Here is a 115343-nt window from a genome sequence, read left to right as displayed (position 1 = left end):
AAATATCGGACAAGCGTCCAGATAGCCCCCGGTGCGACCGACTCCGGGCAGCCCTCTACCCGCGACCAGCTACGCCTCGCGCATGTGAGCTATCGCACTTTCAGATGGGCAGACTATGAGCCGAAACGTTGCATCTGCGTTGCATCCGCGCCGAGCCGCCGATCGAGCACCCGGATCTTGGCCTCGATCTGGGCGAACAGCGGCGAATCGCGGTCGACGGTCGACCGGTAGGCGACCCAGGCCGACGCGTCGTCGCGCCCCTCCGCAGTCGATGTCCACCGTCGCAGCGCGGCCGGATCACGCGAATCCAGCACCGAGGTCCGCAGCCGAACCCGCAGCTCATCGCGCAGATCGACGATTCCGGGCGCGTTCGAGCGGGGCAGCACCGGCCCCGCGTAGAGCCGCAGGGCCGCGTCCACATCACCGGAGTCCAGCGCGGCGCGCAGGAAATCGATATCGGTGGCCACCGGAACCCGTAACCGGTAGGGCCGTGAGCCGAACACCTCGGGCCCCACCACCGTGCGCAGCCGCGACATGGCGGCGCGGATGGTGCCGTTGTCCAGATCGGTGTCATCGAGCAGCAGGGCCAGATGGTCGGCGCCGAGGCCCTCGGGATGTTCGGTGAGCAGCAGCAGGATCTCGGCATGCCGCTGCGAGAGCGGCACGCGCTTACCGGCGATGCTCAGCTGCGGCTGCCCGAGACCGAGCACATCGAGGCCCAGCCTGCCGCGATCGGGCGCGAGACCGGCCCCTCGATCGCGGGCATTGCCCGCCGGCGCGTGCCGATCGGCCCGCATGACGGTGAGCAGCAGATCCATCTCCGCCGCGGTCGCCGCCGCCTTCACCAGGGCCAGGATCTCCGGCCGCGCCACCCGCACACCACCGGCGATCATCAGCACCCCGACCAGCCTGCCGTCCGGATCGTGCACGGGCGCGGCGGCGCCGGTGAGCTGATGCATACGATGCAGGAAATGTTCGGGACCGTGGATCCAGGCGGCCCGTCCGGTGCGGACCACCATGCCGACGGCATTGGTGCCGATACGGCGCTCGCTCAGATCGTCACCGGCGCGCAAGCCGATCTCGGTGGCGGCACTGACCCGTTCGGCGTCACCGTGTACCGACAGCACCCGACCGAACTGATCGGCCACGACCACGATCAACCCGGTGCGGGCGGCGTCCTCGACGAGAAGTTTGTCGATCAGTGGCATCAGGGCGGCGATCGGATGGGCATCGCGGTAGCGCTGGAGGTCGGCGCCGCGCAGTCCGCGACCGTCGACGACGTCCATCGGATCGATGCCACCGCGAACACTGCGCAACCACGATTCGAGGACCGCGGGCCGCAGTAGACCGGCGAGCCGGGACAGCCGCTCACCACCGGCACCGAGATATCCATGCGCTCGAGCGGCATAGGCTTCCAGTGCACCGAGCTGCGTGCCGGGTTCTACTCCATGCCGCGAGGGGCGACCACCCGCAAGATTGCTGACCATTTGCTTTTCACCTACGACAGACTGTACCGGCGGGTACCGGTAACGACCGGCGGATGGTGAGGTTTGTCCGCCAGGTCACACGCGTCACGCCCATCGGCCCGATGTGAGCCACGCGGCACCCGCGGTGTCAGGTGTCGGTCAGCAGATCGGCGGCTCGTTCACCGATGAGCACCGCCGTCGCCTGCGGCCCACGCCCGAGCGGCACCGGGACGATCGAGAGATCCGCCACCGCCAGACCGTCGATGCCGTGCACGCGGCAGCGCTCGTCGACCACGGCCCGCGCATCGGTGGGCGCGCCCATCCGGCAGGTTCCCGACAGATGTTGTGAGGTGGCCAGGTGCGCCGTCAGCCACTCGTCGGAGACGCTGTCCGGTATCGGCGCGGCAGCCGGGCTCGCCGACATCTGCCGCAGGATCTCCGTCGACAACCGCACCGCGGCACGCAGCTCGTCCCGGTCCCGGCGCTGTTCGAGATAACGCTGGTCGATCATCGGCGGCACGAACGGGTCGGCCGACCGCAACCGCAGCTCACCGGCGCCGTGCGGACGCATCAACGCGATCGCGAACTGCCGCGCCCCCGGCGTGAAAGCCATCGTGTACGGACGGATTTCGATATCACCGAGTTCCAGCACGTATTCGAGCACCATGGCGCGACGATGCGGTGCCGGATGCCGGTAGTCGATACCGATCTCGGGATGATCGGTGCACCATTCGCCGACGGGCGCAGGATGCACAACCGGGATCCCGAGTGCCCGCAGCCGCGCCGGATCACCGATCCCCGACCGCAGCAGCAGTGCCGCCGATTCGATCGCGCCCGCGCACAGCACGATCCGATCGGCGGCGATGAACTCCACCACGCCGTCCCGCAGGCATTCGACCCCGATGGCCCTGGTACCGCGGAACCGGATCCCGGTCACCGGTGTTTCCGCGGTGACGATAAGACCGGGTCGGGCGAGCGCGGGCAGCAGGTACGCCTGCGCGCTGCCCATCCGCAGCGCCGCCCCGGCCGAGCGGTCGATATTGCCGGGCACCGGGCCATAGCCGATCTCGTCCGCGCCGGGCGCGTTCAGATCGGGTATCTCGGCGAATCCGGTCGCCGCGGCGGCCGCGACGAACTCTTCGGTGAGCGGGCTGATCGAGTCCGGGCGGCGCACCGGAACCGGCCCGTCGGCACCGTGACCGGCGCGATCGCCGAAGTCGTGATCGTGTTCGAGTCGGCACAGCGCCGGCAGCACCTCGTCGTAAGACCATCCCGCAGCGCCGATCTCGCGGCTCCATGCGGCGAAGTCGGTGGCGGGTGGGCGCACGAAGTAGCAGCCGTTGACCGATCCAGAGCCGCCGATCACCCGGCCGCGCACGGTGGTCCCGGCGGTGCTCGGGGTCAGTTGGATCGGGTAGTGCCAGAGCAGCGCGTCATCGCCGAGCGGTAGTTCGGTGGCATCGCGCAGACCCGGCGGAAACAGTGCGGGCGAATCCCAGATGGGCCCGGCCTCCAGCAGCCGCACGCGATGAGCCGGATCCGCACTGAGCCGGGCGGCGAGCACACAGCCCGCACTACCGCCACCGACGATGAGCGTGTCCGTCATCCGTTCCGACAGCCGTTCGCGCTCAGCGCGGCGGTGTGGTGGGCTTCAGCGATTCGATGCTGCGTGCCCGCCAGGCGCCGAGCCACAGGCCGGAACCGTAGGCGATATCGTCGACCCGGCGGAAGGCGATGTAGCGGAACGGATCGAGGCCGCCCGCATCGCGGTGGGTGAACCAGTCGGCCAGCCCGTCGGCCAGGGCCATCGTCACCGCGATACGCCGGATCCGCCGCGACGCCACCATGGCCAGCACGGTGACCGGCCAATAATGTCGGCACATGGCCGAGGCCAACCGCCACAGTCCGGCGAAGAATCCGCGGGCCAGATAGATCGCCGCGATCCGGGTCGGATTGTCCAGTTCGCCGAAGACGCGCCGCAATCTGCCGAGCGCCGCCACCAGGGTGAACACCCCGCCGACGAAACCCCAGCGGGTCTGGGTGCCGAACAGCACCGCGGCCAGCATGGTCCACGACGGCACCGACAGTGGAGACACCATGCCCGCATGCCGTGCGCCCAGCGGTGCGGCCCCGGTGCCGTAGAACATCTTCCGGTTGAACCAGGCCCGGAACGACACCCGGTGATCGTGGGCGACATGGGCAGCCGGTTCGTAGCGCAACCGCCAGCCCGCCCGCTCCAGCCGCCAGCACAGGTCCACATCCTCGGCGACGTGCATGGACTCGTCGAAACCACCCTCGGCCAGCAGCGCCCCACGCCGCACCAGCAGCGCCGCGCTCGGCACGTACGACACCATCCCGCGCGATTGCACCGCAGACTCGCGCCTGCCGAGATCCAGCGAGGACCGGGTGTGCTCATAGCGGGCCAGCGCATTGGATTCGGGATCGAGCGCCACGATCCGCGGCGCGACCAACGCCACCTCGGGATCGCTGAAATGCCCGAGCATGACCTCGAGCCAGCCGCTGCGCGGCACCACATCGGAATCCAGGAACGCCACGAACTCGGTTGTCGCCGCCCGCAATCCGGCATTGCGCGCGGCGGCGGGCCCCAGCGCACGCTCATGGCGCAGCACGCTGACCCGGCATCGACCACCGCCCTCCGGCGGCACCCGCACCGGCTGGTCGGAGCCGTCGTCGACGACGATCACATTGTGGCCGCGCAGGGCGGCGAGCAGCCGGACCAGACCGTCGGCGTTGTTGTGCAACGGCACGATGACGGTGACGTCCTCGGGTGAGGGCAGCAGCCGGGGCCGCGGGTTGGCCACCCCGGAATCGAGCAGCCGCCTGGCAACGACGGCAGACTTCGGGCCGTTGACCTCGAGGTACCCGTCGCCGATCATTTCGGCGGCTTCCGGGGCAAGGCGCAGCAACCTCGCGGGTGTTCCTCCGATCAGGATGCGTCCCCCGGAGTATGCGCGTACCCGTGGATCGATCCGCACCCCGAATCCGTCGGGAAGGCGATCATGGCGCATTCCTGGCATGTTAGACGGAGTTCGCTCGGCTGACACCAACAGTCGCGAAACACGCAACCAGTTCCGGAGTATTTCGCGTGGTAGGCCCGGTATCCGACAGGATCTGCGTTGCTGAACGATTACCGGGCGAGTCCTCGCTTCGATGGCAACCGAATGGCAATCGCGTACCGCGCGGTCGGTGCGCGAACCTCGGATGGTTCGCGCACCGGCCCCGGCTATCCGCGCGCGGCTACCCCAGCGGGCTCTCGTCACAGGCCCGCGACGGCCGCCGCGGCGGCGTCAGCAGCGTCAGCGGAACGGGCCCGGATTTACGCCCGCCCGAACGCCGCGGCGCGCTCCGCCGCGAATGGTCGACCGATGAGCGCGGCACCACCCGGCCCGCGTCCGCGAGCGCCGCTTCACCGTAACCCTGTACGCATTCCGGGTCCGGCCCATCGGCGGGCAGACCGGTGAAGAACTTCGCCGCCATACAGCCACCCCGGCACGCGTCGTAATGCGCGCAGGACGAGCACGCGCCGCCGCCGGTGGGCTCACGCAACTGCCCGAAAAGCTCCGATTCCCGCCATACGCTCGCGAAACCACCGTCGGCGACCACGTTTCCGGCGTGAAAGCGGTCGTGGATGGCGAACGGGCAGGCATAGACATCGCCCACCGGATCCACCAGACACACCACCCGGCCCGCACCGCACATGTTCAGTCCCGGCAGCGCCTCGCCGAAGGCCGACAGGTGGAAGAACGAGTCACCGGTGAGTACACCGTCGCCATTGCGCAGCAGCCATTCGTAGAGTTCACGCTGCTGTTGCGGCAAGGGATGCAGCTCATCCCACACATCGGCGCCGCGGCCGGACGGACGCAGCCGGGTCAGCCGCAGGGTGGCGCCGTAACGATCGGCGATCTCCCGGAACTGGTCGAGCTGGGCGATATTGTGCCTGGTCGCCACCACCGACAGCTTGGCATCCTCGAACCCGGCCGCGGCCAGGTTTTCCAGTGCGCGGATCGCCATATCGTAGGAACCGGGTCCGCGCACCGCATCGTTGACGGCGGCGTCGGCGCCGTCGAGCGAGATCTGTACGTCCACATAGTCACTGGCGGCCAGCCGCGCGGCGACCTCGGGGGTGATCCGAACACCGTTGGTGGAGAACTTCACTCCCACCTGGTGATCGGTGGCGTAGTCGACCAGTTCCCAGAAGTCCGGGCGCACAGTGGGTTCGCCGCCGCCGATATTGACATAGAACACCTGCATGCGCTGGAACTCGTCGATGAGCGCCTTGCACTGCTCGGTGCTCAGCTCACGCGGATCGCGCCGCCCGGACGACGACAGGCAATGCACACAGGACAGATTGCACGCGTAGGTGAGTTCCCAGGTCAGGCAGATCGGCGCGGCCAGCCCCGATTCGAATCGGTCGACGAGCCGCACCGCCCGATCATCACCAGGGGCCGCGGGCGCGAACGGCGCGGGTGCGACCGGCTGCACCAGCGGGGTCGATGTGGACGCACCGACGATCATGTCCGAATCGGCCAGCTGCGTCAGCGCTTTCACATACGACGCGGCCGCGGCGTCGTCCACACCGGCGGCCCGCATGGCCGAACGCACCGATGGCTGCGCGGGCAGCGACCGCACGATCTCGACGATGCGCGGATTCTTCAGAAACGACAGCTTGCGCGTGCCGAAGTGATATAGCAGCGCGCCGAACGGTTCCGGCCGCAGGGCAACTCGCGGATGCAGCTGCCAGCGCGTATCGAGATCGAGCATTTCGGGCGCTCCTCTCAGATCAGTAGACGCCGCACATACCGTCGATGGACACCTCTTCGATGAGCGATTCCTCCACCAGCGGTGTGTTGTCCTCGGCCGAGCGCTGCGCGGCGGCCGCGATCGGGCCGCGGTTGTCGGTGTCGGCGGGTCCGTTGAATCCCTGGTCCGGCATGGCTACCTCCACTCCAGTGGGCACTGTGGTCGCGGCCACAGATGTAGCCGCGCTCACACACCATAACGTCATGAACTGACAAAAAGAAGCGGTTTCGACCGAGGAATCGGCAGCACCAGCCCCGAGCCCTCTAAACTTTCCGGTGGCAAGCAGCTGAACAGGACATGACGGGCCGAAGGCGCCCGCGGTGGTAGAGGTGGCATGGGAGTCGGGCGAACGCAGGCCAGCGGGGGCGGTAATACCCTCTCGGAATCAGAGATCGTCGAGGCCGCATTGCGGGTGGTCCGCGCAGACGGCGTGGACAAGCTATCGATGCGTCGACTATCGCGCGAACTGGGAGTTTCGCCGATGGCCCCGTACTACTACGTGGCCGATAAACGGGAACTGCTCGACCTGGTAGCCACCGCCGCACTGGCGGGCGTACGCAAACCGCCACCGGAGTCGGGTCCCTGGCAGCAGCGGCTGCGTGAACTCATCGGCCAGATCGATGAGAAACTGCGTAAGCACCCCGGCCTCGGCGATGTGCTGATCGAACAGATGCTCGGCAAACAGCTCGATGTGATCGCCGCGGTGATGGAGATCCTGTTCGACGCGGGATTCAGCGACCGCAATGTGCTGGCCGCCTACGCGACCATCCACACCTTCCTGTTCGGTCGCAGCCGGGTGAACCCGCGTGACCGGTCGGCGCTGACCGATGTCACTCTGCCCGATGCGGTGGCCCGCGCCACCAAATACATGCCCGACCTGCGCGGTAAGTATTCGTACGACTTCGGGGTGAGCGTGCTGATCGCCGGGCTGGAAGCCCAGCTTGTCCAGCAGCCCGACCCCGACGTACGATAAAACTGCAACACGTTCTAGTTTTGCCGTACCGGTACCGGATCGGCCGCGCCACGTTCGAGAGGACGACATGACCACCGTCGAAGTTCCACACGGCTCACGCTCGGTCGTGCTGCGGGTTGCCGCGGTCATCGCCGAGACCGCCGACACCGCCTCGCTGGTCTTCGACGTACCCGGCGAACTCCGCGAACGCTTCGAATACCAGCCCGGCCAGTTCCTCACCCTGCGCATCCCGAGCGATCAGACCGGATCGGTCGCGCGCTGCTATTCGCTGGCCAGCTCGCCCTACACCGACGATCTGCCCAAGGTCACCGTCAAACGCACCGAGGGCGGCTACGGCTCCAACTGGCTCTGCGACAACATCGTGGCCGGTTCGGAGATCGAGGTACTGCCACCGTCCGGGGTGTTCACCCCGAAGGATCTCGACGAGGATCTGCTGCTGTTCGGCGCGGGCAGCGGCATCACACCGGTCATGTCGATCCTGAAATCCGCCCTTGCCCGCGGCACCGGCAAGATCGTGCTCGTCTACGCCAACCGCGATCCGCAATCGGTGATCTTCGCCGCCGAACTGCGCGAACTGGCCGATAAGCACCCGCAGCGGCTCACCGTCATCCACTGGCTCGAACACCTACAGGGCCTGCCCACCGCCGACGCGCTCGCCGGACTGGTCCGCCCCTACACCGCCTACCACGCCTATATGTGCGGCCCGCGCCCGTTCATGGACCGCGTGCACGACGCACTCGCCCAGCTCGACGTCCCCCGCAACCGCACCCACGCGGAGGTCTTCAACTCACTGGCCGGAGACCCGTTCGCCGATCAGGCGCCGGTCGAGATCAGTGACGAAGAAGCCGCCGACGCCGCCACCGTCGAGGTGGAACTCGACGGTGAGGTCCACGAACTGAGCTGGCCCCGCAAACAGACCCTCGTCGACATCATGCTCGCCAAGGGACTCGATGTCCCCTACTCCTGCCAGGAGGGCGAATGCGGTTCCTGCGCATGCACCGTCCTCGAGGGCAAGGTCGACATGGAGAACGCCGAAATCCTCGACCCCGAGGACATCGAGAACGGTTACATCCTCGGTTGCCAGGCCAGGCCGGTGACCGACCACCTGAAAATCCAGTTCTGAGCCGACACTCGCGCGTTCAGCAGTTGCTCGGGGCCGGTTCCCCGCGGAACCGGGCATCCAGCCACGCGACCATGCTCGGCATTCCGAGCACAGCGGCCGACAGGTGTTCCGGTGTCGGGATCAGTTCCGCCTGCACCGGCACGCCCGCCGCGCAGTAGCGGCGGTTGGTCGCGACGATGGAGTCGATCGGGATCAGCGGATCGGTGGGTGAATGCCATTCGAAGATGGGGATATTCGGTTCCTGATCGAATAGTTCGATGCTGTTCTCCTCGACGACCGCCCTGGCGTCGGCGTCGTGCATGAGCGAGGTGTTGCTCGCGTAGTCGCGAACGCTGCGACCAGCGCCGGTGGCGAGAATGTCATTGGTGCAGCCATCGGCCATCGCATCGCGCGCCGCGATACCGGTCGGATTGAGATTGTCGCTGATCGGGAAACGATCGGGATATTCGCGTTCGAGCCCGATCGCGGCCGCCATCACCAGGCCGAACGCCGGATGCGGGTCGAACTGCAAGCCTTCGATCATGCGCATCAGATTCGCCGGGACGCCCCCGGCCGCGGCACCGGCCAGTTTCACCTCCGGTGCGTAGCTCGGCGCCAGCGCGGCCGCCCAGGCCGTGGCCATACCGCCACCGGAATACCCGGCCATCGCCACCGGACTGTGCTGGACCGCCAGCTCCGGAACTCGCTGCGCGGCCCGGATTCCGTCGAGCGTGATCTGCCCGCCGAGCTTAGCGGCGCCGTAGGCGAAGGTGGGACCGAGATGGTCGGGCAGGGCGATACTCCACCCGCGCAACAGCAGCACATTCAGCGCGACGGCCTCGCGGACTTGCAGATTCGGATCGGCGGTGTAGAGCACCCGCGACACCGCACACGACGGTCCGAGCCCGTTGATGATGTGCTGATAGGACAGCAGTGGCCCGTCGGGGCGCTGCCCTGGCGGCGTCAGCACGGTGGTGGTCGCCGCGATGGGCAGACCGCGCGAATTGGTGGAGCGGAACTTCACCAGTGTCAGCGTGGTGCCGGGGAAGGTGAGCAGTGGCGGCAGTCGCCGCACCGCGAGCACGTCACCGGGGCGATAGGCCGCGAGGTCGGCCGGTTGGGAGTAGAAGGGATCGGGATCGGCCACCGGATAGCGAGGCAGAGCCGGGGCGGGGACCGTCCCGACGATCAGAACCGCGGAGGCGCCCAGGAGCGCACCGGTTATCAAACGCTGGATAACCCGCATGGCACCTATTGCTACCACGGCGCGGTGTTGCGATCGCGCAGGCCGGACGGGGTGTCAGCGATATTTCGGCATCGAATCCCGGTCAGCCGAGTTGTGTCATACCCGCCGCCACCACCTGCGCGACATTGAGAATCTCGTCGGTGGTCGGCAGCGGGACGCCGTCGAGGGCGTGCAGGCGGTCGGAGCTGGCGATGGCGAACATGGCCGAGACCCAGGCGGCGGCGCACGCGCGTAGGGTGCCGGGACGGACCGGGGCCGGAGCACTGGCCTGGAGCACGCGAGCGGTGACGTCGAGGAGTTGATCACGCAGCTGGCGCAGCTGGCGGCGGACGTCGGGATGGGTGTCGGCTTCGCGCCACATGATCACTCGCAACACCGAGGAATGGTGGTCGCGAAGGTTCAGTGCCGCATCGAGATTGACCAGGCTGGTCGCCGGATCACCCGGTGCGACGACAGCGCCGATGTCCTCGATGGGTTGCGGCGGCACCCGTTCGGCCATCAGGGCCGTCAGGATCGAGTTCTTGGTCGGGAAGTAATAGAAGACCAGACCCTTGGGCACATCGGCGGACGCGGCGATCGCCGCCGTCGGGGTGCCGTCGAACCCCTGTGCGGCGAAAAGCCTTTCCGCGGCATCCAGGATCAGTTGGCGGGCGTCGCCGTCGGTTTTCGCACTGCGGCGACGCCCGGCACGACGGGGTCTGGTCACGGTCGTCAGTGATGCGGAACCATATCGTGCAGCCGCCCCGATACCGCGGGCAGCGCTGCCACCGCGACGACCACGGTCACTATCCCGACCACCCATGCGGTCCAGGATGCGCCACTGAAGCCGCTGAAGTCCATGACCCACGGGGACAAGAACATCAGCACGCCGAGCAGGCCCATCGCATAGTCGGCGGAGGCCATCTCGGAACGGTACATCTGCGCCAGACCGGTCAGTGCGATGAGCACACCGAGCACGATCAACGACCACATGGCCCGATCATTCGTCTCCACCCAGAGCGGTGAGAGTGCGGCGAAGACGCCCAGCACCACGGCCAGGAAATCTTGCGCACGGCTTTCGGTGAACATGTATGCCTCCTTGCATTCGGCGGGGTGGACAGGCCCGAAAATCTGTCCTGACCTCGGTATAGACCTGATTGACCGGCCGGTCGATATAGGAACGGCCACGATTGCGCGGCAATCGATGGCACGGTAAAGGTGACGGTCCTCACTACAGCACCGACCAAGCGGACGTTAGGGTGAACTGTCTTCACAGTCAGTGGTGGCCGAGACGACGGCCCGAAGGAAGGGATGCCCGCATGACTGCTGCGCCGATCGTGATCGTGGGCGCCGGGCTGGCCGGTTTGCGCACCGCCGAGGAGTTGCGCCGCGCGGGATACGAGGACGAGCTGATCCTGCTCGGCGACGAATCCCGTCCGCCCTACGACCGTCCGCCGCTGTCCAAACAGTTCGTCCGCGGCGAAACCGACGACACCACCCTGCGGCCCGCGGAATTCTTCACCGAGAAGAAGATCGATCTGCGGCTGAACCAGGAGGCGGTGGGCGTCGACACCGAGACCCGCCGCCTACGACTGGCCGACGGAACCGCGCTCGACTACCGCGAGCTGATCATCGCCACCGGGTTGCGCCCGCGCAGGCTGCCCGGCCTACCCGACCTCGGCGGTGTGCACGTGCTGCGCAACCACACCGACGCCGCGGCCCTGCGCGCGGAACTGGTCGCGGCCAGGGTCGCGCTCGTCATCGGCGCCGGATTCATCGGCTGCGAGCTTGCCGCCAGCTTCCGCGCCTCCGGCGTCGAGGTGGTGCTGGTGGAACCGCAGCCGACGCCGCTGGCCTCGGTGCTGGGCGAGCGGGTGGGCGCATTGGTCGCGCGGATGCACCGCGACGAAGGCGTGGATCTGCGCTGCGGGACCGGGGTCGATTCGCTGCTCGCCGATGACGAGGGCCGGGTGCGTGGGGCGCTGCTGACCGACGGGTCGGAGGTTGTGGCCGATCTGGTGGTCATCGGTGTCGGCTCATCGCCGGTCATCGAATGGTTGGCCGAGTCCGGTATCGCACTGGCCGAAGCGTCCGCGGGTGGCGGTGTGCTCGCCGACGAGGTCGGCCGCACGTCCGCCGCCGGAGTGTGGGCTGTCGGCGATGTCGCGGCATGGCTGCACGACACCGGCGCGCGCAAGCGGGTCGAACACTGGACCAATGCCGGTGAGCAGGCGAAACTGCTGGCCTGCGCACTGCTCGGCGCCGAACCACCGACCGCGGCGCGGGTGCCCTACTTCTGGAGCGACCAGTACGACGTGAAGATCCAGGCCCTCGGCACCCCCGGCGCGACCGACGAGGTGCGCATCGTCTCCGACGACGGCCGCAAGTTTCTCGTCTACTACATCCAGGACGGCATACTCACCGGTGTGGTCGGCGCCGGGATGACCGCGCAGGTGATGAAGACCAGGGCGAAGATCGCGGCGGGTGCCCCGGTGGCGGAGCTACTCGGCGCGAGCTAATACCTTTGGTGGTGTGATCGTCGCGCTCATCGATTCCGGTCTCGGCTCCCTGCCGACCGCCGCTTGGCTGCGCAAGCTGCGCCCGGATGTGGATTTGGTGCTGCAACTGGATCCAGACGGCGCCCCGTGGGGCCCGAAACCGGAAGAGTGGGTCGTCGAACGAGTGGTCGACACCGCCCGTGCCTCGCTGACCATGGGCGCCGAGGTGATCGTGCTGCCGTGCAATACCGCGAGCGTCACCGCGCTCGACCACGTCCGCGCCGACGTGGGCCCCGATATTCCGGTGATCGGCACCGTGCCCGCGATCAAACCGGCCGCAGCGGCCTGCCGGTCGGTGGCGGTATGGGCCACCGCGGCGACCACCGCGAGCCGCTACCAGGCCGATCTGATCGCCCGGTTCGGTGGCGAGGCCACGGTCACCGGCGTGGCCTGCCACGGTCTGGCCGACGCCATCGATGCGGGTGATCTGGTGGCCGCGCGGGCGGCGATCGCGGCGGCGGCCGAGCAGACTCCCGATGACGTCGAAGGCGTCGTACTGGGCTGCACTCACTATCCGCTGGTGGTGGACAGTATCGTGGCCGCGCTACCGGACGGTGTGCGCCTGTTCGACAGCGCCCAAGCCGTTGCCGCACAGACGATCCGGCGCATGGACGGGCTCGGTCGACCGAGCACCGGCAACGGTACGGTGCAGGTGTTCAACAGCGGTCGTCCGGGTGAACTGCCCGCGGCCGCCGCCGCTTTCGAACCCGGACGGGCGCTCGGCGCGACAGACTGACCGTTCGGCCACCGCGATCGGAAGGCTGGTTCGATGACCGATGATGCCGCAACCGCCGACCAGGTGCGCGCCGCCCTGGCCGAACTCGCCGACCCCGCCGACGCGAAGCAACTGCAACGGTTCTTCAAGACCGGCCCCGGCGAATACGGCGAAGGCGACGTCTTCGCCGGTGTGCGGGTGCCCGCCATCCGTTCGGTCGCCAAACGCCATGCGACACTGCCGCTCACCGAGATCGATGCGTTGCTGGACAGCCCTGTGCACGAGGAACGCTTCGCGGCGCTGATCATCCTCAATGCCCGGTTCGAGAAGGCCTCGAAGCCACGCACTTTCGACGACGCCGCCCGCGCCGAGATGGTGCGGTTCTATCTGGATGCGGTGCGCCGCGGCCGGGTGAACAATTGGGACCTCGTCGACGTCTCCGCCGAACGGATCGTCGGTCCCTGGCTGCTCGACAAGCCGCGGGACCTACTCGTCGAGCTCGCCGATTCGAATTCGCTGTGGGAGCGGCGAGTCGCGCTGCTGTCCACTTTCGCCTTCATCAAGGCCGGTGACGCCTCGACCACGGTCGCGCTCTCCGAACGCCTGCTCGGCGACCGCCACGACCTCATCCAGAAGGCGCTGGGCTGGATGCTGCGCGAGGTCGGCAAACGCATCGACCGACAACTACTGACCGACTTCCTCGACCGCCACGCGGCCGAGATGGGCCGGACCGCACTGAGTTACGCCACCGAGCATCTGGACCCCGACAGCCGAGTCCACTACCGCGCGATGCGCTGAACCTTCGACCGAATCCGCCTCGCCGTCAAGGCGCGTCGAGGAACCCGACGACATCCGGCACGAAGCGCTCGTGCTTGATCGCGCCCATATGTCCTGCACCGGGATAGATGATCAGGCGGGCGTCCGGGATTCCGTCGGCGGTGCGCCGGAAGTTCGCGACGGAATAGGCGGCGTCCTTGTCGCCGCCGATGACCAGGGTCGGCACGGTGATCTCGCCGAGGCGGTCGTCGAGATCGAAGGCGTCTTCGGCGTGCACGAAGGCGATGGGATCGGCGGGGTTCTTCGGGCGGTCCAGCGGATCGAACAGCCACATCGCGCCCGCGGCCACACGCGCGGCGACGGGATTGCCGACCGAGATGGGTGCCAGGTGGTGCAGTGCGCGTTTGCCGGCGGCGAGCGCCTGGGCATAGCGCAATTGGCCTTGTTTCGCAGCCGGATCGAGGCGATAGCCGGAGGATGCGATGACCATTCTGCGGACGACTTCGGGGTGATCGACAGCCAGCTGGAGCGCGACCGAACCGCCCGATGACATGCCGAGAATATCGACCGGTTCACCGAATTCGGCGTGCAGCGCGGCGGCATGCGTTGCGGCGATATCGGCCATGGTGGTGCCCTCGGCCATGCCCGGCTCCCGGTTCACCGCGTACACCCGATAGTGGCGCGCCAGCGGGGCCAGGGTCTTGATCTCCGAGTTCCGCAGCCAGCCGGTGGGATTGGTGTGATCGGAGGTGAACCAGCGCAGGAACACCAATGGGCGTCCGGCGCCGAGCGCCAGGTAGGGCAGATCCCCCTTCATGGTGCCTTCGGCAATGTTCAGATCCGCATCCGCAGACATATCCGCGCTCCTCGCCCAGGTCGGTGACGTGGATGCACACTATCGGACGATACCGACAAAACGGGCGGTGAAAGTCGCCACGGATGGGCGCCGGATGCGGCCGCCGACGCGCCGAATGACGGTCCCCTCGGGTAAGAATGACCTCATGGATGCCGATTACAACGGTCTCGGAGATGGACTTCGTGCCCGCCAGGAGGGTTTTCACCGCACCGAACGGGAGCCCGTCGAACCGGCCGCAGCCATGGCGGCCGGACTGACCGGTGCGGACACCAGCAGCAACGGGGCGATCGCCAACGGGTCCCTGCCCACCAGAACTGCCACCCAGCCCTCCGCCTTCGATTGGTCCCCCGCGCCGTTGCCGCCGATGCCGGAGCCGCGGCGAGCGGCCCCCGCACCGGCGGAACCCGAAGCGGCGCAGGGCATCGGGCTGACCGGAGTGGACAACACCGTCGACGCGCCCGCTACCTCGTCGATCGCGGCCCCCGCCGCCGCTGCGCCCGCCGAGACCCCAGCTCACGCTCCGAACCCGGCACCCGAAACCCCCGCGCCGAACCCGGCGCCCACACCACGCCCCGCGATCCCGTCGCGCCGCGCGGCCCGCGCCGCCGCGGAGCCACCCGTCGAAGCACCCGCCGAACCGCCCCTACCGCTGCCGACCGCCGACGGCGGCGTCGACCTACACCGCATCATGCGACTACTGCTGGCCAGCGACGAACTCAACGCTCTCGCCGATAAGGCCGAAGCGGGCAACCTCTCCAACGAGGAGGTCATCCGCACCGCCCGCCGCACCCGCGCAGCGGCCGTCGAGGTCGTCTCCGCCTGGTACGGCGGCTCCACTCAGATGGTGCAGTTCGCCCAGGCGCTGTTACAGGCCGCCGGCGAATCGGACTGAGCAGTCCATGGTCGCACCGGCCGGCCGTAACGGATCTCGATAAGCGAAACGGCGCCGCCCTGATCAGGGCGGCGCCGTTTCGCGTAGTCCGCCAGACCATAGGCGATCCGTCATACGCCGGTAGACGGATATCGCCACAGTGGCTATATTCGGGTAGGGATATATAGCCACTTTGGGAGGATGTCGTGGACGTCGGAGTACGGGACCTGCGAGACCATCTGAGCCGTCACCTGTCCGCGGTACGCGCCGGTCGGACCGTCACGGTGACCGACCATGGCCGACCCATCGCCCGGATCGTTCCCGTCGACCACCTGACCCCGCTGGAACGACTACGGGAAGCAGGTCGCATCACGCCTGCGCGAACGCCGAAAGAATCCGCACCGGAACCGATCCAGGGCCTCGGCATTGTCAGCGACCTTGTCGATGAACAGCGCCGGTGATCGGCTACCTCGACACGTCGGCCTTCATACCGCTGCTGATCGGCGAGCCGAGCAGTCGAGCATGCCGTAGGTTCTGGGACGTCGCCGACGCCGTGGTCTCGAGCCGACTGCTCTATGTCGAATCTGCCGCAGCACTGGCCCAGGCCGAACGGATGGGACGTATCCGTAAGGCGCAGCACGCAGCGAGCCGAAACCTGCTCGACAGCCTGTGGAGTCAGATCGAGATCGCCGAGGTCGATGAGCCCTTGGTGCTCAGTGCCGCCGAACTCGCCGAGACCCTCGCCCTCCGTGGACACGACGCGGTCCACTGTGCGGCCGCTGCTCAGCTCGACGCCCCCGACCTGGTTGCCGCTTCCGGTGACCAGCGACTGTTGGGCGCTTGGAAGTCGTTGGGCATCGCGACTTTCGACACCAACGCACCTGACGAGTAGTCGGATCGCCATTCGAAATACAAAACGGCGCCGCTCCTTTCGGAGCGGCGCCGATTCGGCTGCTACGTCAGAAGATCAGTTGACGATCTTGGTGACGCGACCGGCACCGACGGTGCGGCCACCTTCGCGGATCGCGAAGCGCAGGCCCTCGTCCATGGCGACCGGCTGGATCAGCTTGACCGACATCTCGGTGTTGTCACCGGGCATGACCATCTCGGTGCCCTCGGGCAGGGTCACAACGCCCGTCACGTCAGTCGTACGGAAGTAGAACTGCGGACGGTAGTTGTTGAAGAACGGGGTGTGGCGGCCACCCTCGTCCTTCGACAGGATGTAGGCCTGACCCTCGAACTCGGTGTGCGGGGTGGTGGTGCCCGGCTTCACGACGACCTGGCCGCGCTCCACGTCCTCACGCTTCAGACCACGAACCAGCAGACCGACGTTGTCGCCCGCCTGGCCCTGGTCCAGCAGCTTGCGGAACATCTCGACACCGGTGACGGTGGTCTTGGTGGTCTTCTCGCGGATGCCGACGATCTCGACTTCCTCGTTCACGTTGATCACGCCACGCTCGACGCGACCGGTGACCACGGTGCCACGACCGGTGATGGTGAAGACGTCCTCGATCGGCATCAGGAACGGCTTGTCGGTCTCACGGACCGGGTCCGGGATGGACTCGTCGACAGCGTTCATCAGCTCGAGGATCGACTCCGACCACTTCGCGTCGCCCTCGAGCGCCTTCAGGCCCGAAACGCGCACGACGGGGGCGTCCTCGTCGAACTCCTGCGAGGCCAGCAGCTCGCGGACCTCCATCTCGACGAGCTCGAGGATCTCCTCGTCGTCGACCATGTCCGACTTGTTCAGCGCGACCAGGATGTAGGGCACGCCGACCTGACGGGCGAGCAGCACGTGCTCACGGGTCTGCGGCATCGGGCCGTCGGTGGCGGCGACCACGAGGATGGCGCCGTCCATCTGCGCCGCACCGGTGATCATGTTCTTGATGTAGTCGGCGTGACCCGGGGCGTCGACGTGCGCGTAGTGGCGCTTCTCGGTCTGGTACTCGACGTGGGAGATGTTGATCGTGATACCACGAGCCTTCTCCTCCGGCGCCTTGTCGATCTGATCGAAAGCGAAGCTCTCGTTCAGGTCCGGGTACTTCTCCGCCAGCACCTTGGTGATCGCTGCGGTCAGCGTGGTCTTGCCGTGGTCGACGTGACCGATGGTGCCGATGTTGACGTGCGGCTTTGTCCGCTCGAACTTCGCCTTCGCCACTGTGTGGTCCTCCTGGACTTGTTGGTGCTTGCAGTTGCAGCAGTGCGGGGTTCTCCCCACATACATGGGGAACTTTCGGTTGTACAAACTCCCGGGAGATCCGGGGCGGGTGAGCTACCCGCCCCGGAGGGGTACTTACTCTCCGGTCGCCTTGGCGATGATCTCCTTCGACACGTTGGCCGGAACCTCCGCGTACGAATCGAACACCATGGAGTAGTTCGCCCGGCCCTGGGTCTTCGACCGCAGGTCACCGATATAACCGAACATCTCCGAGAGCGGAACCAGCGCCTTGACGACACGGGCACCACTGCGTTCCTCCATGGCCTGGATCTGGCCACGGCGGGAGTTCAGATCGCCGATCACATCGCCCATGTAATCCTCGGGCGTGATGACCTCGACCGCCATGAGCGGTTCGAGGATCACCGGACCGGCCTTACGGGCCGCTTCCTTCAGGGCCTGCGAACCCGCGATCTTGAACGCCATCTCCGAAGAGTCGACGTCATGGTACGCGCCGTCGAGCAGGGTCACCTTCAGGTTGACCAGCGGGTAACCGGCGAGCACACCGTACTGCATGGCGTCCTGCGCACCGGCGTCGACCGATGGGATGTACTCGCGCGGCACGCGGCCACCGGTGACCTTGTTCTCGAACTCGTAGGTCGCGCCGTCTTCGCCGACGAACGGCTCGACCGCGATGATGACCTTCGCGAACTGACCGGAACCACCGGTCTGCTTCTTGTGCGTGAACTCGAGCTTCTCGACCTTCTTGGTGATCGTCTCGCGGTAGGCCACCTGCGGCTTACCGACGTTCGCCTCGACCTTGAACTCGCGCTTCATCCGGTCGACCAGGATGTCGAGGTGCAGCTCGCCCATACCGCCGATGACGGTCTGGCCGGTCTCCTGATCCAGCTTCACCGAGAAGGTGGGGTCCTCTTCGGACAGCTTCTGGATCGCGGTGCCGAGCTTCTCCTGGTCGGACTTGGTCTTGGGCTCGATGGAGACCTCGATGACCGGGTCCGGGAAGGTCATGGACTCGAGCACGATCTGGTTGTTCGGATCGCACAGGGTGTCGCCGGTGGTGGTGTCCTTGAGGCCGATCACCGCGTAGATGTGGCCCGCGGAGACCACGGGAACCGGGTTCTCCTTGTTGGAGTGCATCTGGAACAGCTTGCCCAGACGCTCCTTCTTGCCCTTGGTCGCGTTGATGACCTGGGCGCCGGAGTCGACCTTGCCCGAGTACACCCGGATGTAGGTCAGCTTGCCGAAGAAGGGGTGCACCGCGATCTTGAACGCCAGCGCGGCGAAGGGCTCATCGGCACTCGGCTTACGAGTGATGAGCTCTTCTTCCTTGCCGGGCACATGACCCTGCACCGACTCGACGTCCAGCGGCGAAGGCAGGTAGTCGACGACGGCGTCGAGCATGGGCTGCACGCCCTTGTTCTTGAACGCCGAACCGCACAGCACCGGGTAGAGCTCGGAGTTGACGGTCATCTTGCGGATGGCGCCCTTGATCTCATCGATCGAGAGCTCCTCGCCGCCGAAGAACTTCTCCAGCAGCGCCTCATCCGATTCGGCGACGGTCTCGAGCAGCTCCTGGCGGTACTGCTCGGCCTTCTCCTTCAGATCCGCGGGGATTTCCTGGACCTCGTACTTCTCACCGAGCTTGGTCTCGCCGGTCCACACCTTGGCGTTCATCTCGACCAGGTCGACGATGCCCTCGAAGGTGTCCTCGGCGCCGATCGGCAGCTGGATGACCAACGGCTTGGCACCGAGGCGGTCCTTGATGGTCTGCACGGTGAAGTAGAAGTCCGCACCGAGCTTGTCCATCTTGTTGACGAAGCAGATGCGCGGCACGTCGTACTTGTCGGCCTGACGCCACACCTGCTCGGACTGCGGCTCGACGCCTTCCTTGCCGTCGAAGACGGCGACGGCGCCATCGAGCACGCGCAGCGAACGTTCCACCTCGACGGTGAAGTCCACGTGGCCCGGGGTGTCGATGATGTTGATCTGGTTCTGGTTCCAGAAGCACGTCACCGCCGCCGAGGTGATGGTGATGCCGCGTTCCTGTTCCTGTTCCATCCAGTCGGTGGTCGAGGCACCGTCGTGGGTCTCACCGATCTTGTAGTTCACACCGGTGTAGAACAGGATTCGTTCGGTTGTCGTCGTCTTGCCCGCATCGATGTGGGCCATGATGCCGATGTTGCGGACCTTGTTCAGGTCGGTGAGCACGTCCTGTGCCACGGAAATCTTCCCCGCTCTGCTCTGTTAGCGATCAGCTAGTTGGGATTCTCGGGGACGACCGGTGCGGTCGTCACTATGTCAACGCCGGAAGCGGCACCGTAGTGCCGCCCCCGGCCGTGATGCTGCCGACCCCACCAGCGATGGGCCGGGCAGTCGTCACCAGCGGTAGTGCGCGAAGGCCCGGTTGGACTCGGCCATCTTGTGGGTGTCCTCGCGACGCTTCACCGAGGCGCCGAGGCCATTGCTGGCATCGAGCAGCTCGTTGGCCAGACGCTCGACCATGGTCTTCTCCCGACGAGCGCGCGAGTAGTTGACCAGCCAGCGCAGCGCGAGGGTGTTGGAACGACCCGGACGAACCTCGACCGGCACCTGGTAGGTGGCGCCACCGACACGACGGGGCTTCACCTCGAGGGCGGGCTTGACGTTGTCGAGGGCACGCTTGAGGGTGACGACCGGATCGGTGCCGGTCTTCTCGCGCGCCTGCTCGAGCGCACCGTAGACGATGCGCTCGGCGGTCGACTTCTTACCGTCGAGCAGGATCTTGTTGACCAGCTGAGTGACCAGCGGCGACCCGTAGACCGGGTCGTTGATCAGCGGACGCTTGGGAGCGGGGCCCTTGCGTGGCATATCAGCTCTTCTCCTTCTTGGCGCCGTAGCGGCTGCGGGCCTGCTTGCGGTTCTTCACACCCTGGGTGTCGAGCGAACCGCGGATGATCTTGTAGCGCACACCGGGGAGGTCCTTCACACGACCGCCGCGCACGAGCACCATCGAGTGCTCCTGGAGGTTGTGGCCTTCACCCGGGATGTACGCCGTGACCTCGACCGCGCTGGTCAGGCGAACACGCGCGACCTTACGCAGCGCGGAGTTCGGCTTCTTCGGGGTCGTGGTGTACACACGCGTGCACACGCCACGACGCTGCGGGCTCCCCTTGAGGGCCGCGGTCTTGGTCTTGGAGACCTTGTCGCGACGACCCTTGCGGACCAGCTGGTTGATGGTTGGCATAGACCGGCTTTCCTTATTGGTTAATGCGGTGTCGTATACGTGTCATCGAGCATTCACTCGCACGTCCGGCCACGTTTCTCGCGTCCCGAGGTCGGGCGTGTCGCGCGCAGGTCAGCCGCCCGATTTCAGGGCACGCTGGAACTGTCGGCCGCTCTCGCTGGCCTACGTTCTGCGCTCGAACTTGCCCGCATGCTTCCGGGCACAGCGATCCACGATACTCGGGTGCTCGAGCATGGGCAAAGCGGGGTCGGTCACGCGGTGCACGTCGAGGCGCTCACCTGGCCAGATTCAAGGTCAGCTCCACCAGCTTCTTCGCCGCACCGCAGGGGTCGGGGTGGGCGCTGCCCGCCCGGTAGTTCACCCACCAGCCGATGATGCCGCTATCGGCCGCGCTCGCGCTGACCCCGCAGGAATCCGGATCGCCCGGCCGCCGCGTCTCCAGCGCGCTGCGCCCCTGCACGGTGATCGTGGTGGTGGTGTAGCCGAGTTTGTCGTTGTTGGCGCGCTCGTTGTTCAGCGAACCGATCTCGTACCAGTTCAGCGACACCATCCCGCCGCCGGTCGCGCCGCCTTCCAGATCCCACATGCAGACCGCGCCGTAGAACGACGGCATGGCCATGCTCGTCTCATCGACGACCTTCGCGATCTGGTCCTGGGTGACCACATCGCATTCGCGCAGCAGTTTGTCGAAATCGGTGTTCACCGTGCCCGCCTCGGCGGCGCCCGCCGGCTGAGCCGAACCCTCGACCGTGCGGCCGCATCCGCCGAGCGTCAGCGCGACGCCCACCGCGGCCGACATCGCCACCATCGCGCGTACGCGCCTGCCCCCGCCCGTCATCACCGCTCCCCTCATTGCAGCCTCTGCACGGTCAGCTCGGCCAGTTTCCGCATCCGGTCGCACGGGTTACCGCCACCGGTCTCGAACAATCCGTACGACATCGACCATTCGAAGAAGTCGTCGCCGATCTGCACGGCCAGATCGCAGACCGATCCGCTGGGCTCGAGAGCCTGGAATCCGGTCTTGCCCGCGACCTCGATCGACTGCGGATTACGGCCCTGGGTGGTGACCCAGGCGCGTTCACGTTCGATCGGACTGCCGCGGAAGGAGGCGAAGGTGACGCTGGTCGATCCGCCGCCGGAGGCCTGCCAATTGCAGCCGGTGGAGTTGCGGAACACCTGCGAGATCTGCGGCATTCCGGCGACCTCGCGTATCTCGTCATCGGTGACGTGGCCGCATTCGCCGACGAACGGGCCGAGCGTGGCGACTTTCGGCGGCGGACGATGGGTGCCCCCCGGCGGATCGCCCTCCTCGCTGGAGCCGCACGCCGACAGCAGCAACGTCAGGGCCGCCACCGAGACGAGGACCGACGGGATTCGCATGCGATGAACTCTACCGACCGCCTCGCGAGTCGGCCTCGGCTACAAATTCCCGCGGGCGTCCTGTTCGCGCTCGATGGCCTGGAACAGGGCCTTGAAGTTGCCCTTGCCGAAGCCGAGGGAGCCGTGCCGTTCGATGAGTTCGAAGAACACCGTCGGGCGGTCGGTGAGCGGGCGGCAGAAGATCTGTAATAGATAGCCGTCCTCGTCGCGGTCGACCAGGATGCCGCGAGATTGCAACTCCTGCACCGGAACCCGGACATGGCCGATGCGGGCGCGCAATTCCGGGTCCTGGTAGTAGGCGTCGGGAGTGGCCAGGAATTCGACGCCCTCGCGGCGCAGGCTGTCCACACAGGACAGGATGTCGGCGGTGGCCAGCGCGATGTGCTGGACGCCTGGGCCGCGATAGAACTCGAGATATTCGTCGATCTGGGAGCGCTTCTTGCCGACGGCCGGTTCGTTGAGCGGGAACTTCACCCGGTGATTGCCATTGGCCACCACCTTGCTCATCAGCGCCGAGTACTCGGTGGCGATATCGTCGCCGACGAATTCGGCCATATTCGTGAAACCCATGACGCGGCGGTAGAACTCGACCCATTCGTCCATCCGGCCCAGCTCGACGTTGCCGACCACGTGGTCGATAGCCTGGAACAGCCGGGCGGGTGCGCCCGGTCGCGGCTGGAACGTCGAACGGCGCGCGACATAGCCGGGCAGATAGGGGCCGAGATAGCCGGAGCGGTCGACGAGGGTGTGCCTGGTCTCACCGTAGGTGGCCAGCGCGGCCGAGCGGACGGTGCCGAATTCATCGCGCTCGTCATGCGGTTCGACCAGGATGGTGGCGCCGTGCGTACGCGCCCATTCGACGCAGCGGTCCACATCGGGCACCTCGAGCGCGATATCGACGACGCCGTCACCGTGCCGATCGTGATGGGCGATCAACGCGCTCTCCGGGTCCACCGCACCCTTGACCACGAATCTGGCGCCGCCACTACGCAGTACGAACGCCTTGTGATCGCGGTTGCCGGTCTCCGGGCCGGAATAGGCCTCCAACCGCATGCCGAACGCCGATTCCAGGAAGTGTGCGGTCTGGGTGGCGTTGCCGACCACCCACACCAGCGCGTCCCAGCCGATCACCGGAAACGGGTCGACACTGTCGTCATGATCCACCAGGCCGACCAGAGTGCGCAGCTCACCGTCGGTCGGGGTGCCCGCGCGGCGGGCGTCCGGCATCTGCTCGAGAGTCATGCACCAAGGAAATCGCCGACCGAACCGGTAGGCAACCAGTGGCATTTTCAGTAGACACAGTGGCGGATCAGTCTAGTAAAGAGCCTCTGATGCTGAGCATATTGACTAGCATTGGGGAACCACGCGTAGTCCCGAACGGAGGCCGCCATGTCGCGCACATCGGCGAAACTGGATGAACTCGATCTCGCGATCCTCACCGCGATGCACGAGTACCAGAAAGCGGGAATTCTGGAGCTGTCCCGGCGTACCCGGGTCGCGCGCGCCACCGTGCAGTCGCGGATCGCGCGACTGGAGGAGGCCGGGGTGATCGCCTCCTACGATCCGCAGATCGATGTGACCGCCGCCGGTTTCGAGGTACAGGCCTTCGTCACCCTGGAGATCGCCCAGGGCGCGCTCGACGCCGTCGCCGCCGAACTGGAGGCGATACCCGGCGTGCTCGAGGCGTATGCGACCACCGGATCCGGTGATGTGCTGTGCCGGATCGGGGCGGATTCACACAGCGGGCTCCAGGAGGTGCTGTTGAGCATCGACCGCACCAGCCCCGTGGCTCGTTCGCACAGTGTGATCGTGCTGTCGACGGTGGTCGAGCGACGCACCCTGCCACTGCTGCGCACCCTCACCCCGGCGGGCACCAGCAAGGCGCCCGCCTATCGCGAAGGCAGATAGCGCGCTTGTGCTGTGAGCTCAGCGCACGGTGACGACGACCTTGCCGGTCGCGGTGCGATTGTCCAGCGATGCGACGGCGTCGGCGGCCCGCTCCAGCGGGAACAGCACCGGCTGCGGCGCGGTGATCGCGCCGGAGGCGAGCAGCGGCTCCACCTCGGCCCACTGTTCGGCCAGATAACCGGGATGGGTCATGACCCATTCGCCCCAGGCCGCGCCGATCACCTCGACGTTCTTGAGCAGCAGCCGGTTCACCTTCACCGTCGGAATCTCACCGGCGGTGAAGCCGACGACCAGCAGCCGACCCGCGGAGGCGAGGGAGCGGACGCTGTCGGTGAAACGGTCGCCGCCGACCGGATCGAGCACGATATCCACCCCGCGCCCGCCGGTCAGCTCCTTCACCGCAGCCAGCCAGCCGTCGGCGAGCACCACATCGGTGGCACCATTGGCCCGCGCCACCTCGGCCTTCTCCTCCGTGCTGACCACAGCGACGGTGCGGCCCGCGCCGAGCGCGGCCGCCATCCGCAGCGTCGAGGTACCGATACCGCCCGCGGCGCCGTGCACGAGCACCGTCTCCCCCGGCGCGAGCCTGCCGCGGTTGCGCAGGCAGAAGTGCACGGTCAGGTCGTTGAACAGGATCCCGGCACCGGCCTCGAGCGACACGTTGTCCGGTAGCCGGAACACCATCTCGGCCGGAACCACGGCCACCTCGGCCATGGCATTGCCGAGCAGCGTCAACGCCACCACCCGGTCACCGGGGCGCACATGCGCGCCCTCGGGCGCCTCCCGCACCACACCGGCGACCTCACCGCCGACGACGAACGGCAGCTGCGGCTTCATCTGATACAGCCCGCGCGTCATCAGCACATCGGGAAACGCGACCCCGGCGGCGTGCACATCGATGACCACACCACCGGCGTACGGCGCGGGTTCCGCGATGTCGACGACCTCGATCGATTCGGGTCCTTCCAGCTTGCTGACCTGGGCTGCGCGCATATGCCGACCTCTTTCGTCTCTGCGGCGCCGTCGCCGTCGGCGACGCCGAACCCCAACATAACGGGCGCGGCCGGGCTTCGTGTGCTCTGGTCGAGAACCCTGTTGCGCACCAGCGCCTTTGTTAAGCTCACCCACAGTTGCATCGGGAGGGAAGGGGGATTCCGTGAGCGGTAACGACGATACGAAGACCGTCCGCGTCGATCCGGAAGTGTTGCGCGGCTTCGCACAGCAATTGAGCGGGGAAGCGCAGAACGTGACCGGTCTCGGCACCGCCGAGGACGCGAAGATCAGCGGTGCGGTCACCGCACTACCCGGCACGACCTTCGGCACCGCCGCCCAGCACGCCTGCGATGCCACCGACACATGCCTTCAGCGCATCAGCGACCGGCTCACCACCGTCGCCGACAGCCTGCGCAATACCGCTGGCGCCTATGAACTCACCGAAGCCGATTTCGAGCAGAAGCTGAAGACGATCGGGCTGACGCAATGACACTCACCATCCCCGACGTCGAGCAGTGGCAGCCCGACCAGCTCACCACCGCAGCCACCAACGCCGCCACGATCGCCACCCGCCTCGACGGCCTCACCACCTCGGGCCGCACCGATACCGAGACGCTCGGATGGAGTGGCCCGGCCGGTACCGCCGCCAAGAACCGGATGGATACCGAGAAGACCCGCGCCGGTGCGGTCAGCAAGGCCCTGCTCGAGCTTCAGACGGCGCTGAACGTCGAGGTCGGCAACCTCACCGAGACCAAGAGCAAGGTGTTGCAGCTGCGCGACGGCGCCCAGGCGCCCAACGGTGAGATGCCCGGATTCCAGGTTGCCGCCGATGGCACCGTCAGCGCGCAGGCTCGCATGGACTACCTGCGCAAACACGCCGAGGGCAAGGCGAACGTCGAGGGGGAATGCCTCGCCGAGCAGTATCTGGCCGCCGTGCACCAGTGGCATATCGCCAATGCCCTCAAAGCCGCCGCCGATGCCGCCGAACGCGCCCGCGTGCAGGTCGACAATGCCGCGAACAAGCTCGACCAGGCCTTCACCGCCCTCGGCGATCCCACCCTCAACGTCGCCCCGCCCGCCGTACCGGCCACGACCACCCCGGCCTCGACGCCGGCACCGGCGAACGACACACCCGGCAAACCGAACAACTCCAGCCAGCTGATGTCCGGGTCCGGCGGCGGTTCGAGCTCGTCGGGCGGGGACGGCAGCTGGTCGCAGAGCGCACTGCAATCCGGTGGCCCGCCGTCCAAGATGCCGACCGGCGAGCAGGCGCAATGGATCCAGGAAGCCATCCGCACCCTGCGCGAAAACGGCTACAACGTTTCCGATGCCGATGCCGCGATCATTGCCGCGATCATCGAGAAGGAGTCGGGTGGCGACCCGAACGCGATCAACCTGTGGGACAGCAATGCCGCCGCGGGAATCCCGTCGAAGGGCCTGATGCAGACCATCGACCCGACCTTCAACTCCTACAAGCTGGCCGGGCACGACGACATCTGGAACCCGGTCGACAACATCATCGCCGGATCGCGATACGCGATCGAACGCTACGGCTCGTTGAGCAATGTGCCCGGCATCGTGGCGATGGGGCAGAACCAGAGCTACGTCGGCTACTGACCGCGGCGCCGGAGCGGGGCGGATCGACCGATTCACACGGCGGCTGGCAGGCCGGGGCAGGGCCCCGACCTGGCGGCTCGGCGTGAGGGTGTGACGCACGCCCCGTAAAGTCGTGTCACAAGAAGCACCGCATGAGAACGCGGCACACCGTGCAGCGCGAGGAGCACAAGTGTCACTCGATCAGCCACTCGCCCCGCTTCCCCAGGAGGACATGGGCTTTGCCTCGGCGTGGCCCGTACGAGCAGGCGATGTGGATCCGTACAACCGTCTGCGATTCGACGGCATCGCCCGCTATCTGCAAGACATCGCCTGGGAACAGCTGCAACAGACGTTACTGGAGCACACCGATCCGAGCTGGATCGTCCGGCGCACCGTGATCGATGTCGTCCGGCCGATCATGTGGCCCGATCAGGTCCGGCTGGTGCGCTGGTGCTCGGCCATGTCGACCCGTTGGACGAATATGCGGGTGCGGATCACCAGCGATAACGGCGGTCTGATCGAGACCGAGGGTTTCTGGATCAATATCAGCGAGTCGAACAACCGCCCGGCCCGCATCAGCGACGAGGGTCTGTCCTATCTGGCGCAGACCGCGCAAGAGCACCGGTTGCGCTGGCGTCCGTGGCTCACCGACGCCACCCCGCCCGAATCGGACACCGACCTGCCCTTCCCGGTCCGCGCCACCGATATCGACCAGTACAACCACGTCAACAACGCCTGTTACTGGCAGGCCGTCGAGCAGTATCTGGTCGACTATCCGAAGCTCGTCGCGGGGCCGCACCGGGCCGTCATCGAATACGTGGCCCCTGTGCTCGCGCGCGAGCACATCACTGTGCGCAGTCGTTACGAACCGGGTGACGGCGCCGGTGCGCCGACGCTGCGGCTGTGGTTCGTCGTCGGCGGCACCACCACGACCATTGTCCGGGTCATGCCGCTGCCCGCCTGAGCGAGGGGCACACGGGCGCAGCGCCCATGTGCCGCTCGGGCAGGCTCGGGCTCAGCCGTTGGCGGCCTTGAGCAGATCGGGGCGGGTGGTGAACTTGACCCGCGGCCGACCGGCGGATTTGCCGGCGGTGCGTTCGGCCTGGTCGATGGCACGCCAGCCGTCGCGGTCGACCAGATCGGGCTGACGCTGCTGAACCAGCGCCCGCAAGGCGGCCCGGTCGGCGCGCGGGGCGGCCAGTTTGCCCGCGATGAAATCGGCGATCAGACCCTCGATGGTCTCCTCCGAGTCGACCCGGTTGGAACCGATCACACCGCGCGGGCCGCGTTTGATCCACCCGCTGACGTATACGCCGGGCATCGGCGTACCGTCCGCGCCGATGACGCGCCCGTGCTCATTGGGCACCACGGCGCGCCGCTCGTCGAACGGCAGATCGGCGACGGGCTCACCCCGGTAGCCGATCGAGCGCAGCACCAACGACGTGGGCAGGCTGCCGGTGCGGTCGGTGGCGCGCGCGATCAACTGCCCGCCCTCGCTGAGCAATTCGTTGTGCGCATATTCCAGCGATTCCACCCGATCGCTGCCGGTGAGCCCGGTGGGCGAGGACAGGTAGCGGAACACGATCCGCTTGTTCGCCGGATCGCTCGGTGCGGCGGCGTATTCCTGCGCCAGGGTGTATTTGAGTGCGAGCGAGGGCTCCACCTCGGGATCGTCGAGTACCGCCCGACTGGCCGGATCGAGTTCCAGTTCGGCCGGATCGATGACGACGTCGACGCCCTTCAGATGCGTCAGCGCCATGAACTCCGGTGAGGAGTAGGCCGCCTGCAACGGGCCGCGCCTGCCGAGCACCACGACCTCGCGGATATTGCTGCGGCGCAACGCGTCGAGGGCGTGGTCGGCGATATCGGTCTCGGCCAGTTCGTCGGGGTCGACGGTGAGCACCCTGGCGACGTCGAGGGCGACATTGCCATTGCCGACGATGACCGCCCGCTCACCCGACAGATCGAATTCGCGATCGGCGTAGTCGGGATGGCCGTTGTACCAGGCCACGAACTCGGTCGCGGAATGGCTACCGGGCAGGTCCTCGCCGGGTATGCCCATATGGCGGTCCGAGGCCGCACCGACCGCGTAGAGCACGGCGTGATGATGCTCCAGCAACTCCTCATGTGTGATGTGGTTGCCGACCTCGACGTTGAGATAGAACTGGAGCGCGTCCCGGCGGAACGCCGATTCGAACATGCTCGACACACCCTTGGTGCCCGGATGGTCGGGGGCGACACCGGCGCGCACCAGACCCCACGGCGTCGGCAGCCGGTCGAACATCTCCACTTCGACCTCGGAGCGGCGCAGCAGCTCATCGGCGGCGTAGCAGGCGGCGGGCCCGGCGCCGATGATGGCCACGCGTAGCGTGCCGAGATCCTTCGGTGGGCGCGTCGGCGCCGCGATCGGGTCGAAGTTCGATTCCAGCGGATGGCGCTGGAAGTAGGCGGCGTTGACGTCGCGGAACCGCGCCAGCGATGCGCTCAGGTCGTCTTCGGAGAAGATGGCCTCCACCGGGCACGCGTCGACACAGGCTCCGCAGTCGATGCAGGTGTCGGGGTCGATGTAGAGCATCTCGGTCGTCGCGAACTCCGGCTGGTCCGGGGTGGGTCGGATGCAGTCGACCGGGCACTCGGAAACGCAGCTGGCGTCATTGCAACAACGCTGCGTGATTACGTAGGCCATAGTGTGCAGATCCTCGAAAACTGTGTGGGCTGTGACCACCCCGGGGTTGCGGGTGGTGCGGCGTCACGGTGGGGATCACGGAGTGACCGGTGGGCCTCCATTATGTGACGCCGCTTTCAGTTTGCCTCGAGTGTGGCCGCGGTCTCTGCACGGGAGGGCTTACGGTGGTGCCATGGTGCGGACTCTGATCCTCATGCGGCACGGCAAATCGGCCTATCCGGACGGCGTCGACGATCATGAACGCCCGCTCGCGCCGCGTGGACTGCGCGAGGCGGGCCTGGCCGGACAGTGGCTGCGCGAGACCCAGCCGCCGATCGACGCGGTGCGCTGTTCGACGGCCACCCGCACCCGCGAGACCCTCGCCGCCACCGGAATCACCGCGCCGGTGGTCTACGAACGCGGCATCTACGAGGCGTCGCCGCAGACGCTGATCGAACTGGTCCAGCTCAGCGACGAGGAGGTATCCACCCTGCTGGTGATCGGGCACGCACCCGGGATGCCGTGGACGGCATGGGAGCTGGCGAGCAATCGCGACTCGGCGCCCGCGACCGAACTCAGCCGCAAGTTCCCCACTTCGGCGCTCGCGGTATTGCGCTTCGACCGGCCGTGGACGCAGATCGACCCGGGGACCGGCGATCTGGTGAGCTTCCACGTGGCACGTTGACGACGTAGCGGCCCCTTACTCGGCCCGGCCGTCTCAGCGCAGCAGTTTGCCGCCGTACACGGCGACGCCGCCGAGCACCACCAGCAGCACCAGCGCCGCGATTCCACCGAACAACCACCACACGACACCGAGCGCCAGCGCGAACGGCGCGAGGGCGACGGCGGTGATCACCGGGCTTTCCCTGACCGTGGCCCAGGCCGAACGGGCCCGGACGCGGTCGATTTCCTTACCTGGCATGGCTCCAGGGTAGGCCGGATCAGGCGAACGTGTCGGTGGTCGGTGAGATGCTCGTCACATGGATTGGAAAATAGAGCTCGTGGCCATCCCGGTGACCGATGTCGACCGTGCCAAGGACTTCTACACCAAGATCGGTTTCAACGCCGATCACGATCATTCCCCCTCCGAGGACATCCGTTTCGTGCAGCTCACCCCGCCGGGCTCCGGATGTTCGATCTGCATCGGCCGCGGTATCACCGAGGCGGCGCCGGGCAGTGTCGAGGGCATGCAGATGGTGGTGGCCAGCGCCGAGAAGGCCTATCAGCAGCTGATCGCCGCCGGAGTGGAGGCGACGCCGGTGCAGGATCTCGGCTGGGGCCTGTTCACTTTCTTCGCCGATCCCGACGGCAACAAATGGGCGGTACAGGAACTGCCGGATTACGCGGCCGGTTCGCCCAGCTGATCGGTTTCTGGCACACGGTGGTGGTCGCCCTCTCGATTCGTGTTTGCTTGGAGTGCACTCCAGGTGACTAACGTCGTCGGCGTTCGGCGAGAGGGACGATCAGATGAGCGAAACCGCACGTCAGAATGTCGACAGCGGCGATAGAGAGCGGCCGCGGTATTCGATCGGCGAGGTCGCCGATCGGTGTGGACTGAGCCGGGACACGCTGCGCTGGTACGAGCGGATCGGGCTGATGGACTACATCGGCCGCGATCACACCGGCAAACGCCGGTTCAGCGACCGCGATCTGGACTGGCTCGAGCTGATCGGCCGCCTACGCCTCACCGGCATGTCGGTGGCCGACATGGTCCGATACGCCGAACTCGTGCGCGCCGGGGACGCCACGGTGCCCCAACGGCTGGAGATGTTCCGGGCCACCCGCGCAGACACCCTGGCCAAGATCGCCGAACTACAGCGGACCGTCGCCGTGCTCGACTACAAGATCGGGCTCTACGAAGGCACGTCGACGACGGTCCGGCCGATCACGTCTATCCACTGTGAAGGGACACCGGAATGAGCAGGACCGATACGTTGGCGACCACGACCCTCGGCACCAACGGCATCCGGGTGGGTATCCAGGGCCTCGGCTGCATGGGGATGAGCGAGTTCTACGGCGCCACCGATCCCGCCGAGGCCCGCGCGACCCTGGATCGGGCGCTGGAACTCGGCATCACGCTGTTCGATACGGCCGATATCTACGGATCCGGCCACAATGAGGAATTCCTCGGCGATTTCGTGCGGGCCAACCGGGAACAGGTGGTGCTGGCCACGAAATTCGGCATCATCCGCAAGGCCGACGATCCGACCTATCGCGGTTTCGACAACTCCCCCGGCTATATCCGCTCCGCGGTCGAGGCCAGCCTGCGCCGACTCGGCATCGACACCATCGACCTGTACTACCTGCACCGGCGCGATCCCGCCGTGCCGATCGAGGACGCCGTCGCCACCATGGCCGAACTCGTCCAGGCGGGCAAGGTACGCGCCCTCGGCCTGTCCGAAGTGACCGGCGACGAACTGCGCACCGCGCACGCCGTGCATCCCATCGCCGCGGTGCAATCGGAATGGTCGCTGTTCTCCCGCGATGTGGAGAACACCGCCGTTGCGGCCGCCGCCGAACTCGGCGTCACATTCGTGCCGTACTCCCCGCTCGGCCGCGGCTTCCTCACCGGATCGTTCGGCTCGGCGAACGAATTGGGCGACACCGCCGATTTCCGCAACCGGATGCCGCGCTTCACCGGCGACAACGCCGCCCACAACGCCGAACTGCTCGCACCGTTGCGCACCATTGCCGAATCGCGCGGGCTGACACCGGCACAGATTGCGCTGGCCTGGGTGCATGCCCGCGCGGCGGTGCACGATCTCGCGGTGGTGCCGATCCCCGGCACCCGTAAGCGCACCAGGCTGGCCGAGAACGTGGCCGCGGCGGGGGTCGCGCTGTCGGCCGAGGAGTTGGCGACCTTGGAGCCCATCGCCGGTCGGGTCGCCGGACCCCGCTACGCGGATATGTCGTTCACCTCCGCGGGTCGCGAGTGAACGGCTCGGACTAGCATCCGAGACAGTGGAGCCGCCCACGTACCGCACCCGCACCGGTGCGGTACCTATCGGCGCCGCGGACTGCTCGACCTGATCGGTGCGAGAGGAGACGGATCATGACCGACTCGACGGTGGCGACGAAGGTCGTCCACAACGACGGCGAGAACCGCTACGAAGTCTGGTACGACGACGACCTCGCCGGATTCACCGAATACGAGGAACGCGGCGACGAAACGGTGTTCGTCCACACCGAGATCGGTGCGGCGTTCGGCGGTAAGGGCCTCGGCACCGTGCTGGCCCGTCAGGCGGTCGAGGATGTCATCGCGCGCGGCCGGGTGATCCGGCCGGTCTGCCCGTTCATCAAGGCCTACCTCGACAAACATTCCGAATACGACGAACACGTCGTCGGCAAAGGCATCAGTCGATGAGGCTGCGATCGGTGGCGACGGCGCGCCGATCGAACGAACCGCGTGCCGGGGCGAGCTCATGAGTGATCTGGACCCGCACCCCGACGAAGCCCTGTGCGAGCCCTCGCCCGGACCGGGCCCGGTCGTCGAGCTGTATCCGGCCCGTGAGGTCCCGCTGGGTGGGGTGCGTGGCGTCTTCGTCGAACGGGTTCTGCCGCAACGCGATCTGCCCACGGTCGGCGCCTGGTGCTTTCTCGACCATTTCGGCTCACCCACCGTCACCAAGACCGGAGCGCCGCCGGATATCGATCCCCATCCGCATATCGGATTACAGACGGTGACCTGGCCGTTCGAGGGAAAGATCCGGCATCGCGATTCGGTGGGTTCCGATGTGGAGATCGAACCCGGCCAGCTGAACCTGATGACCTCGGGGCGCGGTATCGCACATTCGGAGTACGGTGTGGCGGGTGCGCCCGCCGGGCACGGTCTGCAACTGTGGATCGCGCTGCCCGGTGAGTCCGCCGGGGTCGCACCGCATTTCGAGCAACATCGTGAGCTGCCGGTGTACGACGCACCTGGCCTGCGCGCCATCGTCCTGCTCGGCACCCTGGCCGGTGTCACCTCGCCCGCGATCACGTACACGCCACTGGTCGGGGCCGATGTGCGGATCGACGCGGGCGCACGGGTGCGCCTTCCGGTCGAGCGCCGCTTCGAATACGCCGTACTGGTCGTCGAGGGCGAGATCTCGGTCGCGGGGACCGAACTCGGCCCCGGACCGCTGCTGTATCTCGGCACCGAACGCGCGGAACTCACCATCACCAGCGGCGCCGGTGCGCATTTCGCACTGATCGGCGGTGAGCCGTTCGATGAGGATCTGGTGATGTGGTGGAACTTCGTCGGCCGCAGCCATACCCAGATCGTGGCCGCCCGTGCGGATTGGGAGAACCACGACGTCGAGCGGTTCGGCGATATCGCGGGGCATCCACCGCAGCAACGCATTCCGGCCCCACCGTTGCCAGGCTTGCATCTCAAACCGCGTAAGCGCCGGTTCGGCGGACGCTGATCCGGTAGTCCGGAGTGCGGGCCGCGGCGCTGATCGAGGCGCCGCGGGCGATACGCGCGACGACGTATCGCATCCGATGCGGCGGATTCGGTGGCCGGGCACCGTCTCCCACATGGGCTCGCACGCCCCGACTTCGCGTACCGGTGTCCAGCCCAATGCCCGGTGCGGCAGGCACCGAACACCAGACGACCCGGCGCCGCCATCGCGGCCCGGGTCGCCGGACACTGCGCTCGCTCAGGCCGATTCGGCCAGCAGGGCGTCCAAGGCGCGGTAGCTGTCGTTGAGGCCGTGCTCCATGCCGGATTCCAGCATGCCGTCACGTTCGGCCCTGGTGTGGAACTGGCTGTCGGTGACCACCTTGGTGCGGCCGTCGCCCAGGTCGACGAAGGTCGTGGAGTCGATGGCGACGTGGGCGGGCATACCGTCCCATTCGAAGGACTGCACGATCCGCTCCTTCGGGGCGATCTCGCGGAAACGCCCCTCGAAGCCGTAGGACTCACCGCCGTCCTGTTCGATGAACCGCCAATGCCCGCCCTTGCGGAACTCCCAGCGTTCGATATCGAGCCGATGTCCGCGCCCCCACCAACGGGCGAGCTGCTCGATCCGGCTGTAGGCGTCCCACACCCGGTCCAGCGGCGCGTCGAACACCCGCTCGATATGGATCTCGGTCTCCGAGGCCGTGCTGACAACGGCGTCGTTCGTGGTTGCTGTCATTGGTTCTGCTCCGTTTCCGTTCGTTCGAGGAATTCGCCGAGACGGTCCATCCGGGCTTCCACCATCCGCCGATAGCCCTGCATCCAGGCCACCTCACGGTCGAAGACGTTCTCACCGAGCCGGCAGTACCTGACCCGACCACGCTTCTCCGTCGCCACCATGCCCGCGTCCTCGAGTAGGCCGATGTGCTTCTTGATGCCGGTGAGGGTCATCTCGAAACGCTGCGCCAGCTCGCTGACCGTCGCGGGTCCGCGACCGAGGTGCTCGAGAATCCCACGCCGAGTGGGGTCCGCGAGCGCTCCGAAGGAGGCGTCTAGAAAGTCATACTGAACCATCTAGTTCAGTGTCGCGAATGCTGTGGGCCGATGTCAATACCCCGGCGCGAACTTCCGACCACGCACCGGTTGTGAGGCGCCACGAAACCACGCCGTACCACCGGGTTTGGTTTCTGAAACCGGATCGGGCCCGGTATGGTCTTCGCAACCCGAACCGGACATTTCGCCGATGGCGCCAGCACCCATAAGGACACGATGAGGCTCACGAGGATCACTGCGACGGCCCTGCTGACATTGGCCGCCACCGGCGTCACCGCCGGGCTCGCACCGGCGGCGCCCACCGCTGACGAGGCGACGCTGGATCTGTCCGGGTCCGTCCAGCAGATCGACTACCGAGTCAGCGCCGACGAGGACCGGCGCTCGGCGGTGACCACCATCGACGGCGGACGTTTCGAACTGGTCGCCGACGATCGCGTCGTCGCCCTCACCGATCGCGCCGGACAGGTGGTCGCCGCGTTCCCGATGGCGATCCACGTCGGCGACAAGCAGGTCCACCTCACCCCGCTCATCGAGGCCGACGGCACCAGCCTCACACTCACCCCCGCCGAATCGGCCTCCGCCAGCACCCCGCTGCGCGATATCAATGCCGAGGAACGCTTCTTCGCCGAGGTCGAGCGGCATAAGCCCGCCATCATCACCGGCGCGGTGATCGGCGGCGCCATCGGTTTCGTCCTCGGCCTGCCGCTCGGTTTGTTCGTCCTCGATTTCATCACCGTCCCGGTCGGCACCGTCGTCGGCGCGGCCATCGGCGCCTTCGCCGGACTGGCCCACTCCGGCGGCCAACCCGCCATCGACGCCGCCGTCGCCTACTTCAACCGCACCCCCTGAGGCAGACGCCGCGAACCGGCCCCTGACCGGCTCGACGCGCCTGAAGCCGTCGTCATCGGCGCGAACGCCTCGAGCGCGGGACGCTACGGGCCGACTATGGTTCCACGCCAGATATGCGAGTAGGGAGTGATGGCGTGCGGGTGCTGGTGTCGGCGAGTGGGTCGCGCGGCGATATCGAGCCCACCCTCGGGCTCGCGCTGGGGTTACGGGAGTTCGGCGCCGAGGTACGGATATGCGCGCCGCCGGATTTCGAGCGGCGCTGCTCCGAACTCGGCGTGCCGCTGGTACCGGTGGGACCACCCATTCCTGTTCTGCGCGGCGCGAATACCTCGCCCGCGGATCTGTTGGAATACACCCACCAGTGGCCCACCGCCCAGTTCGGCACTATCCCCGCCGCCGCGGCAGGATGCGATGCGGTGATAGCTACCGGGCTGATGGAAGTCGCCGCCCGGTCTGCCGCGGAAAAGCTCGGCATCCACTACCAGTACGCGAGCTACCAGCCGACCAGCCTGCCCTCACCGCATCATCCGCCGATGCCACGGATGCCGGGCGATCGACCGGCGCCAGAGGCGATCGGCAACCGATTGCAATGGGAGATCGACGCCCTTGGCTGGAACGCACAGCTCGGCGCGGCGCTGAATTCCGGCCGGGCGGGGCTCGGGCTGGGGCCGGTGGACGATGTGCGCGCCCACGTCATCACCGACCGCCCATGGCTGGCCGCGGACCCGGTGCTCGCGCCATGGCCGGAATCACCCGGTATGGACGTCGTGCAGACCGGTGCCTGGATCGTTCCCGATGAGCGCCCGCTCCCCGATGACGTGGAGTCATTCCTGGCCGCGGGAACTCCCCCGGTGTACATCGGCTTCGGCAGCATGCGGGTGCACAACGACATTGCCCGGATCGCGATCGACGCGGTCCGGGCACACGATCGCCGGGCGATCCTGTCTCGCGGCTGGGCCGAACTGGCCACCGTCGACGACCGCACCGACTGCCTTGCCGTCGGCGAAATCAACCATCAGGCGCTGTTCCCCCGCGTTGCCGCCGTCCTGCACCACGGCGGCGCGGGCACGACGACGACCGCCGCTCGGGCGGGCGCACCACAGGTGGTGGTCCCCCAGATGATGGATCAGCCGTACTGGGCCGGCCGAGTCACCGATCTCGGCATCGGCGCGGCGTGCGCGGACCACGCCCCCGACCTGCCCGCGTTATCCGCAGCCCTCGACACGGCGCTGACCTCGACCACCCGAGACCGCGCGCACGCCATCGCCGGGATGGTCCGCACCGACGGCGCGAGGCTGGCGGCGAAATTGCTGATCGAGGCGATCGGCTAGGGCTCCGCCGAAACACCAGCACACGCATTCGGCCCCGCTCCGAAACCGGAGCGGGGCCGAATGTCGTTTACTGCCTACCGAATTACCGGTAGTCGCTGAAACCGTAATCGTCCAGCGGGACCGCGGCACCGGTGGTGGTGCCGAAGCCCTCCGGGCTGTAGTAGGTGTCGTCGTAGGACGGCACCGCGTACGCCGCGGCACGAGCCTCTTCGGTGGGCTGAACCTGGATGTTGCGGTAACGGTTGATACCGGTACCGGCGGGGATCAGCTTACCGATGATCACGTTCTCCTTGAGGCCGATGAGCTTGTCGGAGCGGCAGTTGATGGCCGCATCCGTCAGAACTCGGGTGGTCTCCTGGAACGACGCCGCCGACAGCCACGAATCGGTGGCCAGCGACGCCTTGGTGATACCCATCAGCACCGGACGTCCGGCCGCGGGCTCGCCACCCTCGGACACGACGCGACGGTTGGCCGCCTCGAACTCGGCACGCTCGGTGAGCGAACCGGGCAGGAACTCGGTGGCACCGGAGTCGATGATCGTCACGCGACGCAGCATCTGACGCACGATGGTCTCGATGTGCTTGTCGTGGATCGACACACCCTGCGAGCGGTAGACCTCCTGGACCTCGTGGACCAGGTGGATCTGCACCTGACGGGGGCCCATCACGCGCAGCACCTCGTGCGGATCCGCCGCGCCTTCCAGCAGCTGCTGGCCGACCTCGACGTGGTCACCATCGGAGAGCAGACGCTCGGTGCCGTCGTCGTGCTTGAACACCCGCAGCCGCTGACGCTTCGAGAGCTTGTCGTAGACGACATCCTCGCCACCGTCATCCGGGATGATGGTGATCTTGTAGAAGCGGTCGTCGTCCTCGAGCCGCACGCGACCCGAGACCTCGGCGATCGGCGCCTTGCCCTTCGGCACACGCGCCTCGAACAGCTCCTGGACACGCGGCAGACCACCGGTGATGTCATCACCCGCGACACCACCCTGGTGGAAGGTACGCATGGTCAGCTGGGTACCGGGCTCACCGATGGACTGCGCGGCGACGATACCGACGGCCTCACCGATGTCGACCAGCTTGCCGGTCGCCATGGAGCGGCCGTAGCAGGTCGCGCACACGCCGGTGCCGGTGGTGCAGGTCAGCACGGAGCGGACCTTCACCTCGGTGATACCGGCCTCGAGCAGCGCCTCGATGGCCGGGTCGCCCAGGTCGGCGCCCTTGGTCACCACGACGTTTCCGTTGGCGTCGACCGCGTCGGCGGCCAGCGTACGGGCGTAGGTGGAGGTCTCCACATGCGCGTCGCGGATGATCGAGCCGTCGAGCTGCTTCTCGGCGATCGGCACCAGGATGCCGCGCTCGGTGCCACAGTCGTGCTCACGCACGATGACGTCCTGCGAGACGTCCACCAGACGACGGGTCAGGTAACCCGAGTCGGCGGTACGCAGCGCGGTGTCGGCCAGACCCTTACGGGCACCGTGGGTGTTGATGAAGTACTCGAGCACGGTCAGGCCCTCACGGAACGAGGACTTGATCGGGCGCGGGATGAACTCACCCTTCGGGTTCGTCACCAGGCCCTTCATACCGGCGAGGGTACGGGTCTGGGTGAAGTTACCCGTGGCGCCCGAATCCACGATCGTGATGATCGGGTTGTCGGCCGGGTAGTGCGCGCGCAGCGCCTTACCGACCTCTTCGGTGGCCTCCTGCCAGATCTTGACCAGGGCGTTGTTGCGCTCCTGGTGATCGAGCGCACCACGCTGGTACTTCTTCTCGATCTGATCCGACTGCGCCTCGTAGCGCTCCATGATCTCGGCCTTCTCCGGCGGAACCAGAACGTCCGACATGGAGACGGTGACACCCGAACGCGTGGCCCAGTAGAAACCGGCGTCCTTGAGCTTGTCGACGGTCTGCGCGACCACGATCATCGGGTAGCGCTCGGCGAGATCGTTGATGATCGTCGCCTGCCGCTTCTTCGGCATCTGCTCGTTGATGAACGCGTAGTCCGCGGGCAGCAGCTCGTTGAACAGCACCCGGCCCAGCGTGGTCTTGGTGGTCCACGCATCGCCACGGCGCCAGCCGTCGGGGAACAGCTCGGCCTCGACGTCCTTGGGCGGACGCTGGTCGGTCAGCCGCACCTTGATCAGCGACCGCACGGTCAGCTCACCACGGTCGACCGCCATCTGCGCCTCGGCGGGCGAGGAGTACACGCCCTGCTCCGGCGCGTCCTTGGTGGCCGGCTGGTACTCGCCCTTGGCGCCCTCGTGCAGGCGGGTCAGGTAGTACAGACCGGTCACCATGTCCAGACGCGGCATGGCCAACGGACGACCCGAGGCGGGCGACAGGATGTTGTTCGAGGACAGCATCAGGATGCGGGCCTCGGCCTGCGCCTCCGCGCTCAGCGGCAGGTGCACGGCCATCTGGTCACCGTCGAAGTCGGCGTTGAACGCCTCACAGACCAGCGGGTGCAGCTGGATGGCCTTACCTTCCACCAGCTGCGGCTCGAAGGCCTGGATACCGAGGCGGTGCAGGGTGGGGGCACGGTTGAGCAGCACCGGGTGTTCGGCGATGACCTCTTCGAGGACATCCCACACCTGCGGCCGCTGCCGCTCCACCATCCGCTTGGCGGACTTGATGTTCTGCGCGTGGTTCAGGTCCACCAGACGCTTCATCACGAACGGCTTGAACAGCTCGAGCGCCATCAGCTTCGGCAGACCACACTGGTGCAGCTTCAACTGCGGGCCGACCACGATGACCGAACGGCCCGAGTAATCGACACGCTTACCCAGCAGGTTCTGCCGGAAACGACCCTGCTTGCCCTTGAGCAGATCCGACAGCGACTTGAGCGGACGGTTGCCCGGTCCGGTGACCGGACGGCCGCGGCGGCCGTTGTCGAACAGCGCGTCGACCGACTCCTGGAGCATCCGCTTCTCGTTGTTGACGATGATCTCGGGCGCACCGAGATCGATCAGTCGCTTGAGGCGGTTGTTGCGGTTGATGACGCGGCGGTACAGGTCGTTCAGGTCGGAGGTGGCGAAGCGGCCACCGTCGAGCTGAACCATCGGACGCAGCTCCGGCGGGATCACCGGGACGGCGTCGAGCACCATGCCCATGGGCGAGTTGCCGTTGGCCTGGAACGCGGCGACGACCTTGAGTCGCTTGAGCGCGCGCAGCTTCTTCTGGCCCTTACCGCTGCGGATGGTCTCGCGCAGGTTCTCGGCCTCGGCCTCGATGTCGAAGTTCTCCATCAGCTTCTGGATGGACTCCGCGCCCATCGCGCCGGTGAAGTACTCGCCGTAGCGGTCGGTCAGCTCGCGGTAGAGCACCTCATCGACGATGAGCTGCTTGGGGGCCAGCTTGGTGAAGGTGGTCCAGATCTCGTCGAGCCGGTCCAGCTCACGCTGGGCACGGTCGCGCAGCTGCTTCATCTCACGCTCGCCGCCGTCCTTGACCTTGCGGCGGACGTCGGACTTGGCGCCTTCGGCCTCGAGCTCGGCGATATCGGCCTCGAGCTTCTGGGCGCGGGCCTCGAGATCGGCGTCGCGCTGATCGGCGACGGCCTTCTTCTCGACCTCCATCTCCGCCTCGAGCGTGGACAGCTCGTTGTGCCGGAGCTCCTCGTCGACGCTGGTGATGACGTAGGCGGCGAAGTAGATGATCTTTTCCAGATCCTTCGGCGCCAGGTCGAGCAGGTAGCCCAGGCGCGAAGGCACGCCCTTGAAGTACCAGATGTGAGTGACCGGTGCGGCCAACTCGATATGGCCCATCCGCTCACGACGCACCTTGGCGCGGGTGACCTCGACGCCACAGCGCTCACAGATGATGCCCTTGAAGCGGACACGCTTGTATTTACCGCAGTAGCACTCCCAGTCCCGGGTGGGACCGAAGATCTTCTCGCAGAACAAGCCGTCCTTCTCCGGCTTGAGCGTGCGGTAGTTGATGGTCTCCGGCTTCTTCACCTCACCGTAGGACCACCGGCGGATGTCTTCGGCGGTGGCAAGGCCGATCCGGAGTTCATCGAAGAAGTTGACGTCTAGCACGTAACTTCCTTTCCCCTGTGCGGGTCTCGAATTCGAGCAAAAGTTCACTAGTGAGTCGAGCGCGGAGGCCGGATACCGTCCGTGAACGGCATCCGGCCCACCGCCTAGTTCGCCAAATCGTCGACGGTGGCCGCTTCGTTCCTGGACAGGTTGATGCCCAGGTTGGCCGCCGCCCGCTCCAGATCCTCGTCGTCGCCGTCGCGCATCTCGATCGCGGCACCGTCGGAGGACAGCACCTCGACATTGAGGCACAGCGACTGGAGTTCCTTGAGCAGCACCTTGAACGATTCCGGGATGCCCGGCTCCGGAATGTTCTCGCCCTTGACGATCGCCTCGTAGACCTTCACACGGCCAACCACGTCGTCGGACTTGATGGTCAGCAGTTCCTGGAGGGTGTAGGCGGCGCCGTAGGCCTGCATGGCCCAGCACTCCATCTCACCGAAGCGCTGACCACCGAACTGCGCCTTACCACCGAGCGGCTGCTGGGTGATCATCGAGTACGGGCCGGTCGAACGGGCGTGGATCTTGTCGTCGACCAGGTGGTGCAGCTTCAGGATGTACATGTAGCCGACCGCGACCGGGTACGGGAACGGCTCGCCGGAGCGGCCGTCGAACAGGGTCGCCTTACCGTTCTCGTCGACCATGCGGTCGCCGTCACGGTTGGGCAGGGTCGAGCCGAGCAGACCGGTCAGCTCCTCCTCGCGGGCGCCGTCGAACACCGGGGTGGCGATATTCGAATCGGCCGGTGCACCGAGCATCTGCTCCGGCAGGGCGCTCGCCCAGTCGGGGCGGGTGCCGTCGGCGGCCACATCGACCTGCCAGCCCGCCTTGCCGATCCACCCGAGGTGGGTCTCCAGGATCTGGCCGATGTTCATACGACGGGGCACACCGTGGGTGTTCAGGATGATGTCGACCGGGGTGCCGTCGGGCATGAACGGCATGTCCTCGGTGGGGAGGATCTTGCCGATGACGCCCTTGTTGCCGTGGCGGCCGGCCAGCTTGTCGCCGTCCTGGATCTTGCGCTTCTGCGCCACGTACACGCGCACCAGCTCGTTGACACCGGGAGGCAGGTCGTCGTCGTCATCGCGCGAGAACACGCGGATGCCGATGACCTTGCCGGACTCACCGTGCGGCACCTTCAGCGAGGTGTCGCGGACCTCACGGGCCTTCTCACCGAAGATGGCGCGCAGCAGCCGCTCCTCCGGGGTCAGCTCGGTCTCACCCTTCGGGGTGACCTTGCCGACCAGGATGTCGCCGTCGCGGACCTCGGCGCCGATGCGGACGATGCCGCGCTCGTCGAGATCGGCGAGCACCTCATCGGAGACGTTCGGGATGTCCCTGGTGATCTCCTCGGCGCCCAGCTTGGTGTCGCGGGCGTCGATCTCGTGCTCTTCGATGTGGATCGAGGTGAGGACGTCGTCTTCCACGAGGCGCTGCGACAGGATGATCGCGTCCTCGTAGTTGTGACCCTCCCACGGCATGACCGCGACGAGCAGGTTCTTGCCCAGCGCCATCTCACCGTTCTCGGTGCAGGGACCATCGGCGAGGACCTGGCCGGTCTCGACCCGCTGACCCTCGTCCACGATCGGACGCTGGTTGGCGCAGGTGCCCTGGTTGGAGCGGGCGAACTTGCGCATCCGGTAGGACTTGCGGGTGCCGTCGTCGGCCATCACGGTGACGTAGTCGGCGGAGACCTCCTCGACCACACCGGACTTCTCGTTCACCACGACATCACCGGCGTCGACCGCGGCGCGCAGCTCCATACCGGTGCCGACCACGGGGGCCTCGGAACGGATCAGCGGCACGGCCTGACGCTGCATGTTCGCACCCATCAGGGCACGGTTGGCGTCGTCGTGCTCGAGGAACGGGATCATGGCGGTCGCCACCGACACCATCTGGCGCGGCGAGACGTCCATGTAGGTCACCTCGGCAGGGGCGACGTACTCCATCTCCTCGTTGCCCTTACGGGCGAGCACCTTGTCCTCGAGGAAGTTGCCCTCGGCGTCGACCGGCGAGTTGGCCTGGGCGCGGACCTCGCGGTCCTCCTCGTCGGCGGTGAGGTACTTGACGTCATCGGTGACCCGGCCATCGACGACCTTGCGGTACGGGGTCTCGATGAAGCCGAACGGGTTGACCCGCGCGTACACCGACAGCGAACCGATCAGGCCGATGTTCGGGCCTTCCGGGGTCTCGATCGGGCACATGCGGCCGTAGTGCGAGGGGTGGACGTCACGAACTTCCAGACCGGCGCGCTCACGGGACAGACCACCGGGGCCGAGCGCGTTGAGGCGGCGCTTGTGGGTCAGGCCCGACAGCGGGTTGTTCTGGTCCATGAACTGCGACAGCTGGGAGGTTCCGAAGAACTCCTTGATCGCGGCGACGACCGGGCGGATGTTGATCAGGGTCTGCGGCGTGATGGCCTCGACATCCTGGGTGGTCATCCGCTCGCGGACCACGCGCTCCATCCGGGACAGGCCGACCCGGATCTGGTTCTGGATCAGCTCGCCGACGGTACGGATACGACGGTTACCGAAGTGGTCGATATCGTCGACGTCGACCGGGACCTCGGCGCCGCCGGGCGCGGTCATCGCGCGATCACCGGCGTGCAGGCGCACCAGGTACTCGATGATGTTGACGATGTCTTCCTTCGTCAGCACCGAGCTGGTGACCGGCTCACCGAGGTGGACGCCGAGCTTCTTGTTGATCTTGTAGCGACCGACGCGCGCCAGGTCGTAGCGCTTCTCCTTGAAGAACAGGTTCTCCAGCAGGGTCTGCGCGGATTCCTTGGTGGGCGGCTCGCCCGGACGCAGCTTGCGGTAGATGTCCAGCAGCGCCTCGTCCTGACCGGCGGTGTTGTCCTTCTCGAGGGTGGACATCATGATCTCGGAGAAGCCGAAACGCTCGACGATCTCCTCGGTGGTCAGACCGAGCGCCTTGAGCAGCACGGTGACCGGCTGACGACGCTTGCGGTCGATGCGAACACCGACGGTGTCACGCTTGTCGACGTCGAACTCCAGCCACGCGCCACGGCTCGGGATGACCCGCACGCTGTGCAGATCCTTCTCGGTGCTCTTGTCGACGGAGTGGTCGAAGTACACACCGGGCGAGCGCACCAGCTGCGAGACGACGACGCGCTCGGTGCCGTTGATGATGAACGTGCCCTTGTCGGTCATCATCGGGAAATCACCCATGAAGACCGTCTGGCTCTTGATCTCACCGGTGTTGTTGTTGATGAACTCCGCGGTGACGAACAGCGGAGCCGCGTAGGTCATGTCCTTGTCTTTGCACTCATCGATGGAGGCCTTGACCTCTTCGAAGCGTGGGTCGGAGAAGGACAGGGACATCGACCCGGAGAAGTCCTCGATCGGCGAGAGCTCCTCGAGCACCTCCTCGAGCCCACCGACCAGGCCGACGTCGCCGCGGGCAGCTGCCCGCTCACGCCATTCGGGCGACCCGATCAGCCAGGCGAAAGATTCCGTTTGTAGATCGAGAAGCCCGGGGACCGCGAGCGGCTCCCTGAGCTTCGCGAAAGACACCCGCAACGGGGCCCCGGGGATAGACCCCGCAACTCCCGACTTCGAATTGGCGCTTGTCTGGGTGGAGACTGCCAAGATGCGTCCTTCCAGCACCTCACGCGCGTCGCGTGGTGGTCCGCGACCGTCGCTTGTCTGCTACGAATTCCGCTGGTTACAACCCGAACGAAACTCGAACAGGCACCAACGGAAGTAACACCGGAAGGGTGGAACTTTCGTGTGCAAATCGAGGTATGGACAGGAGGCAGCCAGCGCAACGTCCAAACTTACACCTACTGACACGAAGGTGTCAAAGTACCACCCGTGCGAATTCTCGCGTGGCTGGCGCGCCGTGTCCGGCCCACCCCGCTCCGGCCGTGTCCGATTCCGCTGGCTGCGTCGTGAACCACGGTGAGCCGAGTGTCATATGTGACGGATTACCGCCACGGTGACAGCTGCCGCTGCTGTGAATAGCGTGACGGGTCCGGCGAGACTCGTCAAGTGGCAGCACCGGGCCGACAGTCCGCGAGATCGACTGCCCCGCTGTGCTTGTCCGGGCCTGCCGACGGCGCGGATCAGCAGGTCGTCACCGGTCGACGATGTCTTCGGCCAGCCAGCGGCCATCCACCTTCCGCATCTGCAACACCACCGGGCCGGCGACGCTCTGCTGTGCGATGCCGTCCTTCTCGGCACTGACCACGAGGTTGACCAGGACCTCGGCCCGGTCACCGGACAGCAGGGTCACACCCACGGGCTCGACATGGGCTTCGGTGCTGGTCCCGGCCTGTTCGATGGCCGAGATGGTGGTCGAGGCGTAGCTGTCGAGTTCCGCGCGCATCTTGCCGGTGAGCACCTCGGAGACGGCCGCCTGATAGCCGCCGATGTCCTCGACCCGATAGCCGTAGACGGTGCGCAGCGCGTGTTCGGCTGCGGCCCGCACCTCCTCGGTGGCGGCATTGTCGACGAAGGCCGCGTTGTCGTCGGGGACGCCGGGTCGTAGCGCGGCGACGACGGCGAATGCGGCCAGCGCGAGGGCGGCCACACCGGCGGCGACGGGCAGCACCCAGGAGCTGGCGCGGCCGGATCGCGGACGTCGGCGCGGGAGAAGACGGCGCCGGTCACGGCCGGTGGGCGCCGGGCGGGACAATCGGGTCGCGCGGGCCGCCTTCGCGCGCGGGGCACGGTTGGCGTTGGCACCGGCCTTGGCGGTGGGTCCGCTGCCCGCACCGCGCGAACTCGCCGCGCGAGAGCCGGACGCGGTGATCCCCCGAGTGCCTGGCGACGGAGTGCCGGTGCGGCGGACCGTGCGGCTCGGGCGGTCGACCGGGCGGCGCGAGGAGACCTTGTTGACGGGTCGGCGTTCGGCCATCGCTGCTCCTCCTAGGGTTCGGGTGTCGGCTGCGGCGCGGGCCGGGGACCGGCCGGCGCGTCGCTCGGGACCGGCACCGCGCCGGACGCATCGCTACCGGACGCGGGTCCGGTGCCAGGCGCTGCCGGTGCGCCGCCGCCCTGTCCCGGCGGTACCGGGTCGGCGGGGTTCGTTCCGGTGTCGTTCAACGGCACCGGCTGGCCGAGCGAGGCCACCTGTTCGGCCTTCCAGGTGTCGCCGTCCTTGGCCATATCGAGGCTCCAGGTGTACCGGTATCCGGTCGGCCCCTCCCCCGGCTTCGCCTCGGTGACCCGCAACACCACCAGCGCCGATGCCCGGTCGCGCTCCGAGTTCAGTGCGGTCAACGCCGCGCCGAGCACCGTTGATTCCATCCGCACCCCCGCCTGCGTCGCCATCGCCTCGGCCTGCTGCCGATGTTCGGTGGCCGAGGCCAGGATGGGCCCGGTCATCGACGACCGCGCGATCGCCAGCGATCCGGGCACGTCATCGAGGTTCATCGAGGTCATATTGATCGCCGCCTGCTGCGCGGCGTCCAGCGCCGCATCACGCGCCGCCGCGCGCGGGCCATCGGTGAAGTAGGCCGCCCGCACCCACCCCGCGCCGAACCACGCGGCCGCGGCCAGCGCGATCACCAGCGCACCGATGGCGGCCACGGTGACGAACCGCGGCGGACCGCCGCGATCAACCGACCGTTCGCCGGTCTCGCGATCGGCGACCGAAGGCACCGGGTCGACGGAACCGGCGCGGGGACCGCGGTCGTCGGGTCGGGATGGGCGCTCCAGGTTCTCGTCGGGTTCGAGCGGGTCGAGATTCACAGCTACACCTCGCGTCATTCGGTCAGCGTTTCGGCGTTACTCCCAGCAGGGTCGAGAGCTGGACGGCGATCGGAGTCAGGTTGAGCTTGTCCGGGTCGACTTTCGGGTTGTCGTCCCACGGCTGTACGACGGCTGGATCGGCCAGGTCGGCGCGTTCGCCGCCGCGGACGGCGGTCGGATTGCCGAACGGCACGGTGCAGGTGGCCTCGGTATTGAAGGGGAATTCGTCGCGGGTGTCGTCGAAGTCCGGGTTCTGCGCCTTCATCCGGTCGAGAATCGCCTGGGTGCCCTCGTAGCCGACGGTGCAGGCCGGCGGATTGTTGGTCTCCAGCACGAGCCCGAAATGGCTGGTGCCATCGCCGGGCGCGGTGGCCGAGGCGCCGATCGACAGCTGCGGCAGCATCTGGAGCAGCGGTTTGACCGCATAGAACTGCGGGGAGACGGCCAGCAGCAGCGCACGCAGATTCGTCAGATCGGTGGTGAGCGCGGCGCCGCTCTCGTCGAGCAGGGCCCCGATCTGCTGGCCGGCGTCGGCGCCGGTGCCGATCAGTCGGCGCACGGCCGGGTCGCTGGCCCGCAGCTGGGCGGCGAGCTGATCGAGACCGGTGCTGAACTCGCGGATCTCGGCCGATTGGGCGGCCTGGGTACCGAGCGCGATCCGGCCGTCACGGATCAACTGCACGGTCTGTGGCAGGGATTCGCGGAACGTCTCGGTGAAGGTGCGCAACGAATCGAGCAGACCGCGCAGATCGCCGCCCTTACCGTCGAGCGCACGACCCAATTCGGTGACGGTGGCGCTCAGCGCCGTCAGATCGATGGTGCTCGCGAGGGTGTCGACGCTGCCGACCAGCTCTTCCACCGGCACCGGCGTGCTCACCGTGTCGATGATCGACCCGTCCCGCAGATACGGTTCGCCCACGGTGTCCGGTTGCAGATCCACATACTGCTCACCGATCGCCGACCGGTTGGCCACCACCGCCCGCGCCGACGACGGGATCGGTGGTGCGCTCGAATCGATCACCAGCTCGAGCAGCACACCGTCCGCGGTCAGGTCGAGTCCACCGATCCGGCCCACCGGCACCCCGCGATAGGTGACCTCGGCGCCGGTGTACGCGCCGCCGGTGTGCTCGGCCCGCACCAGCACCTCGTACTGGCCGAATCCGAGCATGTGATCGAGCCGGATATAGCGGGCACCGACATAGACCACGCCGAGCACCGCGACGATCGCGAAGGCGATCAGCTGGTACCGCACCATGCGGGTCATCGCCCACCCCCGAATTGCTCGAGCAGCGGCCCGAGCTGCGGCGGAAGTCCCGGCACTCCCGGCTGCCCAGGCGCGGGCACCACCGCCATCGTCGGCGGCAAGGGCAGCAGCGAGACCGTCGGCCAGCCGGGCCGTGGCCCGTTGCCGTCGTAATACGGGTTGGTCGGGTCGACATTCACCGGCGGCCCGATCGGCGGGATGTACACCGGATCGGGTTTGCCGACGCCGAGGTTGCTCAATGTCACGCCGATCTGCTGATCCACCGACAGCCAGGTGTTGACCTGCCCACCGAAGGTGCCCTCCAGGGTCGAATCCGGGAACGGGTAGGTCGGGATCAGCGGCAGCGCGGTCACCAGGTCCGGCGCGGCGCGGCCGAGTTCCTGCAAGGTGGGGCGCAGGGCGCGCAGATCGCGGATGAGATCGTCCTTTGCGGTGTCGATCACCTCGAACCCGGCTCGGCCCACCCGATCCAGCTGGGCGAGCAAGGCGATCAGCTGCGGACGCTGTTCCTCGAGGATGCGGATACCTTCCGGGAGCTCGTCGAGGATCGCGGTGAGCTGACCGGTCTGCGCCGCGACGCGATTGCTCAATGTCTCCAACCCATCGAGGGCCCGCGTGATGTCGTCCACCTGCTCATCGAGCCCACCGATCAGCGTGTTCGCCTCCTCCAGCACCGCGCGCACTCGATCCTCCCGGCCGCCGAGCGCGGTGTTCAGCTCGCTGATGATCGGTTGCAGCTGCGCCACCCCGCCACCGTTGAGCAGCAGCGACAACGCGCCGAGCACCTGCTCCACCTCGGTGGCGTGCCTGGTATTCGTCAACGGGATCACCGCACCGTCGGCCAGCCGTGGTCCCGCATCGGCGCCTTCCGGCGCGGACAGTTCGATGAACTTCTCGCCGAGCAGATTCGATTGCCGTACCTCGGCCGACGCGTTCGCGGGCAGATCGATCGAAGAATTCACCAGGGTGGCGACATTCGCGGTCCAACCGTCCTCGGCGAGGGTGATGCTCTCCACCCGCCCGACCGGCACACCTTCGACCTTCACCGCGGACTGCGGCACCAGATCCAGCACATCGTCGAACCGGATATCGATGTGCATGGGATCGGAGCCCACGTCCGCGCCGCCGGGTAGCGGGATGCTGTAGATACCGTCCGAGGAACACGACCCGAGCAACACTCCGGCCAGCACCACGGCCGCCGCGCCCGCGATCCGGCGACGCATCATCGCCCACCTCCCTGCGAGGGCGGCAGTCGATCCGACGGTGTCCCCGGCACCGTGCCCGGTACCGGGGCACGCTGCTGGTTCTCCCCGCTCAGGATGCCGAAGGGCAGGATCAGCGTCGGAGTCTGCACGCCCGCGGTGATCTGGTCGGCGATGCTCGCGCAGTGTTCGAGCAGCGGCCGCATCTGTTTGCCGATGGCCTCGAACTTCGGGTCGCCCGGCATGAGCTTGCTCAGATCGAGCATCCGGCAGATCGCGCCGAACGGGTCCTGGAGATCGGGGAAATTGGCGCGCATGTCCAGCGTGCCGGATTCGCCGTTATGGATATTGATGAGATTGCTCAACGCCACCGGCAGCACCGGCAACGCCTCGGCCAGGGCGTCCCGGTGGTCGGCGAGAGTCTGGGTCAGGGTGATCAGCGAGTCGGCATTGCCCTGGATCAGCTGGCGGTTGGCATCGATGAACCGGGCCACATCACCGAGCGCGATGGACAGCAGGTCCAGCGCGTTGCCGAGATTCTGCCGTTCACCGGCCAGGAACGACGACAGATCCGCGAGCTGGGTATTGAACTGGCGCACCTGCTGGTCGTTGCGGGCCAGCATGGTGATGAACGACTGGAGGTTCTCGACGGTGTCGAAGATGTCACCGCGCGAATCCGACAGGGTGCGCGCCGCCGCCGACAGTTCGGTGATGCCGTCGGCGATCGCGGCGCCATTGCCCGCCAGGTTCTGCGCCGAGGTCTGCACCAGCTCGTCGAGAGCGCCGTCGGCGTTGGCGCCGTCCGGGCCGAGCGCCTGCGACAGTTCGGTAATGCTGCGGTAGAGCTGATCCACCTCGACCGGGGTCACGGTGCGCTCACGCGGAATCGTCGCGGTGCGCGCCATGGTCGGACCGCCCCGATAGACGGGCGTGAGCTGGATGAACCGATCCGATACGACCGACGGGGTGATCTGGGCGGCCCGCGCATCGGCGGGGATGTCGTAGGAGCGGTCGACGCTCATCACGATCTTCACCTGATCGCCCATCGGCTCGACCGAATCCACCGACCCCACCGGCACACCGAGGATCCGCACATCCGAGCCCTCGTAGATGCCGACCGACCGATCGAAATATGCGGTGATCGTGGTGGTGTGCCACCGGTCGAACAGCCACCACAGCGCACCACCGGCCACCAGCGCGATGACCGCGATCAGTGCGATCGCGATCTTGCCGCCGCGCCGCATCGCCATCAGTTGCCTCCCAGCGTGCGCACGGGCGGGCGATAGCCGGGAATCTCCGGCAGACCGGGCGGCGTGACATTCACGATCACCGCGTCGAACCAGCGTCCGGTGCCGAGCACATTCGCGTAGACCCCGTAGAACGGCGCGGCCAACTCCAGGGTCGTGGCGATATTGCGCTGATTGGCATTGAGCAGATCGATCGCGGCCTGCAAATTCGTCAATGCCGGACCGATCTGTTTCTCGTTATCGGCCACCAGCGCGCTCAACTCGGTCGACACCGTCTGCGCCCCCGCCAGCAGCTGCGATATGGCCTGCTGGCGGATGTTCAATTCGGCGAACAGCTGTCCGCCCGAGGTGAGCAGACGCTCGAATTCGGTATTGCGGTCGGCGAGCACCCGGGTGGTCGTCTTGGTCGCCGCGAACAGTTTGCGCAGTTCGTCATCGCGTTTGGCCACCGTGTTCGACAGCCGGGTGACGCCGTCGATGGCGCCGCGGATATGCGGCGGCGTCGCGGTGAAGGCATCCGAGAGCACCCGCATCGAGGTGGCCAGCTGGGTGGTGTCGATATCGTCGAGGGTGCGCGCGGCATCGCTGAACGCGTCGATCACGTCGTAGGGAGCGACGGTGCGCGACAACGGGATCCGCTCGCTCGGATCGGCCACCCGCGATCCCTGCGGATCCAGCGCCAGATACTTCTGCCCGAGCAGCGTCTTGATCTGGATGGAGGCGGTGGTCTCGTCACCGATCCAGGTGTCTCTGGTACGGAAATCGACCAGCACCCGATCACCGTCGAGCCGCACGCCCGATACCGAACCGACTTTCACCCCCGCCACCCGCACCTCGTTACCGCGTTTGAGACCGGCGGCCTCGGAGAATTCGGCCGTATAGGCAATACCCGCCCCGATGATCGGCAGTCGGTCGAGGAAGAACGCCGACATAGTCACCAGCAGCACCATCACCAGCCCCAGCACGCCGATGAAGGCGGGGCTGCGTTGTCCGAGCAGTACCCGATCGTCCATCAGCGGCCCCCTTCCCCATGGCAGCGCGGCGCGGCATTGGTGTAGAGCGGCTGATTGATCGTCGGCATCCCGGCGGGCAGATTCAGTTGGGGCGCATCGGGGACACCGGGTCCGGCGACGATATCGATACCGCACAGATAGAACTGGAACCAGGAACCGTAACTGCCGACGCGACCGAGCTTTTCCATCTTGATGGGCAGATTCACCAGCGCCTGGTTCACTTCCGCGCTGCGTTCATCGATCACCCCGGTGAGCTGGCTCAGCCCGGCGATGGTGCCCTGGAGCGAGGGTCGGGTCGGCACCAGCAATTCCGAGGTGGCGGTGGCGACGTCACCGAGCGAGGTGACCGCACGGCCGATGGTGTCGCGTTGTGCGGCAAGGCCATCGACCAGCGCCGCGGTATTGACCACGAGCTGATCGAACTGGTCCTCGCGCGCGTTGATCGTGTCGAGCACCTCGGTCAGATCCCGCACCAGCTCCCCGATGACGGCGTCCTTGTCGGCGATCCGGTTGGTCAGGTTCGCGGTGCTGGCGACCAGATCCGCGATGGTGCCCTGTTCACCTTGGAACACCTGAATGATCTCGTAGGACAGTTTGTTCACGTCCTCGGGCTGCAATGTCCGAAACAGCGGCCGGAACCCGTCGAACAGGGTGGTCAGGTTCAAGGCGGGCCGGGTGCGTTCCAGCGGGATGGTGGCGCCCTCGCTCATTTTGCGGCCCTGCTCCCCCGGTCCACGCTCCAGCTCGATATAGCGTTGTCCGACCAAGTTGCGGAAGCGGATGGTCGCGGTGACGGAGGCGGGCAGCCATTCGCGGTCGGTCAGCTCGAATTTCACCTCGGCCACGCGCCGGTCCACGATCGAAATGCCGGTGACCTTGCCGACGCGCACACCGGCGATCCGTATCTCATCACCCGGATTGAGCGAGGTGACATCGGTGAACCTGGCCTTGAACAAGGTCCCGCCGCCGGTGTAGTTGGCGATCGACAGCCCGAGGAACGTCGTCGCCAGCAGCGTGACCACCACGAAGATCGCCAGTTTGGTGAGCGGCCCACCCAGACCGCGCAGCTGCCCCTTCATCGCACACTCACCTCGCTGCCACGGAACGCCGGTGCCGCGATCCTGGTGACCCAGCCCGGCACCCGATCCGGCGAAACCCCCTGCGCGGCACCGTAGATCGCGCCCAATGTGCGCTGTTCCCCCGGCGAGCCCGCGAGGGTCGGAGTATTGCCGGCGGGGAAGACCCCGAACTGCGGCGGCTGCATGGCGCCGATCTGCTGATCACCCGGATTGCGGCTGGGCACCTGATAGGAGCCGTCGTTGTTCGGCCCGCCCGGATACTGTCCGGCATCCACGCCCACCGGGAACTCGGCGAAACAGGCGGGGCCGCGGGTGTCGAGCCAGCGCGGTTCGTCCTGATTGGGCAGGTAGCGGCCGCGGGTGTTGACCAGTTCGATCGTCACCCGCGAGCCGGGCCGATCGGTGCCCATGCCGAAGAGCTGATCGATGCGCGGGCGCATCTGCGCGAAATTGGCCATCGTGCACACATAGGTCGGCGAATAGGTGGCCAGCAGTTCCAGCGCCGGACGGGCGTCGGCGGCGATATCGATGATGTTGTCGTGGTTGGCGATCAGGAAATCGGCGGTCGCGGCCGAGGTGGGCGTCAGGGTGGCCAGCAGGACGTCGATATCGGTGCGGCGCTGCACGATCGTCGCATTGGTGGTGCGCAGATTGTCCAGGGCGTCGATCAGCTGCGGGGCAGCGTCGGCGTAGGTGACGGCGGTCTCGGCGAGGCTGCGCAGCCCCTCGCGCAGCTCGGGCAGCACGGCGTTGACGTCGGTCAGGATGACGTCGAGTCGATCCAGGGTCGCACCGAGCCCCTCACCCTGCCCGGACAGCGCCTGCGACAGCGCACCGAGCGTGGCCGCCAGATCCTGCGGTGGGATCGCCTGCAACAGCGGCAGCAGATCGTCGAGCAGTTGGCTCACCTCGATCGCATTACCGCTCGCATCCTGATGCAGCGTCACGCCCGAGGTCAGATGCTCCCGGCTCGGATCGTCCGGGATCACCAGATCCACGAAACGCTCACCGAACAACGTCTTCGGCAGCAACCGCGCGGTGGTGTTCACCGGAATCTGTTCGGCCCGATCCGGATCAATGGCGAGTTCGAGGGTCACCGCATCGCCCTCGGCGTGACTCGAACGTACCTCGCCGACAGTGACGCCACGCGCTTTGACATCGGCATTGCGGGTCAGCGCGTTGCCGACGCTGTCGGTGATCAGCTGCACGTCGACGGTGCGCACGAACTGCTTGTTGTAAATGGCCACCGTGGTCCACAGAAAGAGCGCGACGAGCACGAAGAAGGCGATACCGAGCAGCCTGTTCCTGGCCTTGGCCGTCGACCGCCACCACCGCACCCGGCTGCTCATCCGGCCACCCGCACCGTCGTCGTGGTACCCCAGATCGCCAGGCTGAGAAAGAAATCCAGCACATTGACCAGCACGATCGCCGCGCGCACCGCCCGCCCCACCGCCACCCCGACACCCGCGGGCCCACCGGTGGCATGGAAGCCGTAATAGCAGTGCACCATGATGATCACGAATGCGAACACCAGCACCTTGAGGAACGAATACAGCACATCCTCTGGTGGTAGGAACAGTCCGAAATAATGGTCGTAGGAACCGCTGGATTGGCCGTTGAACCAGATGCTGATCATCCGCGAGGCCAGAAACGTCCCGAGCAGGCCGACGATATAGAGCGGGATGACGGCGAGAAATCCGGCGATCACCCTGGTGGTCACCAGGAACGGCACGCCAGGCACCGCCATCACTTCCAGCGCGTCGATCTCCTCGGAAATACGCATGGCGCCCAATTGCGCGGTGAAACCACAGCCGACCGTCGCCGACAAGGCCAACGCCGCCACCAGCGGCGCGATTTCCCTGGTGTTGATATAGGCGGTGAGAAAGCCGGTCAGCACCGAACTTCCGAGCGAATCGAGCGCCTTGAAACCCTGCAACCCGACAACCACACCGACCGAACCGGACATGAACACGATGACGCCGATCGTTCCGCCGATCACCGCGAGCGCACCGCTACCGAAGGTCACCTCGGCCAGCAGCCGCATGACCTCCTTGCGATAGTGCACCGCGGTCCGTGGAATCCAGGCAATGGTGCGGGAGTAGAACGACATCTGCTCGCCCGCCCGGTCGATGACGTTCAGCGGCGCGCGTGCGATATTTCCGGCCCGGCGGGCCGTTTTGGCAAGGGCGGGATTGCGGTAGCGGACAGCCACCGGTCAGGAGCCCTTAGCGGGAACAATCTGCAAATAGATCAAGGTCAGCACCAGGTTCACGAAGAAAAGCACCAGGAACGTGATCACCACTGATTGATTCACCGCGTCGCCGACTCCTTTCGGCCCCCCGCTCGGATGCAGCCCCTTGTACGCGGCGATCACGCCAGCGATCAGACCGAAAATCGCCGCCTTGATCTCACCGATCCACAGATCGGGCAGCTGCGCCAGCGCCGAGAACGAGGCGAGATAGGCGCCCGGCGTACCGCCCTGCAACAAGACGTTGAAGAAATAACCCCCGGCGATGCCGACCACCGACACCAGACCGTTGAGCAGCAACGCGACCAGCATCATGCCGAGCACACGCGGTACGACCAGCTTCTGCACCGGATCGACGCCGAGCACCTCCAGCGCGTCGATCTCCTCCCGGATGGTGCGCGAACCGAGGTCGGCGGCCACCGCCGAACCGGCTGCGCCCGCGATGATCAGCGCGGTCACCACCGGCGCCGCCTGCTGGACGGTCGCCAGCACACTGGTGGCGCCGGTGAACGATTCGGCACCGAGCTGTTTGATCAGTGCCCCGGTCTGCAATGCGACGACCGCACCGAATGGAATGGCCACCAGGGCACTGGGCAGGATCGAGACGCTGGCGATGAACCAGGATTGTTCGATGAACTCCCGCCACTGAAAAGGGCGGCGAAACATCTTGCGCGCCACATCGAGAAACAGCGCGAAGATCTTCCCGGCCTGGGCGAACCCGGACTCGACCGGAGTCCGTAAACGCGCGAGCGTTGGGTTCACGATCGCCGATGTTACCTGCGTTACACCTGTGGACGGCTGCGCATAACAGCCGTGTCGCCGGGTTGTCCGCGCCGAAACGCGAATGCCGCGCCGGAGATCCGGCGCGGCATTCGCGAGAACGTACCGTTATACGTTGGGGGTCTGGTGGTGCGGCACCGTGGCGTCGTAGGGGCCGCCCTGGGCGAGTTCGGCGGTGTTGTACGACATCACCTGGGTGTCGTCGTTCTCCTCCAGCGACTGCTGGATGGCGACCTGTGCCGCATGCGGCAGGGTGTGCATGATCTCGCGCACCCGCTGCTTGCGGCGGTGCACCGCCTGACGGACCGGCATACCGGGCTGGGCCTTCATCTGCGGGATGATGCCCTCGATCTCCTCGGCGCCACCGTGATGGTGCCCGGCATCGACCATGGCCTGCTCGCGGGCCATCTGCGCCTCGTCCTTCTCCTCGGACATACCGATCGGGCCGATCATGCGGCCGTTGAGGAACTGCTTGACCACCGGCTCATCGGAAGTGAGCAGCACTTCGCGCGGGCCGAACATCACCAGCTGACGGCGGAACAGCATGCCGATGTTGTCGGGCACGGTGCGGGCCAGGTTGATGTTGTGGGTCACGATGAGGATCGTGGCGTCGATCTGGGCGTTGATGTCGATGAGCAGCTGGCTCAGGTAGGTGGTGCGGACCGGGTCGAGACCGGAGTCCGGCTCGTCGACGAGGATGATCTGCGGATCGAGCACCAGGGCACGGGCCAGACCCGCACGTTTGCGCATACCGCCGGAGATTTCGCCGGGGAGTTTGAACTCCGCGCCGAGGAGACCGACCATCTCCATCTTCTCCATGACGATCTTCTTGATCTCCGACTCCGACTTCTTCGTGTGCTCACGCAACGGGAAGGCGACATTGTCGAACAGATGCATGGAGCCGAACAGCGCGCCGTCCTGGAACAGGACGCCGAACAGCTTGCGGATCTCGTAGAGCTCCTTGTTGGAGCAGGTGGTGATGTCTGTGCCGTCGATGTAGATCGAGCCGCGCTCGGGGCGCAGCAGGCCGATCAGCGATTTCAGGAAGACCGACTTACCGGTACCGGAGGGGCCGAGCAGCGCACTGACCTCCCCGGACGGCAGGGTGATCGAAACGTCCTGCCAAATCCGCTGGGAACCAAAGGACTTGGTAATGCCTTCGGTCCTGACCTCGACGCCCACGCCAACCTCCACATTTCTCAGCGAGCCGCCCCACCGGCGAACCGCGTCTGCTCGACATCGCGGTGTGTCACGTCACAGTGGGTGCGGTCACTCTATCGCATGGGCAACTCGTCGCACAGCCCAACCTGACCGAAGAGTAACTATCGAGTGGTCGCATTATTCGCACGACCCCCGACTTATCGCCGGGAAAACGAACGGGCGGCCCCTGTAAAAGGGACCGCCCGTTACGGCGTTTCGCTCGGAAATTACTTGACCGAGACCGAGGCGCCGGCCGCTTCCAGCTTCTCCTTGGCGGCGTCGGCGGCGTCCTTGGCGACCTTCTCCAGGATCGGCTTCGGGGCGCCCTCGACGAGGTCCTTGGCTTCCTTCAGGCCCAGGCCGGAGACGATCTCGCGGACCACCTTGATGACCTGGATCTTCTTGTCGCCCGCGCCCTCGAGGATGACGTCGAACTCGTCCTGCTCCTCGGCGGCCTCGGCCGGAGCGGCAGCGCCACCGACAGCGGCGACGGCGACCGGAGCAGCAGCGGTGACCTCGAACTTCTCCTCGAACTTCTTGACGAAGTCCGACAGCTCGAGCAGGGTCATGTTGCCGAAGGTCTCGAGCAGTTCGTCAACGTTGGCCATTGTTGTTTCCTTTCGGTAGGTGATGTCTGGTGTGGGCGAGCCGCAAGCGATTCACCCGGTGATGGGTGGCGCTTATTCGGCGCCTTCGGCCCGCTTCTTGTCTTCGAGCGCGGCGGCCAGGCGGGCCACCTGCGAAGCAGGAGCGTTGAACAGGCCCGCGGCCTTGGCCAGGTTGCCCTTGAGCGCACCGGCCAGCTTGGCCAGCAGCACCTCGCGGGTTTCCAGGTCGGCGATCTTCTCGACCTCGGACACGGACAGCGCATTGCCGTCCATGTAGCCGCCCTTGATGACGAGCGACTTGTGGTCCTTGGCGAAGGTCTTGAGCGCCTTCGCCGCGTTGACCGGCTCGCCCGTGATGAAGGCGATAGCGGTCGGTCCCACGAACAGCTCGTCCAGGCCCTCGACGCCCGCCTCTTCCGCGGCACGCTTGACCAGGGTGTTCTTGGCGACGGAGTACGTGGCGTCGGCACCGAGCGCACGACGCAGTTCGGTGAGGGCACCGACGGACAGGCCACGGTATTCCGTGACAACGGTGGCCGTCGAGCTCTTGAACTGCTCAGCGATCTCCGCGACCGCGGTGACCTTCTCGGGTTTTGCCATACTTCGCCTCCTCTCTGATGTCGGTTCGGACCCGAACTACCGACCAGGGGTGGCGATACGACAAACGCCCCGGACGCAGAGCGTTCCGGGGCGCAATTGGATGAACCGATCCGGGCATGAACCCTTGATCGACTCCCAGCCTCGGCTCTCCCTGCGTGGGCCGCCAGCTATTGCCGGACCTTCGACCGAACCCATACGGGATCGGCGACCAACGGTCTTCGGTAGAACGGATTGGGTAGTGATCGAACACGTCGATAACTTCGCTTCAGCGTACCGGTAGGTCCACCATCTGGCAAAACGGGGTGCCCTTGCCCCGCGTCCCCACCAGTTTCGAGGGCCACGGCGTCGGCTGAGTCCTTTCGCAGACCGCAGCGGGCACCTTGCCATGGCCGGTCCACACCGAGGATGCAGCCGCTCCCGCGTTCGCCCGACCCGCGCTAACTATTCCGGGCGTCGTTCAACTGCTGCATCAACACCTTGCTGCCACCCTGAAGGTCGGGATGGGGGACCTTCGTCAGGGCACGATGGACTTTGTCCCGGCGCTCCCGTCCGACCGCGCGGAACAACTGTTCGGCCCAACTGCCGGATACCGGCGCAGGGTCGTCCTTATCAGTCAGCCGTGCTTTCATTTGCTCGTTTTCCCGCTGCAACTCGTCCAGGTCCTCCCGTAGTCGCAGGTTCTCCGCCAGCAGGCTCTTGGCTGCGAGATCCAGTGCTTCATACTGTTGCCGCCAGCCCTCGGCATCGCCGGACTCCGCAGCCGTTGCCTTGGTCGGCCCATCCGCCCCGGCGGCGCGTCCTGCACCTACCACACAAACCTTCGCTCCGGCCTGTTCGAATTTTGCGCAGAGATCCGCGACATCGGCGGAGACGCGCCATTCACGCTTTTCCGGATCAAATTTGCGATTGCTATGTGGAACATTCGATTTGAGTATCTCGAGGAGGCTTCGGTTGTACGCACTGAAGGCGACCAGCCAGTCCTGCCCAATCGGTGTGACGGTAACCGTCACCATGCGTATCCCTCTCGTGCACGTCGCCGCTCTCCCCGACGGAAAGCTCCGAGCTATCACACCCTGACATCATGGGCACACCAGTCCACGCAGCTCCTGGTCCGAACCCGGTGGGACGGGCCGATTCCTTTTTGCGCGCGCGGCACCGGTGCACACAGACGTCCGTCGGAACCCGGTCATCACCTCCATTCAGCAGTGCCGGTCCAGGAAGTGACAGACCCGGCCGGCTTCGTTGCTCCCGGTCGTCGACAGGCGCAGCAGCGGGAAGCCGTAGTGATGGCAGATCTCGTCCTTTACTGCGTCGCGGGCGAGCTGTACCGGGTCGGCCTCATGCGTGCGGAAGCCATCCACTTCGATGGCCACCAAGGTGGCATTGGTGATTCGATTGAACAGGACGAAGTCGAATGATGCTCTGTTGCGGATGAATTCGCGCTGCCGCGGATCGAGCCCGTTTAGATCTCGGCGGAAGACATTCGCCAGCAGTACCTGCCGCTCCATGCTCAGGTGCTGGTACTGCGGCGCGCCAAGGATCTCCTCGAGCAACGCAAGAGCGATATCTTCGGAGGGCACACCCGTGCGGCCCCATGTGATTTGGGGGTTCCTGCGCCGACGCTCGTTGTAGTCGCTATACAGCAGGTCGAAGATCGACACCACGTCGCTGTCGACGACTGCGTTATCCGGATCCCGGTGTCGTATATAGCCGATCAGATCGCGGATATGCCGGCTCTTCGGCAGCTCCGACGGATGCGTGACCAGGATGAACGAGCGCATTGCCCGGGAAACGGCCACATTGATCAACCGTGGATCATCGGCGAACTTCACGACCTCGTCACCGGCCCGATCGTCGAGCACCGTGGACATGACGACCGCGTCCTTCTCCCGGCCCTGGTACTTGTGGACGGTGTCGGATTCGATGTCCTGGATCAGCGCGTCGGCGGCTTTGTCGGCCTGACGGCGAAAAGGAGTGGTTACCCCGATCTTGTGGGGCGGGATATCCGCGGCAATCCACGGGAGAGCTTCGTGCAGAATGACATCGATCTCGCGCTGGTTGCTCCGGCCATTCGACGAGGGATCGTTGTAGCGCTGCCGCATGTGATTACCGGGGCTGGTGCGCACCACTGCCATCGGAGTGATGCCGGGTGCCGGTTTCGTATAGGGAATCAGCTCGTCGGCGTAGAACTTCCGGTTGCAGAACTCGATGATGTCTGGAGCGCACCGATAGTGTTCGCGCAGCATGGTCCGGGGCACCTCGTCGCCGTACCGGTCGATGACCGTGGCGAGAACGCTGTGGGTGTATTCGAAGACCGGATCGGGTGCGGGCGGTACACCGGCCGGTTTGTTGTCGACCGGCGCCAGCTGATTCAAATCGCCGACGACGACGAGATTCCTCGCGCGGGCCAGCGCCGGGGCAACGGTCACCAGGTCCACCTGTGAGGCTTCGTCGACGATCAGATAGTCGAGCAGCGTCGAGGGGCCGATGCTGTTCGGTAGCGAATGGCAGGTGCTCAGGATCAGTGGATAGTCCTGGCTGAACTGCCTGAAGTTGTGCCGATACCGGGACGTATGAACAACCCGGGTGAGCGACCGGTATCGGGTGCGTAATGCCGCGGCGAGCAGATCTCGGGACAGTTTCGTATGGTTGGTGCGCAGGCTGTCGAAATCCCGGCCGTCGAGGGCTCTGGTGAGACTGTCGACCCGGCGCTCTAGCTCGGCGATCTTCTTGTCGTAGTACAGGCGTTGAATTTCCAGGATGATTTCGACGTCATCGGCATCGACCTTGCGCAGCGCCCAGTATTTGACGTACCGGTTCATGGCGGCGGCCAGCCGTCCCCAGCCGCGGTCGCGGATCCAGTCGGGATCGGTGTCTGCGATGAAATCGAGCAGCTTGTTCGCGCTGTAGCGGCGCAAGAGCGGTAGCTTATCTGCGCCCGGCAACTCGTGACGGTCGAAGAACGCCTGGAAGTGCCGCTGTTCCAATCGGTATGCGTGCAGTTGATTTCGCAGCTCGGCGCGGTCGCGCTCCAGTTCGAGGAGCACGGTCAGCTGCTCGGTCATGGTGCGCAGGCTCTCCGCCGCCTGCTCGTCACGTTCGGTGCCGGTGCGCAGCATGGCGTCGACGGCCGCGTTACGGGCGACCTGGCCCTCGAAGAACTCTCGCCGTTTGTCGGCATTGCCCAGGTTCGCCGCTACCATCCCGAAGCGTTCTCCGGTCAGCTTCTCGAATACGTTGTCGACGGCGGAGTTGGTGAACGAGACCACTCCGACGGTCGCCCCCGGTCGGCAGATCACCGAGGCGATGATGTTCAGGATCGTCTGTGTCTTACCGGTGCCCGGTGGGCCATCGATCACCGAGAGCCGATACTGCAAAGCCTTCATGACCGCCTGGCTCTGGCTGATATTGGTGCGGAACGGGTACACCGGCAAGGGAATCTCGTCACCCGGCCGGAGCTCGATCGGGCCTCGTTCGAGAATCCTAGCGAGTGCGCTGTCCGGATGAACGAAGCTCAGCCCCCGATGGTTTCGCAGGAGGGTGCCGGAGTCGCCGGTCAACCGCCCTGCAACATCGCGCCAATAGGCCAGAACATTTTTGGCGCTGGCGGCACCGGCAGCGTTCCGCATTACCTGGGCCCGGGCTGCGCCGCAGGCGGTCCATGCGCCCGCACGGTCCAGCACATGCCACCACGACCCGATGTGCGGCGGGCCGGTGAAAAGATACGCCTGGCGCGCGTCGGCGGGAGAGCCGTCGATGAGAAGTACTTCGTGTGGTCGCATCGAAATCTGTTGGGGCTCGCGCAGAACAGTTACTCGGTCCCACCCGAAGGGGTACTTCTTGACGCCGCCGAACCGCACGAAGACCCGCTCGGGCCGAGGATCGAATTCGGCGATATCCAGGGTCTTGTCCTCGTGGCCCGGGTTGTCCTTGTTCCGGATGACAACCGCGATAACCCGCGGATCGAGCATCTACCCCCCTGGTCTGCACGGACGGCGCGCGCCGCAGTCGCCTGCGCACCGCTCGGATCATGGCCGGTCCGTCGGAGCCAGCCCCCGCATGTAGAGCCGACGCCGGTGAAAGTTATTGAATGGAAGTATTATTCGTGACTCCGCGCGGACCCGCAAGGCGATGCGGCGACTACCCGATTGGTACACACCGGCCGAATTCCGGTCGCATCGCCCGGCCGGCCACCAGGCCGCAGCTACGCCCGCAGGAGGGTCACCGCGAGCGCCGACGTGGTGATCAGATTGAATCGGTGCATGCTCGCGCATGGTTGCCGTGTCGATGCGCTAGAGGACGGATGCGGCGCCGGTCGTGGTGGTGCGGCTACACTCGGATGTGAACGCACCCGGCCCGACACGGCACGCGGTCCACATCCGCCCAGCAGCTTCGGCCGAACAAAGTGGCACACATCACAATAATGTCCAGCAGTGAGCGAGATCGCTCCCATTAGGTGTTACTCAAAGTAACTGTTACTGATTAGCTGCTGGCATGACAACCTTCACAGTCGATCCACCGGTGCTGCTGGAACGACGCGCGCACCGATTCCTCGCGCTCGCGGTGATCTGCCTGGCAGAACTGCTGGTCGTACTCGACAACACCATCGTCAACGTCGCGCTGCCGTCCATCGGTGTCGAATTGTCCACCGGCGTCAGTGGCCTGCAATGGGTCGTCGACGCCTACACCCTCACCTTCGCCGGCCTGCTGCTGGCGTTCGGCAATCTCGGTGATCGCTATGGCAGGCGCCGGATGATGATGATCGGCCTGGTCGGTGTGGGCGCCATGTCGGTGGTCGGTGCCCTGTCCACCTCGCTCGACGGCGTCATCGCCGCCCGAGCGGCCATGGGCGTATTCGCCGCCGCGGTCTTCCCAGCGACGTTGGCGCTGGTCACCAATATCTTCACCGACCGAAAGGAACGGGCGCTGGCCATTGCCGCATGGACCGCGATGGCCGGCTTCGCCATCGCGATCGGCCCGATTTCCGGCGGTTGGCTGCTCGAACACTTCTCCTGGCACTCCGTCTTCTGGATCAATGTGCCGGTGGCCGTGGTCGCGCTGCTGGCGACGCTGCTGTGGGTGCCCGAGTCCCGGTCGTCCGAGGTCGGCAGGCTCGATCTGCTCGGCATCGCGCTGTCCATCGCCGGTATCACCGTGCTGGTCTGGGCGATCATCGAAGCGCCGCGCTACGGCTGGCTGTCGGCCACCACCCTCGTCGCGGGCGCCGCCGGGCTATTGCTGCTCGCCGCGTTCATCGCCTGGGAATTGCGTACCCGCACACCGATTCTCGATATGCGTCTGTTCCGCAACCGCCGTTTCTCGCTGCCCGCCTTGGCGATCGCGGTCGGCTACTTCTCGATGTTCGGTTTCCTGTTCCTGATCACCCAGTATTTCCAGGGCGTGCGCGAATACTCGCCACTCGAATTCGGCATCGCCTCATTGCCATTCGCGTTCTCGGTGGCCGTCGGCGCACCGATGGCGACACTGCTGGCCCAGCGGCTCGGCACGACGCCCGTCATCGTGTTCGGTCTGCTGCTCACCGGGCTCGGCCTGTATCTGGGCGGACAGGTGACCGTGGACAGCGGATATCTCACCGAGGTGCTGCCGTCGATGGTGTCGATGGCACTCGGCCTCGCCATCGTGCAGGGCCCGGCCACCGAATCGATCATGTCATCGCTGCCGTTGAACGAGGCGGGCGCCGGATCGGCGGTCAACGACACCACCCGCGAATTCGGCGGCACGCTCGGCGTCGCGGTACTCGGCTCGATCGTGGCGTCCTACTACACCACCAAGGTGGCCCCGCTCATCGATCGGGTCCCCGAGAGCTTGATGTCGAACAATGAGAAGGATTTCGCCAAGGCGACACCGCTGAGTGTGCTGGAGATGCGTAAGCGCGAACTCACACCCTTCTTCGAATCCCAGCGCGAGAACATCATCACCGCGATGAAGGCGGCCTGCCTCGAAGGTTCGCATGCGGCGTCGCTGGTCGCCACGGGCGCGGTGGTGGTCTGCGCGGTGGTCGTCGCCATCTTCCTGCCCTGGGGTGTGCAGGATGGGGAGTCGGTACTGCTCGGCTGGCGGAAGAATGGGGACGGCGAATCGGATTCGGTGCGGTAGTGGAGGGATTCGGCACAGCGCCGACCCGACGTCACACACGCCGTCGTCCCGGGTCCGGCTACTTGCGATGCCGTCCGGTACGTGTGCTCGCCGGTGGCGGATCGGAACGGTCGTCCCCGCCGCGGTCCTTCTCGCCGTTGCCGGAAGGTTCACCGATACGGCGCGGTTTGGGCAGGTGGTGGATGCCGACGGCCGGGGTATCGTCCCCGGTGCGTTTCCGTCGCGATTCGGCGAGATCATCGACGACGCTGCCGTCCTGGTCGGCGCTGTTCGGGGCGGTCGCCGCGGTCGGCGACCAGGTCGCAGCGGGGGCGACCGGCCACGCACCGGTTTCGAGTTGTAGCTCCGAGCGCAGCACCGGTCGGGTCGGCGCCGGATCGTGGACGGTGCCGCCCTCCGAACGCCAGGTTTTCGCCGACGGCGTCTCGGCCACTCGGCGAGGGCGCCGTGGCAGTGGAATGACCTTCGCGGACCGCCGGTCCGGTACTTCCTGATCCGACATCGAGCTAGCAGCCGCCGATCGCCGCGGTACCGGGCGGGGCACTGAGTCCATGTCTGATCCTTGTGCTGAGTCCGTCGCTCACATCCCTATTCTCCCTCAGGATCGCCGCGACGCCCAGAACGGGTGCCCGGCCTGGTAGGCACGGGTCCTCGGCCTGGTCGGCCCGCGCGAGCGGAGGATACGGGTCGCCGAATACGAAACGGCGGGAACGCATTGCGTTCCCGCCGTTTCGGGTCCTACTCAGGTGCTGCTCACGCGTCCTCGTCGAGGAGGTTGCGGGTGCGGTTCGGGTCCACCGGGATGCCCGGTCCGGTGTTCGTCGAGACCGTCACCTTCTTGACGTAGCGGCCCTTGGCGGTCGACGGCTTGACACGCAGGATCTCCTCCAGCGCGGCGCCGTAGTTCTCCACCAGCTTGGTGTCGTCGAAGGACGCCTTGCCGATGACGAAGTGCAGGTTGGCCTGCTTGTCGACGCGGAAGTTGATCTTGCCGCCCTTGATGTCGTTGACGGCCTTGGTCACATCGGGGGTGACCGTGCCCGTCTTCGGGTTCGGCATCAGACCACGCGGGCCGAGGACACGCGCGATGCGGCCGACCTTGGCCATCTGGTCGGGGGTGGCGATCGCGGCGTCGAAGTCCAGCCAGCCGCCCTGGATCCGCTCGATCAGATCCTCGGAACCGACGGCGTCCGCACCGGCGGCCTCGGCCTCGGCGGCCTTGTCGCCGACCGCGAACACGATGACGCGGGCGGTCTTACCGGTGCCGTGCGGCAGGTTGACGGTGCCGCGGACCATCTGGTCGGCCTTGCGAGGGTCCACACCGAGACGGACGGCGACCTCGACGGTCGCATCGGTCTTGGTGGTGGCGGTCTCCTTGGCCAGCCGCGCTGCGGTCAGCGGGGAGTAGAGCTTGTCGCGATCGACCTTCTCGGCCGCGGCGAGGTACGCCTTGCTTCGTTTTGCCATGTTTTCTCTGTCCTTAGCTGTGGTTCAGAAGTGGTTATCGGGCCTGGCCGGCCCTCCCACCTGTGCAGTGGAGCTGAATCAGCCCTCGACCGTGATACCCATCGAACGAGCGGTGCCGGCGATGATCTTCGCGGCCTGCTCGATGTCGTTGGCGTTCAGGTCTTCCTGCTTGGTCTTGGCGATCTCGCGCACCTGGTCCATGGTCACCGTGGCGACCTTGTTGCGGTGCGGCTCCGCCGAACCCTTCTGCACACCAGCGGCCTTGAGCAGCAGCTTGGCGGCGGGCGGGGTCTTCAGCTTGAAGTCGAACGACCGGTCCTCGTACACCGAGATCTCGACCGGGATGACGTTGCCACGCTGCGACTCGGTCGCGGCGTTGTACGCCTTGCAGAACTCCATGATGTTGACGCCGTGCTGACCGAGCGCGGGGCCGACCGGAGGGGCCGGGTTCGCCTGGCCGGCCTGGATCTGCAACTTGATGATCCCGGCGAGCTTCTTCTTCTTGGGGGGCATCTTTCTTCCTTGGTTTCGGTTCCTTACGGTTGCCGTAAGCATTGCGCGGGTTGTACGCCCGCAGCCGAACTACTCGCGATCAGATCTTCGCGACCTGGGTGAATGCCAGTTCGACGGGGGTTTCGCGGCCGAAGATCGACACCAGCACCTTGAGCTTCTGCTGCTCGGCATTGACCTCGGAGATGCTGGCGGGCAGCGTCGCGAACGGGCCGTCCATGACGGTGACCGATTCGCCGACCTCGAAGTCGACCTCGATGACCGGCTTGGCGACGGCCTCGGTGGCGGTCTCCTGGGTGGCGGACGCGGCGGCGGCAGCGGCCGGGGCCTTCTTCTGCTGCGAGGCCGGGACCAGGAACTTCACCACATCGTTGATGGTCAGCGGCGAGGGCCGCGAGGTCGCGCCGACGAAGCCGGTGACGCCGGGGGTGTTGCGCACCGCGCCCCAGGACTCGTCGTTCAGTTCCATCCTGACCAGGATGTAACCGGGCAGCACCTTGCGGTTGACGTTCTTGCGCTGACCGTTCTTGATCTCGGTGACCTCTTCGGTGGGCACTTCCACCTGGAAGATGTAGTCCTCGAGGTCGAGGTTCTGCACACGGGTCTCGAGGTTGGCCTTGACCTTGTTCTCGTAGCCCGCGTAGGAGTGGATGACGTACCAGTCGCCGGGCGCGCGGCGCAGCGCGGCCTTCATCTCTTCCACCGGATCGGCGGGGAGTTCCTCGGCGGGGGCTTCGGCAGCGGCGTCCTCGTCAGCGGGCGCGGAGTCGTCGACGACCACGGACTCCTCGGCGGATTCCTCGACGGAGTCGATGGCCGACTCAGCCACCGCGTCGTCGACCGGGAACTCGTCGTTTGTGTCGTTCTCCGGGGTGCTCACTGGGGCACTCGCTTCCTGTGTCGTCACGTACATCCTCTGCGTGCCGGGGCCGGACACGGTGAAAAATGGTCCGTCCCGTCCCGGGGGTCGGCTTCCGGCGTCGGCTTCGACTAGCCGAACAGCCAGTCGACACCTTTGACGAACGCCACATCCAATCCCGCGATGAACGCGACCATGAAGACCACGAACACCAGAACAACGCTCGTATAGGTGACCATCTGCTTCCGGTTGGGCCAGATGACCTTGCGCAGTTCCGCGATCACCTCGCGCAGGAACTTGATCAAACGCTTGATCGGATTACCCGACTTCTGGCGTTCGGCCCGATCGGAGGTCTTGGTTGCCTTGCGCGCCGGACGGTCGATCGTGGCGACCGATCCGTTGTCGGCCGACGAACCGGCACGGGCCCGCCGGGCGGACCGCTTGCCGCTCGGCCGACTCGCTGCGGCGGTGCCATCGCCGTCGTCGCGAGTGTCCCGCTCGTCGGTCACGTCAACCCTCTCTCGTCGCTGGCATCCAGGGCAGGGGCGACAGGACTTGAACCTGCAACCTGCGGTTTTGGAGACCGCTGCTCTGCCAATTGAGCTACGCCCCTTCGGCTGGACGGTGGTGCTGATGCCCAGCCACATGTGCTGTATTCAGTTGTGCTGTTCTCTGGTGTCACACAACACGCGCGCCGCTCCGGCAGTTGCCGGCCCCGTCAGCGGAAGTTCCGGAGCTGCGCCCCGGGCCGCCTGGAACCAGCCTTGCAGAGCAGCGCGCATCGGCTGGTGACCCCAGAAACCCGAGTGTACGTGAAGACCGGTGGCATTAGCCAATCCGGGGCCACCGGAGCCGATCAGGACAGCTGGACCGTGGCGGTCGCGCGCCCGAAGATCTTGCGACCGGCGGATTTCGCGACGATGGCGATGACCGCGGTCCTGGTCTCGGGATCGACCGATTTCACCTTGCCGGTGAATTCCACCTCGGCCGGTTCGTCCACGCCCACGTACACCGGGCTGGTGAATCGCACGTTGTATTCCTTGACCGCGCCGGGATCGCCGAGCCAGGAGGTGACGAATCCGCCACCGAGACCCATGGTCAGCATGCCGTGGGCCACCACGTTGTCCAGGCCGACGAGTCCGACGACTTCGTCACTCCAGTGGATCGGGTTGGCGTCGCCCGAGACTCCGGCGTAGTTCACCAGATCGCCGCGGGTCAGGCGGACGGTGCGCGGGGGCAGTTCGTCGCCGGCGCTGATCGCGTCGAAGGCGATGGCGTGCTTGCTCGGTGCGACCTCGGGCACGCTCGCCACCGGCGCGGGGGCCGCGGTGGGCGCGGTGCGCGGATGGTGGTCGGGGGTGTCTTCGCCGAGACCGTGCATGAGCACGTTGCGGACCGCGCCGGCCAGGTTCGGGTCGATATCGCCGCCGCTGCGGCCGATGAGTGTGGTGTAGGTGGTGAGCACCAGTTCGTCGCGCTGATCGGTGACGATGTTCTTGGTGACGATGATGTCGCCGCCGAAGGCCTGCCGGAACGAATGCAGGTAGACATCGCAGGTCAGCTGGTCGCCGACCTGGATCGGCCGGTGGAATTCCAGGATCTGGTCGGTCTGCATGATCTGGCTGAGGTCGTAGCCGGTGACGACCTCTTCGAAGAGTTTGCGCTGGGCCAGGATGCCGACGAGGGAGATGAAGGTCAGCGGCGCGAGCAGGCCGTCGTAGCCGTATTCCTGCGCGGTGTCTTCTTCCCAGTGCACCGGGTGGTAGTCCTGCACGGCGCGGGCGTATTCGCGAACCTTCTCGCGGCCGACCTCGTAGTAGTCGTCGACGCGGTAGTGGTGCCCGACCATGGCCGCCGCGTGTTCTGCGGGGTCGAATGTCTCGCCCGACGCGACCGCTTCGTCTGTACCGGTGTTCATTGTCACGGGAGGACTGTACCTATCTGACCCCGCCGCGGGCAGGGTCGGTGGAGGCGTTCGCCACCGCTAGATGAGGAGCCGTGAAAAGCAGTCGGGCCGGACATCGCGTCCGGCCCGATGGCTTGTGTCACGGCGGTTGTGTCCCGGCTCGTGAGGCCGGGATGATGTCCCGGCGCCGATACACGCGGTAGCTACACGCGTGGATGGCTAGCGGGACTCGCGGTGCGCCCGGTGCGTGCCGCAGTTCGGGCAGAACTTCTTCAGTTCCAGCCGGTCCGGGTCGTTGCGCCGGTTCTTCTTGGTGATGTAGTTGCGATGCTTGCACTGCTCGCAGGCCAAGGTGATCTTTGGCCGGACATCGGTGGACTTCGCGGCCACGATATGCCTTCTTTCCGGAACTGGGCTTGATCGGTTGTGGTAGCGATGGCCGGACTTGAACCGGCGACACAACGATTATGAGTCGTTTGCTCTACCGACTGAGCTACACCGCCACGGGTCGCATTGCCGCGGCGCCGCGCCCAGCCCTCCAACAAGCGGGAAGCGATGCCGAGTCGGTCACCACCGGCAATCCGGCGAGCCCCCTAACGGAATCGAACCGTTGACCTTTTCCTTACCATGGAAACGCTCTGCCGACTGAGCTAAGGGGGCATGACCTCTTGCGCACCGGGACTCGTCTTTCTCGACCCCGGCGCTTCGAAGTCTTGAACGAGGTTACACACTCACCGGTCTACACACCAAACCGGCTGGTCAGAGCCGGTATTTCCGATATCGGAAGTGGTGAACACAGTCGGTACCGACTGTTCGGCGGCCACAACGCAAGAACCCCCGTGGATCATTCGATCCGCGGGGGTTCTCGGTGGCAGATGTAGGATTCGAACCTACGTAGGCTTGCGCCGACAGATTTACAGTCTGCTCCCATTGGCCGCTCGGGCAATCTGCCATCGCGCTTCTCGGCGCGCACAGCAGAATACAACGAACCCACACCCGGAATGCAAACCGGCTGCACAGCGGCATGAACGGACGTGCAAGCGGCAGGTCGGGCCCGAACGCTCGCGGCCGGGTCCGATCACGCCGACGGCGACACAGCCCGCGTCCGGGGACTAATCTCGTGCCGCCGGGTAGAACTAGGTGGGTGCGGCGAACCATCCGGCGTGACCTCGAACGCCGGACCGTCAGGACAGGAGCGCAGTGTGGCCGATTCGTCTTTCGATGTCGTCAGCAAGGTCGATCGCCAGGAGGTCGACAACGCGTTGCATCAGGCGGAGAAGGAGCTGAACACCCGCTACGACTTCCGTGGCACCGGCGCCGCGATCGAATGGTCCGGTGAGGAGAACATCGTGATCAGCGCCGAGGCCGAGGAGCGGGTCAAGGCCGCACTCGAGGTGTTCAAGGAGAAGCTGATCCGCCGCGACATCTCGCTCAAGGCGTTCGACGCCGGGGATCCGGTGGTGTCGGGCAAGACCTACAAGATCACCGGTTCGCTGGTGCAGGGCATCGACTCCGAGCACGCGAAGAAGATCTCCAAGAAGATCCGCGATGAGGGCCCCAAGGGTGTCAAGGCCCAGATCCAGGGCGATGAGCTGCGCGTGAGCAGTAAGAAGCGCGACGATCTCCAGGCCGTGATCGCCCTGCTCAAGGGTGAGGATTTCGGCATCGCGTTGCAGTTCGTCAACTACCGGTAGACAACCCCTCGACGGCGTGCGGCCGTGGCGCCGCCACGGCCGCACGCGTTCCCGGCGCCGGATCAGCCCTGACGCGGGCGTCCGGCGAGTTCCTCGAGGCGGGCGATGCGGTCGGCCATCGGCGGGTGCGTGGAGAACCAGCGGGCAGCGCGCTCACCCGGACGGAACGGGTTGGCGATCATCAGATGCGACTGGGCGGTGAGCTGCGGTTCCGGTGGCAGCGGCGCGGCCTGCACACCGCGTTCGAGTTTGCGCAGCGCCGAGGCCAGGGCCAGCGGATCGCCGGTGAGTTCGGCGCCGGACTGATCGGCCTGATACTCCCGTGACCGGGATACCGCCAGCTTGATGAGTGTGGCCGCGATCGGGCCGAGCAGCGAGACCAGGATCACGCCGATGATATTGGGCCCGCCCTCGCCACGGTTGCCGCCGAAGGCGGTGGCGAAGAAGGCCAGATTGGCCAGGCCGGAGATGACCGCGGCCAACGCGCCCGCGACCGAGGAGATGAGAATGTCGCGGTTGTAGACGTGTGAGAGTTCATGGCCGAGCACCGCGCGCAGTTCGCGTTCGTCGAGTATTTGCAGGATGCCGCTGGTGCAGCACACCGCGGCATGCCGGGGATTGCGGCCGGTGGCGAACGCGTTGGGGGCGTTGGTGGGGCTGATGTAGAGCCGCGGCATCGGCTGACGGGCCGCGGTGGCCAGCTCACGCACGATCCGGTAGATGACCGGCGCCTCCAGCTCGCTCACCGGCTGTGCGTGCATGGCCTTCAACGCGAGTTTGTCGCTGTTGAAGTAGGCGTAGGCGTTCATGCCGACGGCCAGCAGGATCGCGATGACGAGGATCGTCGGGCTGCGGAACATCGCCCCGACGAACACGATCAGCGCGGACAACCCCACCATCAGCCCGAAGGTCTTGATTCCATTCGCATACCCGTGCCCGTGCATAGCTCTCCTTGCCGCTCCCCCGTTCGTTGCGTGCTTCTCGGAAGGTCAACGAATCAGTCCAGAGGCAAAGTTCCTGGTAGCTATCCCACGCGTTCGATGGTGTAGCGCACGAGGCGGACCAGCGCGTCGTTGGCCGGGCCGGGCGGCAGCGCCTCGAGTTCGGCGTAGGCGAGGTCGGCGTATTCCTGCAACTTCTGCTTGGCCTGCGCCATGCCGGGCGAGCGACCGAGCAGTCGCAGTGCCTCCTCCACCTCGGCGTCGGTCTCCAGCGGACGCGCCAGCAGGGTGCGCAACCGGTCGCCGTCGGCGCCTTCGTCGCGCAGGGCGTAGAGCACCGGCAGGGTGTGCACGCCTTCCCGCAGATCGGTGCCCGGTGTCTTGCCGGACTGGGCGGATTCGGAGGAGATGTCGATGATGTCGTCGGAGATCTGGAAGGCGGTGCCGACGGCGTCGCCGAGACGGGCCAACCGCTCGACGTGTTCGGTATCGGCGCCGGAGAAGGTGCCGCCGAAACGTCCGGCGGCCGCGATCAGCGAACCGGTCTTCTCCCAGACCACGCGCAGATAGTGGGCCACCGGGTCCTTGGCCTCGGCGGCGCCCATGGTTTCGCGCATCTGCCCGGTGACCAGTTCGGCGAAGGTTTCGGCGATGATCCGCACGGCGTCCGGGCCGAGCGTGGACACCAGCCGTGATGCGTGGGCGAACAGATAGTCACCGGCGAGGATGGCGATGCTGTTGCCCCAGCGCGAATTCACGCTCGGCGCACCGCGACGCATGGTGGCCTCGTCCATGACGTCGTCGTGGTACAGCGTCGCCAGATGCACCAGTTCGACGACGGTGCCCGCGGTGACGAGATCGGGATCGGTCGGGCGCGGGCCGAGCTGTCCGGTGAGGATGGTGAACAGCGGACGGAACCGCTTACCCCCCGCTTTGGCCAGGTGCAGCGCCGCCTCCTGGAGGAATGACGCGCCGTCGGACAGCTCTTCGATCAGCAGCTTCTCGACGTCGGCCAGGCCGTGACGCACCGTCGCGGCGAGCTCGGTATCGCCGAGATCCACCCCGGCCACCACCGTGCTCTCGTCGCTCACAGCAGATGTGCTCATTTCTTCTCCCAGCGATGCGTCCGACCCACGGTCAAAGAACCTAGCGTGTCCACGCTAGACAACCCCATGAACACCGTCACTCCCGGCAATATCCAGTGGGGTGCACCGCACACCTTCGCACATCGGGGCGGGTATCGAGCGCAGCGCCCGGCGCCACGTCCGCCGCATGTCACACGGCACCGGCGTCGACATCGTCGCGGGCGCGCTGCGAGGATGGGACCCATGGGCGCACCGGATGTCACACCAGCGGCTGACGAACAAGCACGCGCGGCGGTACCCGAGCATGCCGATGTGCTCGTGGTCGGGGCCGGACCGGCCGGATCGGCGTCGGCGACCTGGGCCGCGCGAGCGGGCCGCGATGTGCTGCTGGTCGATTCGGCGGTGTTCCCGCGCGATAAGACCTGCGGTGACGGCCTGACCCCGCGCGCCACCGCAGAGCTGGAGCATCTGGGTCTGGGCGACTGGGTGCGCGCGCACACCGTGAATCACGGTCTGCGGATGACCGGTTTCGGGCGTGAGGAGCTGCTGCCATGGCCCGGCGGATCCTTCCCCACTTACGGGAGCGCCGTGGCGCGCACCGAACTCGACGACAAGCTGCGCGAGACGGCGGTGAAATCGGGCGCGCGGATGCTGGAGGGCACCAAGGTCGTCGACGTCACCCGCGACGGCGATCGGGTCACCGGTGTGACGGTGCGCACCGGTGAGGCCACCCGTTCGATCTCCTGCCGGACCCTGGTCGTCGCCGACGGGGTGCGCTCACCGGTGGGCAAGATCCTCGGCCGCGCCTGGCATCGGCAGTACGCCTATGGTGTGGCCGCCCGCGCCTACATCGCCTCCGGCCGCTCAGATGATCAATGGATAACCTCCCATCTGGAACTGCGCGACGCCGACGGTGAGCTGGTACCCGGTTACGGGTGGGTGTTTCCGCTGGCCAATGGTGAGGTCAACATCGGGGTCGGTTCGCTGGCCACCGAGCGCAGGCCGTCTCATATCGCCCTCAAACCGCTGCTCGAGCACTACACCGGGTTGCGGCGTGAGGAGTGGGAGTTCACCGGTTCGCTGCGGGCGGTGGCGTCGGCGCTGCTACCGATGGGTGGTGCGGTATCGAATATCGCGGGTCCGAACTGGGTGTTGGTCGGTGACGCGGCCGGTTGTGTGAATCCGCTCAATGGCGAGGGCATCGATTACGGGCTCGAAGGCGGGCATATGCTCGCCGATCTGCTCGATGAACCCGATCTGAGCAGTGTGTGGCCGCAGCTGCTGCGGGACCGCTACGGGCGCACCTATTCAGTGGCGCGCCGGATCGCCGGTCTGGCCACCCATCCCAGGATGGTTCCGCTGGGCGGACCGCCGGTGATGCGCTCGAAGTTCTTGCAGCGCACCGCGGTCCGGGTGATGGGCAATCTGGTGACCGACGAGGACGTGGATCTGGTCGCGCGCGCCTGGCGGACCGCCGGACGGCTGTCGCGGCGGTTCGACGAGCGTCCGCCGTTCTGCTGACCGGTTTATCCGGCGCCGCGGATATCACCGCGCTCCGACCGCACCGGACCGCCGACGACGAACCGATTTACAGTGGCCTGGTGACTCGACCGGTACCCGAAGACCTGCTCCCGCATCTGCGGCGGGCACGGGACCTCGCCGATCGCGAGTACGCGCAACCGCTGGATCTGGATGGTCTGGCCGCGGCGGCGGGTGTCTCGAAGTACCACTTCCTGCGGTGTTTCGCGGCGACCTACGGTAAGACACCGGCGGTGTATCTGGCCGAGCGACGCATCGAGCGGGCCCAGGATCTGCTCCGCGCCACCAATGTCACGGTGACCGAGGCGTGCATGTTGGTCGGCTACAGCAGTCTCGGGTCGTTCTCCCGGAAGTTCACCGAGCTGGTGGGAATGTCGCCGTCGGCGTATCAGGCGAAGTTCGCTGCCGAAGGGGCTCCGCATATCCCCGGTTGCTACGTGTTCATGCACGGACTCTCCGATCGCAAACCGCGCCCCGACAGCGGGCTGTAACCGCGGTCCGACACAGCAATTCGATCCGGCACAGCGCAATTGATCCGGCAGCGCGCAATGGGTCCGGCAGTGCGCAATGGGTCCGGCAGTGCGCAATTTCGGAGAAGCCGACACGGGATCGGCCGACCTAGCCTTGGTTCATGACTTCGATTACGCACGTTTCGCTGGTCACCGTGTATGTGACCGATATGGACGAGGCCAAGCAGTGGTACCTCGACAAGCTCGGATTCGTGGAGACCGCCGATGTGACGATGGGCGACGGCGGGTTCCGCTGGCTCACCATCGCCCACCCCGATCACCGCGAACTGGAGGTGACGCTGATGGTGCCTGGTCCGCCGCTGGACGACAATCTGGCCGAAGCGACCCGGCGGGCGCTGGCCAACGGTACGCACGGCGCGCTCGGGCTGGCCACCGACGACTGTCAGAAGGCGTATGAGGAACTGTCGGCCAAGGGGGTGGAGTTCGTGCAGCCGCCCTCGGATCGGCCGTACGGCGTCGAGGCGGTGATGCGGGACAACTCCGGCAACTGGCTGGTGCTGGTGCAGAAGAAGGCCTACGACCCGAGCGATTTCGCCCAATAGCGGCCGGAGGTGGATGCACGCCGGCCGTGGTGTGCATCCACCGCTGCGATCAGGCCGAGGCCTGCCCGGCGAACCACTTCTCGATGAACTTGCGTTCGCTGTCGAGGACGCGGTGGTGCAGCTGTTCGGCCAGCGGCTCGATGGCGCCGCCGACCAGCGGGACCTTCACCTTGACGGTGCCCACGACCTCGATCTCGCTGCCTTCGGCGGTCGGGCGCAGCTCGTAGGTGCCCGACATCTCCGAGTTGACGCCGTTGGAGGTGCCTTCGAAGCTGCCCTTGGCGATCTCACCGGTCAGGGGCTGCCAGGTGTCGGTGCGGGAGACGACCAGATCGCTCTTGAGGACCTTGCGCACGATGCCCGGAATCTTGTCGGGGCGGATCTTCTCGCTCATCGCGAGCCGGATGGTGCCCTCGCCGCCGGGGTGGGCCAGATCGAGGGTGGCCGTCTCGGCGCCGGAGAAGCGCGCCTGCCACAGCTCGTCGCCGGTGAGTGCCCGGTGCAGGTCTTCCACCGGAACGGTGTAGGGCACCGTGAAGCTGAATTTTCGGGACATGCGCGTCACCCTAGTCAACGCGGCGGGGTGCGGCTCGGCATCGGCGGCGCGGGCGGGGGTACGCGCGGCGCGGCTGCCCAGTAGCCTGTGGCGGTGTCGGAAACCAGTCAGCCACAGCGGCGTCCGCAGCGCCTGCGGCGCGCCAGGATCGGCGTGCTGACCGCGGCGGCGGTGATCAGCGTGCTGGTGGGGCTGCTGGTGCTGGCGGCCTGGCGCAACGACTACCTGATCACCTCGGATATGGGCCGGACCACCGGTGAGGTGCTGTCGGCGGGGCGGCTGCGTTCGGCGGTCATGTACGTGACGCCCGACGGGGTGACCCACAATCCGAAGGTCGGCATCCTCTACCCCACCAATCTCACGGCGGGCGAGCACATCAATGTCGAATACAACCGCGCCGACCCCGACCTGGTGCGGGTCGCCGGACGTGACGTCCGGGTGGCCGTTCCGCCGGCCCTGTCGGTGATCGCGGTGACCTGGGCGCTCGCGCTGCCCACGCTGTGGATTCTGCGACGGATCGGGCGCAGACCGGTCACCGTATCGACCGCGAAGGTCTGACCTCGGCCTACGCCGTGCGCTCCGGTGAGGTATTCGCCGGAACTTCGCACGCGCGTCATATGGGTGTGGCCGAGCCGAGAGGGCCGGTGGCCAGACTGGCCCCGTGCGCGTAGCCATTGTGGCGGAGTCGTTCCTGCCGAATATGAACGGCGTGGTCAATTCCGTGCTCAGGGTGCTCGACCATCTGGACCGGCACGGCCATGAAGCGCTGGTCGTCGCGCCGGACACACTGCGCGGGCAGGCTCCGGCGCCGCGTTTCCACGGGCGGTTCCCGGTGCATCGGGTGCCTGCGGTGATGGTGCCGCGCATCAGTTCGCTGCCGGTGGGGCTACCGCAGCCGGGGATCGTGCGGGCGATCGCGGATTTCGACGCCGATGTGGTGCATCTGGCCTCACCGTTCCTGCTCGGCGCCGGTGGGCTCGCGGCGGCGCTGCGACTGGATCTGCCCGCGGTGGCGGTGTACCAGACCGATGTGGCCGGTTTCGCGAAGAGCTATGGGCTCGGGCTGGCGAGCCGGGCGGCGTGGGGTTGGACCCGGCGGATCCACGAGGGTGCGGCGCGCACGCTCGCCCCCTCGTCCGCGGCGGCCGCGGATCTGGCCAGGCACGGGATTCCGCGGGTGCATCGGTGGGGGCGCGGGGTCGATATCGCGCGATTCACCCCGTCGGCGCGCCGGACGTCGTTGCGGGACGCGTGGCTGGGTGGTTCATCGAAGACGATCGTCGGTTTCGTCGGGCGGCTCGCGCCGGAAAAGCATGTCGAACGGCTGGCGGTGCTCGCCGACGATCCGGGTATCCAGCTGGTGATCGTCGGCGACGGGCCGGAGCGCGCCAGGCTCGCGCGGTTGCTGCCGCGGGCCGTCTTCACCGGTGAACTCGGCGGCGACGAACTCGCACAGGCCTATGCGAGCCTGGACGTGATGGTGCACGCGGGCGAACACGAAACCTTCTGTCAGGGCGTGCAGGAGGCGCTGGCCTCGGGTGTTCCGGTGATCGGCCCCGACGCCGGCGGCCCGCGCGATCTGATCACGCACTGCCGCAACGGCTATCTGCTGCCGGTGGACCGGTTCACCGAACTGCTACCGAGCGCGGTTGCCGCCCTTCGTGATCCGGCGCTGCGCTCCAGGTTCGCCACTGCGGCCCGCGCATCGGTTCTCCATCGCACCTGGCCCGCCATCTGCGATGAGCTGATGGTGCATTACGCCGAGGTGACCGGCCGAGAACCCCGGCTCGCGCGCACCGCGTGATCCGGTACGTCCACGTCGGGCGGGTGCTCATCGGTGCTTCAGAACAGGCCGCGCAGGGCCAGGAAACGCAGGCCGCCGACCGCCGCCATGACCGCGAGCACCGCACCCGCCCTGGTGATCTCGCCGAGTCCGGGCGCCATGAACTCCAGACCGGCCAGGGTTGCGGTGCTGACCGCGAGCCCGATCAACGCCAGTCCGCCGCCTTCCCACTGCGCGGTGAACCAGCCGACCCGGCCGGTCGCGCGGAAGGTGAGCCTGCGGTGCAGTTCGTTCGCGATCATCGTGCTCACGATCGAGCCGACGACATTGGCGACCAGCGGGCCGCATCCGGCGCAGGCGAGAAACAGCAGCAGGTAGGCGATATTGCTGGCGCCGCCGACCAGGGCGAAGCGCAGCAACTGCGCAAAAGCGTGATCGCCGAGCAGAAATTGCCGCACACCGGCGCGCCGGAACGCTTCCGTGCGCGGCATCGATACCCGGACGGGACCGGCGGACGGGGCGGCGAATGCGGTGCTGTTCACGAGAAGAACGGTCGCCGCCGCCGCTGACGGCGACCTGACGCCGGACTGACACATCGCTGGCACGGCAAATGCCCCGGCGCTGTCAGCGCGGGTGTCAGGGCGGTGTCAGCCCGGTATCAGTCGCACCGGCGACGGTAGTTGCCATGAACAGCACAGCAATCGCCGCCTCCGGGCTGCGGAAGAATTACGGAGACAAGACAGTCCTCGACGGCGTCGACCTCACTGTCGGTGCGGGCTCGATCTTCGCCCTGCTCGGTCCGAACGGCGCGGGTAAGACGACGACGGTCAACGTCCTGACCACCCTGCTGAAGGCCGATGGTGGCACGGCACGGGTGGCCGGTCACGATCTCGCCACCGAGACCAAGGCGGTGCGCAAGGCCATCGGGGTCACCGGCCAGTTCGCGGCGGTGGACGGTCTGCTGACCGGCGAGGAGAACCTGCGCCTGATGGCGGATCTGCACCGGCTGCGCGGCAATGACGGCAAGCGGGTGATCGCCGAACTGCTCGAGCGATTCGACCTGATCGAATCGGCGCGCACACCGGCGGCCAGCTACTCCGGTGGTATGCGCCGGAAGCTGGATCTGGCGATGACCCTCGTGACCAAGCCGCAGATCGTCTTCCTCGACGAGCCGACCACCGGCCTCGATCCGCGCAGCCGGCGCACCATGTGGGAAATCGTGCGGGAGCTGACCGCCGACGGCGTGACGATCTTCCTCACCACCCAGTACCTCGAGGAAGCCGACCAGCTGGCCGATCGGATCGCGGTCCTCGACCACGGCCACATCGTCGCCGAAGGCACCGCCGACGAACTCAAGCGCCGCGTGCCGGGCAGCCACATCCGGCTGCGCTTCACCGCCGCCACCGAATTGGCGACGGCGGCGCAGATCCTGCCCGACGCCGTCGCCACCGACGACGACCCGCTCGCCCTGAATGTCCCCGGCGACGGCAGCTCGACCACCCTGCGGGCCCTGCTCGACCGGCTCGCCGACCATGCGATCGAGGCCGAACAGGTCTCCATCCACACCCCCGATCTCGACGACGTTTTCCTTGCCCTGACCGGGCACGCCACCACGGAGGCCGAAGCACGATGAGCACCACCACCGCACCGATCACCCAGTCCGCATCCAATCGGCTGTCGGCCGCAATGTACGACTCGTCGGTGATGTTGCGCCGCAACTTCACCCACATCACCCGCTCGCCCATCGCACTGTTCAATGCGGCGCTGATGCCCGTGATGGCGATGCTGATCTTCGTCTACGTCTTCGGTGACGCATTCGACGTCGGCGAGAACTACATCGACTACGCCCTGCCGGGCATGCTGATGCTCGCCATCAGCTACGGGCTCTCGGGTACCGCGGTCGCGGTCAGCTCCGATATGACCACCGGTGTGATCAACCGGTTCAAGGTCATGGATGTGTCGCGTGGCGCGGTGCTCACCGGCCATGTGGCGGCCTGCATCGTGACCAATGTGGTCGCCATCGTCTCCGTTGTCGGCGTCGGAGTCGCACTCGGTTTCCGCTCCCCCGCGACCGCGGTGCAGTGGCTCGGCGCGCTCGGTGTCCTGTTGGCCGCCTCGTTCGCCGCCTCCTGGCTCACCGTCGCCCTCGGTATGGCCGCCAAGACCGCGGAAGCCGCTGGCATGTCGTTGGTGCCGCTGATGATGCTGCCCTTCGTGAGCAGCGCGATCGTGCCCGCCGACAAGATGGGCCCCGGTGTCCGCCAGTTCGCGGAGTACCAGCCCTTCACCCCGATCATCGAATCCGTGCGCGGTTTCCTGAACGGGCAGCCCTCGGCCGGGTACACCGCGGCGGCGCTGGCCTGGTGCGTCGGGTTCGCCGTAGTCGGCTACCTGTGGTCGCGTGCCACCTTCACGAAGCGAGCGTGACCGCGACCAGCTCGGCCCGGTCCGCCTCCGCACCCTCCCGCATCGCCTCGGTGAACCCCTGGTCACCGAGGCGATGTCGTGCTTTCTGCTCGATGCCCGCCGCATCCGGATGGGAACGATCGGGCAGACCGCGCACCGCGGTACTCGCACCGAGCAGCCGTGCGGCCTGCTCGTACTGTTCGGCGCGCACCGCCAGATCGGCGATGCCGACCAGGACGTCGGCGACCAGGGGCGCGTATCCCGCGGTCGACGCCGCCTGGAAGGCCGTGTCGTAGTGTGTCGCCGCCACGGCGAGATCCTCGGTCAGGCCGCCGAGCAGTACATGCGTCATCGCGCTGAGACTGGGCTGCTCGGCATCGCTACCGAGCACCGTCCGCGCGAGTTCGACCTGTTGGAGGGCCAACGCGGTATCGCCACCGCACCGCGCCAGATCCGCGCGCACCATGGCGACCTCGGCCAGTGCCGCGGGCCAGCCGGTGTGATCGGCGCGCCGTTGCGCTTCGGCCAGCGCGGCGGCGCTGTCCTCGTCCCGGCCGAGCAACCGGTACAGCTGTGCCTGCCGTGCGCGCATGGCGACCACATCCTCGATCGCGCCGATTTCGGTGACCACCGCGATCGCCTCGTCGAACAGTGCGATGGCGCGGTCGAATTCGCCGCGCATCGCGATCCGGTTCGCCAGTTCGGTCAGCGCGAACGACATACCCCATCGTTCGCCGAGGGCGCGGAACTCGGTGAGCGCCTGCGCGAGGTATTCGTCCGGCTCCGATCCGGCATGGCCGAGCAGGGTGCGCATCTTGCCGAGCTGGAGCCGGGCCAGCGCCCGCACCCAGGGATCGGAATCGGGCAGCACCGCTTCGAAGGCGGGCAGATATTCGTCCGGTCGACCGAGCATGCGTTCCAGCGCACCGGCGAGCCGCAGGACGGGATGGCTGCCGTCCACCTCACGCCCGGCCGCACAGGCCTTGTGGATCCAATCCGCGACATGCTGTTCGTCATTGCGGCCCGAGATGACGAAATGTACGACCAGCCCGTACACGAGTGCCTTGGTCTCGTCGTCGACCTCGCCGGGTAGCTCGGCCGCCGCGATGACGAACTCGGTGCCCAGGCCCTTGTGCCCGCCCAGCCACCAGTACCAGCCAGCGGCCGCGGCGAGCCGCATCGCGCCGTCGGCCTCGCCGCGGGCGAGCGCACCGCGCATCGCCGCGGTGATGTTGTGGTGTTCGGCGTCGAGGACGGCGAGCCACTCCAACTGCTCGGCGCGACGCAGATGCGGTTCGGCGGCGGCGGCGAGCCCGGTGAAATACGCCAGATGCGCGCGACGCGCGGCATCCTCGTCGCCGGACTCGACGAGCCGTTCGGCGGCGTATTGCTTGATCGTCTCCAGCATGCGGAAGCGTGGGTTGCCGTCTTCGATGACCTGGAGCAGTGATTTCTCGGTCAGCGCGGTCAGCAGCTCGAGTACCTGCCACTGCTCGACCACACCGGAGTCCGCGCAGACCTGTTCGGCCGCTTCCAGACTCGCGCCGCCGGCGAATACCGCGAGCCGGCGCAGCACCAGCCGTTCGTCGTCGCTGAGCAGTTCCCAGCTCCAGTCGACCACCGCGCGCAGGGTCCGATGCTGCGGGATCGCGGTGCGGCTGCCACCGGTGAGCAGCCGGAACCGGTCGTCGAGCCGGTCGGCGAGCTGATCGACGGACATGGTGCGCAATCGGGCCGCGGCGAGTTCGATCTCCAACGGAATTCCGTCGAGGGCCCGGCAGATCCGGGCCATGGTCGCCAGTGTGGCCGCGTCGGTGCCCAGATCCTTGCGGACCGCACTCGCCCGATCCCGCAGCAGGGCGACGGCCGGGGAGGAGTCGATCGCATCGGCGTCGGCGGCGGTGTGGGGCAGGGCGAGCGGGGCAACCGGCCACAACGCTTCACCGGTGATACCGAGCGGTTCCCGGCTCGTCGCGAGGATCCGCAGCTGTGTGCACTCGCCGAGCACCCGATGCGCGAAGGCCGCCGCCGCCTCGATCACATGTTCGCAGTTGTCCAGGATCAGCAGCGTCTGGCGGTCGCGGATCGCCGCGATCAGCCGATCGGCCGGTTCGGCGTTCGGGGCGCCGCCGAGCAGCGCGTCACGGAGCCCGAAGGCGGACAGCGCCGCCTGTGCCAGATCGCCGCTGCCATCGGCACCGGCCAGTTCGACCAGCCAGGCGCCGTCGGGGAGATCGCCGAGCATCGTCCGCGCGGTCTCGACGGCCAGCCTGGTCTTGCCCGATCCGCCCGGTCCGGTCACGGTGACGAGCCGATGCGCGGCGAGCAGTTCACGTACCACGGCGATATCGGTGCTCTTGCCGACGAAGCTGGTCAGCTCGGCGCGCAGGTTGGTGGTGCGTTCCTCGGGTCGCGCCCCGATCTCCCCACGCAACAGCGCGACATGCAGTGCCGACAGCTCCGGTGACGGGTCGACGCCCAGTTCGTCGGCGAGTGCCTCCCGCGTGCGCTGGTAGACCGTCAAGGCTTCGGGGCCACGGCCCGCCGCACCGAGCGCGCGCATGAGCGCGGCCGCGAGCCGTTCCCGCAGCGGGTGCTGGGCGAGCAGATCGGTCAGTTCGGCGACGAGTTCCGCCCCGCGGCCGAGCCGGATCTCCGCCTCGTACAGATCTTCTGTCGCGGCCAGGTGCAGCCCGTCGAACCGGGTGATCACCGCGGCGACGTCGGTGCTGTCCCCGAGATCGCGCATCGGCGCACCGCGCCACAGGTCGATGGCCTCGCGCAGCAGCCGGGCCTGATGCGCGTCATCGCCGCCCCGCGCCGATTCCAGCAGCTGATCGAACCGCACCGCGTCGACGGCATTCGGTTGCACGGCGAGCCGGTACCCGCCGGCCTGCACATCGAGGCAGCCCTCGGGTAGGACCCGGCGCAACCGGGAGACCAGCGCCTGCAACGCGTTCGCCGCGTCGGCGGGCGGCTGCTCCCCCCAGATCCAGTCGACCAGCTTCGACTTCGACACCGCGCGGCCGGGTTCGAGGGCCAGCGCGATCAACAGCGCCCGCAACCGTGCTCCCGGTATCTCTATCGAGCCACCGCTCTCGGTTCGAACTTCCAGCGGCCCAAGGATCCCGATCTGCACCGGCTCATTCTGCACGGGAGGGCGCGAGATCGTCCTCCGACGATGGGAAAGGCCGGTATCAGACCGAGCATCAGGTCGGTGTCAGGTCCGTATCAGCGGCGCCGGCGACAGTAGTCCCATCAACGAAACAGCGACCGCGCCACACAGGGCGCGGGAGCCGCACCGACGAACTCGAGGAGACACCATGTACACCTTCCAGACCCCGCAGCCGATCGCCGTCACCGTCGATGTCCTGGCCGCCGACCTCACCGTCACCGCCTCCGATCGCACCGACACCGTGGTGGTGGTCCGCCCCGCCGACGAGTCCAAGAAGGCCGACGTCCGCGCCGCCGAGCAGACCAGGGTCGAATTCACCGACGGCACACTGCGGGTGATCATGGCGAAGACCTGGCGCACCCACACCCCGTTCGGTGGCAACCCGGCGATCACGGTGACCATCGAGGTGCCGACCGGCTCCGAGCTGACGAGCAACACCGGCGTCGGCCAGGTGCGTGGCGCGGGCGCTCTCGGCCCCTGCGATCTCACGGTGGCGCTCGGCGATATCACCGTCGAGCGTCCGCAGGGATCGGTGACCGCGAAGACCTCCAAGGGCGATATCCGCATCGGGGCCGCAGTCCGCGGCGACATCCGGTTGGAGACGTCCGTCGGCGAGCTGGAGATCGGTATCCACCCCGGCAGCGCGGTGCATCTGGAGACCGACGCCACCACCGGGAATGTGCGGAACACACTGGCTGTGGTCGGGCCGGAGCCGGTGGACACCGTGCGGGTGTTCGCGCGCAGCGCGCTCGGCAATGTCACCGTTCGGCACGCCGATGCCGCGTAGATCGCACGCCGATGCCGGGTAAACCGACGACGGTATCGGTGGAGATGGGCTGCTCGGCTCGTCTCCACCGATACCGTAGCCGTGGGTCGATGAATCCGAGTTCCGCACTCGATACGGATTGCACGGATTGCTACAACACGGTTCGCCACAACACGATTCGCTACGACAGGGATCGCTACGACACGATCTCTGCGGCACGGTTCGCCACGACACGGTTCGCTACGACACGGTTGCCACGACACGGTTCGTCACGGCAGGGATCGTCACGGCAGGGATCGCAACGTGCGGGTTCGTCGGCGCCGACGGTTAGACAACCTCGTCGGCGGCTGTCACATAGACCCCTCGCGCGGCCGCCTCGGCCGCCGATTCCGCCGCGGTGCGGGCGGCGAAGTCATCGATCGGGTCACCGCTGGCGAGCAGCCGGTAGTACAGCGGGCCGGACACGGCGGTGAGAACCGCGCGGGGATCGGTGCCGGGTGGGGCCTCGCCGCGGGCGATGGCGTCGGTGATACACGGCGACCATTCGGTCAGCCGGATGTCGTAGAAGCGGCGCAGGGCGGCCGCGGTGGTGTCGTCGCAGGTGGCCGCGGCGATGACGGCCCGGAACAGGCGCCCTTGGCGTGGATCGGTGAGCGTCTTCGCGACCAGGCGGGCGTTGGCGGTGAGATCACCGAGCAGTGCGCCGGTGTCCGCGCGGGGCAGTGATTGTTCGGCCATATCGGTCAAGAGGTCGGCGATGAGTCCGGTGGGGGTGCGCCAGCGCCGGTAGACCGTGGTCTTGCCGACCTCGGCGCGCGCGGCGACCTCGGACAGATCCAGGTGCGCGAAGCCGTGCTCGGCGAGCAGATCACCGGCGGCGTCCAGTACGGCCGTGCGGACGCGAGCGGTGCGCCCACCTGGGCGAACCGACCCCGGAACGGTCGAATCTTGCGTCATAACGGGACTCCAGTTTCATTTATGACCGAAAGGGTGTACGTTCTGAGTCGTTAACGGAACTATAGACCCTTTAGGAGTCAAAATGGAGTACCGGCGGTTGGGTGCCTCGGGCCTGCTCGTCCCGGCGTTGAGCTTCGGTGCGGGCACTTTCGGCGGACGCGGCGAACTGTTCAGCGCCTGGGGTGACACCGATGCGGCGCAGGCGCGGCGCATGGTCGATATCAGCCTCGACGCGGGCGTCACCATGTTCGACACGGCCGATGTGTATTCCGACGGAGCGTCCGAGGAGGTCCTCGGCGCGGCCATCCGTGGACGGCGCGATCAGCTGCTGCTGTCCACCAAGGCGAGCCTGCCCACCGGCCCCGGCCCCTTCGACGCGGGCTCGGGTCGCGCCCGGCTGATCGGCGCCGTCGAGGCCTCCCTGCGGCGGCTCGGCGTCGATCACATCGACCTGTTCCAACTGCACGCCTTCGATGCGCACACCCCGATCGACGAGGTGGTGCGCGCACTCGACGATCTGGTGCGTGCGGGCAAGATCCGCTACCTGGGCGCATCGAACTTCGCGGGCTGGCAGCTGATGAAATCGCTGGCCGCCGCGGACCGCAACGGCCTGACCCGCTATGTCGCCCACCAGGTCTACTACTCACTGGTCGGCCGGGACTACGAATGGGAACTGATGCCACTCGGCCGCGCGGAGGGCGTCGGCGCGGTGGTGTGGAGCCCGCTCGGCTGGGGCAGGCTGACCGGCAAGATCCGGCGCGGACAACCACTGCCGGAAGGCAGCCGCCTGCATCAGACCGCGGCAGCCGGACCGCCGGTGAACGACGAACTCCTCTACGACGTGGTCGACGTCCTCGACGAGATCGCCGCCGAGACCGGCAAGACCGTCCCGCAGATCGCGTTGAACTGGCTGCTCAACCGTCCCACCGTCGCCACCGTCATCGTCGGCGCCCGCAACGAGGAGCAACTGCGCCAGAATCTCGGCGCCATCGGCTGGCAACTTTCCGCCGACCAGATCGCCCGCCTCGACAAGGCCAGCGCCCTCACCCCGCCCTACCCCTACTACCCGTACTACCGCCTCCCCGACTTCACCCGCCTCAACCCACCGGCGGTCTGAACCGCCGAGAGCGCAGCCCTGGAACGGCTTCTCTCGCCAGGGGAACTGCGAGTACGCATGGCCGAGGCACCGCGCGAGCAGACCCCCTCGCCAGTACTACCACTCACCAGCGCGAGGCACCGCGTGAGTGGCACTTGGCTGCGGCGTTGTGTGAGTAGGCACCGCAGCCGGGTGCCACTCGTCGCTCGGGCTCGTCAGTAGACGTCGCGGACGTAGCGCTTCTCGGTGACGAGTTGCTTCTTGAAGGCGAGGGCGGCATCCTCATCGAGTTTGCCGTGGATTCGGGCGATCTTGAGCAGGGTGTCGTCGACGTCCTTTGCCATCCGGGCGGCGTCGCCGCAGACGTAGAAGTGGGCGCCCTCGCGCAGCCAGGACCACAGTTCGGCGCCGTGCTCGATCATCCGGTGCTGCACGTAGATCCGTTCGCGCTGATCGCGGGAGAATGCCAGATCGAGGCGGGACAGATGTCCGGTGCGGAACATGTCTTCGAGTTCGGCGCGGTAGTAGAAGTTCTGCGCGGCATGCTGATCGCCGAAGAACAGCCAGTTGCGTCCGGTGGCGCCGAGGGCGCGCCGCTCGTGCAGGAACCCGCGAAACGGTGCGATACCGGTGCCGGGGCCGACCATGATCATGGGCACGCTCGGGTCGAGCGGCGGCCGGAAATGCGGGGCGCGCTGCAAGAAGATCGGCACCTGTCCGGCGTCGGCGCGGTCGGCGAGGAAGGTCGAGCAGACCCCGCCGCGCCGAGCCGCCGAACCCGTGGCGGCGGGATCGCCGTAGCGCACCACGCCGACGGTCAACTCCACCTCATCCGGGCTGACCAGCGGACTCGACGAAATCGAATACTGGCGAGGCTGTAGCTTTTTCAACGCACCGAGCCATTCGACCAGATCAGCGCGCACCGGGAAATCGCGCAGTACGTCAACGGCCTGGCGATCCCACAGGTACCCGGCCAGCTCATTGCGATTATCGCGGCGCAGCAGTTTGGCCAGCCGCTTGTCCGGATTGCGTTCGGCGACGAATTCCAGCAGATCGTGGGAGATCTTGGTGATGTCGTAGTGGGTGCGCAGCGCCTCGGCCAGCGGCAGTTCGGCCGAATCCACCTCGACGTTCCAGCGGCCGTCCAAACCGGTCGCGTCGAGCCATTCCTGGACCAGTGCCGGACAGTTCGCCGACCACACGCCCAGCGAATCACCGACTTCGTAGGACGCGTCGAGACCGCTCAGGTCGAAACCGAAGCGGCGCACCTCTTTCGAGGAGTCCGCGGTGGTCAACACCTCATTGCGCACCAGCGGCGCGCGCAGCGGGGCATTGCGGCTGAACGGTGCTGGCACGCGCCGGGTGGGCTGCGGCGCAGGGGCGGTCGTGGTGCGATCGAGCACGGCGGTGGCGGCGCCACCAGACCCGGTGGGCGTCGGTAGCCCGACCGAATCGGCGGGGCCGCCACCCGATGATCCGCCCGACGGATCGGTTTCGGACCCACCGAGCGCCACCAGCACCTCATCCAGCCATGCCTCGCCGGTCTCGGCGAAATCGGGTTCACAGTCCACGCGCGGCAGCAGCCGGGCGGCACCGCGTTCGGCGAACTTCTCGTCCAGTTTGCGGCCGTGCCCGCAGAAATCGTCATAGGACGAATCGCCGAGCGCAAACACCGCGTAGCGCATTCCGGTGAACCGGGCGGCGCTGTCGTCGAGGCGGGTCCAGAAGTCGGTGCCGTTGTCCGGCGGTCCCCCGTCGCCGAAGGTGCTGGTGATCACCAGCACATCACCGGTCAGCGCGCCCAGTTCGCAGGAATCCATATCGAGCAGCCGCGGGTCGAACCCGGATTCGGTCAGCCGTTGCGCCGCCAGCGCCGCGAACTCCTCGGCATTGCCGGTCTGCGATGCCCACAGAACGGTCACCGTTCGCGGTTCGGCCGCGGGCTCGGCGCTCGGCGCCGAAGTACCGGCGACGCCACGCGAGTACATGCCAGCGAGCATCCCGTCGACCCACAACCTGCTCTGCGACGACAGCGGCGCCGACGCGGGCAGCACCGGCTGACCGGTGACCGGAAGGGATTGCAGGGCGGCCAGATAACCGCCGAGGTAGATCCGTTCGGTCTCGCTCAGGGTCGGCGTGGCGGGTGCGTCGAGGCCGAGCATCGCGGCCAGCGGGTGGGCGCCACTCGTCAGTGCCGATGTGGGCTGCGCGATCGGCGTTTCCCGACTCGGCCGCGCGACCGGAGCGACCCGGCGCAGGGCGACCGCACACGCTTTGAACTCCGGTTGCAGGGAATCGGCGTCGACGGCGTCGTTGGTGACGGCATTGATGGTCAGATACTCACCCTGTTCGTCGTTCCAATGGAAAGGTGCGAAACAGTCGCCTGGACGCACCCGGTCGCTGATCCGCGCTGGCAGCACGGCCCGGCCGCGGCGCGAGGTGATCTCGAGCTGATCGTCGGGGGCGAGGCCGAGCGCGCGGGCATCGTCGGGGTGGATCTCGACGAAGGGCTCGCCGGTGAGCTTGTTGAGCTTGTCGATCCGGCCGGTCTTGGTCATCGAATGCCACTGATGTTGTAGGCGGCCGGTATTGAGCAGGAACGGATAGTCGTCGTCCGGCATCTCGTCGGGCAGCAGATGCGGACGCGGCCAGAACACCGCGCGTCTGCTCGGCGTGGGGAACGCCAGGCGCGGACGGTGTCCGTCGGGGTCGACGAACGCGGTCTGACTCACCCCGTCGTTGCGGTAGCGGATCGGATTGCGGCGCTGCTCGGGGTCGGGGCACGGCCACTGCATAGGCCCTTCGCTCAGCCGTTCGTAGCTCATGCCGCTCAGGTCGTAACCGGTCGCCGGATTGGCGAACCCGCGCAGCTCGGCGAAAACTTCCGCGCTGGAGCCGAAATCGAAGCCGGGGAAACCCATCGCGGTGGCTACCTGCGCGATGAGCTGCCAATCCGGGCGTGCCTCACCCGCCGGTTCCACCGAACTCCGCAGCAGGGTGACGTTGCGTTCGGAGTTCACCATCACCGCGTCGGCCTCGGCCCACAGGGTGGCGGGCAACAGCAGATCGGCGTAGGCGTTGGTGGCGGTCTCGGTGTAGGCGTCCTGGGTGATCACCAGCTCGGCCGCCTCCAGCCCCGCGATGACCGTCTTCCGATTGGCGACGGTGGCCACGGGATTGGTGCAGATGATCCAGGCGGCCTTGATATCGCCGGTGGACAGCCGCCGGAACATCTCGATGGTGCCCGGTCCCGATTCCGCGCGGAGGGTGCCGGGTTCCACACCCCACGCCGTTTCCACGAAGTTCCGGTCGGCCTCGGACAGCACACTGCGCTGTCCGGGCAGACCGGGGCCCATATAGCCCATCTCCCTGCCGCCCATGGCGTTCGGCTGCCCGGTCAGCGAGAACGGCCCGCTGCCACGACGGCAGATCGCGCCGGTGGCCAGATGCAGGTTGATCAGGGCATTGGTATTCCAGGTGCCGTGGGTGGACTGGTTGAGGCCCATCGTCCACAGGCTCATCCACTCGCCCGCTTCGCCGATCCAGCGGGCCGCGGTGCGGATATCGTCCTCGGCCAGGCCGGTGATCTGCGCGACCCGGTCGGCGGTGTAGTCGGCGAGGAATTCCGGCATGGCCGCCCAGCCCTCGGTGTGCTCGGCAATGAACTCGGCGTCGATATCGCCCGCTTCGACGAGCAGATGCAGCAGGCCGTTCAGCAATGCCAGATCGGTACCCGGTGCGATCTGGAGGAACAGATCGGCGCGCGTGGCGGTATCGGTGCGCCGCGGATCCACCACGATCAGCTTCGCGCCCGATTTCAGGCGGTCGGCCATCCGCAGGAACAGGATGGGATGGCAGTCGGCCATATTCGCGCCGATGACGAAGAACAGGTCGGCGTGATCGATATCATCGTAGGAGCCGGGCGGTCCGTCCGCGCCGAGCGACTGTTTGTATCCGGTGCCCGCGCTGGCCATGCACAGTCGTGAATTGGCCTCGATGTGCACGGTGCGCAGATAGCCCTTGGCCAGTTTGGTGGCCAGGTACTGCGCTTCCAGTGACATCTGCCCGGAGACGTAGAGGGCGATGGCGTCGGGGCCGTGTTCATCGAGGATGGCGCGTAGCCGGTTGGCGGCCTCGGTGACGGCGGCGTCCACCTCGATGGGTTCGGGCGTCTCGTCCCGGCCGTCGCGGCGATAAGCGGTGCGCATCCGGCCGTCGGCGTGCATGAGGTCGGCGTGCGTGGCGCCCTTGGTGCACAGTCGGCCCGCGTTGGTCGGATGCAGTTTGTCGCCGCTGACCTTGGCGATCACCGTCGCACCAGAAGCATCGCGTCCGGTCTCGACGGTGATACCGCAGCCGACACCGCAGTACGAGCACGCCGTTCTGGTCGTGCCCGGCTGCCGGTTGGTCGCCGCATCGGACATACCACCGATCATTGCGGGGCCCGGTTTCGGCAGGTTTGCCCGATGTTATCGGCAGATGACGTTTCCGCTCACCGCCGAAATCCTCGGCTGTGAGCAGTGAGCCAGGTCTCCCTCACCCCAGTTTGTAAGCGCGATGCAAGGCGACCGCACCCAAACTCAGATTGCGCCATTTCACACCGGACCATCCGGCGTCGGCGATGCGCAGCGCGAGCTGCCGCTGATTCGACCAGTCCGGAATGGACTCGGCGAGGTAGGCGTAGGCCTCGGGATTGCTGCTGACCAGGCGTGCGATCTGCGGCAGAACCTTGGTCAGGTACAGGACGTAGACACCGCGGAAGGCACGCACCACCGGCGTGGAGAATTCGCAGATCACCAAGCGCCCGCCCGGTTTGGTGACGCGCAGCATCTCCAGCAACGCCAGATCCGGGTCGGCCACATTGCGCAGGCCGTAGGAGATGGTGACCGCGTCGAAGGAGTCGTCGGCGAACGGTAGCGCCATCGCGTCACCGGCCACCATGGGGAGGTCACGGAACCGGCCCGCCGCCAGCATGCCCTGCGAGAAGTCGGCCGCCACACACCACGCACCCGACTTGCTGAACTCCGCCGTGGACACCCCGGTGCCCGCGGCCAGATCGAGCACCCGCTCGCCGGGACGGGGCGCGATCGCCTTGCGCGTCTCGCGCCGCCAGTACCAGTCCTGCCCGCCGGAGATCAGGATGTTGGTGGAGTCGTACTTCTGCGCGACCTCGTCGAACATCGCCGCGACCTCATTGGGCTGCTTGTCCAGCGAGGCCCGGACCGAGTGTGTTTTCGCCACGCCATCGACACTAATGGGCGTCGACGAGCCGCCGGTCTCCGCGTCTGTGTTGCCTTGGTTACCCGCCCGGCTCACCACAGCTCCCCGTAGTGGATGCCAGCATCGACCAGCAATGCGATGCCGAGAACGATGAAAACGACGCGGACCGAAGTGGGTCCGTATCGGGTGAGAGTCCGCACCACCTTCCGGTAGACGCGCTGCGCGGTCGGTGTGCGGCGGGTGCCGAGGATCAGAACGAGCAGTGGCGGCAGCAGGGCGAGCGCGCAATAGGCGACGATGATCAGCGGCCACAGCGTCGGCAGCGGATCGCGGGCCGAGATCATCGCCAGCCCGGCCAGATACGGGATGGCGGTCGGCGCCTGCGCGAGTCCGATCGCGACGCCGACGATCCCGAACAGCCAGGGTTTTCGCCGGAACGTCGTCGCCCAGGCGGGCGGTTCGGCGCGGGCGCCGGCGGGCAGGCAGGCGACGGCGATCAGCGTGAGACCGATCGCCAGCTCACCCCAGGCCCGGATGGTCGGCGTCAGCTGGAAGCTCACCAGGCCGGTGAGGAAATTGATCCCGAGTACAGCGAGCAGCCCGAAGGTCGTGGTCACCGCGAATACTCCGGCGATGAAACTGATCCCACCGGCCACCGGGGAACGCCGCCCGAGCCTGCTGTCGAGCACGATCGCGGTGGTGACGCCGACGAGCAGCAGGTCGAGCGAATCGATGAATGCGAACCCGGCGAGCGCGAGAAGAAGGGTCAGCATATCGCCGCCAGCGTACCGGCGGCCCGTTCGCTATCTGGTGGGGTGCCGACGACGGCAAGTCCGCGCACACAACTCCGGGGCACTACCCGATCGGGCGAGAACCTCGGCGGCCCGACGCTGCCACGGACACATGCACTACCGACAGGAATTGTGCGGCCCGATAGCGCCTCAGACCGTCGAATCCGCCGGGGCCGTCCAGTTCGCCGTACGTCCGGTCAGCGCCAGCAGCCGGTCCAGGCGCGGGGCATCGCCCGACACCAAGACCACCGGGCCGAACAATCCGGGCGTTCCCTCGGCCGGGGTTTCGCGCAGGAATTCGAGCAGGATGTCGATATCGGCGTCGGCGACCGTAAGGTCCTGGCCGGTGGCGCGGGCCAGATCCCAGGCGTGGATCACCAGCTCGTCCAGCGCCACTCGGGCCATGACGGCGGCGGGCATGCTCACCCCGCCCGCTTCGGTGTCGCCGTCCCAGGCCGAATCCACCCGCCAGCCCTCGACCAGCGCGTCGAGCTGCCGGGGAATGCGCACCCGCCAGTCCGCGACGAGCGGATTCTCCGGCCCGGTCGTCGGTGCCGCCGAACTGCCGACGGCTTCCTTGGTCGCGGCCTGCCGGAAGGCTTCGGTCAGATCCACCACATGGGCCAGCAGATCGCCCACCGTGGTGTCGGCGCACGGGGTGGGGGCGGACAGCTGTGCGTCGGCGATACCGGCGACGACGGTGGCGAGGGCGGCTGCGGCCGGTGCGAAATCGAACTCCGGTGTCATCGTGTCTCCTGGGGCGAGGATGGGCGTCCGGTTGTTGAGACGACGCCACACGCCCGGATTCATCGCACCGCGCGAAACCGCCGGATATCGGGGCGGTTGCCGGATCGCGGTAACCGGAGCATGCTCGACAGCGTTGGACTGTTGTCCGCCCCGACGCGGCACCGCGCGGGGCATACGCGGAGAGGAGCCCACGATGATCCCGAGCACCCCCGACCCGGTCCCGGCCGCCGATCCGGCCGATCTGGCCGAGCAGTCGCTCCAGGTCGAACCCGAGGACGAGACCGCCCCCGAGGAACTCCGCACCCGCGACAACTGGAACGCCGACCCGGCCGATCTGGTGGAACAGTCGATTCCGGTACCGCTGGACGACGAATACGACGAGGAGAGCGAAACTCCAGCCTGAGCACACCGACGCGAGAGCGATCGCGCTCGACGCTGGCTCCGGCGGACCGATCGCCCTGGGTCGGCACCGCCAGCCTCCCCGGCGGCGGTCACGATCGAACCGGTCAGCCTTGGATCTTGCCTCGCACTGTGGCATGCAGCTCCCGCAGGCTCGACCGCTCGGTCACCACCTCGAGCACCCGGATGCCGTGCGCGTTCCCGCCCAGCTCGACAGCCAGCTTCTCGGGCGTGACCTGCTGATGCGGTATGCGGTATGCCGCGCACAAGGCCGCCAGATCCATGCCGTGCGGGGTACCGAAGACCCGCTCGAACACACCCGCGTACTGCGGGTCGCCCTGTTCGAGCAGTTCGAAGATGCCGCCGCCGTCGTCATTGGCGACGACGATGGTCAGATCGGCCGGCCGTGGCTCGCCGCGCCCGATCAACAGGCCGGCGGCGTCGTGCAGGAAGGTCAGGTCACCGATCAGGGCGATGGTGCGGCCGGGATGATGCAATGCGGCGCCGACCGCGGTGGAGACGGTGCCGTCGATACCGGCGACGCCGCGGTTGGACAGCACCCGCACGCCCGGACGGGGCGCCGAGACCAGCGCCGCGTCACGCACCGGATTGGAAGCGCCCAGCAGCAGCTGATCGCCCTCGCGCAACGCGTCCATCACCACGGCGGCCACATGCAGTCCGGTGGGCTTCGGATGACACGCCAGTTCCTCGCGCACCACCTCGCCCGCCTTGGCATCGAGATCGCGACAGTGCGCCAGCCACTCCGGACGCGGCTGCCCGGTGGTGACCGCACGGGTGCCGGTGCCGACGACATTGCCGGACACATCGGGCCAGCGCGGCCCGGTGGTCAGCGCGAACACCGTGACGTCCGGATCGGCCAGCACCTTCGACACCTGCCGATGCAAGGTGGGCCGCCCGGTGATGATGGCCTGCCGCGGTTTCAGCAGCGGCAGAGCCAGGGGATGCAGGGCCGGGCCGTGCATGGGCGCGGTCGGTTCGGCGACGGTCGGCAGCTGGGCCAGTTCGGGACGCAGCCCGGCGCCGTGGCCGGAGATGACGACGGTGTCCGGGGTCAGGTCGATATCGAGCGGCACATCGAGGGTGGCGTAGCGGGTCGCGGTCCAGGCGCTGCCGTCGGCGCGCCCCTGCGGCAGCGATTCCCCCTGTGCGAGATCGGGAACCAGCGGTTCGCGCAGCGGGATATCGAAATGCACCGGCCCGGCATTGCCGGATCGGGTACCGCGCGCGGCAGCGAGCACCCGGCAGACCGCCGAGCGCCAGACGCTGTTGTGCTGGTCGTACCCGCCATTCGAGTCGTCGGTTTCGGCCAGTCCGAGACTGATCGTCGCGCGCACCTGGCTGCCGAACAGGCCCAGCTGTTCGACAGTCTGATTGGCGCCGGTGCCCAGCATCTCGTAGGGCCGGTTGGCGCTGAGCACGATGAGCGGAACCCGCGCGTAATTGGCCTCGAGCACGGCCGGTCCGAGATTCGCCACGGCGGTGCCGGAGGTCATGACGACGGGCACCGGACAGCCGGAGGCGATGGCGAGTCCGATCGCGAGGAATCCGGCGGTGCGCTCATCGATGCGCATATGCAACCGCAGCCGGCCCGCGGTATCCGCGGCCTGTAGCGCGAAGGCCAGCGGTGCGTTGCGCGAGCCGGGACACAGCACGACATCTCGCACGCCCCCGCGCGCCAGCTCGTCGACGACGACCTGGGCCTGTGCTGTTGACGGGTTCACGTCTCCAGACTCTCAGACCAGATACCACCGCGGTGCGTCAGCCTGCTCACACCCGAGGCAATTTAGGCTTTGCTAACCTAAGCCGCATGGCCAAGCGCACCAAATACCTCAAGCCCGAGGAACGGCGGATCTGCACCGCCGAGGTCGTGGCGAGCAAACGGGTGAGCCCGCATTTCGTCCGGGTGACCGTCGGCGGCGCCGACCTCGCCGACTTCACCTCGATGGGCTACGACCAGTGGTTCCGGCTGTTCCTGCGCCGCCCGCAGCAGAGCGAACTTCGCCTGCCGACGGCCGCCAACAACCTCTGGTACGCGCAGTATCTGATGATGAGCAAGGACACCCGGCCGCTGGTGCGCAACTACACGGTGCGTGAATTCCGGCCCGTCGGTGCGGGTGAGTTCGGCGAGCACGCCGAGATCGATATCGATTTCGTATCGCACGGCGACGACAGTCCGGCCTCGGCGTGGGCCAACAATGTCAGCCTCGGCACCACGATCGGCCTGTTCGACGAAGGCGTGATGTATCAGGCGCCGGAGCACGCCAACTGGTCGCTGCTGGTCGGCGACGAGAGCGCACTACCCGCCATCGCCGGTGTGCTGCGGTCGGCGCCGCGGGATCTGCGTGGCGCGGCCTATATCGAGATTCCGCATGCCGATGACATCCAGGAACTCGACGGACCCGAAGGGGTTCAGGTGCATTGGCTGCCGCGCACCGATGAGGCGGCCAAGATCGGCGAGTTGGCGGCCGCCACGGTCCGCGAGGCCGAGGTGCCGGGCACCGGCGTGTACGGATTCATCGCGGGTGAGCAGGCGCTCGCCTCGGGAGTGCGCAGGCATCTGGTGAACGACCGGGGAATCCCCAAGGCCGACATCACCTTCACGGGCTACTGGCGGTTCGGCAAGGCCGCACCGAGCTGATCCGGCCCGGAAGTCCACCGCCGACAGACGAATTCGGCGGCACTCCGGCCGATACGACGAGCCGGAGGCCACAGACATCACTGACGCCGCGAGACACGGCGTGCGGTACCGCCGCGAGATCCGCGGCGGTACCAGGGCGAATCAGCCCGCGTGCCGCTGCACCAGGTCGCCGACGCGCGGCAGCGCCTCGATGACGTTCTTCTTGGCCGAGGAACGCATCGAGGAGTAGACCTTCTTGATGGCGGGCCGGGTGGAGCCTTCGGCCCGCTCGTCGGTCACCACGAGCAACGCCTCGGCGACCTCGTCGGACTTGGCCACGAGCAGGTCGGCGAAGCTACCCGAACCGGCAGCGGTGTACTCCTGCCAGTACGGCTCGAGCTGCGCGAGCAGCTTGGGCGCCAGCGACTCCAGCGCGTCGGGCACGATGGACGGGCTGATCTTCTTGACCGCCGCGTATCCACCCTTCACAGCCAGGCCGGACGCACCACCCTTGTCCGAGACCTCGGCGTCAAGCACCTGGACGGCGTCAGCGAGGAAGGCGGGGCGCTTGGCCTCGTCGAGCAGGGATTCAGACAGTGCTGCAACCACTTTCAGGGTCCTCCGGATCGTTATTTCGATGGACGAGCAGCCGCAACTATACGCACCGTCCGCGGCCTTGCGTGGGCTATGGCTGCCAGGGCAGCAACTGCACCATCAGCCCTTCACAATCGGCGAGCACCGCGCCCTGCTCATCGGCCAATTCCGCGGTGATGAACGTTTTGCGACCTTCGATTCGTTCGACTCGCCCGCGCACGGTCAGCGGGGTCTCCAGCGGAGTCACCTTGCGGTAGTTGACATGCAGGTAGGCGGTGCGACTGATCGGCCGTCCGGCGTAGTGCACGATCATGCCGAGCAGATCGTCGAACAGCAGCGGCAGCACCCCGCCGTGCGCCGCGGCATTGCCGCCGAGATGGAAGCGGCGGAAGACGCCCGTCATCACGATGCCGTCCGGTCCGGCCTCGACGGTGTGCCATGGAAGCAGCAGTAGGCTGCCGCGCCCCGGCAGTTCGACCGCGCGCCCGGCGGGCCCCTGCTGTTCGGGTGCGCGGTAGGGCTCGAGCAGTTCGATCATCCGGCGCGCCTGGTCGAGTGCGGCGCCGTAGACCTCGTCCGGCGCGTCGACCGATACGGCGAGATCCTGCAAGGTACGCATGGCCTCGACGAAGGGGCCGAAGTTCGCCCCGATCCGCGCGGGCGTGATCTTGGGAAACCCCCCGTGTTTCGCATAACGAGACTCGTCGACCGCTGTTTCGGATCGGCGGTCTCCCGGCTCTCTCCGTGGTGACGCAGGCTGCCGCCTCCGATCGTGTCGCTCGTCCGCCGGGTCGTCGATAACCGGTTCCACTCGCTTACTCATACCTGCACGCTAACGCGATTTTTTACACCGTCAAGTCGATGCGTCCCATGGACCGGGAGTCCGACGGCTCACACCTGCGGCCGAAGTCGGTGACCGCGGGGCCATAATCACTGGCGTGACGTTCACTCCGACGCTGTGGCGGCCCGTACCCGGGTTCGAGAACCTGACCGACATCACCTACCACCGGCATATCGAACAGGGCACCGTCCGGATCGCCTTCGATCGGCCGGAGGTGCGCAACGCCTTCCGGCCGCATACCGTCGATGAGCTGTACCAGGCACTCGACCACGCCAGGATGACCTCCGACGTCGGCGCCGTGCTGCTCACCGGCAACGGCCCGAGCCCGAAGGACGGCGGTTGGGCCTTCTGCTCCGGCGGCGACCAGCGCATCCGCGGACGCAGCGGATACCAGTACGCCAGCGGTGAAACCGCCGATACGGTGGATCGCGCACGGGCCGGGCGGCTGCACATCCTCGAGGTGCAGCGGCTGATCCGGTTCATGCCCAAGGTGGTGATCGCGCTGGTCAACGGCTGGGCCGCCGGTGGCGGACACAGCCTGCACGTGGTCTGCGATCTCACCCTCGCCAGCCGCGAGCACGCCAGGTTCAAGCAGACCGATGCCGATGTGGGCAGCTTCGACGGCGGCTACGGCAGCGCGTACCTGGCCAAGATGGTCGGGCAGAAGTTCGCGCGCGAGATCTTCTTCCTCGGCAGGCCCTATACGGCCGAGGAAATGCATCAGATGGGTGCGGTGAACAAGGTCGTCGACCATGCCGAGCTGGAGGACGTCGCACTGGAGTGGGCGGCCGATATCAACGGCAAGTCACCGCAGGCCCAGCGCATGCTGAAGTACGCGTTCAACCTGGCCGACGACGGCCTGGTCGGCCAGCAACTGTTTGCGGGCGAGGCGACCAGGATGGCGTACATGACCGATGAGGCCGTCGAGGGCCGCGATGCCTTCCTGGAGAAGCGCGCACCCGACTGGGGCCCCTACCCCTGGTATTTCTGATCTGCCACCGCCCGGCTCCGGGCGCGACGGCGCGGACCCGACCTCGAGGGAGACGGATGGACATCCTGAGTAGCCGAATCCTGCTGCGACCGGCCGATTACGATCGGACGCTCGCCTTCTACCGCGACGATCTCGGGCTCGCCATCGCCAGAGAGTATCCGGGTGGCACGGTCTTCTTCGCCGGGCAATCCCTGATCGAGATCTCCGGGCACGGCGGCTCGAGCGGACCGTCCGACTTCGGCGGAGCCCTCTGGATGCAGGTGCGTGACGCCTCGGCCGCCGCGGTGGAACTGGCGCTGAAAGGGGTCACCATCGAGCGGGCGCCGGTGCGGGAGCCGTGGGGGTTGATCGAGATGTGGGTGCGCGATCCCGACGGTGTGGCGATCGTGCTCGTGGAGGTGCCCGACGATCATCCGATTCGCCGAGATAACCGCAGGCAGCCGGAATGAACGGGGTCGCGGCCCGCGATCGCGGGCGGGGAGCCGAGTTGCCATTCGGACAACCGAGGGGAACGATAGCGCTCGGATGGCCGCCCGACCGTCGATGCCCGGGTGACCGTAGCCCGCGTACATCCGACGAACGAATCGCAGTTTCGATGTTTGGCCAATCCGAGCCTTGTTTTTCCATAGCGGTCGCAGCCGGTACGCACCGTCACGGCAACCCGTTCCACACCCACGCACGCACGCATGACACGATCCATATTCGTGAGCGAGGGCAGCGAGCGAACCATCAGCACAGCGACTTCGCACGTGACGGAGCCGAGCGCCCGGCGAGGCGGAGTCGTGAGCGAGCAGTCCGCGGTAACAGCGCCGGTGGGATCGACCCAGCCGAGAATCAGCGAGGCGCGGTCGTGAGCGAGCGTGCCACCGCGTGCTCGCCCGGACCCCGCACCTACGAGGTGGAGTCGTGAGCACATTGCGTACCCTGCCGATGCCGACCGGCTCGGGAATGGGCGATGTCCTGCCGCATCTGCGCGAGGCGCTGGAGGGCAACGGTCCCGCATGGCTGCCGATCCCCACCAGCGACCGCCGCGAGGCGCGCAGGCTCAGCAGTGCGCTCTCGCCGGGTGAGCCGATCGAAGACGATATCGCGCTGGTGGTCACCACCTCGGGCACCACCGGCGTACCCAAGGGCGCGATGTTGAGCGCGGCCGCCCTGCGCGCCAGCGGCAACGCCACCCACGACCGGCTCGGCGGACCGGGCAGCTGGTTGCTCGCCCTGCCCACCCACCACATCGCCGGTATCCAGGTGCTGTTGCGCAGCATCCTGGCCGGAATCGAACCGACCGTGCTCGATGTGTCCGGCGGTTTCCTGCCGGAGGCGCTGGCGGGCGCTGTCGCGAGTATGCCGGGCCCGCGCCGCTACACCTCCCTGGTGCCGACCCAGCTGATCAAGGCACTCGACGCCCCGGCCGGCGCGGCGGCGCTGGCCCGGTTGGACGCGGTCCTGGTCGGCGGCGCGGCCACGCCGATTCCGGTGTACGAGCGCGCCAAGGCGGCCGGTATCAACGTGGTCCGCACCTACGGCATGAGCGAGACCTGCGGTGGTTGCGTCTACGACGGCGTGCCGTTGGATGGCGCCCAGGTGCGGATCGAGGACGGCCGGGTGCTGCTCGGCGGCGCGATGTTGGCCTCCGGCTACCGCGGCCTGCCCGATCACCCCGCCTTCGCCGAGCCCGGCTGGTTCCGCACCGAGGATGAGGGCACCTTCGACGACGGCGTGCTCAGCATCAGCGGACGGCTCGACGAGGCGATCATGACCGGCGGTCTGCTGGTCATTCCGCAGGTGGTGGAGGCCGTGCTGGTCACCCATCCGGCGATCAGCGAATGCGTGGTACTCGGCCTGCCGGACGAGCGACTCGGCCAGCGCGTCGCGGTCGCGGTGGTGCCGGTGCGCGGCGCCACCCCGACCCTCGACGAACTGCGCGACCATGTGCTCCGCGAACTGGATCCGATCGCCGCGCCGAGAGAGCTGGCGGTCCTCGACGAGCTGCCGCTGCACGGTCCAGGCAAACCGGATCGCACCAAGCTGCGCGAGATCCTGCTGTCGGAGTCGGCGCATCAGCCATAGTCGCGGCTCGCGGCCAGCACCTCAGCGGCCGTGGTTGGGCGATCCATCGCCCGTCCGTCGGCGGCATCGGGCAGCGGCGTCGGCGGCCGTGAGCCACACGGTGGCGACCAGGCAATCAAGCGGGATACGGCACGCGTTCCCGGGCCGTGCGCAGCGCGTCGGCCCACCAGAGCAGCTGCCGCGCCATGACGTGCAGGGCGTCGGTCGCGGCTTCGTCCGGGTAGCCGTCCGCCGATTCGGCGACCGATTGCCACGGATTGTGCAGGCTGACCGTCTCCCGGACGGTCACCGCGTGCAGTTCCGCCAATACCGGGCGCAGCGCCTCCACCGCGCGCAAGCCACCGGACAGTCCGCCGTAGGAGACGAATCCGACCGGTTTCGCGCGCAATTCGTCGCCGAGCATGTCGATGGCGGTTTTGAGCGGTCCCGGATAACTGTGGTTGTACTCGGGGGTGATCACGATCAGGGCGTCGGCTCGGCCGATGCGTTCGGTGAGGGTGGTGAAGTCCTCGTGCGCGCCCATGGTGTGCGGGATGGTCGCTTCGGCGAGATCGATGAGGTCGACGTCGATGCCGGAGCCGGTCAGCCGGTCGTGCACCCAGGCACCGATCCGGGCGCCGAATCGGCCGTCGCGGACGCTGCCGATGATGGCGGCTATGCGTAGGTCGCTCACTGCGGTCTCCAGGTTCATCAGATACCTTCGCTGGTAGGGGGCTTGTTCGACGGTTTTCGACCGTCACCGGCAACGGTAGAAGCTCAACAAAAGTTGAGGTCAAATCGACGGGCGCGCATGCGCTTGCGTCCCGCTTGCACGGCCCGCGCAACAGCCGTGCAAGCCGGGTGCAAGAACCGGCGCGCACAGTCGTCGGCATGACTGATTACGCATCGACCGGCCCCCTCGCCATCGAGGCCGATGGCCTGGTCAAGATGTTCGGCGCCCAGCGCGCCGTCGACGGGGTGAGTCTGGCCGTGCCGCGGGGCGCGGTGTACGGGGTGCTCGGGCCGAACGGTGCGGGTAAGACCACGACCATCCGCATGCTCGCCACCCTGCTGCGCCCGGACGGCGGCAGCGCACGGATCTTCGGCCGCGATGTGCTCGCCGAACCGGATGCCGTGCGCTCGCTCATCGGTGTCACCGGGCAGTACGCCTCCGTCGACGAGGATCTGACCGCCTCCGAGAATCTGATGATCTTCTCCAGACTGCTCGGCCTCTCGCGGGCGGATGCCCGCCGGAAGACCGCCGATCTGCTCGAGGAATTCGATCTGGCCGAGGCCGCGGACAAGGCGCTGAAGAATTTCTCCGGCGGTATGCGCAGGCGGCTGGATCTGGCCGCCAGCCTGATCTCGACCCCGCCGCTGCTGTTCCTGGACGAGCCCACCACCGGCCTCGACCCGCGCACCCGCGCGCAGATGTGGGAGACCATCCGCAGGCTGGTCCGCGAGGGCGCGACGGTGCTGCTCACCACTCAATATCTGGACGAGGCCGATCAGCTGGCCGATCGGATCGCGGTGATCGACCGCGGCCGGGTGATCGCCGACGGCACCGCCGACGAACTCAAATCCTCGGTCGGACAGTCCTCGCTGCATCTGACGCTCGCCCAACGCGATCAACTCGCCGACGCCTGCCGCATCATCGGCGATTTCCTCGGCACCGACGCCGCCGTCTCCCTCGAGGCCGGTCGGCTCACCGCGGCGCTGCCCGATCCGGGTGTCACCGCCGATCTGCTGATCCGGTTGCGCGAATGGGAGATCGGCGTCGAGGAGATCTCGGTCAGCAAGCCGAGTCTCGACGAAGTCTTCCTCACCATCACCGGCCATCCGGCCGAAGACAACACCGACGACACCGAACTCGAACGGAGTGTGGCATGACCACGACTCTCACCGCGACACCCGCGCGCACCCGACCACTGCCGGAGCCCGCAGGGCCCATCACTCTGAAACAGACCTTCGACAACACCCGCACCATGGCCTACCGCGGCCTGCTGAAGATCAAGCACAATCCCGAGCAGCTGTTCGATGTGGTGATCCAGCCGATCATCTTCACGCTGATGTTCACCTACATCTTCGGCGGCGCCATCTCCGGCGATGTGCACAGCTATCTGCCGGTCATCATCCCCGGCATCCTGGTGCAGACGGTCATCATGACCTCCATCGTCACCGGTGTGCAGTTGAAGGAGGATATGGAGAAGGGTGTCTTCGACCGCTTCAAATCCCTGCCCATCGCCCGCATCTCGGCGCTGTCGGGAGCGCTGACCGCCGATATGGTCCGCTACGGCATCGCCTCCGTGCTGACTCTGGTCATGGGCGTGATCATGGGTTTCCGCCCGAATCCGCTCGGCGCGCTCGCCGGTGTCGCGCTGGTGATCGTCTGCTCGTTCGCGACCAGTTGGATCTGGGCGTTCTTCGGCGTCATCGCGAACAAGGCCTCGGCCGTGCAGGGCTATTCGATGCTGGTGATGTTCCCGCTCACCTTCGCCTCCCCCGCATTCGTGCCGAAGGAGACCATGCCCGGCTGGTTGCAGGCGTTCATCGATGTCAACCCGGTCTCGCATCTGGTGTGGGCGTGCCGTGACCTGATGAACGACGGGCATATCGGCTCACATGTGGTCTGGTCACTGGTCGGGGCGGCGGTGATCATGGCGATCTTCGCGCCGTTGACGGTGCGTGCCTATATGCGGCGGGTCTGAATCCGCACCGTCCTCGACCGGGCACGCTCGCGCGTCATCGTGCGGGCGTGTCCGGTCGATCCGCGATGACTTTCAGCAACGTCATGATCCGGTCGGCGGCCACGAGCTTGCGCAGTCCGGCCGCCTCGGCCGTCGCCCGATCGATGCGGTCCACGCCCACGGTGTCGCGGTGCAGTTCTCGATGCCGCGCCAGCGCCATGACCGGATAGTCCTGTCTCGCCTTCGCGGCCGGTGCCAGGGCGAGCAATTCGAGACCGGCGGGCGATCGCGGTTCGACGGTGAGCCGGTGCGATCCCACTGCACAGGCCACCGCCCCGATCTGCGGCACATCCCAGAACTGGATGAGGCGTTCGACCGCGATACCGGCGAGTTGCTCGGCCATCGTCGTGACCTGCGCCGCCCGGCCGTAGAGGGTGTTCGCGTCGAGCATCGCGCTGCACAGCATCAGCACGCCTGGGCCGGGGACGAATTCGTTTCCGGGCCAGCCGACGAGTTCGAGCGAACGATGGAAGAGCCAGAGACCGCGATCGGTATCGCCTTCGGCGAGTTCGATTTCGGCCAGGCTCGCCGCGATCGTCGACAGCCGGTGATTACGCCGGACCCCCGGATCGTCGAGCGCTGTCAGCCGGGGGGCGCCGGAATCGGTGAGGCCGACCGCGAGGTCGAGTTCCCTGCGCGCGCGGTCGGTCTGCCCGGACGCGGTGAGCGCCGCGGAGAGGAAGCTGCGCATCTCCGAGCTTTCCTCGTACGCACCCAGTCTGCGCAACTGCTCGGCGGCGAGTTCGTAATATCCGGTCGCTTCGCGGTAGCGGCCGTTCTGACCGGCCAGACCGCCCAGATGCTGGTTGATCATGGCACCGGCCCAGACATCGCGTTCGGTGATCTCCGCGGCCGCGGAGACCGCGTCCCGCGCCGAACCATGCAGCTGACCGTGGTTCTCCCACGAATTGGCGCGGATGACCAGGGCCGACACCTTGGTATCGCGGTCGGTCGAACGCACGCTCGCTGCGAGCAACCGCGCCAGCGCCCAACCGTCGACGGCGCAGGTGATGAGCCTGCCGAAGAACCGCGCCAGCTCACCGAGCCCGCTGTCACGGCGCAGCAGCCGCCGCGCACGGACCCGGACCAGCGCCGCATCGCGGATGCTCGACTCCATGTACATCAGGTGCAGCCCGCTGTACACATACCCGATCATCTCCAGCTCGGCCTCGGTGCCGTGGCTGGCCGGTGGCTCCATGGTGAGCATCCGGCGCACCCAGCCGACGAGTTCCATATGCGCACCGCGCATCACCCAGAGCATGGCGGCGACCGGGAAGACCGTGTACATGGTCCGCGCGTCGCGGCGTTCCTCGGCCAACCGCAGCACCGCGGTGAGATTGTCGATCTCGGCGGCGACGGTGAGCACCAGTGTCACCTGGTCCTCGTCGCGGTAGCGGCGGATGGCGGACAGGGCAAAATCGCGGGCCCACCCGCACATTCGGTCGGCTACCAAGTCCGCTTCGGTGCGTGCCTCGCCGCCGCCCCTCGATGCGGCGAGTTGTTCCTCACCGAATTCGCGGACCGTCTCCAACATCCGATAGCGCAGCGGGAGGCTGACATCCGGGTCAGGGCGGTCGTCCTCGAGCACGGTGAGCAGCGACTGTCCGACCAGACCCGCCACCGCGTCGACCACATCGCCCACTTCGGGACCGCCCGCCACGAATTCCGCGGCCTCCAGGGTGAATCCGGCCGGGAAGCGGCACAGTCTGCGCAAGGCGATCTGCTGCGGTTCGTCGAGCAGATTCCAGCTCCAGGCGATCACTGCGTGCAGTGTGCGATGCCGTTCCGGTGAGGAGCGGTCACCGCTGCGCAACAGGGCGAATCGGTGCTCGAGCCTGGTGTCGATCTCCTCGACGCTCATCGTTCGCACGCGCGCGGCGGCGAGTTCGATGGCCAGTGGCAGACCGTCGAGGCGGTGGCACAGCCGGGCGACCACCTCGGGGTTGAGCCGCGCGGCCGGGCGTACGGCCTTGGCCCTGGCGATGAACAGCTCGGTGGCGGGTGAACCGGCGGCGTCGATCGCCAATGGCGCCAGCGGATATACCGCCTCGGCGGTGATCGCCAGTGGTGAGCGGCTGGTGGTGAGGACCGTTAGCTGATCGCAGCTGCCGACCAGGTCCGCGACCACCTCGGCCGCGGCGTCGACCAGATGTTCACAGTTGTCCAGGATCAGCAGCATCGGCCGCTCCGACAGGGCGTCACGCAGCCGCTGCCGCAGTTCGACCCGGATACCCGATCGGATCAGCACCGGGTCACGCGCGAAATCACCGAGCCCGAGCATCGCACCGATCGCCGCCTCGATCTCACCGCGCGCCTCGCCCGCCGCTCCGCCATCGGCCCGCACCGAAGCCAGCTCGACCAGCACCACCGGTTGCTCACGCGCCGCCCGCGCACCCAGTTCATTGGCCACCCTGGTCTTGCCGGTGCCGCCCGGCCCGAGCACGGTGGTGACGCGGGAGGTGTGTAGCAGGGTGGCCAGCGCGGTGAGGTCTTCGGCGCGTCCGAGCAGCGGGTTCGGCGCGGCGCGAACACCGGTGGCCGTCGGGCGCCGCGTGGACCTCCGGTCGGCCGTCTGCGTGGTCGGGCGCGTATTCGCCAGATGTTCGGCGGTGCCCCACGCATTCGGCGGTACCAGGGGATCAGGCGACAGAACCTGCGTGGTGTCGGGATTCGCGAGGTTCTCCGACGCCGCACCGGAACCGAAGCGATCGGTCGAGTTCCGTGACAGGGGATCGACGCCCGGCGGTGCCGCGGTGGTTATCTCACCCGATACCCGGCCGTGCGGCGACGCCTCGGCACCGCTGCCGGGCCCGCTGTCCGGCGGCGCGGATCCAGCGGACGGCGTGGCCGCCGTGGGGAAATCCCCACGGAGGATGGCGGTGTTCAACTCGACCAGCGCCGGACCCGGATCTGTTCCGAGGTGGTCGGTCAAGGCGGCTCGGATGGTGGCGAAGACGTCGAGGGCAGCATTGGCATCGCCCGCGAGGGCCAGCAATCGCATGAGGGTCCGCGCGGCGGGTTCGCTGAGTGGATCGGCCGAAGCGGCCGCGCGGGCGAGGGCAAGGGCGCCGTTCACGTCTCCGATGGCTTCGCGGGCGGTGAGTTCGATCCCGTCCAGTTCGGCCCAGCGGTCGGCGGCGGCGGTGGCGAGTTCGTCGGCGAGTGGGCCGGGGGTGAGGTCGGCGCCGGGTTCGCCGCGCCACAGCGCTCGTGCCCGCGCCACCAAGTCGAGGCAGTGGGCGTAATCGTGCGCGGCGCGGGCGGCACGAGCCTGATCGAGCAGCGTCGATACGGCGGTGAGGTCGATCTGCTCGGCCGTCAGCCGCAAACGGTAACCGGCCGGACCGATCTCCACCGCGCCCTCGGGCAGCGCGGCGCGCAGCCGCGAGACCTGGGTGTGCAGTGCGTTCATCGGGGCACGTGGCGGCTGCTCGCCCCACACCTCGTCGATCAGCGCCTGTGCGCTGCGGCTGCGACCGGGTGTCACCGACAAGGCCGCGAGCAGTGCCCGCGCCCGTACGCCCGGCACCGGCGTCAGCGCACCGTTCCGGCGTAGCGCGACCTCGCCCAGCAGGGCCACCACGACCGAATCTGCGGGCGTCACCACTGGTACTCGGCCGCTCGGACCGCTCAGCTCGGAAACCATGCCGACGTCATCGTATGCGCTGGTCCGGCCGCGAAGCGCGCCGATTCAGCTGCGGTCCGACCGGTCGGTCGCTTACGCTGGGCCAATGGCCGAATTCGAGGTGGTGCGCCAGATCGTGATCGCGGCCGAACCGGCACGCATCCACGCGCTGATCAACGACTTCCACCAGTGGATCGAATGGTCGCCGTGGGAGGACCTCGACCCCGAACTCCGCCGCATGTACAGCGGCCCCGATGCGGGCGTCGGCGCACGCTACGCGTGGGAAGGCAACCGCAAGGCGGGCCGCGGCACCATGGAGATCACCTCGAGCACCGAGCACGAGATCAGGATCAGGCTCGACTTCGAGAAGCCGTTCAAATCCACCAACAATGTGGTCTTCACGCTGGCCCCGGCCGAGGGCGGCGGCACCCAGGTGGTGTGGCGGATGAACGGTGAACAGCGCGGGCTGATGGCCCTGATGGGCAAGGTCATCTCGATGGACAGCCTGGTCGGCAAGGATTTCGAGAAGGGTCTCGGCCGGTTGCGGGTGGCCGCCGAAGCCGCGCCCGCCTGACCGCCCGATTAGGCTGCGGTCATGGCTACCGCAGCGCAATGGATCGAGGGCGCCCGGCCCCGCACCCTGCCGAACGCTATCGCCCCCGTCATCGCGGGCACCGGCGCCGCCGCCTCCATCGACGGCATGGTGTGGTGGAAAGCGATTCTGGCGCTGCTGGTCTCGCTGGCGCTGATCATCGGCGTGAACTACGCCAATGACTATTCCGACGGCATCCGGGGCACCGATGACGAGCGCGTCGGCCCGCTACGCCTGGTCGGCTCGGGCCTGGCCTCCCCCACCGCCGTCCGCACCGCCGCCGTCATCAGCCTCGCCATCGGCGCGATCTTCGGCCTGATCCTGGTGGCCCTGACCGCATGGTGGCTGATCCTGATCGGCGCCGCCTGCCTGGCCGGAGCTTGGTTCTACACCGGCGGCAGCAAACCCTACGGCTACAGCGGTTTCGGCGAAATCGCCGTCTTCGTCTTCTTCGGCCTGATCGGCGTCCTCGGCACCCAATTCGTACAAGCCGAGCGCATCGACTGGGTGGGCGCCGCGCTCGCCGTCGCCGTCGGCGCATTCTCCAGCGCGGTCCTGGTCGCCAACAACCTGCGCGATATCCGCACCGACACCGAATCCGGGAAAGTCACCCTCGCCGTGAAGCTCGGCGATCCGCGCACCCGGACGTTGCACCTGGTGTTGCTGGCGGTGCCGTTCGTGGTGACATTGTTGCTGGTGGCGCGCTCGCCATTCGCTTTGGTGGGCCTACTGGCGATCCCGCTCGCGGTACGCGCCAATGCCCCGGTCCGGTCGGGCCGTGGTGGACTCGAACTGATCCCGGCATTGCGCGATTCCGGGCTCGCCCTGCTCGTTTGGTCCATCCTGACTGCGCTCGCACTCGGCTTGGCGTCTCTGTGAGCTGAGCTCGATCGGCGTGACCGTCCCGCCCAGTGTTGGTCGGGTGCGATTCATTGTTCGTGCTCGTTGTCGTCAGCCGACCGTGGCTCGACATCGATGACCGGCACGCCGACCTGAGCAGGAAGCCCCCGATGCAGAACGAATGCCGCTGTTGGCCTGTGTTTTCGACACATATCGCTCGGAAGCCCGGCGACTCCGGATAGCGCCTCCGAGTGGCGGGTTCGCCCGCAGCCTGGTCGGAGGTCAGCCGGTGGCGGGGTGAACGATCGCACCCCGAAAAGCGGGGTCGGGTCGTACTGTTGACGCAGGGGCGAGGGATCCGGCGGCACGGTGCTCTGTGGCCCCGCCATTTCTAGGAGGGACCATGTCGGACGCCGGTGACCGTGAGAGGGCCGAGCCGCCAACCGATTCGTCGGCGGGGCAGGCTCCATCGATGCCGGGAGGGGCGGAACCGCAGCGGTCTACCGGATCGAATCCGCAGGTCGCGTCTGGTGAGGCTGTGGACGGTTCGAGTCCGCCGGTTGCGTCGAATACCTTGCCCGAGTCGCCCTCGCCTACCGCGCCGAACGCCGAGCCGGAGATCCCGAGGGAGGACGGTGCGCGGGACGTAACAGAACGCATTGTTCCGCAACAACTTCTGAGTAATGCGGGCGCATCCGCAGGACCGAACCAACCCGCGACACCACAACCGCCGACGCCGACACACCAGCCACCCGACGCCACCCCACCACACCGCGAAACGTGGCCATCTCCTCCACCCGCCGCCGGACCGAGTCGATCCGCGATTCCGCAACCACCGACCCCGGCGTATCGACCGCACGGGCAACACCCGCCCACAGCACAACAGATGCCGCCGACCGGCACCTACCAACCCGCGGCGCCCCCGGGGTACCACCCACACCCCAACGCGCCGCACACCGGCGCGTTCCAAGCTCCGGCACAAGGCTATTCGGCGCCCAGCCCGTACGGACCGCCAGGCGGTCAGATGCCAGGCGGCGGGCAGTTTCCGTCGGGATACGGGTTCGGCCCGCAGCCTGGCAGACCGCTGCCGACGGGAGGCCGCTCGCGCCGACGACCGTGGATCATCGCGGCACTGGTGTTGATGGTGGTCTGCGCGATCGGGGTGGGTGGCGGAGTCGCGATCATGCAGTTCGGCGATCGCGGTGCGAGCGCCGAGCAGCGGGGTCGGGCCGCGCTGGCGACGGCGCAGCTGCGGCTGTTGGATACGCCCGCTGCGCATTTCACCGGGACGGTGAAGCCGACCGGCGCATCGAGCAGACGGCTCGAGGTGGATCTCACCGTCACCAATGTCGGTGATGCGACGGGGACGATCTCGGTACGTGACGGCGTCGACATGGACTATCTCGGTGTCGGCGGGAAATCCTTCCTCCAGGGCGACGAACAGGCCTGGCTGGCGTTCGGCGAATCCGCGGAGAACGCCGCCCGATACGCGGGCGTACCGGTGATGATCGGCCCCGAACGCTTCGGGTTCGATCTGGCGAGCACGCTGGCACCGGCACGGCTCGCGCTCGCCCTCGACCCCGACGCGGAGCGCAGTGAAGACGTCACCATCGGTACGCCGATCGATATCGACGGCCACGAGTCCACACCGATCACCAGTGGTTCCATCACCACCTATCTGAGCAATCTCGACCCGACGGATGAACCGAACACCGGTGGGTCCGACGAGCCGGTGATCGACCGCATCGTCAGCGCGTCGTCGTCCGGTGAATCCGGCGGGGGCGATCCGGAACTGCCCGAATTCTCCCTCGACCCGGCGCCCGAGGAACCCGACGATGCCCAGGGCATCTACGAGGAGTTGCCCGGCCGGGTGGACGGGCTTGGCGATGCCGTCGATTCCCGGGTAACGCTTGGCGGCAATGTCAACGGCCAGTTCTTGCAGAACCCCTGCATGGGGACCTGCACGATCCAGTTCGTCATCAGCAATACGGTCAGCACCTCGCGCGATATGCGAGTCACCACGGTCGCTTTCGATTACACCGTCTCCATGCAGTCGTCGGTGCCGATCGCGCTCGGCGCCGGATGCAATGGCAGCGGCACCATGCCTGCCAACGGGTCGACCACACTGTCGTGCAGTGCGAGCTACAACCCGCAGCTGATCCCGGCCGGGCAGACCCGGCCGATCACGGCCACCATCCAGGTCACCGTGCGTGCGCTCGATCCGCAGCAGGTCACCGAGCTGCACGACCGCACCGTCGACCGTGGCCGGAAGGTCAGGGACATCGCCGAGGAGGCACCCGACAGCTACCGCCGCTACGCCGAAACCGGTGGCACCCTGCCGCAGCCGAAGTGGACCCAGCGCTACGACCGCGCGAACAGTTCGGCACAGGAGCGCGGCGGTGCCGGACAACCGATGCGCGAGGATCAGGTCGCGAAGGTGTCCAGCGTGCTGGATCGCGTCGGCATGTCCGCGACGGATAAACAGCGCACCATCCAGGCGCTGGGCAATGCGCGGAGCACGCCGATGGGCGCCGAGGCCGCCGACATCATCGGGAAGGGACATCTGGCGGGCGCCGAGGGTTTCAAGGATCTGGTGTCCAAGTTCCGTGGCCCGGCGGCGGCCCGGCCCGCGGCCATGCAGGAGTTGCGCCTCGGCGACGAGTTGCACCGGCGGGGCAGTCGGGAGCTGGTGTTCGGGCAGACGCGTGAGGGGCAGGGGCGCTACGACATCGATGTCGGCGTCAAGGGTCCGGATGGTCGGGTGCTGTTCGCCTATCAGGCCAAGGAGGTCTCCTCGATCAAGGGCATCCGGTCGGCCTCGGCGTCGGTGGTCAAACAGCTGGTGGACGCACCCGCCGAGCGAAAAGTCGGCGTGCTGGAGGTGGCCGCGCCGTCGACCGCGCTGGATACCGATACGCTGCGATCGCTGACCGATAGGTCCACCTCCAGCGGTATCGCCTTTGTCCTGCGCTTTTCCGATGGCAAGGAGTTGACCATTCCCGACGGTGCGAAAGTCTTCCCGGAATGACGGCCGGACCGCTGCGCGCTCCGGCGTTCTCGTTCGCCTGGACCTGGTGGCCGACCGGCGTCGGGCGCGGCGTGGCGGCCCAATTCGAGTTGGCGGCGCGGCTGGCGATCTGCGCCGAACGGCACCGCCTCATGTCACCGTCGCGGGTGAGTTGCCGCTGGCTGATCGAGGGCCGGATCGTGCCGGACGCGCACACCACGGTCGCGGTGGCCGAGGGTCTCGCCGACCCCGCCCTGACGGCACTGCTGGAATCGGCTCGCCCGGCCGGGATCCCCGTCCACGCGACGATCGGCGCGATCACCGTCACCGGTCCCGGAACTCGCTTCGACGCTCTCGGCGCCCCCCACCCCGAGAACGATCTGCTGCGCCTCGGCGTGGATCTCACCGGCGCCGAACCCACTGTCGATCTCGAGGTCTACCACGATATCTGGCTGACCCACGACTTCCGCGGCCATCCACACCCCGAAGTCCACCGGTACAACGCCCCCCGTTTGGCCGCCATGCTCGCCGATGTCGATGCGGCGCTGGCGGTCGCGGTCGAACCCGGACCGCCCTCGACCTTCGGCACCCCGCAACCACGGGGCATCGAGCCCCCGCTCGACGATGACGGCGAACCCATGGATGTCACCGATTGGTTGTGACCAGCCGCCGGGCTCGCTTCCGTGACGGCACTGGCTCACGTCCGCAACCGGTGGCCGAGGCCGTTCGCCGAGCACGGCCCGTGCTCAGTCCCGGTCGGGCACCAGCACACCGAGCAGCCAGTTCACCACCGTGACGATCAGCGCACCCCAGAACGCGGCCCAGAAGCCGTCGATGCGCAGACCGTAGTCGGTGAACTCGGTGATCCACGCGGTGAGCCAGAGCATGAGGGCGTTGACCACCAGCAGGAACAGGCCGAGCGTCACGATGACCAGCGGTAGCGACAGCAATTGCACTATCGGCTTGACGAGTGCGTTCACCGCGGTGAACACCGCCGCGACGGCCAGCAGGGTGATGATCTTGGCGCCGTTGCCCTGATCCTCCGGACTGATGATGTCGATCTTGTCGATCCACGTCGCGGCCAGCCAGATGGCGAAGGCGTTGATGATCAACCGAAGCACAAGCTGCATGGAGCCATGCTAGAGCCCGACGCCCCGCTGCGGGCGCTACCGAGCCGAACCTGCGCGCTTCGGATCGCTTCTCACGGACGGACGAGTGCCTACATTCTGGTTGCGGCAAGCCGACCGTGCTGGGGTCGGCTTGGCGAGTAAGTCGTCGCCGAGCCCTCCACCGAGATCACCGATCCCCGCATCGGCGGGACTGCGCGAGTCCACATGGGCGGGCAGCCGCTGACCGGATTCGGCGCGCGGGTCCGAGTGCGCCCATGTTTGCGGTCGATCTAGGCGGCTCGATCGAGCAGCGCATGCACCCGGGTACGCAGCGTCGCAACGGATTCGGTACCACCGATCAGCGCCGTTGTCGTGGTGTTCGGTGCGCGGAGAATCCCCAGGAGAATGTGACCGGATTCGATGCTCTTGTCCTTACGCGCCAACGCCTCCCGCAGGGACAGCTCGAGCGTCTTCTTCGCCTCGCGGGAGAAGCGGATATGGCCGACGTTCATCCCACCGCGTCCGAAGAGCCCGCGCCGTTCCCGTTCCGGCGGTTCGGCCCGGTCGAGTGCGTCTTCGCCGAAAGTCGCCTCCAGGCTGTCGCGTACCGCATCGAGGTCGATGCCGATGGAGCGCAGCGCCTCGGCGTCGCGGTCGCCGAGCGGTTCGTTCTTTCCGTCCTCGGCCAGCGCGGTGATCACGGTGTCGTGGGTGAGTCCGACAGCAGTCAGCATGTCTTTCATGGCGGGCTCGGCCTGCGACAGCACACCGAGCAGCACATGCTCGACGCGAATCTCCGGCGCGTGCAGTTCTCGCGCCTCTTCCTGCGCCATGACGACGGCCATTCTGGCGTTCTTGCTGAACCGTTCGAACATCAGCGGCCCCTGCCTCTCCGGTTGTATTTCTGATGCACTGCCTGCTTGCTGACCTCGAGCGCGTCCGCGATCGCCTGCCACGACCAGCCCTGATCCCTGGCATTGGTCACCTGGATCGCTTCCAGCCGTTCGAGCAGCCGCCGCAGCGCCAGCACGGCCCGCAATCCGACTCGCGGGTCCGGGCTACCGGCCGCTGCCGCCAGCGTGGTTGCTTCCGTCATGTCGTCAATTTTGATTGACGACACCGAGGTTGTCAACCAAAGTTGACCATCGAGGCACAAGGAAACGCCCCGGCCGAATCCCGATGCTCGCCGCCGCACACCCGAAGGTGGTGCGGCGAACCCGGAGGCCGGGGCGCTGCCGATCCCGCGATCAGCCTTCGGCCACCTCACCCAGCTGCTCACGCAGGCGGTACTTCAGCACCTTGCCCGAGGCATTGCGCGGCAGCGCCTCGACGAACTCCAACCGCAGCGGCACCTTGTATCCGGCCAGCTCACCGCGTGCGAATTCGCGCAGTTCGTCCAGCGTCAGCGAGGCGCCGGGCGCGGTCGCGACCACGGCCGTCACCGCCTCACCCCACTTCTCGTGCGGCAGCCCGAGCACCGCGACCTCGGCCACCGCCGGATGCCGGTAGAGCACGTTCTCCACCTCGGCCGGATAGACGTTCTCCCCGCCGGTGATCACCATGTCCTTGACCCGGTCGACCACATAGACGAAGCCGTCCTGATCGGCCTCACCGATATCGCCGGTGTGGAACCAGCCCTCGGCATCGATCACGGCGTCGGTGGCGGCCTTGTTGTTCCAATAGCCCTTCATGACCTGCGGTCCACGCACGCAGATCTCGCCGCGCTCGCCGTCGGGGACCGGATTGTTGTCCGGGTCGACCAGCCGGACATCCGACAGCGGCAGCACCTTGTGCCCGGCGGCGCCGATCCGGGTCGCGACATCGTCGGTGGACAGCACCAGCGCCAGTGGCGCCGTCTCGGTGAGGCCGTAGCCCTGCGCGAAGGGCACCCCGCGCTCGCCGTACCGGGTGATGAGCGCCTCCGGCACCGGCGCGCCACCGCAGATGAAGGTGCGCACGCTCGACAGGTCCGTCGTCGCGAACTGCGGAACCTGCGCCATGAACAGGTACATCGCGGGTACACCGAACATGGTGGTGACCTTGTATTCGGCGATCAGCGCCAACGCCTGCACCGGATCGAACGCGGGCATGAGCACCAGATGCGCACCCTTCTGCAACGCCACCAGCGTGGTGACGTTCAGTCCGCCGATATGGAACAGCGGGGCGCAGACCAGGGAGACGTCCTGCTGACTCGTATCGAACGACAGCAGCGCGTTCACATTGTTCCAGAACAGGTTTCCGTGCGTGAGCATCGCGCCCTTCGGGCGGCCGGTGGTGCCGGAGGTGTACATGATCACCGCGACGTCCTCGGTGTCGGGATGCTGCGGCTCGGCGATCGGTGCGCGGCGGGCCAGCAGCTCGTCGAGCGTCTCCCAGCCCGGCCGGGCCGCCAACGCAATGCCGCGGCGCACCCCGGATTCGGCCAGCACCGGATCGACGATCTCGGCGCGTTCGGCATCGGCGATGAGGGTGTGCACCCCGGCGTCACCGAGGATGTAGCCGAGTTCGGCGGCCGCCAGCCGGAAGTTGAGCGGGACGAACACCGCACCGGCGCGCGAGGCCGCGAACAGCGTGACCAGGAAGTCGGGATGGTTCGCCCCCAGGTAGCCGACCCGATCGCCCGGCGCGACCCCACCGGCGATCAGTTCGGCGGCCAGCCGATCGATGCGCTCGAGGAATTCACCGTAGGTGAGCGTCTGTCCTTCGAAGGTGATGGCCGGACGCGTCGGGCTCGACGCGGCCCTTCGCCCGATCCAGGATCCGAGGTCGGTGGGTGGAGTGATCATCGTGGCTCCTTCGCCGTGCCGAGGTGGCGGTGTGGGCGCCGCCGGACCGCCTCGAATTTCGCGACAGCCTATTACGGACGGCAGCCGTCGTAAATAGGGAAATGAGACCGGTGCCACAATGTGACCGTGGTTGAGACGCGACGCGCGGGACGGCCGAGGGACCCGGAACTCGAGACCCGCGCACAGCAGGCGGCCCGCGCGGTCTACGCCGAACGCGGCTGGAGCGGTTTCACGCTCGACGAAGTGGCACGGCGATCCGGTATCGGCAAGGGCTCGCTGTATCTGCGGTGGCCGTCGAAGGAGGCGCTGCTGGTGGAGTCGGTGCGCTCACGGATCCGGTTCATCGCCGATATCGACACCGGTGACCTGCGCGCGGACCTGATCGAATTCGCCACCAGCTGGATGGAACACGAAAGCACCGATGACGGCTCGCTGGCCAGACAGCTGTCGGCCGACGCACACCGGGTGAGCAAGCTACGCGATGCCGTCGCCGGAGATCCCTACCCCGAACACCTGCGAGCGACC

107 protein-coding genes and 4 tRNA genes (1 of these 111 only partly in view) are annotated in these 115343 nt (G+C 67.1%); 43 read left to right on the top strand and 68 right to left on the bottom strand.

Features of this window, described 5'->3' with window-relative positions; translation table 11 throughout:
- Positions 1 to 113: 113 nt before the first annotated feature.
- The 5 genes from QH168_RS10175 to mftA form a co-directional block, all read right to left on the bottom strand.
- Entirely contained in the window at positions 114 to 1487 is a 1374-nt protein-coding gene (locus tag QH168_RS10175) for a GAF domain-containing protein (RefSeq protein WP_280234270.1), read from the bottom strand.
- Between the two features lie 127 nt (positions 1488 to 1614).
- On the bottom strand, positions 1615 to 3072 hold the full coding sequence (gene mftG / locus QH168_RS10170) for a mycofactocin dehydrogenase MftG (protein ID WP_280234269.1): 1458 nt from the start codon (positions 3070 to 3072) through the stop codon (positions 1615 to 1617).
- 22 nt (positions 3073 to 3094) lie between these two features.
- Positions 3095 to 4495 carry a mycofactocin biosynthesis glycosyltransferase MftF gene (gene mftF, locus QH168_RS10165; RefSeq protein WP_280234268.1) on the bottom strand — a complete coding sequence of 467 codons (1401 nt, stop codon included), beginning with the start codon at positions 4493 to 4495 and terminating at the stop codon, positions 3095 to 3097.
- 229 nt (positions 4496 to 4724) lie between these two features.
- Complete coding sequence (mftC, locus tag QH168_RS10160) at positions 4725 to 6248, bottom strand: mycofactocin radical SAM maturase (protein WP_280234267.1); 1524 nt, start codon at positions 6246 to 6248, stop codon at positions 4725 to 4727.
- A gap of 19 nt (positions 6249 to 6267) precedes the next feature.
- Positions 6268 to 6369 carry a mycofactocin precursor MftA gene (mftA, locus tag QH168_RS10155; RefSeq protein ID WP_280234285.1) on the bottom strand — a complete coding sequence of 34 codons (102 nt, stop codon included), beginning with the start codon at positions 6367 to 6369 and terminating at the stop codon, positions 6268 to 6270.
- Between the two features lie 252 nt (positions 6370 to 6621).
- Between mftA and mftR2 the strand changes: the two genes are divergently transcribed.
- A complete protein-coding gene (mftR2, locus tag QH168_RS10150) occupies positions 6622 to 7260 on the top strand; it encodes a mycofactocin system transcriptional regulator MftR2 (RefSeq protein ID WP_280234266.1) in 639 nt (212 codons plus the stop codon).
- Between the two features lie 67 nt (positions 7261 to 7327).
- Positions 7328 to 8383 (top strand): ferredoxin--NADP reductase, encoded by a 1056-nt coding sequence (locus QH168_RS10145; protein WP_280234265.1) that lies wholly within the window; start codon positions 7328 to 7330, stop codon positions 8381 to 8383.
- 16 nt (positions 8384 to 8399) lie between these two features.
- Here QH168_RS10145 and QH168_RS10140 read toward each other — a convergent pair whose 3' ends face one another.
- From QH168_RS10140 to QH168_RS10130, 3 genes are all read right to left on the bottom strand, one after another.
- Entirely contained in the window at positions 8400 to 9608 is a 1209-nt protein-coding gene (locus tag QH168_RS10140; protein WP_280234264.1) for a lipase family protein, read from the bottom strand.
- Positions 9609 to 9690: 82 nt separating this feature from the next.
- Positions 9691 to 10314 carry a TetR/AcrR family transcriptional regulator gene (locus tag QH168_RS10135; RefSeq protein ID WP_280234263.1) on the bottom strand — a complete coding sequence of 208 codons (624 nt, stop codon included), beginning with the start codon at positions 10312 to 10314 and terminating at the stop codon, positions 9691 to 9693.
- A gap of 5 nt (positions 10315 to 10319) precedes the next feature.
- Positions 10320 to 10676 (bottom strand): SPW repeat domain-containing protein, encoded by a 357-nt coding sequence (locus QH168_RS10130; protein WP_280234262.1) that lies wholly within the window; start codon positions 10674 to 10676, stop codon positions 10320 to 10322.
- A 230-nt stretch (positions 10677 to 10906) separates the two neighbouring features.
- Here QH168_RS10130 and QH168_RS10125 point away from each other — a divergent pair, with 230 nt between their 5' ends.
- The 3 genes from QH168_RS10125 to QH168_RS10115 are packed head-to-tail and all read left to right on the top strand — an operon-like array spanning position 10907 to position 13658.
- On the top strand, positions 10907 to 12106 hold the full coding sequence (locus tag QH168_RS10125) for an NAD(P)/FAD-dependent oxidoreductase (RefSeq protein WP_280234261.1): 1200 nt from the start codon (positions 10907 to 10909) through the stop codon (positions 12104 to 12106).
- Positions 12107 to 12119: 13 nt separating this feature from the next.
- The gene (locus QH168_RS10120) at positions 12120 to 12881 is read left to right on the top strand and encodes a glutamate racemase (protein ID WP_280234260.1); all 762 of its coding nucleotides are present in this window, start codon (positions 12120 to 12122) and stop codon (positions 12879 to 12881) included.
- A gap of 33 nt (positions 12882 to 12914) precedes the next feature.
- The gene (locus QH168_RS10115; RefSeq protein WP_280234259.1) at positions 12915 to 13658 is read left to right on the top strand and encodes a DNA alkylation repair protein; all 744 of its coding nucleotides are present in this window, start codon (positions 12915 to 12917) and stop codon (positions 13656 to 13658) included.
- A 25-nt stretch (positions 13659 to 13683) separates the two neighbouring features.
- On the opposite strand, the gene QH168_RS10110 is transcribed toward QH168_RS10115, so the two are convergent.
- Positions 13684 to 14493: an alpha/beta fold hydrolase gene (locus QH168_RS10110; protein WP_280234258.1), complete on the bottom strand. Its 810-nt coding sequence runs from the start codon at positions 14491 to 14493 to the stop codon at positions 13684 to 13686.
- 145 nt (positions 14494 to 14638) lie between these two features.
- On the opposite strand from QH168_RS10110, the gene QH168_RS10105 reads away from it, so the two are divergent.
- From QH168_RS10105 to QH168_RS10095, 3 genes are all read left to right on the top strand, one after another.
- Entirely contained in the window at positions 14639 to 15385 is a 747-nt protein-coding gene (locus QH168_RS10105) for a hypothetical protein (RefSeq protein ID WP_280234257.1), read from the top strand.
- Between the two features lie 185 nt (positions 15386 to 15570).
- Positions 15571 to 15825, top strand: a complete 255-nt coding sequence (locus tag QH168_RS10100) for a type II toxin-antitoxin system Phd/YefM family antitoxin (protein WP_280234256.1) — start codon at positions 15571 to 15573, stop codon at positions 15823 to 15825.
- Positions 15822 to 16256 (top strand): type II toxin-antitoxin system VapC family toxin, encoded by a 435-nt coding sequence (locus QH168_RS10095; protein WP_280234255.1) that lies wholly within the window; start codon positions 15822 to 15824, stop codon positions 16254 to 16256. The genes QH168_RS10100 and QH168_RS10095 overlap by 4 nt, the downstream gene beginning before the upstream one ends.
- A gap of 75 nt (positions 16257 to 16331) precedes the next feature.
- On the opposite strand, the gene tuf is transcribed toward QH168_RS10095, so the two are convergent.
- From tuf to hppD, 7 genes are all read right to left on the bottom strand, one after another.
- Positions 16332 to 17522: an elongation factor Tu gene (tuf, locus tag QH168_RS10090; RefSeq protein WP_280234254.1), complete on the bottom strand. Its 1191-nt coding sequence runs from the start codon at positions 17520 to 17522 to the stop codon at positions 16332 to 16334.
- A 135-nt stretch (positions 17523 to 17657) separates the two neighbouring features.
- Complete coding sequence (gene fusA / locus QH168_RS10085; RefSeq protein WP_280234253.1) at positions 17658 to 19760, bottom strand: elongation factor G; 2103 nt, start codon at positions 19758 to 19760, stop codon at positions 17658 to 17660.
- A 156-nt stretch (positions 19761 to 19916) separates the two neighbouring features.
- Positions 19917 to 20387: a 30S ribosomal protein S7 gene (rpsG, locus tag QH168_RS10080; RefSeq protein ID WP_040739280.1), complete on the bottom strand. Its 471-nt coding sequence runs from the start codon at positions 20385 to 20387 to the stop codon at positions 19917 to 19919.
- A 1-nt stretch (position 20388) separates the two neighbouring features.
- Positions 20389 to 20763 carry a 30S ribosomal protein S12 gene (rpsL, locus tag QH168_RS10075; protein WP_019049359.1) on the bottom strand — a complete coding sequence of 125 codons (375 nt, stop codon included), beginning with the start codon at positions 20761 to 20763 and terminating at the stop codon, positions 20389 to 20391.
- 274 nt (positions 20764 to 21037) lie between these two features.
- The gene (locus QH168_RS10070) at positions 21038 to 21601 is read right to left on the bottom strand and encodes a DUF3558 domain-containing protein (RefSeq protein ID WP_280234252.1); all 564 of its coding nucleotides are present in this window, start codon (positions 21599 to 21601) and stop codon (positions 21038 to 21040) included.
- An 11-nt stretch (positions 21602 to 21612) separates the two neighbouring features.
- Positions 21613 to 22143 carry a DUF3558 domain-containing protein gene (locus tag QH168_RS10065; protein ID WP_280234251.1) on the bottom strand — a complete coding sequence of 177 codons (531 nt, stop codon included), beginning with the start codon at positions 22141 to 22143 and terminating at the stop codon, positions 21613 to 21615.
- 39 nt (positions 22144 to 22182) lie between these two features.
- Entirely contained in the window at positions 22183 to 23385 is a 1203-nt protein-coding gene (hppD, locus tag QH168_RS10060; protein ID WP_280234250.1) for a 4-hydroxyphenylpyruvate dioxygenase, read from the bottom strand.
- Positions 23386 to 23532: 147 nt separating this feature from the next.
- Between hppD and QH168_RS10055 the strand changes: the two genes are divergently transcribed.
- Positions 23533 to 24051 (top strand): Lrp/AsnC family transcriptional regulator, encoded by a 519-nt coding sequence (locus QH168_RS10055; RefSeq protein WP_280234249.1) that lies wholly within the window; start codon positions 23533 to 23535, stop codon positions 24049 to 24051.
- A gap of 18 nt (positions 24052 to 24069) precedes the next feature.
- Here QH168_RS10055 and QH168_RS10050 read toward each other — a convergent pair whose 3' ends face one another.
- Complete coding sequence (locus tag QH168_RS10050) at positions 24070 to 25044, bottom strand: NADPH:quinone oxidoreductase family protein (protein ID WP_280234248.1); 975 nt, start codon at positions 25042 to 25044, stop codon at positions 24070 to 24072.
- A gap of 163 nt (positions 25045 to 25207) precedes the next feature.
- Here QH168_RS10050 and QH168_RS10045 point away from each other — a divergent pair, with 163 nt between their 5' ends.
- The 3 genes from QH168_RS10045 to QH168_RS10035 all read left to right on the top strand — a co-directional run bounded on the left by QH168_RS10045 (position 25208) and on the right by QH168_RS10035 (position 27604).
- Complete coding sequence (locus tag QH168_RS10045) at positions 25208 to 25534, top strand: WXG100 family type VII secretion target (protein WP_280234247.1); 327 nt, start codon at positions 25208 to 25210, stop codon at positions 25532 to 25534.
- On the top strand, positions 25531 to 26661 hold the full coding sequence (locus QH168_RS10040; RefSeq protein WP_280234246.1) for a transglycosylase SLT domain-containing protein: 1131 nt from the start codon (positions 25531 to 25533) through the stop codon (positions 26659 to 26661). Before QH168_RS10045 ends, QH168_RS10040 begins: the two co-directional genes overlap by 4 nt.
- A gap of 169 nt (positions 26662 to 26830) precedes the next feature.
- Positions 26831 to 27604, top strand: a complete 774-nt coding sequence (locus QH168_RS10035) for an acyl-[acyl-carrier-protein] thioesterase (RefSeq protein ID WP_280234245.1) — start codon at positions 26831 to 26833, stop codon at positions 27602 to 27604.
- Positions 27605 to 27655: 51 nt separating this feature from the next.
- Here the strand turns inward: QH168_RS10035 and QH168_RS10030 are convergent, their stop codons facing one another.
- A complete protein-coding gene (locus tag QH168_RS10030) occupies positions 27656 to 29326 on the bottom strand; it encodes an FAD-dependent oxidoreductase (protein WP_280234244.1) in 1671 nt (556 codons plus the stop codon).
- 172 nt (positions 29327 to 29498) lie between these two features.
- On the opposite strand from QH168_RS10030, the gene QH168_RS10025 reads away from it, so the two are divergent.
- A complete protein-coding gene (locus QH168_RS10025; RefSeq protein WP_280234243.1) occupies positions 29499 to 29990 on the top strand; it encodes a SixA phosphatase family protein in 492 nt (163 codons plus the stop codon).
- Between the two features lie 33 nt (positions 29991 to 30023).
- On the opposite strand, the gene QH168_RS10020 is transcribed toward QH168_RS10025, so the two are convergent.
- The gene (locus QH168_RS10020; RefSeq protein WP_280234242.1) at positions 30024 to 30227 is read right to left on the bottom strand and encodes a hypothetical protein; all 204 of its coding nucleotides are present in this window, start codon (positions 30225 to 30227) and stop codon (positions 30024 to 30026) included.
- A 58-nt stretch (positions 30228 to 30285) separates the two neighbouring features.
- On the opposite strand from QH168_RS10020, the gene QH168_RS10015 reads away from it, so the two are divergent.
- From QH168_RS10015 to QH168_RS09995, 5 genes are all read left to right on the top strand, one after another.
- A complete protein-coding gene (locus QH168_RS10015; RefSeq protein ID WP_280234241.1) occupies positions 30286 to 30669 on the top strand; it encodes a VOC family protein in 384 nt (127 codons plus the stop codon).
- A gap of 103 nt (positions 30670 to 30772) precedes the next feature.
- Positions 30773 to 31225 carry a MerR family transcriptional regulator gene (locus QH168_RS10010; RefSeq protein ID WP_280234240.1) on the top strand — a complete coding sequence of 151 codons (453 nt, stop codon included), beginning with the start codon at positions 30773 to 30775 and terminating at the stop codon, positions 31223 to 31225.
- A complete protein-coding gene (locus QH168_RS10005; protein ID WP_280234239.1) occupies positions 31222 to 32241 on the top strand; it encodes an aldo/keto reductase in 1020 nt (339 codons plus the stop codon). The genes QH168_RS10010 and QH168_RS10005 overlap by 4 nt, the downstream gene beginning before the upstream one ends.
- Before the next feature lie 116 nt (positions 32242 to 32357).
- Positions 32358 to 32669 carry a GNAT family N-acetyltransferase gene (locus QH168_RS10000; protein ID WP_280234238.1) on the top strand — a complete coding sequence of 104 codons (312 nt, stop codon included), beginning with the start codon at positions 32358 to 32360 and terminating at the stop codon, positions 32667 to 32669.
- Positions 32670 to 32727: 58 nt separating this feature from the next.
- On the top strand, positions 32728 to 33711 hold the full coding sequence (locus QH168_RS09995; protein WP_280234237.1) for a pirin family protein: 984 nt from the start codon (positions 32728 to 32730) through the stop codon (positions 33709 to 33711).
- A gap of 234 nt (positions 33712 to 33945) precedes the next feature.
- Here QH168_RS09995 and QH168_RS09990 read toward each other — a convergent pair whose 3' ends face one another.
- Together QH168_RS09990 and QH168_RS09985 are read right to left on the bottom strand one after the other, a co-directional pair.
- On the bottom strand, positions 33946 to 34425 hold the full coding sequence (locus QH168_RS09990) for an SRPBCC family protein (RefSeq protein ID WP_280234236.1): 480 nt from the start codon (positions 34423 to 34425) through the stop codon (positions 33946 to 33948).
- A complete protein-coding gene (locus tag QH168_RS09985) occupies positions 34422 to 34760 on the bottom strand; it encodes an ArsR/SmtB family transcription factor (RefSeq protein WP_280234235.1) in 339 nt (112 codons plus the stop codon). Before QH168_RS09985 ends, QH168_RS09990 begins: the two co-directional genes overlap by 4 nt.
- A gap of 195 nt (positions 34761 to 34955) precedes the next feature.
- Here QH168_RS09985 and QH168_RS09980 point away from each other — a divergent pair, with 195 nt between their 5' ends.
- Both QH168_RS09980 and QH168_RS09975 read left to right on the top strand, forming a co-directional pair.
- Positions 34956 to 35588, top strand: a complete 633-nt coding sequence (locus QH168_RS09980) for a hypothetical protein (protein WP_280234234.1) — start codon at positions 34956 to 34958, stop codon at positions 35586 to 35588.
- Between the two features lie 134 nt (positions 35589 to 35722).
- A complete protein-coding gene (locus QH168_RS09975; RefSeq protein ID WP_280234233.1) occupies positions 35723 to 36919 on the top strand; it encodes a glycosyltransferase in 1197 nt (398 codons plus the stop codon).
- 82 nt (positions 36920 to 37001) lie between these two features.
- Here QH168_RS09975 and QH168_RS09970 read toward each other — a convergent pair whose 3' ends face one another.
- From QH168_RS09970 to QH168_RS09890, 17 genes are all read right to left on the bottom strand, one after another.
- Positions 37002 to 40955 (bottom strand): DNA-directed RNA polymerase subunit beta', encoded by a 3954-nt coding sequence (locus tag QH168_RS09970; RefSeq protein ID WP_280234232.1) that lies wholly within the window; start codon positions 40953 to 40955, stop codon positions 37002 to 37004.
- A 104-nt stretch (positions 40956 to 41059) separates the two neighbouring features.
- Positions 41060 to 44584 (bottom strand): DNA-directed RNA polymerase subunit beta, encoded by a 3525-nt coding sequence (locus tag QH168_RS09965; protein ID WP_280234231.1) that lies wholly within the window; start codon positions 44582 to 44584, stop codon positions 41060 to 41062.
- Positions 44585 to 45053: 469 nt separating this feature from the next.
- Positions 45054 to 45836 (bottom strand): hypothetical protein, encoded by a 783-nt coding sequence (locus QH168_RS09960; RefSeq protein WP_280234230.1) that lies wholly within the window; start codon positions 45834 to 45836, stop codon positions 45054 to 45056.
- A gap of 11 nt (positions 45837 to 45847) precedes the next feature.
- Positions 45848 to 46672, bottom strand: a complete 825-nt coding sequence (locus tag QH168_RS09955) for a hypothetical protein (protein WP_280234229.1) — start codon at positions 46670 to 46672, stop codon at positions 45848 to 45850.
- A gap of 22 nt (positions 46673 to 46694) precedes the next feature.
- Positions 46695 to 47936, bottom strand: coding sequence for an MlaD family protein (locus tag QH168_RS09950; protein WP_280234228.1), 1242 nt, complete (start codon positions 47934 to 47936; stop codon positions 46695 to 46697).
- A complete protein-coding gene (locus QH168_RS09945) occupies positions 47933 to 49162 on the bottom strand; it encodes an MCE family protein (protein WP_280234227.1) in 1230 nt (409 codons plus the stop codon). The genes QH168_RS09950 and QH168_RS09945 overlap by 4 nt, the downstream gene beginning before the upstream one ends.
- Positions 49159 to 50388: an MCE family protein gene (locus QH168_RS09940; RefSeq protein WP_280234226.1), complete on the bottom strand. Its 1230-nt coding sequence runs from the start codon at positions 50386 to 50388 to the stop codon at positions 49159 to 49161. Before QH168_RS09940 ends, QH168_RS09945 begins: the two co-directional genes overlap by 4 nt.
- Positions 50388 to 51398 carry an MCE family protein gene (locus tag QH168_RS09935; protein ID WP_280234225.1) on the bottom strand — a complete coding sequence of 337 codons (1011 nt, stop codon included), beginning with the start codon at positions 51396 to 51398 and terminating at the stop codon, positions 50388 to 50390. Before QH168_RS09935 ends, QH168_RS09940 begins: the two co-directional genes overlap by 1 nt.
- Positions 51398 to 52477 (bottom strand): MCE family protein, encoded by a 1080-nt coding sequence (locus QH168_RS09930; protein ID WP_280234224.1) that lies wholly within the window; start codon positions 52475 to 52477, stop codon positions 51398 to 51400. The genes QH168_RS09935 and QH168_RS09930 overlap by 1 nt, the downstream gene beginning before the upstream one ends.
- Positions 52474 to 53826, bottom strand: a complete 1353-nt coding sequence (locus QH168_RS09925; protein ID WP_280234223.1) for an MCE family protein — start codon at positions 53824 to 53826, stop codon at positions 52474 to 52476. Before QH168_RS09925 ends, QH168_RS09930 begins: the two co-directional genes overlap by 4 nt.
- On the bottom strand, positions 53823 to 54587 hold the full coding sequence (locus QH168_RS09920) for an ABC transporter permease (protein ID WP_432421070.1): 765 nt from the start codon (positions 54585 to 54587) through the stop codon (positions 53823 to 53825). The genes QH168_RS09925 and QH168_RS09920 overlap by 4 nt, the downstream gene beginning before the upstream one ends.
- A 105-nt stretch (positions 54588 to 54692) precedes the next feature.
- Positions 54693 to 55391 carry an ABC transporter permease gene (locus QH168_RS09915; protein ID WP_280234284.1) on the bottom strand — a complete coding sequence of 233 codons (699 nt, stop codon included), beginning with the start codon at positions 55389 to 55391 and terminating at the stop codon, positions 54693 to 54695.
- Between the two features lie 222 nt (positions 55392 to 55613).
- Positions 55614 to 56687 carry an ABC transporter ATP-binding protein gene (locus tag QH168_RS09910; RefSeq protein ID WP_280234221.1) on the bottom strand — a complete coding sequence of 358 codons (1074 nt, stop codon included), beginning with the start codon at positions 56685 to 56687 and terminating at the stop codon, positions 55614 to 55616.
- A 245-nt stretch (positions 56688 to 56932) separates the two neighbouring features.
- Positions 56933 to 57313 carry a 50S ribosomal protein L7/L12 gene (rplL, locus tag QH168_RS09905; protein WP_163826769.1) on the bottom strand — a complete coding sequence of 127 codons (381 nt, stop codon included), beginning with the start codon at positions 57311 to 57313 and terminating at the stop codon, positions 56933 to 56935.
- Between the two features lie 72 nt (positions 57314 to 57385).
- A complete protein-coding gene (gene rplJ, locus QH168_RS09900; RefSeq protein ID WP_280234220.1) occupies positions 57386 to 57913 on the bottom strand; it encodes a 50S ribosomal protein L10 in 528 nt (175 codons plus the stop codon).
- Positions 57914 to 58350: 437 nt separating this feature from the next.
- The gene (locus QH168_RS09895) at positions 58351 to 58923 is read right to left on the bottom strand and encodes a hypothetical protein (protein WP_280234219.1); all 573 of its coding nucleotides are present in this window, start codon (positions 58921 to 58923) and stop codon (positions 58351 to 58353) included.
- A 189-nt stretch (positions 58924 to 59112) separates the two neighbouring features.
- Complete coding sequence (locus QH168_RS09890) at positions 59113 to 61884, bottom strand: AAA domain-containing protein (protein ID WP_280234218.1); 2772 nt, start codon at positions 61882 to 61884, stop codon at positions 59113 to 59115.
- 523 nt (positions 61885 to 62407) lie between these two features.
- Here QH168_RS09890 and QH168_RS09885 point away from each other — a divergent pair.
- Positions 62408 to 64030: an MFS transporter gene (locus QH168_RS09885; protein WP_280234217.1), complete on the top strand. Its 1623-nt coding sequence runs from the start codon at positions 62408 to 62410 to the stop codon at positions 64028 to 64030.
- A 58-nt stretch (positions 64031 to 64088) separates the two neighbouring features.
- On the opposite strand, the gene QH168_RS09880 is transcribed toward QH168_RS09885, so the two are convergent.
- From QH168_RS09880 to QH168_RS09830, 11 genes are all read right to left on the bottom strand, one after another.
- Positions 64089 to 64463 (bottom strand): hypothetical protein, encoded by a 375-nt coding sequence (locus QH168_RS09880; RefSeq protein ID WP_280234216.1) that lies wholly within the window; start codon positions 64461 to 64463, stop codon positions 64089 to 64091.
- A 320-nt stretch (positions 64464 to 64783) separates the two neighbouring features.
- Complete coding sequence (gene rplA / locus QH168_RS09875; protein ID WP_280234215.1) at positions 64784 to 65497, bottom strand: 50S ribosomal protein L1; 714 nt, start codon at positions 65495 to 65497, stop codon at positions 64784 to 64786.
- A 78-nt stretch (positions 65498 to 65575) separates the two neighbouring features.
- On the bottom strand, positions 65576 to 66010 hold the full coding sequence (rplK, locus tag QH168_RS09870; protein WP_280234214.1) for a 50S ribosomal protein L11: 435 nt from the start codon (positions 66008 to 66010) through the stop codon (positions 65576 to 65578).
- A 79-nt stretch (positions 66011 to 66089) separates the two neighbouring features.
- On the bottom strand, positions 66090 to 66887 hold the full coding sequence (gene nusG, locus QH168_RS09865) for a transcription termination/antitermination protein NusG (RefSeq protein WP_280234283.1): 798 nt from the start codon (positions 66885 to 66887) through the stop codon (positions 66090 to 66092).
- 110 nt (positions 66888 to 66997) lie between these two features.
- The gene (gene secE / locus QH168_RS09860; protein WP_280234213.1) at positions 66998 to 67375 is read right to left on the bottom strand and encodes a preprotein translocase subunit SecE; all 378 of its coding nucleotides are present in this window, start codon (positions 67373 to 67375) and stop codon (positions 66998 to 67000) included.
- Positions 67376 to 67406: 31 nt separating this feature from the next.
- Positions 67407 to 67479: transfer RNA gene (locus tag QH168_RS09855), tRNA-Trp, on the bottom strand.
- A 243-nt stretch (positions 67480 to 67722) separates the two neighbouring features.
- Complete coding sequence (locus QH168_RS09850) at positions 67723 to 68784, bottom strand: fused (3R)-hydroxyacyl-ACP dehydratase subunits HadA/HadB (RefSeq protein WP_280234282.1); 1062 nt, start codon at positions 68782 to 68784, stop codon at positions 67723 to 67725.
- 207 nt (positions 68785 to 68991) lie between these two features.
- Entirely contained in the window at positions 68992 to 69162 is a 171-nt protein-coding gene (rpmG, locus tag QH168_RS09845) for a 50S ribosomal protein L33 (RefSeq protein ID WP_011211653.1), read from the bottom strand.
- A gap of 37 nt (positions 69163 to 69199) precedes the next feature.
- A tRNA-Met gene (locus QH168_RS09840) sits at positions 69200 to 69275 on the bottom strand.
- A gap of 84 nt (positions 69276 to 69359) precedes the next feature.
- Positions 69360 to 69432 (bottom strand) — tRNA-Thr (locus QH168_RS09835).
- Positions 69433 to 69641: 209 nt separating this feature from the next.
- Positions 69642 to 69724 (bottom strand) — tRNA-Tyr (locus tag QH168_RS09830).
- Positions 69725 to 69974: 250 nt separating this feature from the next.
- Between QH168_RS09830 and QH168_RS09825 the strand changes: the two genes are divergently transcribed.
- A complete protein-coding gene (locus QH168_RS09825) occupies positions 69975 to 70466 on the top strand; it encodes a YajQ family cyclic di-GMP-binding protein (protein WP_280234212.1) in 492 nt (163 codons plus the stop codon).
- 62 nt (positions 70467 to 70528) lie between these two features.
- On the opposite strand, the gene htpX is transcribed toward QH168_RS09825, so the two are convergent.
- Both htpX and QH168_RS09815 read right to left on the bottom strand, forming a co-directional pair.
- On the bottom strand, positions 70529 to 71410 hold the full coding sequence (htpX, locus tag QH168_RS09820) for a zinc metalloprotease HtpX (RefSeq protein ID WP_280234211.1): 882 nt from the start codon (positions 71408 to 71410) through the stop codon (positions 70529 to 70531).
- Between the two features lie 80 nt (positions 71411 to 71490).
- On the bottom strand, positions 71491 to 72513 hold the full coding sequence (locus QH168_RS09815; RefSeq protein ID WP_280234210.1) for a polyprenyl synthetase family protein: 1023 nt from the start codon (positions 72511 to 72513) through the stop codon (positions 71491 to 71493).
- Between the two features lie 222 nt (positions 72514 to 72735).
- Here QH168_RS09815 and QH168_RS09810 point away from each other — a divergent pair, with 222 nt between their 5' ends.
- The 3 genes from QH168_RS09810 (at position 72736) to QH168_RS09800 (ending at position 75103) form a co-directional block, all read left to right on the top strand.
- A complete protein-coding gene (locus QH168_RS09810; protein ID WP_280234209.1) occupies positions 72736 to 74013 on the top strand; it encodes a geranylgeranyl reductase family protein in 1278 nt (425 codons plus the stop codon).
- 80 nt (positions 74014 to 74093) lie between these two features.
- Positions 74094 to 74522 (top strand): helix-turn-helix transcriptional regulator, encoded by a 429-nt coding sequence (locus QH168_RS09805; protein ID WP_280234208.1) that lies wholly within the window; start codon positions 74094 to 74096, stop codon positions 74520 to 74522.
- Positions 74523 to 74662: 140 nt separating this feature from the next.
- Positions 74663 to 75103, top strand: coding sequence for a VOC family protein (locus QH168_RS09800; protein ID WP_280234207.1), 441 nt, complete (start codon positions 74663 to 74665; stop codon positions 75101 to 75103).
- A 49-nt stretch (positions 75104 to 75152) separates the two neighbouring features.
- Here the strand turns inward: QH168_RS09800 and QH168_RS09795 are convergent, their stop codons facing one another.
- Positions 75153 to 75659, bottom strand: a complete 507-nt coding sequence (locus QH168_RS09795) for a DUF2505 domain-containing protein (protein ID WP_280234206.1) — start codon at positions 75657 to 75659, stop codon at positions 75153 to 75155.
- 93 nt (positions 75660 to 75752) lie between these two features.
- On the opposite strand from QH168_RS09795, the gene QH168_RS09790 reads away from it, so the two are divergent.
- On the top strand, positions 75753 to 76217 hold the full coding sequence (locus QH168_RS09790; protein ID WP_280234205.1) for a DUF3592 domain-containing protein: 465 nt from the start codon (positions 75753 to 75755) through the stop codon (positions 76215 to 76217).
- A 103-nt stretch (positions 76218 to 76320) separates the two neighbouring features.
- The gene (locus tag QH168_RS09785; RefSeq protein ID WP_280234204.1) at positions 76321 to 77463 is read left to right on the top strand and encodes a glycosyltransferase family 4 protein; all 1143 of its coding nucleotides are present in this window, start codon (positions 76321 to 76323) and stop codon (positions 77461 to 77463) included.
- Between the two features lie 38 nt (positions 77464 to 77501).
- Here QH168_RS09785 and QH168_RS09780 read toward each other — a convergent pair whose 3' ends face one another.
- Positions 77502 to 77933 carry a GtrA family protein gene (locus QH168_RS09780; RefSeq protein ID WP_280234281.1) on the bottom strand — a complete coding sequence of 144 codons (432 nt, stop codon included), beginning with the start codon at positions 77931 to 77933 and terminating at the stop codon, positions 77502 to 77504.
- A gap of 194 nt (positions 77934 to 78127) precedes the next feature.
- Between QH168_RS09780 and QH168_RS09775 the strand changes: the two genes are divergently transcribed.
- On the top strand, positions 78128 to 79075 hold the full coding sequence (locus QH168_RS09775) for an ATP-binding cassette domain-containing protein (RefSeq protein WP_280234203.1): 948 nt from the start codon (positions 78128 to 78130) through the stop codon (positions 79073 to 79075).
- On the top strand, positions 79072 to 79869 hold the full coding sequence (locus QH168_RS09770; RefSeq protein WP_280234202.1) for an ABC transporter permease: 798 nt from the start codon (positions 79072 to 79074) through the stop codon (positions 79867 to 79869). The genes QH168_RS09775 and QH168_RS09770 overlap by 4 nt, the downstream gene beginning before the upstream one ends.
- Here the strand turns inward: QH168_RS09770 and QH168_RS09765 are convergent.
- Positions 79853 to 82912, bottom strand: a complete 3060-nt coding sequence (locus QH168_RS09765; RefSeq protein WP_280234201.1) for a BTAD domain-containing putative transcriptional regulator — start codon at positions 82910 to 82912, stop codon at positions 79853 to 79855. The genes QH168_RS09770 and QH168_RS09765 overlap by 17 nt on opposite strands.
- Positions 82913 to 83171: 259 nt before the next feature.
- On the opposite strand from QH168_RS09765, the gene QH168_RS09760 reads away from it, so the two are divergent.
- Positions 83172 to 83810: a hypothetical protein gene (locus QH168_RS09760; protein WP_280234200.1), complete on the top strand. Its 639-nt coding sequence runs from the start codon at positions 83172 to 83174 to the stop codon at positions 83808 to 83810.
- 306 nt (positions 83811 to 84116) lie between these two features.
- On the opposite strand, the gene QH168_RS09755 is transcribed toward QH168_RS09760, so the two are convergent.
- Positions 84117 to 84746, bottom strand: a complete 630-nt coding sequence (locus QH168_RS09755; RefSeq protein ID WP_280234199.1) for a TetR/AcrR family transcriptional regulator — start codon at positions 84744 to 84746, stop codon at positions 84117 to 84119.
- An 82-nt stretch (positions 84747 to 84828) separates the two neighbouring features.
- Here QH168_RS09755 and QH168_RS09750 point away from each other — a divergent pair, with 82 nt between their 5' ends.
- The gene (locus QH168_RS09750) at positions 84829 to 85863 is read left to right on the top strand and encodes an aldo/keto reductase (RefSeq protein ID WP_280234198.1); all 1035 of its coding nucleotides are present in this window, start codon (positions 84829 to 84831) and stop codon (positions 85861 to 85863) included.
- 194 nt (positions 85864 to 86057) lie between these two features.
- On the opposite strand, the gene QH168_RS09745 is transcribed toward QH168_RS09750, so the two are convergent.
- From QH168_RS09745 to QH168_RS09730, 4 genes are all read right to left on the bottom strand, one after another.
- Complete coding sequence (locus QH168_RS09745; RefSeq protein WP_432421067.1) at positions 86058 to 90266, bottom strand: molybdopterin-dependent oxidoreductase; 4209 nt, start codon at positions 90264 to 90266, stop codon at positions 86058 to 86060.
- A gap of 112 nt (positions 90267 to 90378) precedes the next feature.
- Positions 90379 to 91083, bottom strand: a complete 705-nt coding sequence (locus QH168_RS09740) for a demethylmenaquinone methyltransferase (protein WP_280234196.1) — start codon at positions 91081 to 91083, stop codon at positions 90379 to 90381.
- A 71-nt stretch (positions 91084 to 91154) separates the two neighbouring features.
- Complete coding sequence (locus QH168_RS09735) at positions 91155 to 91835, bottom strand: GAP family protein (RefSeq protein WP_280234195.1); 681 nt, start codon at positions 91833 to 91835, stop codon at positions 91155 to 91157.
- A gap of 168 nt (positions 91836 to 92003) precedes the next feature.
- On the bottom strand, positions 92004 to 92600 hold the full coding sequence (locus tag QH168_RS09730) for a TIGR03086 family metal-binding protein (RefSeq protein WP_280234194.1): 597 nt from the start codon (positions 92598 to 92600) through the stop codon (positions 92004 to 92006).
- Between the two features lie 193 nt (positions 92601 to 92793).
- Here QH168_RS09730 and QH168_RS09725 point away from each other — a divergent pair, with 193 nt between their 5' ends.
- On the top strand, positions 92794 to 93003 hold the full coding sequence (locus QH168_RS09725) for a hypothetical protein (protein WP_280234193.1): 210 nt from the start codon (positions 92794 to 92796) through the stop codon (positions 93001 to 93003).
- Between the two features lie 103 nt (positions 93004 to 93106).
- On the opposite strand, the gene menD is transcribed toward QH168_RS09725, so the two are convergent.
- Positions 93107 to 94741: a 2-succinyl-5-enolpyruvyl-6-hydroxy-3-cyclohexene-1-carboxylic-acid synthase gene (gene menD, locus QH168_RS09720; protein WP_280234192.1), complete on the bottom strand. Its 1635-nt coding sequence runs from the start codon at positions 94739 to 94741 to the stop codon at positions 93107 to 93109.
- Between the two features lie 86 nt (positions 94742 to 94827).
- On the opposite strand from menD, the gene QH168_RS09715 reads away from it, so the two are divergent.
- Positions 94828 to 95658 carry a siderophore-interacting protein gene (locus tag QH168_RS09715; RefSeq protein ID WP_280234191.1) on the top strand — a complete coding sequence of 277 codons (831 nt, stop codon included), beginning with the start codon at positions 94828 to 94830 and terminating at the stop codon, positions 95656 to 95658.
- A 141-nt stretch (positions 95659 to 95799) separates the two neighbouring features.
- Here QH168_RS09715 and QH168_RS09710 read toward each other — a convergent pair whose 3' ends face one another.
- Both QH168_RS09710 and QH168_RS09705 read right to left on the bottom strand, forming a co-directional pair.
- A complete protein-coding gene (locus QH168_RS09710) occupies positions 95800 to 96246 on the bottom strand; it encodes a DUF6918 family protein (protein ID WP_280234190.1) in 447 nt (148 codons plus the stop codon).
- Positions 96247 to 96322: 76 nt separating this feature from the next.
- A complete protein-coding gene (locus QH168_RS09705) occupies positions 96323 to 97054 on the bottom strand; it encodes a PaaI family thioesterase (protein WP_432421066.1) in 732 nt (243 codons plus the stop codon).
- 115 nt (positions 97055 to 97169) lie between these two features.
- Here QH168_RS09705 and QH168_RS09700 point away from each other — a divergent pair, with 115 nt between their 5' ends.
- From QH168_RS09700 to menE, 3 genes are all read left to right on the top strand, one after another.
- Positions 97170 to 98063 (top strand): 1,4-dihydroxy-2-naphthoyl-CoA synthase, encoded by an 894-nt coding sequence (locus QH168_RS09700; RefSeq protein ID WP_280234189.1) that lies wholly within the window; start codon positions 97170 to 97172, stop codon positions 98061 to 98063.
- Between the two features lie 56 nt (positions 98064 to 98119).
- The gene (locus QH168_RS09695; protein ID WP_280234188.1) at positions 98120 to 98512 is read left to right on the top strand and encodes a VOC family protein; all 393 of its coding nucleotides are present in this window, start codon (positions 98120 to 98122) and stop codon (positions 98510 to 98512) included.
- Positions 98513 to 98969: 457 nt separating this feature from the next.
- Positions 98970 to 100133 (top strand): o-succinylbenzoate--CoA ligase, encoded by a 1164-nt coding sequence (menE, locus tag QH168_RS09690; protein ID WP_280234187.1) that lies wholly within the window; start codon positions 98970 to 98972, stop codon positions 100131 to 100133.
- A gap of 115 nt (positions 100134 to 100248) precedes the next feature.
- On the opposite strand, the gene QH168_RS09685 is transcribed toward menE, so the two are convergent.
- Positions 100249 to 100824, bottom strand: coding sequence for an NADPH-dependent FMN reductase (locus QH168_RS09685; protein WP_280234186.1), 576 nt, complete (start codon positions 100822 to 100824; stop codon positions 100249 to 100251).
- 179 nt (positions 100825 to 101003) lie between these two features.
- On the opposite strand from QH168_RS09685, the gene QH168_RS09680 reads away from it, so the two are divergent.
- The gene (locus QH168_RS09680; RefSeq protein WP_280234185.1) at positions 101004 to 102002 is read left to right on the top strand and encodes an ATP-binding cassette domain-containing protein; all 999 of its coding nucleotides are present in this window, start codon (positions 101004 to 101006) and stop codon (positions 102000 to 102002) included.
- Complete coding sequence (locus QH168_RS09675) at positions 101999 to 102820, top strand: ABC transporter permease (RefSeq protein WP_280234184.1); 822 nt, start codon at positions 101999 to 102001, stop codon at positions 102818 to 102820. The genes QH168_RS09680 and QH168_RS09675 overlap by 4 nt, the downstream gene beginning before the upstream one ends.
- Before the next feature lie 34 nt (positions 102821 to 102854).
- On the opposite strand, the gene QH168_RS09670 is transcribed toward QH168_RS09675, so the two are convergent.
- Positions 102855 to 106505, bottom strand: a complete 3651-nt coding sequence (locus QH168_RS09670) for an AfsR/SARP family transcriptional regulator (protein WP_280234183.1) — start codon at positions 106503 to 106505, stop codon at positions 102855 to 102857.
- Positions 106506 to 106590: 85 nt separating this feature from the next.
- On the opposite strand from QH168_RS09670, the gene QH168_RS09665 reads away from it, so the two are divergent.
- From QH168_RS09665 to QH168_RS09650, 4 genes are all read left to right on the top strand, one after another.
- Positions 106591 to 107058 carry an SRPBCC family protein gene (locus QH168_RS09665; protein ID WP_280234182.1) on the top strand — a complete coding sequence of 156 codons (468 nt, stop codon included), beginning with the start codon at positions 106591 to 106593 and terminating at the stop codon, positions 107056 to 107058.
- Between the two features lie 21 nt (positions 107059 to 107079).
- The gene (locus tag QH168_RS09660) at positions 107080 to 107955 is read left to right on the top strand and encodes a 1,4-dihydroxy-2-naphthoate polyprenyltransferase (RefSeq protein WP_280234181.1); all 876 of its coding nucleotides are present in this window, start codon (positions 107080 to 107082) and stop codon (positions 107953 to 107955) included.
- A gap of 1144 nt (positions 107956 to 109099) precedes the next feature.
- Entirely contained in the window at positions 109100 to 110944 is a 1845-nt protein-coding gene (locus QH168_RS09655) for a hypothetical protein (RefSeq protein ID WP_280234180.1), read from the top strand.
- On the top strand, positions 110941 to 111585 hold the full coding sequence (locus QH168_RS09650) for a hypothetical protein (RefSeq protein ID WP_280234179.1): 645 nt from the start codon (positions 110941 to 110943) through the stop codon (positions 111583 to 111585). Before QH168_RS09655 ends, QH168_RS09650 begins: the two co-directional genes overlap by 4 nt.
- A gap of 84 nt (positions 111586 to 111669) precedes the next feature.
- Here QH168_RS09650 and QH168_RS09645 read toward each other — a convergent pair whose 3' ends face one another.
- The 4 genes from QH168_RS09645 to QH168_RS09630 all read right to left on the bottom strand — a co-directional run bounded on the left by QH168_RS09645 (position 111670) and on the right by QH168_RS09630 (position 114818).
- A complete protein-coding gene (locus tag QH168_RS09645; RefSeq protein WP_280234178.1) occupies positions 111670 to 112053 on the bottom strand; it encodes a phage holin family protein in 384 nt (127 codons plus the stop codon).
- 269 nt (positions 112054 to 112322) lie between these two features.
- Complete coding sequence (locus QH168_RS09640) at positions 112323 to 112907, bottom strand: Clp protease N-terminal domain-containing protein (RefSeq protein WP_280234177.1); 585 nt, start codon at positions 112905 to 112907, stop codon at positions 112323 to 112325.
- The gene (locus QH168_RS09635; protein ID WP_280234176.1) at positions 112907 to 113128 is read right to left on the bottom strand and encodes a helix-turn-helix domain-containing protein; all 222 of its coding nucleotides are present in this window, start codon (positions 113126 to 113128) and stop codon (positions 112907 to 112909) included. The genes QH168_RS09640 and QH168_RS09635 overlap by 1 nt, the downstream gene beginning before the upstream one ends.
- A 151-nt stretch (positions 113129 to 113279) precedes the next feature.
- Positions 113280 to 114818 (bottom strand): acyl-CoA synthetase, encoded by a 1539-nt coding sequence (locus tag QH168_RS09630; protein ID WP_280234175.1) that lies wholly within the window; start codon positions 114816 to 114818, stop codon positions 113280 to 113282.
- Between the two features lie 126 nt (positions 114819 to 114944).
- On the opposite strand from QH168_RS09630, the gene QH168_RS09625 reads away from it, so the two are divergent.
- On the top strand, positions 114945 to 115343 hold the 5' portion of the coding sequence (locus QH168_RS09625; protein ID WP_280234174.1) for a TetR/AcrR family transcriptional regulator. It continues 210 nt past the right edge of the window; 399 of the gene's 609 nt are visible here — the first part of the coding sequence; it begins with the start codon at positions 114945 to 114947; its stop codon lies off the right edge, out of view.

This window comes from Nocardia cyriacigeorgica (assembly GCF_029868385.1).
GTDB lineage: Bacteria > Actinomycetota > Actinomycetes > Mycobacteriales > Mycobacteriaceae > Nocardia > Nocardia cyriacigeorgica_F.
The sequence above is the reverse complement of the archived record's forward strand: the minus strand, read 5'-3'. Positions and strand labels throughout refer to the sequence as shown.

Coding starts and splice junctions, on each gene's coding strand:
- QH168_RS09850 (WP_280234282.1), bottom strand. CDS start 68,784: ATGAACACCGGTACAGACGAAGCGGTCGCGTCGGGCGAGACATTCGAC.
- QH168_RS09755 (WP_280234199.1), bottom strand. CDS start 84,746: ATGACGCAAGATTCGACCGTTCCGGGGTCGGTTCGCCCAGGTGGGCGC.
- QH168_RS09810 (WP_280234209.1), top strand. CDS start 72,736: ATGGGCGCACCGGATGTCACACCAGCGGCTGACGAACAAGCACGCGCG.
- QH168_RS09745 (WP_432421067.1), bottom strand. CDS start 90,266: ATGTCCGATGCGGCGACCAACCGGCAGCCGGGCACGACCAGAACGGCG.
- rplA (WP_280234215.1), bottom strand. CDS start 65,497: ATGGCAAAACGAAGCAAGGCGTACCTCGCCGCGGCCGAGAAGGTCGAT.
- rplL (WP_163826769.1), bottom strand. CDS start 57,313: ATGGCCAACGTTGACGAACTGCTCGAGACCTTCGGCAACATGACCCTG.
- QH168_RS10040 (WP_280234246.1), top strand. CDS start 25,531: ATGACACTCACCATCCCCGACGTCGAGCAGTGGCAGCCCGACCAGCTC.
- QH168_RS10015 (WP_280234241.1), top strand. CDS start 30,286: ATGGATTGGAAAATAGAGCTCGTGGCCATCCCGGTGACCGATGTCGAC.
- QH168_RS09685 (WP_280234186.1), bottom strand. CDS start 100,824: ATGAACCTGGAGACCGCAGTGAGCGACCTACGCATAGCCGCCATCATC.
- QH168_RS10140 (WP_280234264.1), bottom strand. CDS start 9,608: ATGCGGGTTATCCAGCGTTTGATAACCGGTGCGCTCCTGGGCGCCTCC.
- QH168_RS09795 (WP_280234206.1), bottom strand. CDS start 75,659: ATGTCCCGAAAATTCAGCTTCACGGTGCCCTACACCGTTCCGGTGGAA.
- mftR2 (WP_280234266.1), top strand. CDS start 6,622: ATGGGAGTCGGGCGAACGCAGGCCAGCGGGGGCGGTAATACCCTCTCG.
- QH168_RS10000 (WP_280234238.1), top strand. CDS start 32,358: ATGACCGACTCGACGGTGGCGACGAAGGTCGTCCACAACGACGGCGAG.
- QH168_RS09890 (WP_280234218.1), bottom strand. CDS start 61,884: ATGCTCGATCCGCGGGTTATCGCGGTTGTCATCCGGAACAAGGACAAC.
- QH168_RS09655 (WP_280234180.1), top strand. CDS start 109,100: ATGCAGTTCGGCGATCGCGGTGCGAGCGCCGAGCAGCGGGGTCGGGCC.
- QH168_RS09940 (WP_280234226.1), bottom strand. CDS start 50,388: ATGGCGATGCGGCGCGGCGGCAAGATCGCGATCGCACTGATCGCGGTC.
- QH168_RS09980 (WP_280234234.1), top strand. CDS start 34,956: ATGAGGCTCACGAGGATCACTGCGACGGCCCTGCTGACATTGGCCGCC.
- QH168_RS10005 (WP_280234239.1), top strand. CDS start 31,222: ATGAGCAGGACCGATACGTTGGCGACCACGACCCTCGGCACCAACGGC.
- QH168_RS09725 (WP_280234193.1), top strand. CDS start 92,794: ATGATCCCGAGCACCCCCGACCCGGTCCCGGCCGCCGATCCGGCCGAT.
- QH168_RS10130 (WP_280234262.1), bottom strand. CDS start 10,676: ATGTTCACCGAAAGCCGTGCGCAAGATTTCCTGGCCGTGGTGCTGGGC.
- QH168_RS09760 (WP_280234200.1), top strand. CDS start 83,172: ATGTACACCTTCCAGACCCCGCAGCCGATCGCCGTCACCGTCGATGTC.
- QH168_RS09640 (WP_280234177.1), bottom strand. CDS start 112,907: ATGTTCGAACGGTTCAGCAAGAACGCCAGAATGGCCGTCGTCATGGCG.
- QH168_RS09735 (WP_280234195.1), bottom strand. CDS start 91,835: ATGCTGACCCTTCTTCTCGCGCTCGCCGGGTTCGCATTCATCGATTCG.
- QH168_RS10105 (WP_280234257.1), top strand. CDS start 14,639: ATGGATGCCGATTACAACGGTCTCGGAGATGGACTTCGTGCCCGCCAG.
- QH168_RS10055 (WP_280234249.1), top strand. CDS start 23,533: ATGTCGCGCACATCGGCGAAACTGGATGAACTCGATCTCGCGATCCTC.
- QH168_RS09925 (WP_280234223.1), bottom strand. CDS start 53,826: ATGAGCAGCCGGGTGCGGTGGTGGCGGTCGACGGCCAAGGCCAGGAAC.
- QH168_RS09885 (WP_280234217.1), top strand. CDS start 62,408: ATGACAACCTTCACAGTCGATCCACCGGTGCTGCTGGAACGACGCGCG.
- QH168_RS10020 (WP_280234242.1), bottom strand. CDS start 30,227: ATGCCAGGTAAGGAAATCGACCGCGTCCGGGCCCGTTCGGCCTGGGCC.
- QH168_RS09730 (WP_280234194.1), bottom strand. CDS start 92,600: ATGACACCGGAGTTCGATTTCGCACCGGCCGCAGCCGCCCTCGCCACC.
- QH168_RS10145 (WP_280234265.1), top strand. CDS start 7,328: ATGACCACCGTCGAAGTTCCACACGGCTCACGCTCGGTCGTGCTGCGG.
- rplK (WP_280234214.1), bottom strand. CDS start 66,010: ATGCCCCCCAAGAAGAAGAAGCTCGCCGGGATCATCAAGTTGCAGATC.
- QH168_RS09680 (WP_280234185.1), top strand. CDS start 101,004: ATGACTGATTACGCATCGACCGGCCCCCTCGCCATCGAGGCCGATGGC.
- QH168_RS10010 (WP_280234240.1), top strand. CDS start 30,773: ATGAGCGAAACCGCACGTCAGAATGTCGACAGCGGCGATAGAGAGCGG.
- QH168_RS09775 (WP_280234203.1), top strand. CDS start 78,128: ATGAACAGCACAGCAATCGCCGCCTCCGGGCTGCGGAAGAATTACGGA.
- QH168_RS09670 (WP_280234183.1), bottom strand. CDS start 106,505: ATGGTTTCCGAGCTGAGCGGTCCGAGCGGCCGAGTACCAGTGGTGACG.
- QH168_RS09920 (WP_432421070.1), bottom strand. CDS start 54,587: ATGTCGTTCTACTCCCGCACCATTGCCTGGATTCCACGGACCGCGGTG.
- mftF (WP_280234268.1), bottom strand. CDS start 4,495: ATGCGCCATGATCGCCTTCCCGACGGATTCGGGGTGCGGATCGATCCA.
- QH168_RS09800 (WP_280234207.1), top strand. CDS start 74,663: ATGACTTCGATTACGCACGTTTCGCTGGTCACCGTGTATGTGACCGAT.
- QH168_RS09770 (WP_280234202.1), top strand. CDS start 79,072: ATGAGCACCACCACCGCACCGATCACCCAGTCCGCATCCAATCGGCTG.
- QH168_RS09995 (WP_280234237.1), top strand. CDS start 32,728: ATGAGTGATCTGGACCCGCACCCCGACGAAGCCCTGTGCGAGCCCTCG.
- QH168_RS09945 (WP_280234227.1), bottom strand. CDS start 49,162: ATGATGCGTCGCCGGATCGCGGGCGCGGCGGCCGTGGTGCTGGCCGGA.
- QH168_RS09715 (WP_280234191.1), top strand. CDS start 94,828: ATGGCCAAGCGCACCAAATACCTCAAGCCCGAGGAACGGCGGATCTGC.
- QH168_RS10065 (WP_280234251.1), bottom strand. CDS start 22,143: ATGCGAATCCCGTCGGTCCTCGTCTCGGTGGCGGCCCTGACGTTGCTG.
- mftG (WP_280234269.1), bottom strand. CDS start 3,072: ATGACGGACACGCTCATCGTCGGTGGCGGTAGTGCGGGCTGTGTGCTC.
- rpsL (WP_019049359.1), bottom strand. CDS start 20,763: ATGCCAACCATCAACCAGCTGGTCCGCAAGGGTCGTCGCGACAAGGTC.
- rplJ (WP_280234220.1), bottom strand. CDS start 57,913: ATGGCAAAACCCGAGAAGGTCACCGCGGTCGCGGAGATCGCTGAGCAG.
- QH168_RS09665 (WP_280234182.1), top strand. CDS start 106,591: ATGGCCGAATTCGAGGTGGTGCGCCAGATCGTGATCGCGGCCGAACCG.
- QH168_RS09915 (WP_280234284.1), bottom strand. CDS start 55,391: ATGTTTCGCCGCCCTTTTCAGTGGCGGGAGTTCATCGAACAATCCTGG.
- htpX (WP_280234211.1), bottom strand. CDS start 71,410: ATGCACGGGCACGGGTATGCGAATGGAATCAAGACCTTCGGGCTGATG.
- QH168_RS09985 (WP_280234235.1), bottom strand. CDS start 34,760: ATGGTTCAGTATGACTTTCTAGACGCCTCCTTCGGAGCGCTCGCGGAC.
- QH168_RS09645 (WP_280234178.1), bottom strand. CDS start 112,053: ATGCAGCTTGTGCTTCGGTTGATCATCAACGCCTTCGCCATCTGGCTG.
- mftC (WP_280234267.1), bottom strand. CDS start 6,248: ATGCTCGATCTCGATACGCGCTGGCAGCTGCATCCGCGAGTTGCCCTG.
- QH168_RS10050 (WP_280234248.1), bottom strand. CDS start 25,044: ATGCGCGCAGCCCAGGTCAGCAAGCTGGAAGGACCCGAATCGATCGAG.
- QH168_RS09630 (WP_280234175.1), bottom strand. CDS start 114,818: ATGATCACTCCACCCACCGACCTCGGATCCTGGATCGGGCGAAGGGCC.
- QH168_RS09930 (WP_280234224.1), bottom strand. CDS start 52,477: ATGAAGGGGCAGCTGCGCGGTCTGGGTGGGCCGCTCACCAAACTGGCG.
- QH168_RS10125 (WP_280234261.1), top strand. CDS start 10,907: ATGACTGCTGCGCCGATCGTGATCGTGGGCGCCGGGCTGGCCGGTTTG.
- QH168_RS09815 (WP_280234210.1), bottom strand. CDS start 72,513: ATGAGCACATCTGCTGTGAGCGACGAGAGCACGGTGGTGGCCGGGGTG.
- rpsG (WP_040739280.1), bottom strand. CDS start 20,387: ATGCCACGCAAGGGCCCCGCTCCCAAGCGTCCGCTGATCAACGACCCG.
- QH168_RS09635 (WP_280234176.1), bottom strand. CDS start 113,128: ATGACGGAAGCAACCACGCTGGCGGCAGCGGCCGGTAGCCCGGACCCG.
- hppD (WP_280234250.1), bottom strand. CDS start 23,385: ATGACTCTCGAGCAGATGCCGGACGCCCGCCGCGCGGGCACCCCGACC.
- QH168_RS09675 (WP_280234184.1), top strand. CDS start 101,999: ATGACCACGACTCTCACCGCGACACCCGCGCGCACCCGACCACTGCCG.
- QH168_RS09705 (WP_432421066.1), bottom strand. CDS start 97,054: ATGAGTAAGCGAGTGGAACCGGTTATCGACGACCCGGCGGACGAGCGA.
- QH168_RS09950 (WP_280234228.1), bottom strand. CDS start 47,936: ATGACCCGCATGGTGCGGTACCAGCTGATCGCCTTCGCGATCGTCGCG.
- QH168_RS10115 (WP_280234259.1), top strand. CDS start 12,915: ATGACCGATGATGCCGCAACCGCCGACCAGGTGCGCGCCGCCCTGGCC.
- QH168_RS09650 (WP_280234179.1), top strand. CDS start 110,941: ATGACGGCCGGACCGCTGCGCGCTCCGGCGTTCTCGTTCGCCTGGACC.
- QH168_RS10025 (WP_280234243.1), top strand. CDS start 29,499: ATGGTGCGGACTCTGATCCTCATGCGGCACGGCAAATCGGCCTATCCG.
- QH168_RS10175 (WP_280234270.1), bottom strand. CDS start 1,487: ATGGTCAGCAATCTTGCGGGTGGTCGCCCCTCGCGGCATGGAGTAGAA.
- QH168_RS09990 (WP_280234236.1), bottom strand. CDS start 34,425: ATGACAGCAACCACGAACGACGCCGTTGTCAGCACGGCCTCGGAGACC.
- QH168_RS10110 (WP_280234258.1), bottom strand. CDS start 14,493: ATGTCTGCGGATGCGGATCTGAACATTGCCGAAGGCACCATGAAGGGG.
- QH168_RS09960 (WP_280234230.1), bottom strand. CDS start 45,836: ATGGCCGAACGCCGACCCGTCAACAAGGTCTCCTCGCGCCGCCCGGTC.
- QH168_RS09750 (WP_280234198.1), top strand. CDS start 84,829: ATGGAGTACCGGCGGTTGGGTGCCTCGGGCCTGCTCGTCCCGGCGTTG.
- QH168_RS09780 (WP_280234281.1), bottom strand. CDS start 77,933: ATGCCGCGCACGGAAGCGTTCCGGCGCGCCGGTGTGCGGCAATTTCTG.
- QH168_RS09935 (WP_280234225.1), bottom strand. CDS start 51,398: ATGGACGATCGGGTACTGCTCGGACAACGCAGCCCCGCCTTCATCGGC.
- QH168_RS10070 (WP_280234252.1), bottom strand. CDS start 21,601: ATGACGGGCGGGGGCAGGCGCGTACGCGCGATGGTGGCGATGTCGGCC.
- QH168_RS09660 (WP_280234181.1), top strand. CDS start 107,080: ATGGCTACCGCAGCGCAATGGATCGAGGGCGCCCGGCCCCGCACCCTG.
- QH168_RS09695 (WP_280234188.1), top strand. CDS start 98,120: ATGGACATCCTGAGTAGCCGAATCCTGCTGCGACCGGCCGATTACGAT.
- QH168_RS10030 (WP_280234244.1), bottom strand. CDS start 29,326: ATGGCCTACGTAATCACGCAGCGTTGTTGCAATGACGCCAGCTGCGTT.